This is a genomic window from Phycisphaerales bacterium AB-hyl4 (genome assembly GCA_041821185.1).
GTDB lineage: Bacteria > Planctomycetota > Phycisphaerae > Phycisphaerales > Phycisphaeraceae > Natronomicrosphaera > Natronomicrosphaera hydrolytica.
On sequence record JBGUBD010000005.1, the window covers coordinates 1 to 115,343 of the forward strand.

At 63.7% G+C, this 115,343-nt stretch carries 93 protein-coding genes, 1 tRNA gene, 3 pseudogenes and 1 riboswitch (1 of these 98 running past the window's edge); of the genes and pseudogenes, 47 read left to right on the top strand and 50 right to left on the bottom strand.

Features of this window, described 5'->3' with window-relative positions:
- The coding region (gene fliD, locus ACERK3_08690) for a flagellar filament capping protein FliD (GenBank protein ID MFA9478372.1) at nucleotides 1-448 on the top strand (448 nt) is incomplete at its 5' end.
- Between the two features lie 71 nt (nucleotides 449-519).
- Here the strand turns inward: fliD and ACERK3_08695 are convergent.
- Nucleotides 520-1,656: an Lrp/AsnC family transcriptional regulator gene (locus ACERK3_08695; protein MFA9478373.1), complete on the bottom strand. Its 1,137-nt coding sequence runs from the start codon at nucleotides 1,654-1,656 to the stop codon at nucleotides 520-522.
- A gap of 134 nt (nucleotides 1,657-1,790) precedes the next feature.
- On the opposite strand from ACERK3_08695, the gene bioB reads away from it, so the two are divergent.
- The 11 genes from bioB (at nucleotide 1,791) to ACERK3_08750 (ending at nucleotide 13,147) form a co-directional block, all read left to right on the top strand.
- Nucleotides 1,791-3,005: a biotin synthase BioB gene (gene bioB, locus ACERK3_08700; GenBank protein ID MFA9478374.1), complete on the top strand. Its 1,215-nt coding sequence runs from the start codon at nucleotides 1,791-1,793 to the stop codon at nucleotides 3,003-3,005.
- 20 nt (nucleotides 3,006-3,025) lie between these two features.
- The gene (locus tag ACERK3_08705; protein MFA9478375.1) at nucleotides 3,026-3,292 is read left to right on the top strand and encodes an OadG family transporter subunit; all 267 of its coding nucleotides are present in this window, start codon (nucleotides 3,026-3,028) and stop codon (nucleotides 3,290-3,292) included.
- Between the two features lie 120 nt (nucleotides 3,293-3,412).
- A complete protein-coding gene (locus ACERK3_08710; protein MFA9478376.1) occupies nucleotides 3,413-3,766 on the top strand; it encodes an acetyl-CoA carboxylase biotin carboxyl carrier protein subunit in 354 nt (117 codons plus the stop codon).
- 214 nt (nucleotides 3,767-3,980) lie between these two features.
- A complete protein-coding gene (locus ACERK3_08715; GenBank protein ID MFA9478377.1) occupies nucleotides 3,981-5,465 on the top strand; it encodes a sodium ion-translocating decarboxylase subunit beta in 1,485 nt (494 codons plus the stop codon).
- A 91-nt stretch (nucleotides 5,466-5,556) separates the two neighbouring features.
- A complete protein-coding gene (locus ACERK3_08720) occupies nucleotides 5,557-6,306 on the top strand; it encodes a biotin--[acetyl-CoA-carboxylase] ligase (protein MFA9478378.1) in 750 nt (249 codons plus the stop codon).
- A 232-nt stretch (nucleotides 6,307-6,538) separates the two neighbouring features.
- The gene (locus ACERK3_08725; GenBank protein MFA9478379.1) at nucleotides 6,539-7,780 is read left to right on the top strand and encodes a hypothetical protein; all 1,242 of its coding nucleotides are present in this window, start codon (nucleotides 6,539-6,541) and stop codon (nucleotides 7,778-7,780) included.
- Nucleotides 7,781-7,784: 4 nt separating this feature from the next.
- Nucleotides 7,785-8,963 (top strand): cytochrome c biogenesis protein ResB, encoded by a 1,179-nt coding sequence (locus ACERK3_08730; protein MFA9478380.1) that lies wholly within the window; start codon nucleotides 7,785-7,787, stop codon nucleotides 8,961-8,963.
- Entirely contained in the window at nucleotides 8,960-10,684 is a 1,725-nt protein-coding gene (locus tag ACERK3_08735; protein ID MFA9478381.1) for a cytochrome c biogenesis protein, read from the top strand. The genes ACERK3_08730 and ACERK3_08735 overlap by 4 nt, the downstream gene beginning before the upstream one ends.
- A 194-nt stretch (nucleotides 10,685-10,878) precedes the next feature.
- Nucleotides 10,879-11,397, top strand: a complete 519-nt coding sequence (gene nrfH, locus ACERK3_08740) for a cytochrome c nitrite reductase small subunit (GenBank protein ID MFA9478382.1) — start codon at nucleotides 10,879-10,881, stop codon at nucleotides 11,395-11,397.
- A gap of 30 nt (nucleotides 11,398-11,427) precedes the next feature.
- Nucleotides 11,428-12,909, top strand: a complete 1,482-nt coding sequence (locus tag ACERK3_08745; GenBank protein MFA9478383.1) for an ammonia-forming cytochrome c nitrite reductase subunit c552 — start codon at nucleotides 11,428-11,430, stop codon at nucleotides 12,907-12,909.
- Between the two features lie 164 nt (nucleotides 12,910-13,073).
- A tRNA-His gene (locus ACERK3_08750) sits at nucleotides 13,074-13,147 on the top strand.
- A gap of 944 nt (nucleotides 13,148-14,091) precedes the next feature.
- Here the strand turns inward: ACERK3_08750 and ACERK3_08755 are convergent.
- Nucleotides 14,092-14,784, bottom strand: coding sequence for an SGNH/GDSL hydrolase family protein (locus ACERK3_08755; protein ID MFA9478384.1), 693 nt, complete (start codon nucleotides 14,782-14,784; stop codon nucleotides 14,092-14,094).
- Nucleotides 14,785-14,922: 138 nt separating this feature from the next.
- Nucleotides 14,923-18,216, bottom strand: a complete 3,294-nt coding sequence (locus ACERK3_08760; protein ID MFA9478385.1) for an autotransporter outer membrane beta-barrel domain-containing protein — start codon at nucleotides 18,214-18,216, stop codon at nucleotides 14,923-14,925.
- 586 nt (nucleotides 18,217-18,802) lie between these two features.
- Here ACERK3_08760 and argS point away from each other — a divergent pair.
- Together argS and ACERK3_08770 are read left to right on the top strand one after the other, a co-directional pair.
- Nucleotides 18,803-20,584, top strand: a complete 1,782-nt coding sequence (argS, locus tag ACERK3_08765; protein MFA9478386.1) for an arginine--tRNA ligase — start codon at nucleotides 18,803-18,805, stop codon at nucleotides 20,582-20,584.
- A gap of 44 nt (nucleotides 20,585-20,628) precedes the next feature.
- The gene (locus tag ACERK3_08770) at nucleotides 20,629-21,213 is read left to right on the top strand and encodes a DUF1802 family protein (GenBank protein MFA9478387.1); all 585 of its coding nucleotides are present in this window, start codon (nucleotides 20,629-20,631) and stop codon (nucleotides 21,211-21,213) included.
- Nucleotides 21,214-21,290: 77 nt separating this feature from the next.
- Here ACERK3_08770 and ACERK3_08775 read toward each other — a convergent pair whose 3' ends face one another.
- The 5 genes from ACERK3_08775 to gcvT all read right to left on the bottom strand — a co-directional run bounded on the left by ACERK3_08775 (nucleotide 21,291) and on the right by gcvT (nucleotide 25,790).
- Nucleotides 21,291-22,910 carry a trypsin-like peptidase domain-containing protein gene (locus tag ACERK3_08775; GenBank protein MFA9478388.1) on the bottom strand — a complete coding sequence of 540 codons (1,620 nt, stop codon included), beginning with the start codon at nucleotides 22,908-22,910 and terminating at the stop codon, nucleotides 21,291-21,293.
- 157 nt (nucleotides 22,911-23,067) lie between these two features.
- Nucleotides 23,068-23,931 carry a 3-methyl-2-oxobutanoate hydroxymethyltransferase gene (locus tag ACERK3_08780; protein ID MFA9478389.1) on the bottom strand — a complete coding sequence of 288 codons (864 nt, stop codon included), beginning with the start codon at nucleotides 23,929-23,931 and terminating at the stop codon, nucleotides 23,068-23,070.
- A gap of 36 nt (nucleotides 23,932-23,967) precedes the next feature.
- Nucleotides 23,968-24,378, bottom strand: a complete 411-nt coding sequence (locus tag ACERK3_08785; protein ID MFA9478390.1) for a type II toxin-antitoxin system death-on-curing family toxin — start codon at nucleotides 24,376-24,378, stop codon at nucleotides 23,968-23,970.
- Nucleotides 24,375-24,602, bottom strand: a complete 228-nt coding sequence (locus ACERK3_08790) for an AbrB/MazE/SpoVT family DNA-binding domain-containing protein (GenBank protein ID MFA9478391.1) — start codon at nucleotides 24,600-24,602, stop codon at nucleotides 24,375-24,377. Before ACERK3_08790 ends, ACERK3_08785 begins: the two co-directional genes overlap by 4 nt.
- A gap of 87 nt (nucleotides 24,603-24,689) precedes the next feature.
- Nucleotides 24,690-25,790: a glycine cleavage system aminomethyltransferase GcvT gene (gene gcvT, locus ACERK3_08795; protein ID MFA9478392.1), complete on the bottom strand. Its 1,101-nt coding sequence runs from the start codon at nucleotides 25,788-25,790 to the stop codon at nucleotides 24,690-24,692.
- Nucleotides 25,791-25,885: 95 nt separating this feature from the next.
- Here gcvT and priA point away from each other — a divergent pair, with 95 nt between their 5' ends.
- Together priA and ACERK3_08805 are read left to right on the top strand one after the other, a co-directional pair.
- The gene (gene priA, locus ACERK3_08800) at nucleotides 25,886-28,309 is read left to right on the top strand and encodes a primosomal protein N' (protein ID MFA9478393.1); all 2,424 of its coding nucleotides are present in this window, start codon (nucleotides 25,886-25,888) and stop codon (nucleotides 28,307-28,309) included.
- A gap of 117 nt (nucleotides 28,310-28,426) precedes the next feature.
- On the top strand, nucleotides 28,427-28,867 hold the full coding sequence (locus ACERK3_08805; GenBank protein MFA9478394.1) for a Fur family transcriptional regulator: 441 nt from the start codon (nucleotides 28,427-28,429) through the stop codon (nucleotides 28,865-28,867).
- 68 nt (nucleotides 28,868-28,935) lie between these two features.
- Here ACERK3_08805 and ACERK3_08810 read toward each other — a convergent pair whose 3' ends face one another.
- The 5 genes from ACERK3_08810 to ACERK3_08830 all read right to left on the bottom strand — a co-directional run bounded on the left by ACERK3_08810 (nucleotide 28,936) and on the right by ACERK3_08830 (nucleotide 34,247).
- A complete protein-coding gene (locus ACERK3_08810) occupies nucleotides 28,936-29,136 on the bottom strand; it encodes a DNA gyrase inhibitor YacG (protein MFA9478395.1) in 201 nt (66 codons plus the stop codon).
- 8 nt (nucleotides 29,137-29,144) lie between these two features.
- Entirely contained in the window at nucleotides 29,145-29,678 is a 534-nt protein-coding gene (tsaE, locus tag ACERK3_08815) for a tRNA (adenosine(37)-N6)-threonylcarbamoyltransferase complex ATPase subunit type 1 TsaE (GenBank protein ID MFA9478396.1), read from the bottom strand.
- Nucleotides 29,675-30,625, bottom strand: coding sequence for a thiamine-phosphate kinase (thiL, locus tag ACERK3_08820; protein ID MFA9478397.1), 951 nt, complete (start codon nucleotides 30,623-30,625; stop codon nucleotides 29,675-29,677). The genes tsaE and thiL overlap by 4 nt, the downstream gene beginning before the upstream one ends.
- 143 nt (nucleotides 30,626-30,768) lie before the next feature.
- A complete protein-coding gene (gene glgP / locus ACERK3_08825; GenBank protein MFA9478398.1) occupies nucleotides 30,769-33,405 on the bottom strand; it encodes an alpha-glucan family phosphorylase in 2,637 nt (878 codons plus the stop codon).
- 119 nt (nucleotides 33,406-33,524) lie between these two features.
- Nucleotides 33,525-34,247, bottom strand: coding sequence for a MotA/TolQ/ExbB proton channel family protein (locus ACERK3_08830; protein ID MFA9478399.1), 723 nt, complete (start codon nucleotides 34,245-34,247; stop codon nucleotides 33,525-33,527).
- 275 nt (nucleotides 34,248-34,522) lie between these two features.
- Here ACERK3_08830 and ACERK3_08835 point away from each other — a divergent pair, with 275 nt between their 5' ends.
- From ACERK3_08835 to ACERK3_08865, 7 genes are all read left to right on the top strand, one after another.
- Nucleotides 34,523-35,587 (top strand): B12-binding domain-containing protein, encoded by a 1,065-nt coding sequence (locus ACERK3_08835; protein ID MFA9478400.1) that lies wholly within the window; start codon nucleotides 34,523-34,525, stop codon nucleotides 35,585-35,587.
- Nucleotides 35,584-36,582 carry a GGDEF domain-containing protein gene (locus ACERK3_08840; GenBank protein ID MFA9478401.1) on the top strand — a complete coding sequence of 333 codons (999 nt, stop codon included), beginning with the start codon at nucleotides 35,584-35,586 and terminating at the stop codon, nucleotides 36,580-36,582. Before ACERK3_08835 ends, ACERK3_08840 begins: the two co-directional genes overlap by 4 nt.
- Nucleotides 36,583-36,880: 298 nt before the next feature.
- Complete coding sequence (locus tag ACERK3_08845) at nucleotides 36,881-41,398, top strand: ABC transporter transmembrane domain-containing protein (protein ID MFA9478402.1); 4,518 nt, start codon at nucleotides 36,881-36,883, stop codon at nucleotides 41,396-41,398.
- A gap of 414 nt (nucleotides 41,399-41,812) precedes the next feature.
- The gene (argB, locus tag ACERK3_08850; GenBank protein ID MFA9478403.1) at nucleotides 41,813-42,685 is read left to right on the top strand and encodes an acetylglutamate kinase; all 873 of its coding nucleotides are present in this window, start codon (nucleotides 41,813-41,815) and stop codon (nucleotides 42,683-42,685) included.
- A 92-nt stretch (nucleotides 42,686-42,777) separates the two neighbouring features.
- Nucleotides 42,778-43,710: an ornithine carbamoyltransferase gene (argF, locus tag ACERK3_08855; protein ID MFA9478404.1), complete on the top strand. Its 933-nt coding sequence runs from the start codon at nucleotides 42,778-42,780 to the stop codon at nucleotides 43,708-43,710.
- 228 nt (nucleotides 43,711-43,938) lie between these two features.
- Nucleotides 43,939-44,670, top strand: coding sequence for a hypothetical protein (locus ACERK3_08860; protein MFA9478405.1), 732 nt, complete (start codon nucleotides 43,939-43,941; stop codon nucleotides 44,668-44,670).
- Nucleotides 44,671-44,820: 150 nt separating this feature from the next.
- The gene (locus ACERK3_08865) at nucleotides 44,821-45,492 is read left to right on the top strand and encodes a hemolysin III family protein (GenBank protein ID MFA9478406.1); all 672 of its coding nucleotides are present in this window, start codon (nucleotides 44,821-44,823) and stop codon (nucleotides 45,490-45,492) included.
- A 576-nt stretch (nucleotides 45,493-46,068) separates the two neighbouring features.
- Here ACERK3_08865 and ACERK3_08870 read toward each other — a convergent pair.
- Complete coding sequence (locus ACERK3_08870) at nucleotides 46,069-46,995, bottom strand: pseudouridine synthase (GenBank protein ID MFA9478407.1); 927 nt, start codon at nucleotides 46,993-46,995, stop codon at nucleotides 46,069-46,071.
- A gap of 111 nt (nucleotides 46,996-47,106) precedes the next feature.
- A complete protein-coding gene (gene lptB, locus ACERK3_08875) occupies nucleotides 47,107-47,844 on the bottom strand; it encodes an LPS export ABC transporter ATP-binding protein (GenBank protein MFA9478408.1) in 738 nt (245 codons plus the stop codon).
- A 142-nt stretch (nucleotides 47,845-47,986) separates the two neighbouring features.
- On the opposite strand from lptB, the gene ACERK3_08880 reads away from it, so the two are divergent.
- Nucleotides 47,987-48,769: a ThuA domain-containing protein gene (locus tag ACERK3_08880; protein ID MFA9478409.1), complete on the top strand. Its 783-nt coding sequence runs from the start codon at nucleotides 47,987-47,989 to the stop codon at nucleotides 48,767-48,769.
- 36 nt (nucleotides 48,770-48,805) lie between these two features.
- On the opposite strand, the gene ACERK3_08885 is transcribed toward ACERK3_08880, so the two are convergent.
- Entirely contained in the window at nucleotides 48,806-49,318 is a 513-nt protein-coding gene (locus tag ACERK3_08885; protein MFA9478410.1) for a CbiX/SirB N-terminal domain-containing protein, read from the bottom strand.
- 41 nt (nucleotides 49,319-49,359) lie between these two features.
- Nucleotides 49,360-50,838: a cysteine--tRNA ligase gene (gene cysS / locus ACERK3_08890; protein MFA9478411.1), complete on the bottom strand. Its 1,479-nt coding sequence runs from the start codon at nucleotides 50,836-50,838 to the stop codon at nucleotides 49,360-49,362.
- A gap of 54 nt (nucleotides 50,839-50,892) precedes the next feature.
- Between cysS and ACERK3_08895 the strand changes: the two genes are divergently transcribed.
- Entirely contained in the window at nucleotides 50,893-51,039 is a 147-nt protein-coding gene (locus tag ACERK3_08895) for a hypothetical protein (GenBank protein MFA9478412.1), read from the top strand.
- A gap of 173 nt (nucleotides 51,040-51,212) precedes the next feature.
- Here ACERK3_08895 and ACERK3_08900 read toward each other — a convergent pair whose 3' ends face one another.
- From ACERK3_08900 to ACERK3_08915, 4 genes are all read right to left on the bottom strand, one after another.
- Nucleotides 51,213-52,496, bottom strand: a complete 1,284-nt coding sequence (locus ACERK3_08900; protein MFA9478413.1) for a hemolysin family protein — start codon at nucleotides 52,494-52,496, stop codon at nucleotides 51,213-51,215.
- Nucleotides 52,497-52,570: 74 nt separating this feature from the next.
- Entirely contained in the window at nucleotides 52,571-53,212 is a 642-nt protein-coding gene (ybeY, locus tag ACERK3_08905) for an rRNA maturation RNase YbeY (GenBank protein MFA9478414.1), read from the bottom strand.
- A gap of 121 nt (nucleotides 53,213-53,333) precedes the next feature.
- On the bottom strand, nucleotides 53,334-53,765 hold the full coding sequence (locus ACERK3_08910) for an ATP-binding protein (protein MFA9478415.1): 432 nt from the start codon (nucleotides 53,763-53,765) through the stop codon (nucleotides 53,334-53,336).
- 39 nt (nucleotides 53,766-53,804) lie between these two features.
- Nucleotides 53,805-54,164, bottom strand: a complete 360-nt coding sequence (locus tag ACERK3_08915; GenBank protein MFA9478416.1) for an STAS domain-containing protein — start codon at nucleotides 54,162-54,164, stop codon at nucleotides 53,805-53,807.
- Between the two features lie 261 nt (nucleotides 54,165-54,425).
- On the opposite strand from ACERK3_08915, the gene ACERK3_08920 reads away from it, so the two are divergent.
- Nucleotides 54,426-55,706 (top strand): Gfo/Idh/MocA family protein, encoded by a 1,281-nt coding sequence (locus ACERK3_08920; protein MFA9478417.1) that lies wholly within the window; start codon nucleotides 54,426-54,428, stop codon nucleotides 55,704-55,706.
- Nucleotides 55,707-55,718: 12 nt separating this feature from the next.
- On the opposite strand, the gene ACERK3_08925 is transcribed toward ACERK3_08920, so the two are convergent.
- The 5 genes from ACERK3_08925 to ACERK3_08945 all read right to left on the bottom strand — a co-directional run bounded on the left by ACERK3_08925 (nucleotide 55,719) and on the right by ACERK3_08945 (nucleotide 61,659).
- Nucleotides 55,719-55,904, bottom strand: coding sequence for a hypothetical protein (locus ACERK3_08925; protein ID MFA9478418.1), 186 nt, complete (start codon nucleotides 55,902-55,904; stop codon nucleotides 55,719-55,721).
- Between the two features lie 190 nt (nucleotides 55,905-56,094).
- Nucleotides 56,095-57,954 carry a hypothetical protein gene (locus ACERK3_08930; protein MFA9478419.1) on the bottom strand — a complete coding sequence of 620 codons (1,860 nt, stop codon included), beginning with the start codon at nucleotides 57,952-57,954 and terminating at the stop codon, nucleotides 56,095-56,097.
- A gap of 250 nt (nucleotides 57,955-58,204) precedes the next feature.
- Nucleotides 58,205-59,659: an AAA family ATPase gene (locus ACERK3_08935; GenBank protein MFA9478420.1), complete on the bottom strand. Its 1,455-nt coding sequence runs from the start codon at nucleotides 59,657-59,659 to the stop codon at nucleotides 58,205-58,207.
- A gap of 267 nt (nucleotides 59,660-59,926) precedes the next feature.
- Nucleotides 59,927-60,745, bottom strand: a complete 819-nt coding sequence (locus ACERK3_08940; GenBank protein MFA9478421.1) for a hypothetical protein — start codon at nucleotides 60,743-60,745, stop codon at nucleotides 59,927-59,929.
- Nucleotides 60,746-60,831: 86 nt separating this feature from the next.
- Entirely contained in the window at nucleotides 60,832-61,659 is an 828-nt protein-coding gene (locus ACERK3_08945) for an ABC transporter ATP-binding protein (protein MFA9478422.1), read from the bottom strand.
- A gap of 237 nt (nucleotides 61,660-61,896) precedes the next feature.
- On the opposite strand from ACERK3_08945, the gene ACERK3_08950 reads away from it, so the two are divergent.
- Nucleotides 61,897-64,245, top strand: coding sequence for a hypothetical protein (locus tag ACERK3_08950; GenBank protein ID MFA9478423.1), 2,349 nt, complete (start codon nucleotides 61,897-61,899; stop codon nucleotides 64,243-64,245).
- 151 nt (nucleotides 64,246-64,396) lie between these two features.
- On the opposite strand, the gene ACERK3_08955 is transcribed toward ACERK3_08950, so the two are convergent.
- From ACERK3_08955 to ACERK3_08970, 4 genes are all read right to left on the bottom strand, one after another.
- On the bottom strand, nucleotides 64,397-65,464 hold the full coding sequence (locus ACERK3_08955) for an HlyD family secretion protein (protein MFA9478424.1): 1,068 nt from the start codon (nucleotides 65,462-65,464) through the stop codon (nucleotides 64,397-64,399).
- A complete protein-coding gene (locus tag ACERK3_08960; GenBank protein MFA9478425.1) occupies nucleotides 65,461-66,243 on the bottom strand; it encodes an ABC transporter ATP-binding protein in 783 nt (260 codons plus the stop codon). Before ACERK3_08960 ends, ACERK3_08955 begins: the two co-directional genes overlap by 4 nt.
- A 245-nt stretch (nucleotides 66,244-66,488) precedes the next feature.
- Nucleotides 66,489-67,616, bottom strand: a complete 1,128-nt coding sequence (locus ACERK3_08965; protein ID MFA9478426.1) for an ABC transporter permease — start codon at nucleotides 67,614-67,616, stop codon at nucleotides 66,489-66,491.
- A gap of 131 nt (nucleotides 67,617-67,747) precedes the next feature.
- Entirely contained in the window at nucleotides 67,748-69,478 is a 1,731-nt protein-coding gene (locus ACERK3_08970) for a fucose isomerase (protein MFA9478427.1), read from the bottom strand.
- 414 nt (nucleotides 69,479-69,892) lie between these two features.
- On the opposite strand from ACERK3_08970, the gene ACERK3_08975 reads away from it, so the two are divergent.
- A complete protein-coding gene (locus tag ACERK3_08975) occupies nucleotides 69,893-70,666 on the top strand; it encodes a hypothetical protein (GenBank protein ID MFA9478428.1) in 774 nt (257 codons plus the stop codon).
- A gap of 82 nt (nucleotides 70,667-70,748) precedes the next feature.
- On the opposite strand, the gene ACERK3_08980 is transcribed toward ACERK3_08975, so the two are convergent.
- Nucleotides 70,749-71,492, bottom strand: a complete 744-nt coding sequence (locus ACERK3_08980) for a type II secretion system protein (protein ID MFA9478429.1) — start codon at nucleotides 71,490-71,492, stop codon at nucleotides 70,749-70,751.
- A gap of 106 nt (nucleotides 71,493-71,598) precedes the next feature.
- Nucleotides 71,599-72,447 (bottom strand): GTP cyclohydrolase FolE2, encoded by an 849-nt coding sequence (folE2, locus tag ACERK3_08985; protein ID MFA9478430.1) that lies wholly within the window; start codon nucleotides 72,445-72,447, stop codon nucleotides 71,599-71,601.
- A gap of 291 nt (nucleotides 72,448-72,738) precedes the next feature.
- Here folE2 and ACERK3_08990 point away from each other — a divergent pair, with 291 nt between their 5' ends.
- Both ACERK3_08990 and ACERK3_08995 read left to right on the top strand, forming a co-directional pair.
- The gene (locus tag ACERK3_08990) at nucleotides 72,739-74,298 is read left to right on the top strand and encodes a glycosyltransferase family 39 protein (GenBank protein ID MFA9478431.1); all 1,560 of its coding nucleotides are present in this window, start codon (nucleotides 72,739-72,741) and stop codon (nucleotides 74,296-74,298) included.
- 120 nt (nucleotides 74,299-74,418) lie between these two features.
- Nucleotides 74,419-75,351, top strand: coding sequence for an aldo/keto reductase (locus tag ACERK3_08995; protein MFA9478432.1), 933 nt, complete (start codon nucleotides 74,419-74,421; stop codon nucleotides 75,349-75,351).
- A 49-nt stretch (nucleotides 75,352-75,400) separates the two neighbouring features.
- On the opposite strand, the gene ACERK3_09000 is transcribed toward ACERK3_08995, so the two are convergent.
- The gene (locus ACERK3_09000; protein MFA9478433.1) at nucleotides 75,401-76,210 is read right to left on the bottom strand and encodes a PhzF family phenazine biosynthesis protein; all 810 of its coding nucleotides are present in this window, start codon (nucleotides 76,208-76,210) and stop codon (nucleotides 75,401-75,403) included.
- Between the two features lie 174 nt (nucleotides 76,211-76,384).
- On the opposite strand from ACERK3_09000, the gene rpmB reads away from it, so the two are divergent.
- From rpmB to rpoD, 3 genes are all read left to right on the top strand, one after another.
- Nucleotides 76,385-76,663, top strand: coding sequence for a 50S ribosomal protein L28 (rpmB, locus tag ACERK3_09005; GenBank protein MFA9478434.1), 279 nt, complete (start codon nucleotides 76,385-76,387; stop codon nucleotides 76,661-76,663).
- Between the two features lie 253 nt (nucleotides 76,664-76,916).
- A complete protein-coding gene (dnaG, locus tag ACERK3_09010; GenBank protein ID MFA9478435.1) occupies nucleotides 76,917-78,926 on the top strand; it encodes a DNA primase in 2,010 nt (669 codons plus the stop codon).
- Nucleotides 78,927-79,161: 235 nt separating this feature from the next.
- A complete protein-coding gene (gene rpoD / locus ACERK3_09015; protein MFA9478436.1) occupies nucleotides 79,162-80,907 on the top strand; it encodes an RNA polymerase sigma factor RpoD in 1,746 nt (581 codons plus the stop codon).
- A 111-nt stretch (nucleotides 80,908-81,018) separates the two neighbouring features.
- On the opposite strand, the gene ACERK3_09020 is transcribed toward rpoD, so the two are convergent.
- The 5 genes from ACERK3_09020 to thrC form a co-directional block, all read right to left on the bottom strand.
- Complete coding sequence (locus ACERK3_09020) at nucleotides 81,019-82,260, bottom strand: aminotransferase class V-fold PLP-dependent enzyme (GenBank protein MFA9478437.1); 1,242 nt, start codon at nucleotides 82,258-82,260, stop codon at nucleotides 81,019-81,021.
- A gap of 33 nt (nucleotides 82,261-82,293) precedes the next feature.
- On the bottom strand, nucleotides 82,294-82,782 hold the full coding sequence (locus ACERK3_09025) for a DinB family protein (protein MFA9478438.1): 489 nt from the start codon (nucleotides 82,780-82,782) through the stop codon (nucleotides 82,294-82,296).
- A 2-nt stretch (nucleotides 82,783-82,784) separates the two neighbouring features.
- Entirely contained in the window at nucleotides 82,785-83,915 is a 1,131-nt protein-coding gene (locus tag ACERK3_09030) for a ThiF family adenylyltransferase (protein MFA9478439.1), read from the bottom strand.
- A gap of 73 nt (nucleotides 83,916-83,988) precedes the next feature.
- Nucleotides 83,989-84,270: a ubiquitin-like small modifier protein 1 gene (locus ACERK3_09035; protein MFA9478440.1), complete on the bottom strand. Its 282-nt coding sequence runs from the start codon at nucleotides 84,268-84,270 to the stop codon at nucleotides 83,989-83,991.
- 204 nt (nucleotides 84,271-84,474) lie between these two features.
- A complete protein-coding gene (gene thrC, locus ACERK3_09040) occupies nucleotides 84,475-85,737 on the bottom strand; it encodes a threonine synthase (GenBank protein MFA9478441.1) in 1,263 nt (420 codons plus the stop codon).
- 103 nt (nucleotides 85,738-85,840) lie between these two features.
- A riboswitch (SAM riboswitch) is annotated at nucleotides 85,841-86,023 on the bottom strand.
- A gap of 268 nt (nucleotides 86,024-86,291) precedes the next feature.
- Between thrC and rplS the strand changes: the two are divergent.
- The 5 genes and pseudogenes from rplS (at nucleotide 86,292) to ACERK3_09065 (ending at nucleotide 91,631) form a co-directional block, all read left to right on the top strand.
- Nucleotides 86,292-86,639: pseudogene (gene rplS, locus ACERK3_09045) on the top strand (50S ribosomal protein L19).
- Nucleotides 86,640-86,850: 211 nt separating this feature from the next.
- Nucleotides 86,851-88,560 carry a lysine--tRNA ligase gene (gene lysS / locus ACERK3_09050; protein MFA9478442.1) on the top strand — a complete coding sequence of 570 codons (1,710 nt, stop codon included), beginning with the start codon at nucleotides 86,851-86,853 and terminating at the stop codon, nucleotides 88,558-88,560.
- Between the two features lie 2 nt (nucleotides 88,561-88,562).
- Nucleotides 88,563-88,991: a GxxExxY protein gene (locus ACERK3_09055; protein MFA9478443.1), complete on the top strand. Its 429-nt coding sequence runs from the start codon at nucleotides 88,563-88,565 to the stop codon at nucleotides 88,989-88,991.
- Between the two features lie 97 nt (nucleotides 88,992-89,088).
- Nucleotides 89,089-90,708, top strand: coding sequence for an FtsX-like permease family protein (locus ACERK3_09060; protein ID MFA9478444.1), 1,620 nt, complete (start codon nucleotides 89,089-89,091; stop codon nucleotides 90,706-90,708).
- A 170-nt stretch (nucleotides 90,709-90,878) separates the two neighbouring features.
- Entirely contained in the window at nucleotides 90,879-91,631 is a 753-nt protein-coding gene (locus tag ACERK3_09065) for an ABC transporter ATP-binding protein (protein ID MFA9478445.1), read from the top strand.
- A 234-nt stretch (nucleotides 91,632-91,865) separates the two neighbouring features.
- Here the strand turns inward: ACERK3_09065 and ACERK3_09070 are convergent, their stop codons facing one another.
- The 4 genes and pseudogenes from ACERK3_09070 to eno form a co-directional block, all read right to left on the bottom strand.
- Nucleotides 91,866-92,546 carry a PRC-barrel domain-containing protein gene (locus tag ACERK3_09070; protein MFA9478446.1) on the bottom strand — a complete coding sequence of 227 codons (681 nt, stop codon included), beginning with the start codon at nucleotides 92,544-92,546 and terminating at the stop codon, nucleotides 91,866-91,868.
- Between the two features lie 660 nt (nucleotides 92,547-93,206).
- A pseudogene (locus ACERK3_09075) lies at nucleotides 93,207-93,662 on the bottom strand (PRC-barrel domain-containing protein).
- 139 nt (nucleotides 93,663-93,801) lie between these two features.
- Nucleotides 93,802-96,366, bottom strand: a complete 2,565-nt coding sequence (locus ACERK3_09080) for a PAS domain S-box protein (GenBank protein ID MFA9478447.1) — start codon at nucleotides 96,364-96,366, stop codon at nucleotides 93,802-93,804.
- 314 nt (nucleotides 96,367-96,680) lie between these two features.
- Nucleotides 96,681-97,973 (bottom strand): phosphopyruvate hydratase, encoded by a 1,293-nt coding sequence (gene eno / locus ACERK3_09085; protein ID MFA9478448.1) that lies wholly within the window; start codon nucleotides 97,971-97,973, stop codon nucleotides 96,681-96,683.
- Between the two features lie 212 nt (nucleotides 97,974-98,185).
- Here eno and ACERK3_09090 point away from each other — a divergent pair.
- Both ACERK3_09090 and ACERK3_09095 read left to right on the top strand, forming a co-directional pair.
- Nucleotides 98,186-98,665 (top strand): annotated as a pseudogene (locus ACERK3_09090) (inorganic diphosphatase).
- A gap of 794 nt (nucleotides 98,666-99,459) precedes the next feature.
- Nucleotides 99,460-100,578, top strand: coding sequence for an AI-2E family transporter (locus ACERK3_09095; protein ID MFA9478449.1), 1,119 nt, complete (start codon nucleotides 99,460-99,462; stop codon nucleotides 100,576-100,578).
- A 26-nt stretch (nucleotides 100,579-100,604) separates the two neighbouring features.
- On the opposite strand, the gene ACERK3_09100 is transcribed toward ACERK3_09095, so the two are convergent.
- The 7 genes from ACERK3_09100 to ACERK3_09130 form a co-directional block, all read right to left on the bottom strand.
- Entirely contained in the window at nucleotides 100,605-101,003 is a 399-nt protein-coding gene (locus ACERK3_09100; protein MFA9478450.1) for a hypothetical protein, read from the bottom strand.
- Nucleotides 101,004-101,100: 97 nt separating this feature from the next.
- On the bottom strand, nucleotides 101,101-101,733 hold the full coding sequence (locus ACERK3_09105; protein MFA9478451.1) for a class I SAM-dependent methyltransferase: 633 nt from the start codon (nucleotides 101,731-101,733) through the stop codon (nucleotides 101,101-101,103).
- A complete protein-coding gene (locus ACERK3_09110) occupies nucleotides 101,723-102,664 on the bottom strand; it encodes a hypothetical protein (protein ID MFA9478452.1) in 942 nt (313 codons plus the stop codon). The genes ACERK3_09105 and ACERK3_09110 overlap by 11 nt, the downstream gene beginning before the upstream one ends.
- Nucleotides 102,665-102,769: 105 nt before the next feature.
- Nucleotides 102,770-104,647 (bottom strand): glycosyltransferase, encoded by a 1,878-nt coding sequence (locus ACERK3_09115; GenBank protein MFA9478453.1) that lies wholly within the window; start codon nucleotides 104,645-104,647, stop codon nucleotides 102,770-102,772.
- 117 nt (nucleotides 104,648-104,764) lie between these two features.
- Nucleotides 104,765-105,322 carry a GNAT family N-acetyltransferase gene (locus ACERK3_09120; protein MFA9478454.1) on the bottom strand — a complete coding sequence of 186 codons (558 nt, stop codon included), beginning with the start codon at nucleotides 105,320-105,322 and terminating at the stop codon, nucleotides 104,765-104,767.
- A gap of 57 nt (nucleotides 105,323-105,379) precedes the next feature.
- On the bottom strand, nucleotides 105,380-105,958 hold the full coding sequence (locus ACERK3_09125) for a thioredoxin family protein (GenBank protein ID MFA9478455.1): 579 nt from the start codon (nucleotides 105,956-105,958) through the stop codon (nucleotides 105,380-105,382).
- 102 nt (nucleotides 105,959-106,060) lie between these two features.
- A complete protein-coding gene (locus ACERK3_09130; GenBank protein ID MFA9478456.1) occupies nucleotides 106,061-107,326 on the bottom strand; it encodes a putative sugar nucleotidyl transferase in 1,266 nt (421 codons plus the stop codon).
- Between the two features lie 366 nt (nucleotides 107,327-107,692).
- On the opposite strand from ACERK3_09130, the gene dnaA reads away from it, so the two are divergent.
- A complete protein-coding gene (dnaA, locus tag ACERK3_09135; protein MFA9478457.1) occupies nucleotides 107,693-109,159 on the top strand; it encodes a chromosomal replication initiator protein DnaA in 1,467 nt (488 codons plus the stop codon).
- 416 nt (nucleotides 109,160-109,575) lie between these two features.
- Here the strand turns inward: dnaA and mutM are convergent, their stop codons facing one another.
- A complete protein-coding gene (gene mutM / locus ACERK3_09140; protein ID MFA9478458.1) occupies nucleotides 109,576-110,532 on the bottom strand; it encodes a bifunctional DNA-formamidopyrimidine glycosylase/DNA-(apurinic or apyrimidinic site) lyase in 957 nt (318 codons plus the stop codon).
- A 180-nt stretch (nucleotides 110,533-110,712) separates the two neighbouring features.
- On the opposite strand from mutM, the gene ACERK3_09145 reads away from it, so the two are divergent.
- The 6 genes from ACERK3_09145 to ACERK3_09170 form a co-directional block, all read left to right on the top strand.
- Nucleotides 110,713-111,807, top strand: coding sequence for an AAA family ATPase (locus tag ACERK3_09145; GenBank protein MFA9478459.1), 1,095 nt, complete (start codon nucleotides 110,713-110,715; stop codon nucleotides 111,805-111,807).
- Nucleotides 111,804-112,043: a hypothetical protein gene (locus ACERK3_09150; protein ID MFA9478460.1), complete on the top strand. Its 240-nt coding sequence runs from the start codon at nucleotides 111,804-111,806 to the stop codon at nucleotides 112,041-112,043. Before ACERK3_09145 ends, ACERK3_09150 begins: the two co-directional genes overlap by 4 nt.
- Before the next feature lie 2 nt (nucleotides 112,044-112,045).
- A complete protein-coding gene (locus ACERK3_09155; protein MFA9478461.1) occupies nucleotides 112,046-112,270 on the top strand; it encodes a hypothetical protein in 225 nt (74 codons plus the stop codon).
- Nucleotides 112,271-112,326: 56 nt separating this feature from the next.
- Nucleotides 112,327-112,581: a hypothetical protein gene (locus ACERK3_09160; protein MFA9478462.1), complete on the top strand. Its 255-nt coding sequence runs from the start codon at nucleotides 112,327-112,329 to the stop codon at nucleotides 112,579-112,581.
- Entirely contained in the window at nucleotides 112,574-113,569 is a 996-nt protein-coding gene (locus ACERK3_09165) for a DUF58 domain-containing protein (GenBank protein MFA9478463.1), read from the top strand. The genes ACERK3_09160 and ACERK3_09165 overlap by 8 nt, the downstream gene beginning before the upstream one ends.
- Before the next feature lie 204 nt (nucleotides 113,570-113,773).
- Nucleotides 113,774-115,343 carry the 5' portion of a BatA domain-containing protein gene (locus ACERK3_09170; GenBank protein MFA9478464.1) on the top strand. 842 nt of this gene lie beyond the right edge of the window, so only the first 1,570 of its 2,412 coding nucleotides appear in the window; it begins with the start codon at nucleotides 113,774-113,776; its stop codon lies beyond the right edge, outside the window.

Below are 115,343 nucleotides of genomic sequence, written 5' to 3' on the forward strand. Positions count from 1 at the left end.
ATACAAAGCCCTCTCCCAGGTCGGCATCACCGTCGGCGACGGAGCGAAGCTGACGCTCAACGAAGACCGCCTCCGATCGACGCTGCAGAACGACCGCGCTGCGGTGGAAGAGCTGTTCACGTTACGCCGAACCGAAGAAGATGAAGAAGGCGTACGCACCATCGTCGCTGCAGGCATGGGTGTGAAGTTCGATCAGTTGCTGGATCGGCTAACGCATCCGGAGTACGGCCCGGTGGAGTCGCGGTTGAACACACTCGACCGCCAGACCACGATGAACGAGCGCCGCATGGAAGCGATGGAGCAGTCGGTCGCCTCCCGACGCCAACGTTTGGAGCGTCAGTTTCTCGCGATGGAAATGGCGCTGGGCCAGATGCAGGGCCAGATGGACGCGCTCATGGGCATGCAGACCATGATGATGAACATGAACAACCAGCAGCGTCGCCGATAGTGCGGGTTGAATCCAAGCTCCATGTTTAGCCCACGCGCCCACGCGTGGGCGCGTGGGCTAAACGCTGGTCGTCAATTTTCCGCGTGCATCACTGCCGGGTTGATGCCCTGGTCCTGACACCAGGCCTCGTACGCGGCGGGGAGGATTTCGCTGGGCTTGATTTCGCTGCGGCCGCCCCAGAAGACATTTGTGTAGCCCACGTCGATGCCCGCCTCGGCGAGGTGTTCGTCGATGGCTTTTTTATGGGCGAGCAGCAGGTCTTTGTCGAGGCCGTGGGCGACGCCCATGATGTTGACGTTGCGGAATTCCGGGCCGCCTTCGCGCCAGTAGGCGTGGGTCATCACATGGTGTCGGCCGACTTCCTGCCCGGCTTCCATCTCCCGGCCGGGCGGGACCTGCCAGTGGAACAAGGCGTTGAAGCGGGTGACGCGCTGCTGGCCGGCGACGGCTTTGACGTGTTCGAGGAAGGTGGAGAACCGCCCCACCACGCCGCGCTCGTTCAACTGTCTTGCGACGCTGAGAAACTCGTCGTATTCAACGCCAGCTTCCTCGGCTCGCTTCCGCCACGGCTCGGCGACGATCTCGTCGCAGTCGAACTCACGCTTCAGCGCGGCGAGCACCTGCCATTCGCGATCGTTGAGCTGGACGATGTCCGTGTCAATGACCTTGCCAGGCTCGTCCGTGCGCGAGCCGGGCTCGAGCGTGCGTCGGCGGATGTGTCCGACGCCGAGGCTGAAGAGCTTTTTCGCCGGCATGAGGCGATAGCCCGCTGCGCCGGTGTGCTGCATGAGCAGTCGGCAGTGCTTGTCCATGTCGTAGCCCTGGGGGACTTTGAGGGTGGTCCAGAGCTTGTACTGCGAGCCGGGCGACGCGGGGTCGGCGGAGCGGACGACGACGTGGCCGGAGAACGGGTCCTGCTGGAACATCCAGTCGAAGGCGTGGTTGAGCTTCTCGGCCGAGACTTCCCATGCGACCAGCGCCCCCGGCGCGAGGCTGGTGGTGAGCATGGTCTGGCGGACGCGGCGGATGACGCCGGCGTCGAGCATGGCACGGACGCGGTCGATGACGACGTCCAGCTCCAGCTCGGCGAGGTCGGCGATGTGCTGGAACGGGCGCTCGACGAAGCCTGCCACGCGGTCTTCGGACACGGCGAGGATGCGGGCGTTGATCGGGTCGTCCACGGCGAGGGGGGGAGCTTGCTGAGACATATCGCGGGCATTGTAGGCAAACAGCGACCGGCGGGGCAGGCAGGCCATTCTCACATGAACCCTTGGCCGCGATGCTCTATACTCCACGCTCAGCTTTACGCGGGCGGGGGCCGGCAATGGAAGGGCAGCGTTTTATGGATATGTACAAGCAATGGGCCGACCTCGGCCAGGCGGACGAAGCGATCAGCCAGGCCGATGCGCTGGCGATTCTTCACGGCGAGCGTGACGGCGAACCGATCGAGCTGCTGCCGCTGCTGGAGGCGGCCGGGGCCGTGCGTCGGCGTTACTTTGGCAACACGGTGACGGCTCACATTCTCGACAACGTGCAGAACGGCGCGTGTCCGGAGGATTGCAACTACTGCGGGCAGTCGAAGATTTCCGACTCGCCGATCAAGCCTTACAAGATCAAGCCGGTGGACGAGATTGTCGCTGAGGCAAAGCAGGCGAAAGAGGCGGGGGCGTGGCGGTTCTGCATGGCGTTATCCGGTCGCGGGCCGGACGATCGCGACATCGAACACATGGGCGAAGCCATCCGCCGCATCAGCGACATGGGCCTGCGGACATGTCTCAGTGCCGGGCTGATGGATGACGCGAAGGCGAAGTCGCTCAAGTCGGCCGGGCTCGATCGACTGAACCACAACCTCAACACGTCGGAAAAGCATTATCCGTCGATCTGCACGACGCATACCTATGAAGACCGCATGAACACGCTGCGGGCCGCGCGCGAAGCGGGGCTGGGCACGTGCAGCGGGCTGATCGCCGGCATGGGCGAGGGGTATGAGGACCTGGTGTCGGTGGCGTTCGAGTTGCGGAAGCTGGGGTCGGAGTCGATCCCGGTGAACTTCCTGCTGCCGATCGAGGGCAATCCGCTGCTGGACTCGGCGTGCGAGGGGCAGGCGTTGAACCCGCAACTTGTGCTGCGAATTTTGTGCATGGTTCGGCTGGTGAACCCGACCGCCGAGGTGCGCGTCGGGGCGGGGCGGGAGCATCATCTGCGTTCGATGCAGTCGTTCGCGCTCTGGCCGGCCAACTCGCTGTTTGTCGACGGCTACCTGCTGACGGAAGGATCGGAGGCGGCGGCGACGTTTCAGATGATCCGCGACGCCGGCTACGAACTGGCGGTGGAAGGCGGCCAAGCGCCACAGGCGATGGATGCCGCGGCCGCGGCCACAGCTGGCGCGGCCGCGACGAAGGCACAGGGTTGCTGCGGCAGTGGCCACGGCAATGGCGGCGGTGGTGCTGGCAGCAGTCGGCCGACGGTGAATGATGGGTTGCCTCGATTGAAGTCGACGGTGACCGACGGCAAGCGTTTCGTGCCCGCGGGCGAGGTTCGGCTGCCGCAACGCTGAGCGAGTGAGCGAGATTGCACATGAGTACAGGTGAAGCACTGGAACTTGGGCTGACGTTCGCCGTGGTGGGCATGGTGGTGGTATTCGCTGTGCTGGGCACGATCGCACTGCTGATCAGCCTGCTGAACCGTTGGTCAGATCAACTGGACGAAAAGAACGCCCCGGCGGTCACGGCCGCCGCACCGGCGGGCGGGATCGACAGCCAGACGCTGGCGGTCATCGCAGCGGCGGCGACGGCAGCGATCAAGCGGCCCGTACGGGTTCGCGAGGTGAAGGTGCACGAATAAAAAGGCAACGACCAACGCATCGCCGACGACCATGACGCGAAAGCCAACGCGAGCGAGACATCAGGGGTAGGGCGCCTCGAACGAGGTGGTACGGAATATCAAGCGAAACAGGATCGATTCATGAAACTGCGAATCACGGTGCAGGGAACGGCGTACGACGTAGATGTCCAGGTGCTCGACGATAGCGGCGGCGGGGCACCCCCGGCCGCGGCCGCTTCGACGGCCCCCGCTTCGCCAGCCCCCGCGCCGGCGGGCGGGACGGCCCAGGACATCACCGCCCCGATCGCCGGCACGGTCGCGTCCATCCCCGTCAGCGTCGGCGACAGCGTCGGGGCGGGCGACACCGTCATCGTCCTCGAAGCGATGAAGATGGAATCCAACATCGACGCCCCCGGCCCCGGCACGGTCAAGCAACTGCTTGTCAAAGTCGGCGACACCGTCACGCAAGGCCAGGTGCTCGCGAAGCTCGGCTGATGTCATTTGGTGATCTGGCGATTCGGTGATGTGGTGATGTGAAATACATCGCCGATGCACCCGCCAGACCGAGAGGGACGTTCGCACACCGCGCGGGAACTTCGCCAAATCACCAATTCACCAGATCACCAAATAAAACATGCAAATTTTCGACTTCCTCCGCACCTACCTGCTCGACTCCGGCTTCGGCCAGTTCCACTGGACCAACGCCGTGATGATCGCCATTGGCCTGACCTTCATCACGCTGGCGATCCGCAAAGGGTTCGAGCCGTTGCTGCTCGTGCCCATCGGCTTCGGCATCCTGCTGGGCAACATTCCCTACGACGCGAGCAAGCTGCCGCTGAGCGTCTACGACGGACCGGTCTCGCAAGCCAACCTCGACTACTACCAGTTTGACATTGAAGCGGTCACGCTCGCGCAAGGCCCGTACGCCGGCGAAGCGGTCGATCTCCACACCGCGCTCGAACAACTCAACCTCCAGGCCATCGACAGTCATTCGGCGTTGATGACACTGGTCAGCGCGTCGCAGCGCATCGACCTCGTCGACGTCGAACGTGTGCACATCGAGTCCGACGCGCGTCGTCTTGCCGAGATGGGGCAAGCCGTCATGCTCAACACCTACAGCATGCTCACGCCCCGCCGCGCGATCGACGATTCGCTCACCGGGCATGCGATTGTCAGCTACGGGCAGGGGCGACATTTCTTCGCTGCCGGCGACTATGCGGCCGAGGATCGCTATCCGGAAATGTGGAGCCTGCGCAAGCAGGACCCGTGGAACGCGAGCGTGCTCTGGTGGCTGTTCGCGGGCGTGGGGCTGGGCATTTATCCGCCGCTGATCTTCCTGGGCATCGGCGCATTGACCGACTTCGGCCCGATGCTCGCCAACCCGCGTACGCTGCTGCTCGGCGCTGCGGCACAGTTCGGCATCTTCGGCGCGCTGATCGGTGCGATGGTGCTCGGCTTCACACCGGGACAGGCCGCGTCCATCGGCATCATCGGCGGTGCGGACGGCCCGACCGCCATCTTCACCACCGCACAGCTCGCGCCGGAACTCATCGGCGCGGTGGCGCTGGCGGCCTATGCATATATGGCCCTGGTCCCCATCATTCAGCCGCCGATCATCAAGCTGCTGACCACGCGCAAAGAACGGCTGATCCGCATGGAGCAGGTCCGCCCCGTCTCCAAGCGCGTCAAAGTCCTGTTCCCCATCATCGGCTTCCTGCTGACGGCGATGATCGCCCCCGGCGGGCTGCCGCTGCTGGGCATGCTCTTCTTCGGCAACCTGCTGCGTGAGTGCATGGTCACGGATCGCCTGGCCAAGACCGCCGGCTCGACGTTTATCGACATCGTCACCATCCTGCTGGGCATCACCGTCGGTGCGAAGACCACGGCCGGCTACTTCCTCACGCTCGAAACGATCTACATCTTCGTGCTGGGCATCATCGCCTTCGCCACCGCCACGGCCGTGGGCGTGCTGTTCGGCAAGCTGATGAACGTGATGAGCAAGCATCCGATCAACCCGATGATCGGCGCCGCCGGCGTGTCGGCTGTGCCGATGTCCGCTCGCGTGGTGCATCGGCTCGGCCAGCAGGAAGACCCGCAGAACTACCTGCTCATGCACGCGATGGGCCCGAACTTCGCCGGCGTCATCGGCTCCGCCGTCGCGGCCGGCGTGCTGCTGAGCCAGTTGGCGGGGTGAGGAAGTTTCTCGTTTCGAGTTTCCAGTTTCGAGTTGCACTTAGCGGCTCCAAAACGCATAACTAGAAACTCGGAACTCGAAACTGGAAACGATGCGAAGCATCCATCACGACACCCTCGACTCGACCAGCGATGAAGCCCGTCGCATGTTGTCGTGTCATCCCGGCGAGGTGCTGCTGATCACGGCCGGGCAGCAGACCCGCGGCCGCGGGCGGCGGGGACGCACGTGGCATTCGCCGCGCGGCGGGGTGTGGTTGAGCCTTGCCTGGCCAACCAAACGCGAGCCAACGCACTACACCGCCGCGCCACTGATCGCGGCTTTGGCGACGTGGCATACGCTGATGGGTTGCATCGGCGATCATGAAGCGAAACGCGAAGCACAACTGCGCATCAAGTGGCCGAACGACCTGCTGCTCGACGGCCGCAAGCTCGCAGGCATCCTCTGCGAACAGGCGATGGAGCATAGTGCCCTCATCGTCGGCGTCGGCGTCAACGCGAACTTCGCAGCGAGCGATCTGCCCACCAACGTTCGGCAGCCGACCACCACACTCCGCGACGCACTCGGCCACGCCGTCGACCTGCCAGCTTTCACCAACCGCCTTGCCCAAGCGCTGGAGGCAGCGCTGGCCGACCTCGAACGCGACGGTTTTACGGACGACACCCGCCTTGCGATCGAGCAGCGTCTCACCATGCTCGGTCAGTGCATCGCGCTGCGCGCCGCCGACCGTGTCGTGCAAGGCAACGTGCAAGGCCTCGCACCCGACGGCGGCCTCCTGCTCGACGTCGCCGGTGAACAGCAGGTTTTCACCGTCGGCGAAGTGCAGCAGACACAACAGGCATAACTGCATCGCGGGCGAATGTCTCCGACGGGCTTCCGCGAAGTGCTCAATCATGACCCTGCGGTAGCCAATCAGCGATCCCACGGCCAAAACAATCGGCACGTAAATGTTAGAATGACCAATCCGAATCCGACTTTGGAAAGTTGTCTCCGCAGACCGTAATTATTTTCGCCTCAACATGGGACTGAGCATGACATCCGGACGGCAAACAGTCGCCTCGCCAGCAACAGAAACTTTGGCATTTCCCACCGCATCACGCACGCGCCGCCGTTGGCCGCTGCTCGCGGTCGCCTGCCTCTGCTGCTTCGCAGGTTGTGAAGAGTCGGACATCCAGACCTACCAGGCCCCGCGCGATCCCGAACAGCCGCGCACGACCCAGGCGCAGCCAACCGACGAGGGCCAGGCCGCCACCGACGCGCCGCGCACCGCGTCGCCAGATCGCGATGCCAACGCCGCAACCGGCCCCGATCAACCCGCCGACATGACATGGTCCGCCCCGGACGGCTGGCAGCGCTCGTCCGAATCGCAACCCATGCGACTGGCCACCTACTACACCGGCGAAGGCGACAACGCCCTGGAAGTCGCCGTCTCCGCATTCCCCGGCGAAGTCGGCGGCGCGCTGGCCAACATCAACCGCTGGCGCGAACAGCTCGGCCTCGATCCGCTGGCCGAAGACGATTGGCAAGATCACGTCGACGCCTTCGGTGAAGAAGACGGCGTGCACGGCTACACCCTCCGCATCGACGCCGACGCCGAAGTCATCGGCCCCCACGGCATGCTCGCCGCCATCATCCGCAGCCCCCACTCCCAACGAACTCACTTCGTCCGCGCCCTCGGCCAGGCCGACCAGCTCGACGCACACGAAGACGACGTCGTCGCTTTCGTCCACACCTTCCAGCCCGCTGACGACTCCCAACACGACCACGCGCATGACCACGGTCACGACCATGACCATGACCACGCGCATCATGATCATGATCACGCGCACCGCAACCACGATCATGACCACGCGCATGCCCATCACGATCACGATCACAACCACGCACACGCCCACGAACCCTCAGGCGAACTGCACCTGGAAACGCCCGAAGGCTGGCAGCGCACGCAGCAAACCTCGTCCATCGTTTATGCCACTTACCAAGTCGGCTCCGGCGAAAACGCCGCCGCGGTCGCTGTCACCCCCCTTCGCGGCGAAGGCGGTGGCATGCTCGCCAACATCAACATGTGGCGAAGCCAGCTCGGCCTCGACCCAGTCGATAACGAAGACGAGCAGCAGGCCGAAACCATCACCATCGACGGCCGCGAGGCCAAACTCATCGCACTCGACGGCGAACGCGAGCTGAGCCTCGTCGTCGCCATCCTCCCCGAAGACGACCGCACATGGTTCTTCCGACTCTCCGGCCCGCGTGCTGCCGTGCACGAACATCGCGAAGCGTTCGAGCAGTTGCTCGCCTCCGCCCGCTTCGAAGAGAATTGATTTTATGACAGCCCTGCTTCGTTCAACGCTTACCGCGCTCGCTTCGCTTCGCCTGACCGTGGCGCTTTTCGCCATGGCGATGTTCCTCATCTTCGCCGGCACGCTGGCGCAGGTGCACGCGGGCATCTGGCAGGTCATGGCCGAGTATTTCCGCACACCCTTCGCGTGGATCGAGCTACAACTGTTCATCCCGCAACAGCTCGCCACCGTGCCCGGCCGCTTCCCCTTCCCCGGCGGCTACCTGCTCGGCGGACTGTTGATCATCAACCTGCTCGCCGCTCACGCGATCCGCTTTCGCCTCGCCGCCAAACGCATCGGCATCATCACGCTGCACCTGGGCATCATCGTCCTGCTCCTCGGCGAGTTCGTCACCGGCCTGTTCGCCGAAGAAGGCCTGATGACCATTCTCGAAGGCGAGTCCGCCCAATATGTCGAAGACGTCCGCGAAGCCGAGCTGGTCATCCTCGACCGCTCGGGCGATGACGAACAGGACCGCGTCACCGTCATTCCCGAGCGCATGCTCACCACCGCGGGCCAGACCGTCGACCACCCCGCCCTGCCGTTCACCGTCACGGTCGACCAGTGGCTGCCCAACGCTCGACTGTTCAACGCCGCGCCCGACACGCCCACACGCGCGACACGCGGCGCCGGCAGGCAGATCGTCCCCCGCCCCGAGCCGCTGGCCCGCGGCATCGACGGCAACAACATCGACATGCCCGCCGCGTTCATCACGCTCCACCACGACGGCCGACCGCTGGGCACGTGGCTGGTCGCCGAGCTCATCGGCCCGTCGCAAACCGTTGAAGTCGACGGCCGAACGTATCACCTCGACCTGCGGTTCAAGCGCACATACAAGCCATACACGCTGCATCTGATCGAGTTCACGCACGAGCGTTTCGTCGGCACGGAACGGCCGCGCAACTTCGCCAGCCGCATCCGGCTCGTCGACCCGACGCGCAACGCCGACCGGGAAGTCGTGATCTCGATGAACAGCCCGCTTCGTTACGCGGGCGCGACCTTCTACCAGTCGGCGTATCTCGAGCAGGACACGGGCACGGTGTTGCAGGTCGTCCGCAACCCCGGCTGGCTGCTGCCGTACATCGCCTGCGGGCTGGTCGCGTTGGGCATGTTGATCCACTTCGGCCAAGGCTTGTGGCGGTTCGCAGGGAAGGTGAAACGATGACGCATCTGAATCGAATCCTGCCATGGGCCGTCGTGTTCCTCGCCTTGCTCTACCTGGGCATGCAGGGGCGACCCGTGGCGTACGTCGGCGACTACGACCTCGACGCCTTCGGCGCGATCCCCGTCTCAGCCGACGGCCGCGTCAAGCCGATGGACACCGTCGCCCGCACGAACCTCATGTTCCTCTCCGGCCGACAGAGCTTCGAAGTCGACGGCCAGCAGCAGCCCGCCATCCGTTGGCTCGCCGACGTGATGGGTCAGCGCGACACCGTCGACCACTACCGCGTTTTCCGCATCGACCACCCCGACGTGCAGGCGCTGCTGCATCAGCATGAGCCGACCACACGGCGGTTCGCGCTCGCCGAGATCATGCCCCACTGGGAGCAGATCGTCGAGCAATCGCAGCGCGCCGTCGAAGTGCCCGGCCGACAGCGCGACCCGTTCCAACGACAAGTGCTCCAACTCTATCAGCAGGTCACGGTGCTGATGGAAATGCGACACATGCAGACGCCTTACATGGTCCCGCCGACGAGCGAAGACGAAGAGTGGGCGCCGTTCTTCCGCGTCGTGCAGGACACGCAAGCCGCGGGCATCCCTCACCCCGGCGTCGATGCGCTCACGAGCATCTTCTCCGCGTACCACCGTGAACAGCCTGCCGAGTTCAATGACGCCGTGGCCAGCTATCTCGCCGTGTTCGACAAACACATGCCCGCCGAGGCGCGCAAGGCCAGCTTCGAAGTTTTCTTCAACGACTTCACACCGTTCTATCACGCAACGCTGCTGTACGTGCTCGCGTTTCTGCTCGCCGCCGGCTCGCTGCTGATGCGTACGCGATCTGACTCGGCCTGGGCAGGCGTGCTCGCCCGCACGGCGCTGGCCCTGCTGGTGGTCACGTTCCTGCTGCACACGTTCGGGCTGGTATCGCGCATCTATCTGCAAGGCCGACCGCCGGTCACCAACCTTTACTCGTCCGCCGTCTTCGTCGGCTGGGGCACGGTGCTGCTGGCGATCATCATCGAACGCTTTCACCGATTGGGGCTGGCGACGCTGGCCGCGGCGTTCGTCGGCTTTGTGACGCTGATCATCGCGCACAACCTCGCGGGCGACGGCGACACGATGGAAATGATGCAGGCCGTGCTCGACTCGAACTTCTGGCTCGCCACGCATGTGATCATCATCACCATCGGCTATTCCGCCACATTCCTCGCAGGCATCCTCGCCACCGTCTTCATCATCCTCGGCGTGTTCACCCCCTGGCTGAACAAACCGCTCAACCAGTCGCTGACGAAAATGGTCTACGGCACGATCTGCTTCGCGCTGCTGTTCAGCTTCGTCGGCACGGTGCTCGGCGGCATCTGGGCCGACCAGAGCTGGGGCCGATTCTGGGGCTGGGACCCGAAAGAAAACGGCGCCGCGCTCATCGTCCTCAACCACGCCATCATCCTTCACGCGCGCTGGGGCGGCATGATCCAGGCCCGCGGCATGATGGTGCTCGCCATCGCTGGCAACATCGTCACCGCATGGGCATGGTTCGGCACGAACATGCTCGGCGTCGGCTTGCACTCCTACGGCTTCATGGAGTCGGCCATGTTCTGGCTCTTCGCCTTCGTCCTCAGCCAACTCGCCCTCATGGGCCTGGGCATGCTCCCACCTGAAGCCTGGCGCAGCGCCGTCGGCCGACGAGCATCAACACCACAAACAAGCCCCCCGAACAAACCATAAAAAACAACTCGCCCCAAAACGCTGCGAACCGCTACGCGCAACGCGTTCATCCAGCGAAACGCGCCTTAAAAGGCGGGCCGCCCTTGTCGACCTGCGTTTCATCAATGAACAATCGTGCAATTGAAGCTTGCACCCCGATGCGATCGACTTAAAATCAGTTAAACATGTAACCTTTTCATTTGTAAAGGCTGAGGGTGGACAGCAAGCAACCAATTGAACAGCGCAAGCGCGTTCCCATACGCCGACTCTTCGCCGGCCTCGGTGCGCTGTCGATCGCCGTCGCCATCCTCGGCGGCATGTTCGCCGGCATGAGCGCATTCACCTTCACCTACGGCGAAGGCACGAGCTACTTCAGCGACGATCCCCGCTCCTGCATCAACTGCCACGTCATGGAAGACCACTTCGACTCCTGGCTCGCCTCCAGCCACGCACACGTCGCCTCCTGCACCGATTGCCACATGCCCAGCGAAACGATCCACGGCTTCATCGCCAAGGCAGACAACGGCTTCTTCCACTCCTGGGAATTCACCTTCCAGACCTTCCACGAACCGATCCGCATCAAACCACGCAACGCACGCATCGTGCAAAACAGTTGCCTCGACTGCCACAGCGACTTCGTTCACGAAATGAAGCCCATCGAACGTGGCGGCGAAATGATGTCCTGCGTCCACTGCCACGCTGAAGTCGGCCACGCCGGCTCGCGACGACGATAACCGCTGGCGACCGCTCACGGAGATTCTCAAATGACTGCCTCACCTGAAAACAACACGCCCAGCCGCAGCAAACGCACGCTGCTGCTCGTCGGCCTCATCGCCATTTTCGCGGTCGGCACCTTCCTCGCCGCTGCCCTGACCACCAACATCTTCCACCGCAAGATGGAAGAGCGCAACCCCTACGTCATCTTCATCGAAGTCGACGAAGATACCACCGACCCCGCCGCATGGGCCATCAACTTCCCCCGCCAGTACGAAAGCTACATGCGCACCACCGACTCCGAGCGCACACGCTACGGCGGCTCCGACGCCATCCCCAAACAAAAACTCGACTCCGACCCCTGGCTTCGCATGATGTGGTCCGGCTACGCCTTCGCCATCGACTACCGCGAAGCGCGAGGCCACGCCTACATGCTCTCCGACCAGGACCACACCCGACGCGTCCTCGAACGACCTCAGCCCGGCGCCTGCCTCCACTGCCACTCCTCCGTCATGCCCGCCTACCGACACCTCGGCGACGGCGACGTCATGGAAGGCTTCCGCCAACTCTCCGCCATGCCCTGGGACGAGGCCCGCAACATCACCGACGAGCATGGCGAAATGCTCATCAACCACCCCGCTTCCTGCGTCGACTGTCACGACCCCGACACGATGCGCCTCCGCGTCACCCGCCCCGCGTTCAAAGTCGGCATCGCCAAATATATGGAACACGAACGCGGCATCGAAGACTACGACGTCAACCGCGACGCCACCCGACAGGAAATGCGCACCTTCGCCTGCGCCCAATGCCACGTCGAATACTACTTCGACCCCGACGATCACAACATCGTCACCTACCCCTGGGCCAAGGGCCTCCGCGTCGAACAACAGGAAGCCTACTACGACGAGATCGGCTTCAACGACTGGACCCACCAACTCACCGGCGGCGGCATGCTCAAAGCCCAGCACCCCGAGTTCGAGCTCTACATGCAAGGCAGCCACGCCCGCGCCGGCGTCTCCTGCTCCGACTGCCACATGCCTTACAAGCGCGAAGGCGCGATGAAAGTCTCCGACCACCACGTCCGCAGCCCGCTGCTGAACATCGCCGCCTCCTGCCAGACCTGCCACAACGTCGACGAAGCCGAGCTGCTCGACCGGGTCCACACCATCCAGGACCGCACACGTGCCCTGCAGGATCGTGCCGGCGAAGCATTGGTGGCGCTGATTGAAACGATCGTCGCCGCCCAGACCGCCGGTGCCAGCCAGGAAGACCTCGCCGACGCCCTCGCCTTACAGCGAAAGAGCCAATGGCGGATCGACTGGGTCTACTCTGAAAACTCGATGGGCTTCCACGCCCCGCAGGAGTCGGCCCGCATCCTCGCCGAGGCCCTCGACTACGCTCGCCAAGGCGAAGTCGCCGCCCGCCGTGCCGCGCCGAACTTAGTCCGTGAGCCGGTCACCCCGCCGGAGATCGAAAGCGCCACCCCGGATGAATACGCCCCACCGGGTCCCTACAGCCATCCGCGTGAGTGAGTCGGTCGGCTAAACGGCGATCGGAAGTGGCCGCGGATTGACAGAGCCGCGTGTCGAATCTACGCTGTTTCGTCCGTCGACCGTCACGGCCGCCGGCGTCGCGTGTGACTGCATCAATGATGTTGCATGTGACTTCGGGTTTGCTGACGTGTTTGATGTTGTTGGTGAGCGTAGCTCAGTTGGTTAGAGCACCAGGTTGTGATCCTGGGGGTCGCGGGTTCGAATCCCGTCGCTCACCCTTTTCCTTGTCACTGCACGACTTAGAAGAATTCCGCAAGTCGCCGCAACCACTCGAATTAGCCCCAGCCCCCCGCAGGTCGCCTTCGGCGTCCTGCGGGTCGTTTTCAGGCTCTGCGGCAGGTTGCTGCACCGCTTTTTGCAGCGCGCCGGACGAGCCGTTGCCGGTTTTCCCATCGAGATTTACGGCGCGGTCGAACAACTCATCGGGCACGCCGTTGGTGTAGTGCCGATCGCTGACCTCCATGCCATGCCCCATCCACTTGCTCACGGCGAACTTCGAAAAGATTATCGCCCAATGCTTCTCGCATGAGTTGCGCAGGGTCTGCCACAGTTTTTCCCTTGGCTCGACCTTGGCCGCCTTGATGTACCGCTTGACCTTCCGCCGCGTGCCTCCGTGCATGGGGACCGTGACAAGGTGCTCCCGCCCCGGCGTGCACGCCTCGAACTGATCCTGCAGCAGCGGCATCAGGTCGCCCGTGATCGGCACGACTCGCACCTCGTGCCCCGCGTGGTGCTCGGTCTTCGGCGACCGCACCGTCAGCCGAGCGCGCTGCCAATCCACATCCGCCCACATCAGCAATTCTGACTCGGACGGCACGCGTATCCCCATCTCCAAAGATCGTAAGCGGTGAAAATCCAGACCAAGGTGGCATGTCGTTCGGGTGAGCCTTGAATCAGTTCGCTGGTCTCATCGAGTTGGCGGATATAACCACGGAACGGCTGGCGACGCTGCCCCGGCTTCGTCGTTCTGCTTTTGCCATGGCGCGGCGGCTTGGTACGCCGGACGACCTCCGCCGGCTGACCCCGCTCGTCCGCACGGAATTGAATCTGTGTGTTGCTATCCCATCGAATGATGGTGCGAGGAAGATCTTGAACAGCCGGATCGTATTGCGCAAATCACGCAGGGTCACGAACAGCGTGCTCGCCAGGGGCGAAGGTCGCTCATGGCTTACGCAACGGGAACATCGACTCGGTATGGGCGATGAACCAGCCGGCGAGGTAGGCCGCCTGCAACTGGCGGATCGGCGCGTGGTAGTGCACGTGATCGCAAAACAACTGCTCATCGTCACCCAGCGAGCGTGTGAAGCTGTGCAGGTCGATCAGCGGCACCTGCCGTTGAGCCATCACATCATCCGCCACCGCGATGTACGCTTCATTGTCCGCTGCGAAGCGATGAAAACTCGCCTTCGCATTGTGGACCGCATCGACCACCGGCGTGGTCCGCATCCACGCCAACGGGATGCTCCGCTGCTGCAACAGATCCACAATGCTCAGCAGGTTCTCACGGTACGCCGTGATGTCCACCTGACGTTGCCCGGTGGATGGATCGACTTTGATGTCATGCAAGCCACAGTTCATCAGGATGAAGTCGGCGTGCAGCGTGTTCTGCTCATCCAAAGCGCGAAGGTAAGCGAGCAACATTCGGGAGTCGCCGACGTTTTTGCCCTGGGGCAGGTCGAGGTCGGCAAAGGCATCGCCCTCAGCCTGCTTCGTACGGTAGACGCATCGGTCGGCAAGGTAGCTTTCAAGATGCGGGCCATACTGAAGTGAAATGCTGTCACCGAGCACGAGAAGCGTGGGCAGTGAATCGCTGGTCAAAGTGGGATTCTCCTGATGTTTCGTGATGATCATCATAATTCATAATCCTTTGACGCATGCCATATCGGGCACGCGCCGTCTTCGTGCAGCGGCGGTTGCTTGATCCGCGCAAAGAAAAACCCCCGCCCAGGTTGCCGGGCGGGGGTTTGGATTGAATCTGCGTTGATCGTCGGCTTAGAACTGGAAGCTCATGCCAACGATGCCGGCGTGGCCCTGCTGGTTCGACTGGAATCGCCCGTTGTACTGAATGAACCCTTGGACGGATTCGCTCAGCAGTGCCCGCACGCCGGCGCCGACGCGCAGTGCGTGTCGATCGGGGCTCGGGCCATCCAACGTGAAGCTCTGCGTCGTGCCGACGAACCGTGCCTGGACGTCGTTGTCATCCCCAAGGAACTCGTAGGAGTAGCCGAGGAAGGCGTTGGGGATGATGGTCGTGCCGTCCGTGCGGTACCGGTGTTCGAAGCGAACGCCGATCGTACCTTCGAGCATGTCGACGTCCTGGCTGGACACGTCGAAGTTGGTCGCGCCGCCGCCGGTTTCGGTGAAGCCGTCGCGTCGGTAGTGGGTGTAGTTCAGTGAGCCGACCGGCGTAAAGCTGGTGCGCTGGTTGGGCATCATGAACTCGTAGCCGACGTTGACATAGAGCGACAGATCGTGAGCGTCGAAGTCGGCGTTCTTTTCCTGCACGAGGCCGCTGATGTTGACGTTCTGATCGTAGTCGTTCTGGTGATAGCCATAGGTCGCCGAGGCGTCGATGGTCAGCTCGCCGAATCGCAGGCCCGCGTACGGGCCAGCCCGGAAGCTGTGCACCGTGCCGTCGCCGCGGCCTTCACGGAAGTCGACGTCGGTGTAGCTGTAGCCGGCACTGACGCCGAGGTAGAAGGTTTCGCTGAAGCTGTAGTCCGCACCGATGGCGAACCCACCGGTGTTGGCTCGCAAGCCGGGGCGTTCGCTGGTCGAGTCGATGCGATCGTGCACGCCGTAGGCGTTGGCGAAAACGTTCCACCGGTTTTCGAGCGTTTCGATGGAGCGTCGCGTGCGGGTCGGCTCGCCGCGATACTGTCGGCGGTCCTCCGGCCGATCTTCCAAACGATCGCGATACGTGTCATCCCACAGGTAAGGCTGCGCCGCCGCCATCGCCCAAGGCGTGGGGCCGAGTCGCTCAGCGAAGCGCGTTGCCGCCGAGCCGTAGTCGAGCCGACCTTCACGGGTCGTGCGAGCCTGGCTGTGCACCTGCTGGTGATAGCCGCGCCCGGCCTGCACGGTGGCGTCCACACCGGCGGTGTAGGTGGTGGGGCTGAGCTGGCGAAGGTTCTGGTTGAATGCCGCGGCATCAGCGGAGCGGTCGAAGGCGGTGAGCATCCTGGTCGTATCGCTATCGAGCCCCGGCTCGACAAGATTGTCCAAGGCCCGGCTGAGCGTAATATTGTTGCGGCCCTGCGCCTGCGACTCAAAGGGGTCGCGGACGGCTTCCACAACGAGGTTGTTGTTGGCGATCTCCGCCGTATCGGCCTCGAACCGAAGGAAAAGCGATTCAGCGCTGACGACGACCTCGTCCTGATCGCCTTGAATGTCAAGACCACCCGCTTCCAGAAGCGTGAAGCGTTCGCCGCCGAGGACGAAGCCCTCGTCGATCTGGTCCATGTAGAACCGCGCCCCGTCCTGAATTTCGACGTTGCCGCCAACCAGAAGGGTGTCGCTTTCTTCCTGAACATTGAACTTGATCATTGCCGTGGCGCCGCCGGCACTGGTTGCCCGGAAGAGGGCGTCGCCGCCGATTTCAAGCGTGCCAATTTCATCGCCGCCAGGTCGGATGACGCCCCGTCGCTCAACGCCGAGATCTCCTGCGATTTCCGTGCCGCTGGATAGCGTCGAGAATCGCCCGACTTCGACATCGCCCGCGATGAATGTGTCGGCTTCCATGTGAAGGTCGCTGTCTTCCAGCAAAACATTACCAGCTAAACTCGCGCCTTCGAGCAAACGCAACGTGCTGTATTGGCGTATGTCGGTCAAACCGGTGTGGGTGTTCGTCGCGCCAAGCCAGACCTCACTTGCGTCGCGCTGACGAAATTCGCCTGCCCCGGAGATCACCCCTTCAATCACCATGGCCTCGGGGCCGCGAATTGTAAGATTCTGATTGAGCGTGATGCCGCTGTTTGCCGACACGACCGTTGGCACGCTCGAACGCAGGCGGAAGGCCGAGGCGGTATTCACCGTAATCGGCGCGTCGAAAGTCAGGCCCGCGCCTTCGAGAATCTCCAGATCGTCGTCCATGGTCACGTCGGCCCCGACGGTAATCGGGGAAAGCGTGCGGATGAACGTACGGCCTTCCACAAGAATGTCCGTAGCATTGCCCAGCGCCGCATCGCTACCGATTTCGAAAATGCCGTCGCGCAGGACGATGTCGCCGGTAAAGATGTTGTCACCTTGAAGGCTGAGCGTGCCCGGCCCGTCGTTGACCACGCGGCCCGAACCGTCGATGCGACCGAGCACGTTCATTCGCGAGTTGCCGAAGTTGTAGAACTCGACATCGTACCCATTGGTTTCGACTCGACCTTCGATGTAGTGTTCTGTGGCTTGCTCGGTGATAACCCTGCGGCCGCCGTTCATCAATTCGACAACACCGGTGATCGTGATGGGTGCCCCCGCAGAGTTTGCAATGAGTGCCGGGCCACCGAGTCGCAGGTCGCCGAACAGTTCGAAGTCCTGCGGCAGGAACAGCGGTTCATCGTCGGCACTGATGCGGTTCTCCGTGCCGTTGTTGACGATCACGCGCGGGCTCAAGCCGAACGCTGCGTCGGTGGTGATGACCACGCGGCCGGCCAGGATGGTGTCGCCTGTGTACTCATGCTCGCCGCGGAGAATGGTGTCACCGTTGAAAATCACATTGCCGTCGCCGCGAATGACGGGATTGTTCACATGCACATAGCCGGAAAAGGTGAGATCACGTGAGGTGTCGCGGGAATTGTTGATTTCCTCACCGGTCAGAAACAGACCTGAACCACCATGGATCGTCATGTCCTCGTAAAGCCAGATGTCCGACTCAATGGTATGAAGCATGCTGTCCAGATGGTTGATGCCGCCAGCGCCGACATAGATCGGCAATCCGAAGATTCGCCAGTTGATCGCATGCGGTCCAGGCAGAAAGGTGAGGCTGCGGATCTCCCAATGCCCCGCGCCCAACGTCTCGTCATCAACCTGACTATTGGGAGCAAGGTTGCCGTCCACCAAGCCGTGATCGCGAATGAAGGTCGGGTTTGCACCGTCGGGCTCCGCATCATTCGCCAAGCCATCATTCGACCAGTTGCCAGGCGCGTTCCAACGGTCAGTTCCGCTGGGATTATTTCCTAGCCAGACGTTGGGCACTTCCTGCGCCTGGACACTGGCGACCGGGCCAATGAATGCGAGCAGGCCGATGATGACGGCCCAGCAAACTTTTCTGCCCGAACTGCTAACCCGATCTGTCATCACCTGCTCCTTCGTGATAGATGTCAATCGCGCGCCCTACAATGCCGACACGCGAGACGGAAAGATCCACCCAGATTCAAGAGGAGAGCGAGTGCGCCCCCTTTGTGCCGCCAGCGGGATGTCCGGTAGGCCTGCAAAATCGATATACACCTTCTACCCGGAACCACCGTTCGCCCGCACATGCCCCGGACGACCGCCTGCCCCCAGGCAAAACGGCCGTGATCGCTGCGCACTCACCGACGGACAATCATGAAAAAGGCCTGAGCCCGCAAGCGAACATGAAAGCCGATCGGCAGGCTATTGTCAAACCGACCCCCGGGCGGTTCGCCTGCACGCCCGGGTCGTTAAGGCAAGATTGCAGCGTCAGCTACAGGCATCCAGCGGGGCGCGTCGGGCGTGAGGCGGCGTCGGCGGGGCGGGGGGGCGTCTAATACGACAACGTGGCTTCCCATTTAGCCGTGGGCCTTGGCCCGCGCTCGGCTGCGGGCCGAAAAAGGCGGCGCGAGCACCGCCGCTGAATGTCGCAAGTGAAGAAGCCGCGTTGTTGTATAAATCTCTCACTTGAAGCTGCTACTATACCCCGCCTATGCCTGAAAACGACCTTTTATCGACGCTGAATGAGCTGCTTGGCCGAGCGGTGGGGGCCGCGTTTGGCGAGCAGTATGGTGACATTGACCCCATCCTCCGCCCGGCGCAGAACCCGAAGTTCGGCGACTATCAGGCCAACCTCGCGATGGCGTTGGCGAAGCAGGTGAAACAGAAGCCACGCGAGGTCGCGGAGGCGATTGTCGCGAAGCTGCGTGAGGATACCGAGGCCGACCGGCTGTTCGAGACGATCGACATTGCCGGGCCGGGCTTTATCAACCTTCGGCTGACGGCGGAAGCGCTCGACCATTACGCGGCGGCGATGCTGGATGACGATCGACTGGGCGTGCCCGCTGGGCCGGCCGAGACGGTGGTGGTCGACTACTCCGGGCCGAACGTGGCGAAGGAGATGCACGTCGGGCATTTGCGGTCGAGCGTGATCGGCGACGCCATCGCACGCGTGCTCACGTTTCAAGGCTATGACGTCATCCGCCAGAACCACCTCGGCGACTGGGGCACGCAGTTTGGCATGCTCATCGAATACCTCGCGGACACCGGCTGGACGCCCGGTTCGGCGCAGGAGGCGGGCGCGACGGACACGCTCATCGGCGATCTGAATCGGCTGTACCGGGAAGCCAAGCAGAAGTTCGACGCGGACGCGGACTTCGCTGACCGGTCGCGGAAGCGCGTGGTGGCGTTGCAGGCCGGCGACGCGGCGACGGTCGAGCTGTGGCGGGATCTCGTGGCCGAGTCGAAGCACCACTTCAACGCGGTGTACGAACGGCTGGGCGTGTCGCTGACGGATCGTGACGTGCGCGGCGAGAGCTTTTACAACGACCTGCTGCCGGGCGTGATCGAAGGGCTCGACACGGCCGGCCTGCTTGAAGAAAGCCAGGGCGCGGCGGTGGTGTTCCTCGAAGGCTACCAGGACCGCGAAGGCGAGCCGCTGCCCTTGATCGTACGCAAGGGCGACGGCGGGTATCTGTATGCGACGACGGACCTCGCGGCGGCGCGGTATCGGGTGGACGAACTTGGTGCTCGGCGGGTGATCTATGTAACGGACGCCAGGCAGAGCCAACACTTTGCGATGGTGTTCGCGACGCTGCGGAAGGCTGGCTGGGCGGATGATGCGATTCGGCTGGACCATGTGGCGTTCGGCACGGTGCTGGGGCCGGACCGCAAGCCGTTCAAGACGCGGTCGGGCGATACAGTCCGGCTGGCGGACTTGCTGGACGAAGCAGAGCGGCGGGCCGAGGCGGTGCTCGCGGAAAAGAACACCGAACTGTCAGCGAACGAGCGGCAAGAGATTGCACACGTGGTCGGCATCGGGGCGCTGAAGTACGCGGACCTGTCGAATGATCGGATCAAGGATTACGTGTTCGACTGGGACCGGATGCTCGCGTTCGACGGCAATACGGCTCCGTATCTGCAGAACGCTTACGTCCGCATCCGGTCGATCTTCCGCAAGGGGCAGCGCGACGCGGACCATGTGCGGTCCGAGACGATCAGCGTGCTTCAGCCGACGGAGCGGGCGCTGGTGTTGAAGCTGTTGCAGTGGCCGACGACGGTGGCGGCGGTGGCGGACAGCCTGGAGCCGCATCGGTTATGCACGTTTTTATATGAGCTGGCGTCGGCGTATCACCAGTTTTACGAGCAGTGCCCGGTGCTCTCGGCCGACGAGGTGACGATGCGCGAGAGTCGGCTGGCGTTGTGCGAGCTGGTGGCGCGGACGCTGAGGCAAGGGCTGGACCTGCTGGGGATTGATGTGGTGGAGCAGATGTGAGGTGAACGGGGTAAAGCCCACGGACGGACATCCGTGGGCTTTGCGTGCGAGATGGCATCATCATGCTCGATGTGGCGTTGAAAGAATGGGCGGTGGTTTGTGATCTGCTGCTGGAAGGTGAGCTTGCGCTGTTGTTGCGCAAAGGGGGCATCCACGAGCGCGGCGGGGTGGCGGTGTTTGAGCTGGAGCATCCGCGGTTTGCGCTGTTCCCGGCGTGGCTGCACCAGGTGCCCAACCGGATGAAGCCTGCGTATCGCGATCGGGTCGTGCGTCGGCGGGAAGAGCCTGGCGAGGTGACGTTGAAGGGCGTGGGGGAGGCGACGCATATCTGGCAAGTGCCGTCGCGGGAGGCGTTTGATTCGCTGGACGACCTGCACGTGTGGTCGAAGCCACAGATTGATATGCGGTTCAATTACAAGCCGGAGCGGCCGCTGTACCTGGTGGCGGTGCGGGTGTCGCGGCTGGTCGAGCCGAAGGTGGTGGCGAATCGGCCGACGTACGCAGGGTGCAAAAGCTGGGTGCCGTTGGCAGCGGAGGATGCGGTGGACGACGCGGGGGCGGCGGCCGTGGTGGATGATGCGCGGTATGAAGCGATGGTGGCGCGGGTGGAGCGGGCGATGAGGGGATGAGTCAATCGGGGTAAAAGATAAAGCCCACGGATGGCCATCCGTGGGCTTTATTGAATTTACAAAAACGCTCACAACCCTCAGTCGCGCGGCAGCTCCAGCAGCACGAAATTGCGCTGCCACCGATCATCGTTCGGGTTCCACCGCGCCACCCGCAGACGAACCGCATCGCCCGGCTCAAACTCGCTCATCACGTCCAGCAACTCGTCAGCCGTGGCAACCTGCTGATCCATGACCTGCACGATGAGCATGCCGCGCATCACGCCCGCCGCGCCGGCGATCGAGTTCCGCCGAACGTTCGCCACCAGCACACCCTCGGTATGCCCCGTGCCCGCCTGCTCAGCCAGGCGAGCGGTAAACGTCTGCACTTCCGTGATGCCCAGTTTTCGCAGCATCTCAACCGAGGCGTTTTCCCGCTCGGGCGCGCCCTGCCGATTGCGCCGCGGCTGCGGGGCCGAGGCCTGCGTGGGCAGCCGGGCGACTTCGACTTCCAGATCAATCGACTGACCATCGCGGAAGATGGTCAGCTCGCCCGATGAGCCCGGCTGAATGCGGGCCACCGTGTTCCGCAGCTCGTCCGCCGAGCGAACGCGATTGCCGTTCACGTGCGTGACGATATCGCCCGCCCGGATGCCCGCGAGGTCGGCCGGCCCGCCGTCGATCGGGTCGAGCACGAGCACACCCTCGCCGTCGTAGTCGAACGTCTCGGCCATACGCTCGTCGAGGTCTTCGATGTAGATGCCCAGGTAGCCGCGGGCCACTTCGCCGGTGTCGATGAGCTGGTCTGCCACCTCCTGCACCATCTCGACGGGGATGGCGAAGCCCAGCCCCATGAAGCCGGCCTGCATGGGGTTGGCCCCCTGGCTGGCGATGGCGGTGTTCATGCCGACCGCCTCGCCGTAGATGTTGGTCAGCGGGCCGCCGGAGTTGCCGGGGTTGATCGCCGCGTCGGTCTGGATGAAGTTCTCATAGCCGCCGGGCCCGAGGATGCGAAGCTGCCGGGCCTTCGCCGAGACGATGCCCTGGCTCATTGAGAAGTCGAAGCGGAACGGCGAGCCGAAGGCGAAGACGATCTCGCCCTGCTGCACTTCATGCTGCGCCACCGGCAGCGGATGCAAGTCGGTCGCGTTGATCTTCAGCACCGCCACGTCGGTGTTCGGGTCCGTGCCGACGATCTCGGCGGTGTATTCCCTGCCGTCCTGAAAGCGGACGCGGATCTCATCCGCCCCGTCGACCACGTGGTTGTTCGTGACGATGTGGCCATCCCGGTCGTACACCCAGCCCGAGCCTTGCCCGCGCGGGATCGCCGGGGCGTAGCGGTCGAAGTTTTCGCCGCCGCCCTCACCCTCGCCATTGCCATCACGCCGCGGCCGATACCGCTCGGGAAGCTGCTCGAAAAAGTCCTCCAACCCCGGCGGCGGACGGAACCCGCGCCCCTGGCCCTCCCGGCCGCCCCGACCGCCACGCTGGAGCACTTCAATGCTCACCACGCTCGGCTCGACCACTTCCGCCACCTTGCGAAACGCCTCGGAAAGCTGCGCCAGCCCCATGTTGTCATGCAGATCCTGCCGGATCAGGCTGATGTTCGCGTCATGCTGCGCCCAGACAATCTGCCGGGCCACCATCGGCCCCGACACCATCACCGCCACCAACGCCATCAACAACACCAACGTCGGGCCATACCAGCGAATGCGATTCATATCGTGTTCTCCCTTGGGAAGCGTCAGATTCACAGCCTCGGGCACACAGCCAGACGCGGCCGGCCCGATACGCAATCATACGATAGGCACGGCTGACAGTTCGCGAAGCCGCAAACCCAGTCGGCGAGGCAAAACGCAACTCGCCCGCCCGCCTTCGTCATGCCTTCATCTGATAAGGCCCGCCGTCTTTCAGATATTCCCCCGACCGCACCATCTCCACCCACTTGCCCGCCGCCGCCTCCACCGCCTGCCCCACCTCGCCCGTCGGCACGACAAACGGCGGATGCCAGTCACTCAGCCCCATCACATCCTGCAACACCACCACATGACCATGACACGTCGGCCCCGCCCCGCACCCGATCACCGGAACAGCCGCCCCCGTCTCCGGGTGCACCGCCGCGTCCACAATCCGCTTGCCCACCTCGCCCGGCACGGCCTCAACCAGCAGTGCCGCCGCCCCGCACTGCACCATCAGCTTCGCTGTGTCCACCAGCACCGCCGCGTCCCGCTCCGAACGACCGGCAGCCCGGTAGCCCCCCTCCGCCCGCACCGTCTGCGGCCGACTGCCAATGTGCGCCACCACCGGCACCCCGGCATGGCTCAACCGCTCCACCAGCGAAGCAAACGTCGCGTCCACCTCCAGCTTCACAAGGTCGGCCAACCCCTCCGTGAGAAACGCCATCGCGTTCCGCACCGCCTCGTCCTCGCTCACCTGGTAGCTGCCGAACGGCATGTCCGCCATCACCAGTGCGTCCGGCGCCCCCCGCCGCACCGCCGCCGTGATCTGCAACATGAACGGCATCTCGGCCGGCAAGGTCGAGTCATGCCCGAGAATCACCTCCGCTGCCGTATCGCCCACAAGGAACACGCGCACGCCGCCGCGCCACAGCCAGCGGGCCGTGGTCGCGTCATAGCAGGTCAGCATGGCGAACTTTTCCCCCTCACGCGCCCACTTGCGCAGCGTACGAAGGGTGATACGAGGGTTGCGAGGCGTTCCGGTTGAGGCAGACTCAGCGTTCATAGTGCCCGCAATTGTAACGGCTGCGGGGCGTTGCGATCATCTTTGCGGCGGATCGTTGAGCGCCGCACGCAGCCATTCAAGAATTTGCGTCTTGCTCATCGTTCCATCCGCAACGCCCATGGTCAGTCGTTCCATTGCTCGCGGGCCGGGCAGGTTGGTGACACCGTTGGCGTCGAGAAACACGAGACAAGCCATGACTGCCGCTCGCTTGTTGCCGTCGTGGAACGGGTGATTTAGCGCAAGGTGGTAGAGGTACGCCCCCGCCATCGCCGCGAGATCATCATGCAGATAATTACCGCCGAAGCGCTGCCGGGGCATCGCCACCGCCGCTTCGAGGAGGCCTAGGTCTCGGACGCCAGCGAGGCCGCCGTGCTTCTCGATCGTCCGGTGATGCAGGGTCATCACCTGCTCAACACTCAGAAACTCGATGCCGTCGAGCCCCGTCACTGGGCAAGCCGTTTTAACATGCCGTCATAGCGACGCATAACCTTGTTCAGCGACGCTTCGAACTGTTCGGGCTCGATGCCCACCTCCGCCGGCGTCACGACCAGCGAGCCGTCGCGAACGGATACTTGCAACGGTGTGTCTTCGTTGATGCCCAGCGCCTCCATCATGCTGCGGTCGATGACCAGCGCCTGGCTGTTGCCGTGCTTTTTGAGGGTCTTGATCATGGCAGAGCCTTTCAACGGGTTCCTACCATGTTATTACATCGGGTCGGGCAAAGGTCAACTGAAATTCGCCCACATTTCGACCCCAAATCACCCGCGCTTATAAAACGGCAGCGGTACGATCTCCGCGTCGAGGTCGTTTGCCCCACCCGCGATCTGCAGCGTCGTGCCCACCTCGCTCGCGTCGGGCGTGACGTACGCCATCGCGATCGGATAACCCAGCGTCGGCGATAGGCAGCCGCTGGTGATCGTGCCGATCTCCTTGCCATCCTGCTTCACCGCCATACCCTGCCGCGGCGTCCGCTTGCCGTCGAGCTTCAGGCCCACCAGCTTCTTGCTCGGGCCCGCAGCGGCGATCTGCTTTAGCGCGTCCTGGCCGATGAACGGCTCGCCCTGCTCGTCCTGATCCTTGTCCAGATTCACCGCGAAGGCCAGCCCCGCCGACAGCGGGTCGGTCTGCTCATCCAGCTCATGCCCGTACAGCGGCATGCCCGCTTCCAGGCGCAGCGAGTCGCGGGCTGCGAGGCCGGCGGGCTGGATGACCGCATCTTCGCTGCGATCTTTCAGCAGCAGCTTCACCGCCATGCCCGCCATCTTCGCTGGCAAAATGACCTCAACGCCATCCTCGCCGGTGTAGCCCGTCCGCGAGATGGTCATCTTGAGGATCATCAGGTTCTTCACGCAGAAGCCGTACTTCTTGAGCGTGGGCACTTCCTTGGAGAAGTTGCCGATCACGTCCATGACCTTGGGCCCCTGCACCGCGACCATCGCCGTCGACTCGGTCTGATCTTCGATTTTGACGGTGAAATCGCCCTTGCTGGCTTCAAAATGCTTCAGCAGCTTTTCACGGTTGCTCGCGTTGACCACCAGCAGCCAGTGGTCCGCGAAGCGGTAGACGAGGATGTCGTCGAGCACGCCGCCCTGCTCGTTGCAGATGAGGCTGTATCGGCAGCGGAACTCTTTCATGTCCGTGATACGGCGGGTGAGGATGCGCTCAAGGAATCGGCGGGCGTGTCGGCCGCTGATCTTGATTCGGCCCATGTGTGACACGTCGAACAGCCCGCCGGACTCGCGGACGCGTTGATGCTCATCCCGGACCGAGCCGTACATGATGGGCATCTCCCAGCCGGCGAAGTCGACGAACTTCGCGCCGTGTTCCTGATGAAATCCATGAAAAGGGGTGCGCTTCACGAAATCGGCCTCCATTTGGTGAGGCTGTCAGGCTATCGGGTCCATCGTATGGGCACAAGTAACAGCAGGCCGAACCGCTCCTATACTGTTGGATCATGGCTCAGTTATTTGAAACCGAACCCGCTGCGACGAAAGCGGTCGCGTATGCCCAGGTCGCACTGGAGCAGGGGATCGACACCGCACCGACGGGGTTGACCTACGCCGTGCCCGCCGCGCTCGCGGACCTGAAGCCGGGCGAACGCGTCCGCGTCCCGCTGGGCCGGGGCAACAAGCCGACCAACGGCTTTGTGGTGGAGCTGCACGACACGTCGGCGTTGCCGAGCGTGAAGAACATCAAGCCCATCATCGAGCGCGACCGGCATGGTGTGTCGCTGACGCCGGAGCTGATTTCGCTGGCAAAGTGGATCGCGAGCTACTACTGCTGTCCGCTGGGCATGGTCTTCGCCACCATGCTCCCCGCCGCGGTCAAAAAAGGCACGGGCAGCGTCACGCGCACCATGGTCGGCTTAGCGGCCGCCCCGGAGGGGCGCCCCACCAAACTCTCCAAACTCCAGCAAGCCATACTCGACACCGCCACCACCCGCGCCGCCGCCGACCACCCCTGGACGGAGATCAAAGAGCTCGCCGACCTCGCCGGGGCTCGAAGCGTCTCACCCGTCAAGCAGTTGCTCGACAAAGGGCTGCTGACCACGCATCGCGAGGAGGAAGTTCGCTCCGACCTGGACCTGCGTGCCCAGCGCGCCGTCGGCGAGCTCGATCCACTGGTGCTCAACGCCGCCCAGCAGACCGCGCTGGACCACCTGATCAACCACCTCGACGAAGGCTTCGGCGTCCATCTGCTGCACGGCGTCACCGGCAGCGGCAAGACTGAGGTCTACCTGCGCGCAATCGAACGCGTGATGGCCAACGCGCACGCCAACGGCAGCGACCATCCGCCTTCCGCCATCGTGCTCGTACCGGAGATCGCCCTCACGCCGCAGACCGTCGGCCGATTCCTCGAACGCTTCGAACAAACCAACGTGGCGGTGCTGCACTCCGGCCTCACCGCGGCGCAGCGACACGCCCAGTGGCGCCGCATCCGCCGGGGCGAAGCCAACATCGTCATCGGCGCCCGCTCCGCCATCTTCGCGCCGCTGTCGAACCTCCGCTTGATCATCGTCGACGAAGAACACGAAAGCAGCTACAAGCAGGACCAGGCCCCCCGATACCACGGCCGAGACGTCGCCATCAAACGCGCCCACCTCGCAGGCATCCCCGTCGTGCTCGGCTCGGCGACCCCGTCGCTGGAGATGTATTACAAAGTTTCGGGTTCCGAGTTTCGAGTTTCCAGTTCAGGCGAGGCAACCTCGCATGACACAACTCAAAACTCGAAACTCGAAACTCGAAACTACCATTTGATCCGCCTGCCCGATCGCGCGCCGGGCATGAAAATGCCGCAGGTCGAAATCATCGACTTGAGCGACGAACGGCGAAAGCGATACGAAATCACCGGCAAGGCAGGCGTGCACCTGCTGAGCCTCGCGCTCGAACGGGCGCTGACGCAGACGCTCAAAGACAGCGGGCAGACCATGCTGCTGCTGAACCGCCGCGGCTTTGCCAACTACATCGCCTGCCCCGACCAGCGCTGCGGCTGGCTGATGCGCTGCCACTACTGCGACGTGACGATGGTCTACCACAAAGACGAAAGGCTGCCGACCGGCGGCGTCGTCCGCTGCCATCACTGCGAAGCAGAGCAGACCCTGCCGAGCACCTGCCCGGACTGCAAAAAGAACATCACCACGTTCGGCCTCGGCACGCAGCGCGTAGAGGAAGAGCTCGCCCGCAAGTTCCCCGACGCCCGCGTCACGCGCATGGACGCCGACTCCATGCGCCACGGCCGCGACTACCAGCAATGCCTCGACGCGTTCCGCGCCGGCGAAATCGACATCCTCGTCGGCACGCAGATGATCGCCAAGGGGCTCGACTTCCCCAACGTGCGACTCGTCGGCGTGATCAACGCGGACACGGCACTCAACCTGCCCGACTTCCGCGCTGCCGAGCGAACCTTTCAACTCATCGCCCAGGTCGCCGGCCGAGCGGGCCGAAGCGATAAGCCCGGCCGAGTGCTCGTGCAGACTTTCAGCCCGCATGATCCGTCGATTCAACTCGCGGCCAAGCATGATTTCGAGTCATTCGCCGAGCGCGAGTTGCAGCAGCGGGCCGCGGTGGGCCTGCCGCCGATCGGCCGAATGGCGCGGATCGTGGTGCGCGACAAAGACCACTACGCCTGTGCCGAGCGTGCCCAGACGTTGGCCACGCAGATGCAGCAGTTCAACGCCGACGCCGGCGGGCAGGTGCGTTTGCGCGGGCCGATGCCTTGCCCGATCGCGCGGATCGCCGACTACCATCGTCAGCAGATTGAAATGCTCGCAGCCTCAGCGGGCCCGCTGCAGACGCTGCTGACCGCGACGCGAAACTCAGGGCTGCTGCGAGCGGACCAGCATGTGGCGGTGGATGTCGACCCGGTGGCGTTGTTGTGACCGGGGGTGTTGTTATGAGATATAGCGGGGGAGCGCCCCTGCGGGGCGGCCGCGAAACATTTAAGATGTACGACTATGGTTGAATCGCCGTCCTCATTGCCGCCTGAAGATGAATTGATGGCGCCGCTGTGCGCGATCTTTCGGCGGTTTCTCAAGCGCAAGGGTTTGAAGTTCACCACCGAGCGGGCGCTGATTCTCGACGCCGTGCTCGGCAAGGCCGACGTCTTCGAAGCCGACGAACTGCTCGCGGAGATGCGCGACGCCGGCCATCGCGTCAGCCGGGCGACGATCTACCGTACGCTCAAGCACCTGCTCGAAGCGGGCATCATCACCGAAGTGCTCATCGACTCGAAGCAGTCGCATTATCAACTGAGCTTCGGCCGCGAGCCCAAGGGCCACCTCGTCTGCGTCGAAACCAACCAGATCATCGAATTCCCCCTGCCCGCCGACCTCAAAGCTCTTCGCGACCGCGTCTGCGAAGAGCACGGCTTCGACGCGGTCAGCGCACGCTTCGTCGTCTACGGCGTGTCGCCCCAGGCGCAGCAGGACGAAGCGTAACACCCCCCCCCCATTTCGCCGCGGTGTTGTGTTTGGGGAATCCGTATAACCCGCCCCCCTCCGCAAAACTACTCTTCATCCAGATCGCTCTGCTCGATCGGTCGGCTGATGACATAATCTTCATCCAGCCAGCGACCAAGGTCGATCGTACGGCAGCGGGCACAACAAAACGGATACGTCGGCGAGTCGGCACGCACCGCCTTCTTGCACACCGGGCAGTCGCTGCGCGGGTCGACGTTTTCTTCAGGTTCCAGGGGCAATTCAGGCATGGCATGCATCACGTTACAGGCTGCGGGCACAGGCCCGCGCGGATCAGGTCGGCTTGAAGCAACTCAATTCTAGGCAACCATCGGCCGTGCGCCGAGAGCGTGATCAGCCGACCGGGGTCGCTATGCTCCAGCCGAACCGCCAGCCAGTCGTCGCCCAGATGTTCGCCCAGCACGTCGGCCCACTCCACCGCGACCACCGCCTGCTCGAACAACTCATCCGCCCAGCCGATCGACTCAAGCCCGGCCGCCGCATCGTCGCCCGCCAGCCGATACGCATCAATATGCACCAGCACGAGCGCGTCTGGCGGAACGTCCGCCGCTTCGCGCTCATACTCATGCACAAGCACAAACGTCGGGCTCGACACGACGCGCGGGTCGAGGCCCATCCCCTCCGCCATGCCGCGGACAAACTGCGTCTTGCCCGCGCCGAGCTCACCCGAAAGGCCAACGATATCGCCCGCCACCGCCCGCCGAGCTACGATCGTGCCCACCGCGAGCGTCTGCTCAAGCGTCTGCGACTCAACCTGCAACGCGACAGTCATGCATGATGCTCCCAGCCCAGCGATGGCAGGTCCGCAAGCTTGCACGTCGCGCCGTCCGGCAAATGAAGCAGAATCGCAGGCGTCGCGCCCGCGCACGGCCGCATCGTCCCGATTCGCGTGATGGGCACATCTGCGGTTTCGATCCGCGGGCTTCGCGGCGCGGTAAACAGCAGCTCGTAATCCTCACCATCACCCAGCGCATGCTGCCACGCCGGCTCATTCGTACGCCTGGCAGCCTGGTGAGCACCATCGCTCAACGGCAGGTCAGCGATCGTCAGATCCGCGTCAAGGTTGCCCGCATCGCAAAGATGTTTCAGGTCGCGGGCGAGGCCGTCGCTGAGGTCGATCATGCTGCTGGGGCGCGTGGCTGCGTCGCCGGCAAGCTCCCGGGCAAGGGTGATGCGCGGCATGAAGTCGAGGTGATGCGTGTAGTGGTCGGGCAGCGTTTCGTTGCTGCCGCCGAGCCTGCCGGTGACATAAATGCCATCGCCCGGCTGCGCCCCGCTGCGGAGCACGGGCTCAACCTCGCCCGGCTCGGCGAAGACGGTGACGCTGATCAACAGCGGGTGGTCCCACATGGCAATGTCGCCGCCGACGAGCGGGCAGTCGAACGCCGCGGCGGTGCGTCGCATCGAATCGAACAGTTCGGTCGCTCGCGTGTCGCCGAAGTCGCGCGGCAGGCTGACCGCGACCACCGCACCAACCGGCCGGGCCGCCATCGCCGCCACATCGGAAAGGTTGCGCGTGACCGCCTTGCGTGCGACCTGTTCGAGCGAAGCGGTCGCCAGGTCCACATGCACCCCGTCGGCCAACTGGTCGACGGTGACAAGCAGCGTCTGCCCGCCGAGGCGGATCGCGCCCATGTCATCGCCGGGAGGGATGGCGACGTCGGCAGGCAGGTCGACGTTCGAGCGGTATACGTGAGCCAGGAGGTCGAATTCGCGCACGGATGGATTGTAGAGGTTTTTGATTGCTGATTGCTGATCGCTGATCGCTGATCGCTGATCGCTGATTTGGGCACCCCCGCCGATGCGGGCAGCGATTAGCAATCAGCGATCAGCAATTCCGACAGAAACCACCCCCGCCCCTCTCACGTCGCGGCCTGCTCCGCTTCGGCGACGACGGCTTCGGCCGCGGCGGGCTTGGACTTGACGCCTTCCCAGTGGATCAGGCCAGGCTCGGGCGTGATGTCGAAAATTTCGTCGCCGGGCACGATGCGGATCGCAAAGCCGTACCGGCCGCTGTTGATGGCGTTGATTTCGCCGGTGAAGCGGTGCTTGCCTTTGCCCAGCGACTTGTCGTGTTTGAGCGTAACCGGCTTGCCACCGACGATTCGGCCGGCCGTGTCGAGCGGGCCGGTGTAAGCCTGCACCTTCACCTCGTCCGGCTGAAGCTCGCCGAGGTAGACCGTCGCCGTGACGGGCAACGCATCGCGGACGCCCATGGCCTGCTCCGTTTTCGCCTGCACCATGTCGACCCGCAGCTTGCCCCACGCGCCGCGAAGGCGAACCTTCTGATGCGCAAGCTCGACCGACTTTTTCAGCTTGTCGGCAGTCAGGTCCCGGCCGCGCCGCAGTGCGGGCAGGTAAAGCTTCTCGGCGTACTCCTGCACCATGCGGTTCGTGTTGAAGCCGGGCGCGAGGCTGGCGATGCATTTTTTCATCCGCGTGACCCACTGACGCGGGATGCCCTGGCTGTCGCGGTTGTAGAACAGGGGTACGATCTCCTGTTCGAGCAGGTCATAAAACGCTCGGCTTTCCAGATCGTCGGCGGCGGCGGGGTTGCTGTACTCCTCACCCCGGCCGATCGACCAGCCCAGGTCGGGCTCGGCGGCCTCGTCCCACCAGCCGTCCATAATCGAGCAGTTGAGCACGCCGTTCATGGCCGCCTTCATCCCGCTCGTCCCCGAGGCTTCCATGCCCCGGCGGGGCGTGTTCAGCCAGAGGTCGCAACCTTGCACGAGATAGCGGGCGACGTTGATGTCGTAGTTTTCGAGGAAGACGATCTTGTGCCCGGCGTCAGACTCGCGGGCGAACTTGACGATCTGGCGGATCAGCTCTTTCCCGCCACCGTCAGCCGGGTGGGCTTTGCCCGCGAAGATGAACTGCACCGGCCGGTCGGCGTCGCTGAGCAGCCGCATCAGCCGATCCGGATCGCGAAGGAAAAGGTTGCCGCGCTTGTACGTCGCAAATCGGCGGGCAAAGCCGATGGTCAACGCCATCGGGTCGAGCGCATCCGCCGCTGCCGCGATGTGGTCGGGGTTGATGTTGCGCGCCTCGAACTGCTTGCGCAGCCGACGGCGAGCCCAGATCACAAGCTTCTGTCGTCGGCGTTCGTGCAACCGCCAAAGCTCTTCCTCGGGCATTTCCATCACGGCCTTCCAGACGCTCTGGTCGGCGGGGTTGTTCTGCCAGCGGGCGCCGAGGTAGCGGTCGAGCAGGTACATCAGCTCGCTGGACAGCCAGCTTCGCGCGTGTACGCCGTTGGTCACATGCTTGATCGGAATCTCGCTCTCCGGGACCTGCGGCCAGATGCCCTGCCACATGTGTCGGCTGATCTTGCCATGCAGCTTGCTCACACCATTGGCCCAACTGCTCGTGCGGATCGCGAGCACCGCCATGGAGAAAAACTCGTGTTTGTTGAACACGTTCTCCCGGCCGAGCGCGAACAGCCCCTCCATGTCCAGGCGCAGGCCGGGCACGTAGCTGCGGAAGTAGCGGTCGACCATGTCCGGCGGGAAGCGGTCGATGCCCGCCGGCACGGGCGTGTGCGTTGTGAACACATTGCTCGCAGCGCCGGCCTGGCGCGCCTCGTCAAAGCTCAGGTCGTGCTCTTCGATCAGCCGACGCACGCGCTCCAGCGCGAGGAAGGCGGAGTGGCCTTCGTTCATGTGGCAGACGTCGGGGCGGATGTTGATCGCTTCCAGCGCGCGGACGCCGCCGATGCCGAGCACGATTTCCTGTTTGATCCGGGTTTCCATGTCACCGCCATAGAGCTGGCTGGTGATGCCGCGGTCGTCTTCCTCGTTTTCCGGCAGGTTCGTGTCGAGCAGGTACAGCGGGATTCGGCCGACCTTCACCAGCCAGAGGCCGATGTGCACCACTCGGCCGGGCAGGTCGACCGTGACCTTGACCTGATTGCCCTTGCTGTCACTCACCGGGCGAAGCGGCAGGTTGGCCAGGTCGAGCTCGGGGTAATACTCCTGTTGCCAGCCGTCTGCGTTGAGGTACTGCTGGAAGTAGCCGTTGCGGTACAGCAGGCCGACCGCGACAAAGGGCAGGCCCAGCTCCGCGGCCGACTTGAGGTGGTCGCCCGCGAGGCAGCCCAGGCCCCCGGAGTAGACCTGGAGGCATTCGGTCAGGCCGAACTCGGCGCAGAAGTAGGCGATGGTGAAATCTTTCGCATCGCGATGCTCCGTGCTCTGCAGCCAGGGCGTGCGGGTCATGTGCCGCTGAAGGTTTTCCTGCACGCGGGCGAGCGAGCTGATGTAGCCCTCATCGCGCGAAAACGTATCCAGCGTCTGCTGCGGGACCATGCCCAGCAGCTTGACGGGGTTGTGATGCGTTTCATGCCAGAGGTTGCGATCCAGCCGAATGAACAGCTCGACGGCTTCGGGATGCCAGCTCCACCACAGGTTATAAGCGATGTCCAGCAGCGGCTTGAGCGGCTCGGGCAACGAGGGGACGACTTCAAACGAACGAATGCGGGCAAGGTCGGGACTGAGCATGATGGACATCCCTCAGGGTCAAGCGGTTGGAACAAGCCGATTCGTCGCGCGTCGGCGCGGGCTTGTCATGGTCGTTTATAGGCGGCTTCCATAAACAGGGAAACCGCGCAAATGTCGCTTTACTCATCCGCCAGCGGCGGGGTGTCGGTTGGCCCTTGGGGTTTATCGGCTGACGCGGGGCTGACAGGTGCAAGATCATTGTCGCGAACCTGCCGCGCGGCCTCGGCGAGCGATTCGAGTTGCGAAAGCGTGCGGTCGACCTGGGCGCGGAACGCGTTATAGGGAAACAGTGTGACCACCGCGATCACCAGCCCCACCGCCGTGGTCAGCAACGCCTCGGCGATGCCCTGGCTGACCGAGCGCGGGTCTGCGTGAGCGGTCTGTGCACCGAGAATCTCGAAGCTGGCGATGATCCCCAGCACCGTGCCGAGGATGCCCAGCATCGGCGCCGCGGTGATGATGGTGGACAACGTCGGCAGGAAGCGTTCCAGGCGATGCCGCTGCGCTTCGAGGGCGTCGATCGCGGCGGCCTCGCTCGGCGGTGAGGTGGGGGAGGCGTCCGCCTCGGTAAGCAGTTGCGTGACCACGTCGCCGTAGACACTCGCATCGCGCTCGGCGAGCGCCCCGGCCTCGCGCCGCTGACCGGAGCGCAGCAGTCTGCCGAGCTGCTGCACACGCCGCCGTCGGCCGTAGCCGTTCGTCCGCATGAAAAACCAGCACCGCTCAAGCACCAGCGTCAACGCCACCACGCTCATCGCCAGCAGCGGCCACATCACCGGCCCGCCACGTCGAAGCAGTTCTTCCAGGTTGACCCAGACGTTCGAAAGCATCGTCGGCAGCATACCAGATGCCACCCAAAACCCGTCCACCGTCGCCAACGCGGTTTCGCCGACAACATTTAGCCGCGGTGCTTGCACCGCGCTCTTCGGGCATGCGGGCCGAACGCGCGGGCCAAGGCCCGCGGCTAAATGGGGGTGCGGGGCCGGGCTTTCCCCCATCTGCTGCAGTAATTCGTCGCCCCTTAACAGTCGATAAACATTCTAAGACCCCACCCCCGCTTTATCGCCTGCGAGGGGCTGCGATCGGTGTGCGATGCAATTTGTTCAGCTCAACCACCATGAAACGCAACCGCCAGCAACTTGCCGACGACCTTACCCGGATGCAGCACGAGCTTGCCCGCACCGCCGTCGTCAGCCAGGACGCCACAACAGGCGACCTCCTCCAAACGCCCGGCCGACTGCAGGCCCGCCGGGAGGACGTGACCGCACACCTGCGGCATCTCGCGCAGGCCGTGGCCGTCGAAGAACCGCGACTGTTGCAGGAGTACGTGCGCTGGACAGCGTCACAGAAGGCCGCACGCTCGCAGCCACTGGACGTCTGGCGGCATGATCTCGATCGTCTGACCACCCTGCTCGCGAACGCATGGGCCGAGGACCGGTTTGCCGTCATCAAGCCTTACCTTGAGCAGTCCGCGATCGACGCCCGCACGCCCGAGCCGGAGGCGCTCTCAAAGCTGGCCCGACAGTATCTCGACGCCCTGCTCACCGGCCAACCCGACACCGCCGCGGCGTTGATCCACCGTGCCCTGGACGACGGCATGGCGATGATCGACATCTACCTCGACATCTTCCAGCGGACGCAACGCGAAATCGGTCGGCTGTGGGAAATCAACCGCCTCAGCGTCGCGGAAGAACATTACTGCACCGCCGCGACACAAAGCATCATGGCGGCGTTGTACCCGCGGCTGATCAATCAAGCACCACGCGTCGGCCGTACGTTCGTCGCCGCCTGCGTTGAAAGCGACCTGCACGAGCTTGGCCTGCGTATGGTCGCTGACTGCTTCGAGTTGGCCGGCTGGACCACGCACTACCTCGGCGCGAATCTCAGCCACGATCAACTGCTCGAAGCGGCCCACACCTACACGCCCGACGTGTTCGGCCTCGGCGCGTCGATGAGCAGTCATGTGCAGGCCGTCGCCGGGGCAATCACCCGACTGCGCTGCGACCCGCCCGCCAGCCGAATGAAAATCATCGTCGGCGGCAACCCGTTCAACCTCGCGCCCGACCTGTGGCAGAAGGTCGGCGCAGACGGTTACGCCAGCGACGCAAGGCAGGCCATCGCCGTCGCCGAGCAACTGGCAAGCACAAGTACCCCCGAACCCGCCTGCGAGGTGAAAATATGAGCCCGCCGCGCCAAGGCATCGCCATTTTGTGTGACGCGGACGGCCACGTGCTGCGCTGGCTTCGCGACGACCTGTCGCTGAGCAGCCAGGCGCCGGTAGGCTCATCATGGCAGGGCCTGCTCGATCGCGGCAGCGTCAGCAAGGCCGTTGCGTTCATGAACACCGCTCGCGAGCAGGGCGCGGCGCTCGACTGGCTGATGTACGTCTCGGTCAACCAATCGCCCTCAGCCCTTCGCTTCACCGCCGCCATGGCGGATAACACATTGACACTGCTGGCCTGCGTCCCGGTCGACACGCCGACGCAGCTTCGACGCGGGAACGACACCGAGAGTTGCGGCGACCTCACCCGACTGAACAACGATCTGGTCAACACCCAGCGCACGCTCACCCGAAAAAACACCGAGCTAAAACGCATGAACGACGAACTGAACGTCATTCGCAACACCCTCGAACAGTCCCAGGCCGACCTGCTGACCGCCAACCGCCGACTGCTCGCCCAAGCCAACCGCGACGGGCTCACCGGCGTGTACAACCGCCGGGCCCTCCAGGCACGCCTGAACGAGGAAGTCGAACGCGCCGAACGCTACGGCCAACCGCTGTCGCTGGCGATGATCGACGTCGACTACTTCAAGCAATACAACGACACGCTCGGCCACCTCGCCGGCGACGACGCCCTGCGCACCGTCGCCAGCGCGCTCCAGTCCACCGTCCGCGCCTGCGACTTCGTCGCCCGCTACGGCGGCGAGGAGTTCGCCGTCATCCTCCCCAACATCCTCGGCGACGCCGCGGAACAGGCCTGCGAACGCCTCCGCCGTGCCGTCGCCGACATCAACAACGTCCCCCAACCCATCACCATCAGCGTCGGCCTCGCCAGCCACGGCCCGCTGACCCCCACCGCCGACGACCTCGTCAAGCGGGCGGACCAGGCCCTCTACAACGCCAAGCAGACCGGCCGAAACCGCGTCATCACCGCCTGGCAACTCCCATGCAGCTGATCACCCTCAACACAAACCAGAAAACGAGAAACCACGAACCCGAAACCTGCTCTGGTCGTACCACAACCCATTTTGCCCAACTTTTCATTGGCATGATCTCGTTTTGCCGACTCTAGACGATGAGCCTGCGATGCGTTAGGCTCGTAACACCGCTGCTTCGCCGACTCAGAGCGTCGCAGGCCGGTGCGTCTTGACTTGGCCGGGCCCAGCAGTCCGGCAAATGAACGTGGCTCAATCGTAGTTTGGGGCCGACAGTTTTTTCACTGACGCACACGGCAGGCAGGGAGTTGAAAGTCCTATGTCGAGCCAACGGACGGCCGGCGGGCCATCCTCGCGCGGCGATCACACGTTCGCCCGCCTCGCGGCCCTGCTCAAACCCTACTGGGCACCGCTTGTCATTGCCCTGGCCATGCTCATCGGCCTGACGGTAGCGAACATCGCTCAGCCCCAGCTGATCGCCGTCATCCTCGATCGCGTCTTCCCCGACCAGAACTTCGGCCTGCTCTGGGTCGTCCTGTTCAGCTTCCTCAGCCTCTACGCGATCCGCAACTACCTCTACTTCCGCTCCAAGTACACCGCGGTCAAGGTCGGCGAAAACGTCTGCTTCACCCTTCGCAACCAGTTGTTCGAACGGTTGCAGCAGATGAACCTCCGCTACTACCAGCAGTCCAAGCCCGGCCAACTGTCCAGCCGAGTGATGAACGACAGCTTCGTCATTCAGGAATTCATCCAGTCCGAAGTGCCCAAGCTGCTGACCGCCGTGCTGCTGTTCCTCGGCGTCGTCGCGGTCATCTACGCGACCAACTGGCAACTCGCCCTCGCCTCCACCATCGTGCTCCCAATGCACCTGATCGCCTTTCACTACTTCAAACGCCCCATCAAGTCCGCCAGCCGATCCGCTCAGGAACACCTGGCCAACGCACACGGCAACCTCATCGAAAAGTTCCTCGGCATCGAGGTCGTCAAGGGCTTCACCGGCGAGCAGCGCGAAAGCCAGGCCTTCCAGGAAGCCATCGACCTCTCCCGCCAAAGCCAACTGCAAAGCCAGAAGTATCACGTCCTCCAGAAAGTCGCCGTCGACCTGCTGATCGGCCTCGGCTACGTGCTGCTGTTCGGCTTCGGGGCGTATCAGGTGATCGTCCGCGAATCGCTGAACGTCGGTCAGTTCGCCGCGTTTTTCATCTATGTCAAAATGCTCGAACCCACCGTCACCGAGCTCATGGGCGGGTTTGCGAAGCTCACCAAGGCCTCCGCGTGTATGGACCGCGTGTTCGAGTTGCTGGACAGTCCCGGCGGCGAGGGGCAGAGCGCCGGCGACAGTCGGCCGGAGATCCAGGGCAACATCCGCTACGAAAACGTCAGCTTCCGATACGACGACGGCCCGCGCGTGCTCGAAGACATCAGCTTCGAAGTTCAGGCCGGCCAGGTCTGCGCCATCGTCGGCCCGTCCGGGGCTGGCAAGAGCACGATGGTCAGCCTCGTCCCCCGGTTCAACGAACAGGGCGAAGGCACGATCTACATCGACGGCAAGCCGACCAATGAAATCCACCTGCAACACCTTCGCGAAGCCATCGGCGTGGCGTTTCAGGAATGCTTCCTGTTCAACTCCTCCGTGCTCGAAAATCTCCGCTACGCCCGCCCCGGTGCAACCCGGGCGCAGATCATCGACGTCGCCACGCGCGTCGGCGCCCACGAGTTCATCACGAAGCTGCCGCAAGGCTACGACACAATGCTCGGCGAATCGGGCGTCAATCTCTCGCGTGGCCAGAAGCAGCAGCTCGCCCTGACGCGGGCGATGCTCAAAGACCCGCAGATCCTCATTCTTGACGAAGCGACCGCGTCAATCGACACGGCCCGGGAGTCGCAGATCGTCCCTTCGATCCTTGAATTCATGCAAGGCAAGACCACGCTCATGATCACCCACCGCCCCGAACTGCTCAAGCACGCCGACGTCGTGCTCTACGTCAATGAGGGCCGACTCGTCTCCATCGAGCACCGCGACCCGGCCAACGCCGAGGCCGGCGCCGACGCAACCCCTCAGATCGAAGACGATCTGATCGACCTCGACAGCCCGGAGGAAGGCGCAGACCGCCCCGCCGACCGCGGCGACGCCCGCGAGCACACGTCGTCCGGCACGTGGGGGGCGCTGGCGAGCCTTGCCATCGTCGGCCTGCTCGGGGTGACAGTCGCGCTCAGCGGCGGGCCTGCATGGGCGGATGACGAAAATGCCGACGACGCCGACGCGGTCGAGCAGTCGCAAGAAGCGCCCCATGACGACCAGGCGACCGAGGCGAACGACGCCGAGGTCGAGGTCGAGGCCGACGCCGTCGTCGCCCCGCCGCAGGCCGAGCTGAATGATCTGGTTGACATTGACGTGCCGTGGGGCCGCTTTCTGGCCAAGCCCGGCCTCAGTGCCGTGCAGGTTCGCGAGTTGATCGAGGTGCTCGTAACCCAGCTTCGGCTTGAGCTGGGCTACGAGCAGGCCCCCCGCGACACGGCCAACCGCCTGCCGCCCGCGCCCGACTCGCTCAGCGGCCTCGTGCACCTTCGCCGAATGGACGACGCCGGCGGCGAGCACCTGTTGCAACTGGGCTACCGCTCGTTCATGAGTCGACCGACGCATGTCTGGCTCTACGGCGAACGCCACGCCGACGACGCCGTCGCCCGCAACACCGACGTGCAGACCATGGCGACCATGCTCGAACGCGCGACCGACGAAGCCGCGAACCTGCCGGCCGAAGACATGCCGAGGCTGCGCGTGGGCGAGTTGCGGTCGCGCATCGTGCACCTGAGCTATGTCGAGTCCGATCGGGCCGTGGCAGTGCTCAAGAGCATGGGCTACGAAGCCATCGAGTTCCGTCGCGACGGCAACGACAACCAGACCGTCGGCCGGGCGCGGATCATCGAGCCCACCCAACGGGTCGACCCCGAAAAGCTGCCCATCATCATCGCCATGCCCGGCTCGGACGGCACGGACATGGTCGGCGGACGGGACGGCAACGCGCCCGACCTGCCACACACCAGCGCGGGCGCGATGATGGAGCTGCTCGTCCTCTACCACCCCGCCGAGCCCGAGCAGTTCACCGAAGTCGCCAACCTCATCCGCGACAACATCGATCGGCCAGCCCGGCAGATCCTCATCGAAGCCATGGTCCTCGAAGTCTCCGAAACCGGCCTGCGCCAGCTCGGCATCGACTGGACCATGATGTCCGACCGCCCGTTCACCGGGCAGCATACCGACAACATTCAGGAACTCCGCCTCGGCCGACTGCCCGAGTTCCCCACCGGCGGGCCGTCGCTGGAGTTGGAGATCACCCGCGCGCTGGGCCACTTCACCACCCGCATCGAAGCGCTGATCCGCGACGGCGAAGCCGAAGTCCTCTCTCGACCCAGCGTCCTGACGCTGGACAACCGTCAGGCATCCATCAGCGTCGGCGAGGAAATCCCCATTGCCCAATCCATCCGCGGCCGAACGGGCGACCACGTGGAACTGAGCTTCGATCAGGTCGAGGTTGGCATCTTCCTCAACGTCCGCCCCCGCGTCACCGCCGAGGCTGACGAAGTCTCCATGCAGATCACCGGCACGGTCTCCGCCCAAGTGCCCGGCCAGGACCTGGTCGTCCGTGACTCCACAGGCCAGGTGCTCGGCTCATTCCCCCGCATCAGCAAACGGCAGGTGCAGACCTATTCGCGCATCGCCAACAACACACCGTTCATCATCGGCGGACTCATCTCCACCGATGACACGGTCGAGCAGCACAAAGTCCCCCTGCTGGGCGACCTCCCCCTGCTCGGCGCGCTGTTTCGCAGCGAACGACGCGAGTCGCTCAAACGCGAAGTGATCATCGTCATCACCCCCTACGTCCTGCCGGAAAACCAGATCGTCGGGCGGAACCTGCCCAAGGACGAAGACTTTTTCGACAGCACGGGGCATCGCCTGTTCCGCGACGCGTATCGCATTCGTGGCGAAGACGTGTTCGACCTCAGCTTCATTGTGGAGAACCGCGAGCTGCGGCGGATGCAGCGCCAGGCCGAGCGAGCCGTACGCAATAATCACCAGCTTCGCGAACGCTACCCGTTCGACCGATTCATCGAAGGCCGATTCCCCGGCGAGCATGTGCTCGTCTATCGCCAGATGTATGAAGTGGGCAACCGCCGCGGGCTTGATGCGCAGATCGACGACAACAAGGTCATTTTCTTCCGCCCGGACGAGCACAGTGAGTCGGGCTTCCGCGTGACGTTCCTCGATGCGTACCTGCGTCAGACCGCTCGCGAGCTTTGGGCCGAGCGCGACCGGTCGCCCGCGCGGAACGAGTCGGCCGACGACCTGTTCGACGCGCTGGGCGACAACGCCCTGGCGATCACCTTCACCACCCGCGACGATACGAACGACGCCGGCGAGCTGCTGCGTCAGCCCGTTCCGGAGTTGCAGGTCATGCACTGCCCGGACCGCCGGGCGTGGAGTCGGCTGCTGTGGGAGTTGAACCAGCCCGACGCGGACGGCCGCGACCGGCACACGATCCTCCTCCAGACGCCGCGCGACCTTCGCCGAGTCCGTCAGGCGATCGCGTTGAAGCAGACCGCCGACCTGAACGCGACCAGCGACAACGTGCGCCTGCGCGATTTCACCATCGGCAGGCAACTGCTGCTGCCGGACATCAAGGACGACGACATTTTCGTGATGGACGACGAGGTCGCGAAGTATTTCTTCTACACCGAGATGTACTACCCCGTCCTGCAACGCGAGCTGCAGCGCGGCTTGCGAACGCTCGAACAGGCGCTCGAAGACCCCCGCTTCGAGCGCCCGCGCCGTTGATGCGACGTTCGATTTTCAACGCCAAGTCGCCAAGACGCCAAGACGCCAAGGACAGCAGATCGTTCTTGCCACGAAGACACGAAGGACACGAAGAGAACACGAAGAAAGTCAGAAAATTATTTTTTTGGCAAGGAAGGGAAGCATGCATCTGTTCCGAAACACCTGCCCCTCCCAGTCACCTCCCCCTTCCTTCTAATTCTTGCTTCCCCCTTCGTGCCCCCTTCATCCCCTTCGTGCCTTCGTGGCTTGCCTTTCTTCTTGGCGTCCTGGCGACTTGGCGACTTGGCGTCTTGGCGTAGTAAGTGATTAGCTACGATCGCCCCACCCCCGCGTGCCGCCGCTTGTCGCGACAGCCCGCGGCGGCTAAATTGGGGGATTCTTCACCCCACGCCCCACCCCTGGGAGGCGACAGTCGTGCAGGATGCAATTGATAAGGCCGCGGCGCTGGTCGAGGCTCACAAATATATTCGTCGCTTCGAAGGCAAGACCGTTGTCGTGAAAGTCGGTGGGTCCATCATGGATGAGCCGGCGACGCTCGACAGCCTGATTCAGGACATCTGCTTCATGGACGCGGTGGGCATGCGCCCGGTGCTCGTCCACGGCGGGGGCAAGGGCATTACCGAAGCGATGAAGCAGGCGGGCCTTGAAGCGCAGTTCGTGCAGGGCAGGCGCTATACCGACGAACGCACGCTCGCCATTGCCGAGCATGTACTGGTGCGCGACATCAACGCGGGCATCGTCAAGCGCATCCGCGAGCTGGAGCACAAGTCGATGGGGCTCAACAGCCTCGGCAGTTGTGTCACCTTCGCCAGGCGGCTGTTCCTCGAAGGCGACGCCGGCCGACGGGTCGACATCGGCTACGTCGGTGAAATCGAGTCGATCAACGGCGAACTGGTGCAGGCGCTCGTCGACGCGCAGCATATTCCGGTGATCGCGCCGATCGCCCGCGACCCGTCAGGCGGCAAGCTCAACGTCAACGCCGACAGCGTCGCCGGCCACGTCGCCGCCGCGGTCGGCGCGGAAAAGCTCGTGCTCGTCTCCGATACGCACGGCATCCGCCTGTCGGAAGACGTCAACGACCTGGCAAGCCATCTGACCAAGGCGCAGATCGAAGAGCTGGTGAGCAAGGGCATCATCAGCGCCGGCATGCTGCCGAAGGTTGAAGCCAGTTTCATTGCGCTGGAAGGCGGCGTGGCGAAGACGCATATCATTGACGGTCGCATCCCGCACTCGCTGCTGCTGGAGGTGTACACCGAAAAGGGCATCGGCACGGAAATCGTGCTGTAACAACGCCGACGTGTCGATTGCCGATCTCCGCTGGCCGGGGGCCGGGGGGAGCATGGAAATCGGGCATCGAAGAATCAGAAATTGATAATCTCATGAACCACTTCATTACCATTGCCGACCACAGCAAAGAGACGATTCAACACATCCTCGACGTCGGCTTGAAACTGCGCGCCGAGCGCGAGCGCGGCAAGCGCAACCAGCCCGTACTCGACGGCCAGACGCTGGCGATGATTTTCGAAAAGCCCTCGCTTCGCACGCGCGTGAGCTTCGAACAGGCGATGTTCGAACTCGGCGGGCAGTCGATCGTGCTCGACCAGTCGCAGGTCGGGCTCGGCAAGCGCGAAAGCGTCGCCGACGTGACGCGCGTGCTCTGCGGCATGGTGCAGGGCATCGCGGCGCGGGTGTTCGAACACGAAAAGCTCGAACAGATGGCCCGCCACGGCGACAAGCCAGTGATCAACATGCTCAGCGACTACACGCACCCCTGCCAGGCGCTGGCGGATGTGATGACGATGATCGACGCGTTCGCGCCGGACACGCATGACCTCACGGGGCGAACGCTTGCGTTTGTGGGCGATGGCAATAACGTGGTGCGCAGCCTCGCGGCGATCTGCGGCCGACTGGGCATGAACTTTGTCGTCGCCAGCCCGGGCGGATATGAACTGGAACAGGCATATGTCGATCGCATCATGGCGGACTCGCCGAATATGAACTTCGACATGACCCGCGACGCGAAGCAGGCGGTGCGCGACGCGGACGCGATCTATACCGACACGTTTGTTTCCATGGGCCAGGAAGCCGAGAAGCAGACTCGGCTGCGTGCGTTTGAAGATTATCGATTGACCGAATCCCTGCTGGCCGAGGCGCCGGATCACGCGATCGTCTTGCACTGCCTGCCGGCGTATCGCGGGGTTGAGATCACCGATGAAGTGATCGACGGCCCGCGCAGCAGGGTGTTCCCGCAGGCGCACAATCGACTGCATGCCCAGAAGGGTCTGCTCGCGGTACTGATGGGCGGGCAATAGTTCGTCGAAGCGGTTTCACACTTGCAACATTCAGCCGCGGTGCTTGCGCCGCGCGTTTCGGCGCTGCCGGCGCTACAATCGTGTTGCTTACCGCTTGCATGGATGATCCAACCAACATTATTGAATTGAATAACATGTCCAACATGTTGACATTATCTAATTAGCATGACACGATAATGCTAATGACTATGCACACCGGTGCGACACTTTTTGAATGGACATATTGATATGGCGAAGAAAAAGAAATCACGTAAGAAGCCTGCCACGCAAAGTAAGAAGCGTGGCAAGACTCAATCGAAGAAACAAACCAAGCGCACCACCAAGAGCAAGCGGACCACCAAACGAATGAGTAAGCGCACGACCAAACGCAACACCAAGCGAACCGCGAAGCGGACCACGAAGCGCGCTGCGGCCTCGACAGCGAAGGCGGCCGTCGGCCGTGACCTGTTCAGCAAGGCGACCGACTGGCGGAAGCTCACGCACGACATCGCCGGTGCATTGCACGCCGGCAGCGAGCAGCTGGGCTCGCATGTGCAGGACCTCGAAGCGCGAGCGATGAAGATGGCCGGCCCGGCCCGCAAGCATCTGCTCGACGCGGCGAAGTCGCTGCGCAAGGCGCAACAGGAAGCGCAGCGGCCGGTACGCGATGAGCTGACCAAGGGCATCATGAGCATCGCGAGAACGATGGGCCTGCCGTTGGGCACGACCGCCAAAGCCAGCGGCGGACGCATGCCGGTCGCCCCCACGCCGCAGTCGCGCGAAGGCCGAGGCAAGAACCAGGCATTTGTGAACGCTCAGTTGCAGGCCGCCGGCCCCGAGGGCGCGAAGGTCACGGATATCAAGGAAGCGGCCGCCGCTGCGGGCCTGAACCCCACCAGCGTCGGCCAGGCCGTGACGAAGATGGCCAGCGACGGACAGATCAAACGCGTCGGCCGCGGGCGATATACATTCAAGGGCTAATGCGAGTCCGCCAGTCGGCAGGCATATACTTTGTGGGTGCCACGGCCTTTCACGGGCCGTGCTCGGCGCAAGCCGGCACGGCTTAAAGGTCGTGGCACCCTTATCAAACTCGCAATCCATACAAACCCTGACCTCCAGGCAGAATCAACGATGCGGTACTACGCAGGGCCCGGACACGAAGAAACACGGGTGGAAGAGTTCGCCAGCGTCCTCACGCACGGGCTCGGCGTGGTGCTGGCGATCGCAGCGCTGGCGATGATGCTGCACTACGCGCTGCTGCAAGGCGATGCGTGGCATGTCGTCACGCTCGCGATCTTCGGCGCGTCGCTGGTGGCGGTCTACCTCGCGTCAACCTTGTATCACGCGGTGCTCTATCACCACCGCAGCGGCCCGCGCTGGCGGCGGGCGATGCGCATCTGCGACCATGCGTGCATCTACCTGTTGATCGCCGGCACGTACACGCCGTTCATGCTCGTGACCATCGGCGGGCCCTGGGGCTGGAGCATCTTCGGCGTCATGTGGGCGCTCGCGGCCACGGGCATCGTGCTCAAGCTTCGCTACACCGGCCAGTTCCCCATGGTCTCGACCGGCATCTATATCGCCATGGGCTGGATGGCGCTGGCCTGCGGCGGACAGGTGATCGAAGCCACGAGCACCGTGGGCCTCGCCTGGCTGGTGGCGGGCGGCGTGGCGTACACCGGCGGCGTGGCGTTCTACCTCTGGGACCACCTGCCGTTCAACCACGCGATCTGGCATCTGTTCGTCGTCGCGGGCAGCGCCTGCCATGTGACCGCGGCGTTTTATGATGTGCTGCCGGGGTGAGTCAGACGCGCCGGAAGGGGCTGGAAAATTCGACGATTTCACATCGAAAACAGTGGACCTTTTTCGTGTGTAAGGTAATATATGTGTAGAGGAAATCGGGGAAGGGAAACAGAACCCTTCAGGCGGATACGGAACCCGATTTCCCAAATGATGCCCGCGCCGAAAAGAATAGGCAGGTGCCCAAGACCTCGAAATTCTTGATCGACGCGGGCTTTTTTTGTGCGCGTTTCGCTTCATTTTTCGTGCTCAATAGCCCCACGCGGGAGCGTAGGGTTGTGTACGTTCGCAGCCAACCCCACGCTTCCGCGTGGGGCTACTTGTTATACGGTTTCAAGTTATTTCCAGCGCGTTTTCCCACTCCCTCTCCCTCCCAGGGAGAGGGCTGGGGTGAGGGTGAAACGGCTGCGAAGTTGAGGCCTATCAGCATGCTGTGTCGTGGATGGTGCGGGGGCTTCCGACCCTCACCCTGACCCTCTCCCTGGAAGGGAGAGGGAACCGGACGCGCTGGGATTAACTTCAAGCCGTATTACTTGTTACTGCTTGATGAGCACGAGCGAGAATGTCGCTTGAGCCGCCTCAGTGCATCCCCGCTTCGCGGTAGAGCGCCTGCCGTTCGCGCGCGTCGAGCAGTCGCCACTGGCCGACGCCGAGGCCCTTGAGTTGCAGCGGGCCGATGGCCATGCGTTTGAGCCTGCGGACCTTGTACCCCAGCCGGGCGAGCAGTCGGCGGATCTCACGGTTCTGCCCTTCGCGCAAAGTGATCGCCAGCGTCGTGCGGTCGCCGCGGGCGCGGTCGCGTTCGAAGCCGAGGATGCGAACCTGCTCGACGCTGGCACGCTTGGCACGCGGCGACGGCCCGCCCGGTTTGCCCGGCGGCCCCGGGCGACGTGGCGCGTCACCGCGATCGGGCGCAGCGAGGAACAGGCCCTTCTTCATCGCGACAAGGTCGTTCGCGTCGAGCTTGCCGCGAATCGAGACGCGGTATTGCTTGGTCACGCCATAGCGGGGGTGGGTGAGGCGGTTGGCCAGTTCGCCGTCGTCGGTCAGCAGCATGAGGCCGGTCGAGTCCGCGTCGAGCCTGCCGACGGGGTACAGCCGGGCGTGGCCGGGCAGGTCGACGAGGTCGAGCACGGTCTTGCGCTGCTCGGGGTCATCGGTGGTGGAGATGACATTGCGTGGCTTGTGCAGCATGACGTACGTGTGGCGGGCCGTACGGCGGTCGGTCTTTCGCGGGCGTGGCAGCGGTTGGCCGTCTACTTCAATGCGATCGTTCGCCGGGTCGACCCACGCGGGCAGCTCGCGCACGGGCGTGCCGTTGACGCGCACGCGGCCCTCTTCGATCAACGTCTCGCACGCTCTTCGGGAGGCGACGCCCGCCTCGGCCATCGCCTTTTGCAGCCGAATGCCGCGCGACGCATCGCGCAAGTCGCCGGCCGTGTCCGCTTTGGCGTGGTCGCGGCTGCGGGCGTGGGCAGGTTTGTCATGGTCACGGCTGTCGGGCATGCGGTCCTTTCGGGGCCATTGCTTCATACGGATCGCGACGGAGCGCGAACCTCCTGCCAGATGCTAGTCACGTTGCTGGCAAATCAACACTCGAAAATCATCGATCGTCACTCAATCAAACTCATCGCCCCGGAACATCGAGCCAAGATAGAGCTTTTTCACCTGCTCGTTGTTCACGATTTCCTTCGGCGTGCCCTCCGCGAAGACCTTGCCTTCGAAAATCACATACGCTCGGTCCACGATCTCCAGCGTCCGCTGGACGTTGTGGTCGGTCACGAGCATGGCGATATGGTGTTCGTCGCGCAGTCGGCGGACCTCGGCCTGGAGCTCTTCCACCGCGACCGGGTCGACGCCGGAGAACGGCTCATCGAGCAGGATAAGCGAGGGCTCGCTGATGAGGGCGCGGGCGATTTCCAGCTTCCGCCGTTCGCCGCCGGAGAGCGTGCGGGCCTGTTGCTTGCGGTTCTTAGTCAGGTCGAACTGGGCCATCAACTCCTCCGCCCGCTGCTTGCGTTCCGCGCGGCGGAGCGGGCGGGTTTCGAGGATGGCCATCAGATTCTGCTCGACGGTGAGGCGTTGGAAGACGCTGGGCTCCTGGGCGAGGTAGCCCATGCCACGCTGAGCGCGCTGGTACATCGGCAGCTTGGTCACGTCCTGGCCGTTGAAGATGACCTGGCCCTGGTCGGGGCTGATCATGCCCACGGTCATGCGGAAGCTGGTGGTCTTGCCCGCGCCGTTTCGCCCGAGCAGGCCGACGATCTCGCCCTCCGCCACGTCGAAGGAGACGTGGTTGACGACCGTTCGGCCGCTGTACTGCTTCACCAGATTGTTGGCTTTGAGAATGTACACGCCGTGGATGATAACGAAATCGCCCGCGTTGCCCGAACCGGCCGACGCCGTACCTTGCAGCCGCTGCGCCCAACCGGTAAAAAAGGCCCGGCAGTTGATCGCGATTCGCCACGACAGGCTTTCTCACACAAGGACCATCACCATGGCCGACCAGCCCATCCGCGTCACCGTCTGGCATGAGCACGTCCACGAAAAGAAGAACAAAGTCGTTGCTGACCTCTACCCCGACGGCATGCACGCCGTCATGAAGGCCGGCATCGAGGAATACCTCGGTTCGCAGGTCAAAGTCGGCACCGCGCTGCTCGAACAACCCGAGCATGGCCTGACCCAGGAAGTGCTCGACAACACCGACGTGCTCACCTGGTGGGGGCACCGGGCACACAACGAAGTCGACGACGAAATCGTCGATCGCGTCTACAAGCGCGTGCTCGAAGGCATGGGCCTCATCGTCCTGCACTCCGGCCATTACGCGAAAATCTTCAAGAAACTCATGGGCACCGGCTGCGGCCTGAAGTGGCGCGAAGCCGCTGAAAAAGAACGACTCTGGGTCGTCAACCCCGGACACCCCATCGTCGACGGACTCGACGAATACTTCGAACTCGAACACACCGAAATGTATGGCGAACTGTTCGACATCCCCACGCCCGACGAACTGATCTTCATCAGCTGGTTCGAAGGCGGCGAAGTCTTCCGTTCCGGCTGCACCTGGACCCGCGGCAAGGGCAAAGTCTTCTACTTCCGCCCCGGCCACGAAACGTTCCCCATCTACTACGACAAAAACGTCCGCAAAGTGCTCGCCAACGGCGTGAAGTACGTCGCCCCCCGCACGGGCAGCCCCTACTCGCTCAAGGCCCCGAACATCGACAAACCGCTGAGCCCGATCAACAGCACGCACGAAGTCGACGAATCGCTGCACCAACACTGATTGTGCGTTCAGCTCACGCGAATCCGCAACCCGAGGTCAGTTGACCGGCGCGGGCGATTCGCTGCGCATCTGGCATCGGCCCGTGCCGCGGCAGACGTCGCATTCGTCCACCTTGCCCGCGACGTGCGAAAGGCAATAGTCGATCCGCGACGCGATCAACTCGCACATCAGCGGATGCAGCCCGATCGGCGCCGCCACCATGTGCGGCACGTCCGGATGAGCCTTGCCCGCCTCCGCGGTGAGGTGCGGGATATCTTTGTTCCAATGCCGACCCGGTGCGAGAAAGTAAGGCGACACCACCACCCGCTTCGCGCCCCGCTCAACGCAACGGTCAAACGCCGTGGCGATCGAAGGCTCGGCCAACTCCATGTGCGCCGGCTCGACAATCGCGTAACGCATCGTCTTGCGGAACATCGCCACGAAGTCTTCGAGCATCTCGTTCGACTCGGCTCGGCGGGAGCCGTGGTCAACAATGATGATGCCAGTCTCGGCAAGCTCGGCGTCGCTCGGCCGAGGCACGTCAGATGGGGCAGGGCTGTGCATAGTCATACATTTTAGCCAGCGAACAACACGGCGGAAATATTCCAACCTCACGCAAGCCGTTTGCTCGCCGTCGTGCCTTCCGACCCCGTGCGAACGTCGTAGCCCGCGTCGTCGAGCTCCTGCCGCAGGCGGTCCGCGGTCGCGTAGTCCTTTTGCTTGCGGGCTGCGTCGATGTCGGCACACTTGGCCATGACATCATCATCACCCTGCCCGCCCGCCTCCGTCGGCAGAACGCCGAGCACCGCATCGAACCGCCGCAGCACCGCCAGCGCCGTCGCCGCGTCCGCGTCCGGCTCGCGCAGATACTCGAACGCCACCGCGATCGCCCCCGCCACGTTCAAGTCATCCGCCAGCGCTGCGACAAACCGCCGCACCGCGTCATGATCATCCCCCACCTCGACCGCTGCATCGCCTGCCTTGCGCTCGAACCCCGCCGCCGCGTCGCGCAGCTTCTGCACAGCGCTCGCGGAATCTTCCAATCCCTTCATCGTGAAGTTCATGTTCGAGCGATAGTGCGCCTTCATCAGCTCATAGCGAATCACCACCGGGTCGACGCCCTTCGCGAGCAGGTCGCGGACCGTGAAGAAGTTGCCCTTGCTTTTGGACATCTTCTGGCCTTCGACCAGCAGGAACCGCGTGTGCATCCAGTAGCGGGCGAAGTGGGCCTTGCCCGTATAGCTGCACGACTGGGCGATTTCGCATTCATGGTGCGGGAAGATGTTGTCTTCGCCGCCGGTGTGGATGTCGATCTGCTCGCGATCGTGCAGCTTCAGCGCCATCGCCGAGCACTCGATATGCCAACCCGGATACCCTTCGCCGAACCGCGACGGCCACTTCATGATGTGCTTCGTGTCCGGCTTCCACAGCAGGAAGTCGGCCGGGTGTCGCTTGCCCGCCTGATGCTGCTGGTCGATGCGGCCGCCCGCGCCGCCGCGCAGCTTGTCCAGCGTATTGCCCGACAGCTTGCCGTAGTCGGGAAACTTCTCCACGCTGAAGTAGACCGCGCCGTCGCCCGCCACGTACGCATGCCCGTCGTCCACCAGCTTGCCGATGATGGTGAGCATCTGCTCGATGTGATCCGTCGCTCGCGGCAACTGCGTCGGCTCGTCGGCGACCTTCAGCTTCAACTGCTGCGAATCCTCAATGAACGCCTTCGTGTAAAACGCAGCGATCTGGTACGGATCGTTCGGGTCTGCCACATCGTCGCGCGTCAGCGAGCCGGCCTTCTTCGCTTCCTTCATGCGGGCCATCGCGACCTGCATCTTGTCTTCGCCCGCGCCGTCGGCCAGCTGATCCTCGGTCATGTGGCCGACGTCGGTGATGTTCATCACCTGCCGAACGTCATAGCCCGCCAGTTCGAGAAACCGCCGCAGCACGTCCGCAAACACAAACGCACGAAAATTGCCGATGTGCGCAAAGTCGTACACCGTCGGCCCGCAGTTGTACATCGTCACCACGCCAGGCTCGATCGGCTCGAACGGCTCCACGCGATGCGTCAACGTGTTGTAAAACGTGATTCCCATCATCGGCGAATTGTAGCAGTTCCGGACGCGCCTATAACTCTCCCGGGAGGCACCGCCATGCTCGACTCACGACCCTTCGCCATCGGCGCCGCGATCAGCTTGACATTGACCGCCCTGCTCGTCGGCCTCGCGCTCGTCGTCCGCGCCCTGCGCAACATCAACCTCACCCTCATGCTCTCGCTGCGACGCGATACCGACATTTAACCCCCGCGCCCACGCGGGGGCATTTCCGAGGGCGCTCCAGTACGACAACGCGGGTTCACACTTGCAACATTTAGCCGCGGTGCTCGCACCGCGCTCTTCGGCTCGATGGGACCGAACGCGCGGGCCAAGGCCCGCGGCTAAATGAGGTGCGGGATCGAACCCACCTTGCCGTACTAACTGTCCCCCGCGCGCGAGTCCACCTCCGCACGTTCAATACGCACACGGCGGACCTTCGTCCGCTCCACATCCGTCACGATGAAACGCATGTTCTCAAACTCGAAGCTTTCGCCCTGCTCCGGGATGTGGCCGAGCGTGGAGAACACGAAGCCGCCGAGCGTGTCGTAGTCTTCATCTTCGGGCAGCTCGACGTCGAGCGCGTCGTTCAGATCGCCGATGCGGATGCGGGCGTCCACATCCGACGTATGCTCATCCACCTGCTCGATAGGCGACGCCGGTTCCAGCGGTTCATATTCGTCCTGAATCTCGCCGACGATTTCTTCGAGGATGTCTTCAATGGTGACCAGGCCCGCCGTCCCGCCGTACTCATCGAGCACGATGGCCATGTGCACCTTCCGCTGCTTGAACTCGCCCAGCAGCTCGCGCACCGACTTGCTCTCGGGTACGAGGAACGCATCGCGGAGGCAGGCCCGCAGGTCGAAAATCTCGTCGCCGTTCTCGACAAAGCGGATCAGGTCTTTCGCGTAGAGGATGCCCACGATGTTGTCGAGGTTTTCCTCGTACACCGGGATTCGGCTATGCCCGACCTCAATGATCGCCTGCTTCACTTCCGTCAACGTGCTGGTGACGGAAACGCCGCATACGTCGGTGCGCGGCGTCATGATCTCGCCCGCGGTGGTGGTGGGCAGCTCGAACACCGCTTCGAGCATTTCCTTCTGCGCTTCGTCCACTTCCCCGCTGGCCGACTCATGTTCTTCGACAACGGAGAGCACCTGGTCGGAGATGGCGTTTTCCTCGTCCGGCTGCTCGCTCGCGCCGGAGATCCGCCGAACGATCGGGTCGACCACGTGCAGCGCCACCGTCAACGGCTTGAACACCGTGAGCAACACGTTCAGCAGCGGGATCGAGCCCACGACGATCTCTTCCCGTCGATACCGCGACCAACTGAACGGAATCGCCACCGCGAAGACACTCACCAGCACGCCGGCGATAAGAAACGCGAGCGTGTAATGCAGCACCGGCGGCTGATCGCGAAAGTAGCGCTCGACCACGTAAAACGTCGCCAGCAGTGCGACCAGGTTCGCCCCCGTGCGCAGCGCCCCCGTGAGCAGAATCAACTGCGACGTCCGCGCGACCAGCGGCTCGAGGCGGTCGAGCTTGCCGCGCTCGTCCAGCATGTCTGCGAGGCGCTTGCGCGAGTAGCTTTTCAAGGCCGTGCTGCACGCAGCAAAATAGCCAGCGACGAACAGGGCAATGATGGCAATCCAGATTACGGGCACCGCGGTCTTCTCCGAGCAACCTTCAAATCCGAAGCCTCATGACGTACTGCATGAGCCCTCGGCTTCGTCGGCCGCTAGCTTGCTTCACCTTGCCTGCCGAACACCGCACCCAGGCCCACCGCCTGGAGCAGCTGATCTTCGCGAGCGTGCATGCGCTGATACGCCTGTTCGTCGTGGTCATCTTCCCCGAGCAGGTGCAGCAGGCCATGCAACGCATAGAGCAGCGCTTCGACGCGCGGCGCGTGGCCGCGAGCGTCGGCCTGTCGGCGGGCTTCGTCGAGGCAGACGACAATGTCCCCCTCCACCACCGCCGGGCCGTTTGGCGTGGGCCCGACATCGTCCGACAAATCAAACGTCAGCACGTCCGTCGTGCCCGGGACGCCAGCGTACTGCTCGTGCATCTCGCTCATCTTCGCATCATCCACCGCCAGCACGGTCAGCTCACCCCCGCGCACGCCCGCCCGCACCGCCAGCTCGCGCAGCATCGCCTCCAGCCAGCCGACCACCGGCGGGTCAACGTCGGCCGTCTCCAGCAACAGGCGAACCGTCGGCCCGGCTGCCGTGTCAGGGGCTTGCATGTCAGGGGTATCGCCAGCCGCGAAGCCGTCCGTCGCGGGTCTGCGACTCAGAGGGTCATCGCCCGCCGGCGCGGGGTCGCCTTCGGCCGGGGTCGTCCGGTCGCCGGCGGCGGATCGAGATGGTGCGGATTCGGACAAAGCCTCTTTCAACGTCCCCGGGGCGTGTTGCGCGACGATAACTCTATTCCCAATCGCCCGCCAAGCCAACCCCAACAGGCCACTTTCCCCCCGACCGCTGGATTCGAGGTCGCCCACGCCGTCAATCGGCGCTCGGCCCGACGCAGTCGCGATCCTTGATCATCGTCACCTGGTTGCCGCGCTTGTTGAACTTCACATCGGTCATGTACGCCTGCATCAGCATCACGCCTCGGCCGCAAGGCCGCGTGAGGTTCTCCGACTCCGTCGGGTCGGGCAGATGGTCAGGGTGAAAGCCGCAGCCCTCGTCGGTCACGGTGATACGGACCTGTTTGTCCGTGACCGCCCACTCGACGGCCACCTGCTTTTCCGGGTCGTTGCAGTTGCCGTGGCGGATCGCGTTGGTCAGCGCCTCATCGACCGACAGCCGGATCGCGAAGACCGCCTTCTCCGGGTAGTCGTGGTCGGCGATCTGTTGAAAGAGCGGCTCCGTGACGCGTTGCGTTTCGGAGAGCTTGCTCGGGATCACCATTTTGGTGACGGGTGCTCTGCCCATGATTCGGCCGATGATGCCGGACACGCCGGCAGGGTGAACTTACTTGAAGCTGGCGCGGGCCTTGTCGGTCGAGTCGTGGATCTGAAACAGCTTGTTGAGCTTCGTGATGACGAACACTTCGTAGATCTGCGGGTTGATGTTCGCCAGCCGAAGCTGCCCGCCCTTCTGCCGGACCTTGTTGTTGACCGTAATCAACGTGCCCAAAGCAGCGGAAGAGAGGTGCTCGACATTGTCGAAACTGATCAGAATGCGAGGGTTGGTCTGTTGCTCGATCAGCGCGGCGATCTCGTCGCCGATCTGCTGAATGCTCGCTTCTTCGAGAATGTTGCGGTCGACGAAGCCGATCTGAACGATCCCTTCGTCTTCCTGCACCACAAGGCGCGATTCCTTGGCCGTCATCGAATTAAATCTCCGTGCAGGATGAAGTCGACCGGCGGATCGTCCCCTCAGGCCGACCGGGTGCGCAGCGCAAGCTATCGCGGGCGTGCGCGGCTGTCAAGAACAACCTCATGCAGAACCACAGGCTACGCAGCTCCGGCGCGGCCGCGGCACACCCGAGCCGGGTTTCCCACCGGCCGCCCGAGCCGCTAAAGTGGAACCCACGCAGCGGCGGAAAATATGCCAGACGTCGGCCAACGGGTCGCGAGGATGAACGAGATTATGAAGGATTCGGCGGACACAGTCGTGCTGGGCATCGCGGGCGTCGGCGGATATGCCGCGTCCATGACAGACTTCGTGCTGGAGGTCGGCGAGCAGCTGCGGCCGACGATCCGCCTCGCCGCCGTCTGCGACCCGCAGCCGGAGGCCCACGTCGAGCGCGTCGAGCAACTCCGGGCCAGCGGCATCCAGGTGCTCGAGTCCTTCGAAAAGCTGCTGGAACTCGACGAGATCGACGCCGTCTGGCTGCCCGTGCCGATCGACCTTCATAAGACCTTTACCGAAAAAGCACTTGCAGCAGGCAAGGCCGTCCTCTGCGAAAAACCCGCCTCCGGAACGATTGACGAACTCGATGCCATGATCGCCGCCCGCGACCGGGCCGGTCGGCCTGCGGTCATCGGCTTTCAAGACGTCTACGACCCGACCACGCTCCCGCTGAAGCGACGCCTGCTCGCGGGCGAAATCGGCAAGATCAACCGCGTCGTCGTGCATGGCTGCTGGCCTCGCCCAGCGAGCTACTTCGACCGCGCGACCTGGGCCGGCCGACTCAAACGCGGCGACAACTGGGTGCTCGACAGCCCTGTGCAGAACGCGATGTCCCACTTCGTCAACATCGCCCTGTTCCTGCTCGGCGCCAGCGAAGCCACCGCCGCCACGCCCGTGTCGGTCGACGCGGAGTTGTACCGTGCCGCCCCGATTGAAAATTACGACACCGTCAGCGCCCGCGTCGATCTCGAAGAAGGCCCGCAACTGCTCGTGCTGCTCACCCACAGCTGCGCCGGCACGGTGCACCCGAACCTCCGGATCGAAGGCGAACGCGGCACGGTCGTCTGGACCACGCGCGACATCAACATCGATTCGCCCCTCGGCCAGACGGAGATCGAACGCGACGGCTCGATGCGTCGGCGGATGCTCCAGCGCTTCGCCCGCCTCGTCCGAGGCATGGCCGACCAGGACATCGGCGTCGCCACCCTCGAAGTCGCCCGACAGCACACGCTGCTGATCAACGCCCTCTCCGAGGCGACCCCCATCCACCCGGTGCCCAAGGCCAACATCACCGCCACCGAGAAAAAAGACAGCGTCGTCCAGGCCGTGCCCGGCATCGAAGATGCCTTCTGCCACTGCGCCGCGAACCACCTGATGCTCCACGAGTCGGGCCAACTCGCATTCACCCAACCCGCCCGGCGGTTCGACCTCCGCGGCTACAACCACTTCGCCGGCCCGCATCCGGACAACGCCGACCAGACCGTCGCGAGTGGTAAGCAGTCCAACGGCGATGCCTGACGTCGCAGCGCTTCACGCTTCACCGAGCAACGCCCGGCGGGATTGAACGCACACACCCAGCCCGATCAACGCCAAGCCCAGGCAAGCCAACGGGTTGTGATAGATCACGCCCTGTTCCGGGTGGACGCTGGCATACAGCACCACGCCCGCCACGAACAGCCACGCAGACAGCTTCAAGCCCATTTTCAGGTTCATCATGTTCGCCTCCTCCGCGAATCGTCGGCTGGATCAGGCCGACCTTCTCGAAGGCGACGATATAACCGCGGCGGACGCAAATACATTTTCCGACATTTTTTGAAAATGCGGTTTGGACATGAACCTCGCGCGCGATCGAAGCCCACGGATTCAATCCGTGGGTGCCCTTTTCGCAATCCGTATCATCGCGGGTTCAGTTCAGCGGCGTGCTGAACCAGGTGGCGTGCTCGGCCTGGCCGACTTTTTGGAGCAGATGCAGCTTGAGCATCGGGCCCAGCCGGGCGGTGAGCGCGTTGGCCAGGTCGGCGCGGTGGGTAAACAGGTGCAGCACCGGGTCGGCAGCGCGGTCGAACCTGCACTGCCGCTGGGTGAGCTGAAGCAACTCGACGTGCTCACGCACCCAGGCGCGGGCTTCCAATAGTTCGATCAATGCCCGGCGAAGCGCGGGCAGGTCGTCGTCGCTTCGCTGCGCGACGGCGGTGCGGTCGGCGGCCGGCGCGTGACGACGCAGCAGATGCAGTCGGCCGTCCTGATCGAGCAGCAACTGCGTGTCCGGCTGATGCGGGCAGCGAGCCTCCAACGCCATGCCACCCACCAGCGCGTCGCCGGTGAGAAACGCTGCGAGGTCGGGCGACGCCTCGCCTTCGCTCGGCTGCGGCTGAGCAGGCTCGGCGGTCGGCTGAGCAGCGGGCTGCTGATGTGCGGGCTGCTCGGCTGCGGACTGCGGCTCACGCGCGGTCGATTGCCTGGGCGCTTGCTCGGCCGTCCGTTCAGGCACTCGTTCAGTCGTTTGTTCAAGCTCCGGCTCACGCGTCGGCTCGTCAAACGAAGGCAGCTCGTCGAAGGGGAACTCTGTCTCTGCGGATGCGAAGTCCGCAGGCTCAACGTCCGGCGAATCAAAGTCGTCGGCAGGCTCCACGTCCGCAGACTCGGCATGCGTCGGCTCGGCTTGGGCCGTGCCCGATCGCCCCTCGGCCGGGTCGAGGCCGGCGAGCCAACGGCGAAGCGACGGCCAGAGCGTCTGCATCGGCTCGAATCGGCCCAGCTGACGGAGATTGACCGGCACCATCTGACGCTGCGAACCAACAAGCTCGATCGGCGTGTCGAGGAAACTCGCAGCGGCACTGCGCAGGCGGGCGATGCCCCGGCAGGCGGACTCGTCGTCGCTGCCCATCATCATCACGCCCACCCGCCTCGGCGTCGCGGCAGGGTCGGTTTCGATCATCCGCTTGAGCAGGCGATAGCCCGCCACCGTCGCGGCGTCGTCCGCGCCGGTCAGCAGCGTCCACGCGTCGAGGCAGCGCAGCTTGGCGAGCACCATCGGGTTCGGGCTTGCCTCGACATGCACGAGCACCCGCCGAACCGGATGCGGCGCGAGGCGAATCAGCGTTTCCAGTCGGTCGACCAGGTCCCGCGCCTGCCCGCCCGGCGGCACGCGCCCCGGCGGCTGCGGGCGGTCGGTCGGCTCGACCATCTCCATGTCCAGCCCCTGCTCGTCAAGGTGCAGCAGCAGCACCGGCCCCTCGCGCTGAGCGAGCCGCTGAGCATATTGCGTCAGCCAGGGCCCACTCAAGCCCGGCAGATTGCCCAGCAGCACGGCTTCCACGCTCGCGGGCGCTGCCACGGGCAGCCGGGCTTCGCGGTCGTCAGCATCGTCGGTTGATGATTCGTCGGTCGGACCGGCCGACCCGACGTCGTCGCGGTGCAGGCGAAGCGACGGCGCGGCGGGCGAACTCGCACGCGAGGCGCGCGGCTCGGGCCGATCGTCGGCAGGGCGGCGATAGGGGCTCGGCCGAGGGGCGACCGGGCCGGTCTTCGGCGGCAGGCGGATCGGGGCCGGGCCTTCAAGGTCGAACTCGGCCAGCACGGTCTCGGCGTCGCGCGGGTGGCGGGCGGCCTTCGTCGCGCTGGCTGGCGTGTCGCGGTCCGCGTCGGCTTGGTCCGCGTCGGCAGGCTCGTCCGCCTCGACGGGGGACGGCGGACCGCCGGTTGGCCCTGTCAGGAACAGGTCGGCCAACTCGTCCAGTGCTCGGCGTGTGCGATTTTCCTCCATGCCTGTCGCCCGAGTCGGCCGGGAGCGATGCCCGGCAGGGATCGGCGCAATGATCGCCGACCCATATTGCGTTGCGTCCTCTGGGAATCGCGGGCGATCAGAACTCCCCTGCCGCCTGTGCGATCCCCCCCAATGCGAAACGTGCCTTCTCGACAGGCGTCGGCCAACCTGTCGCGTCCCTGAATCCAACCCCGGTCGACCGTCGCGGACGGCCACTCCAGGCCCGCCACACGAACGATGTTCCTACAGCTTAGTCGATCATGTCCGTCAGCTCGACCACGTTGTTCATTTCACCTTGCGCCGTCGGCTCGACCTCGCGATTGTACGGATCTGGCAGCCACTGACCGTCGATCACCAGGCGATATTGATACCGCCCCGGCGTGACGGGCACGCAAGTCTGCAGGATGCCCAGCGACTCGTCGCGCTTCATCGGCGACGCGTCGGGGTTCCACGCGTTGAAGTCGCCGACCACCGCGACACGTCGGCCGGTCGTGCCCGGCTGGATGAACAGCAGGCCCTGTGCCGTCGGACGTACGCCGTAGAGCTGGGCGAGTTTGGTCTGCAACGCCGTATTGCTGCCGTTCGAGCCGTTCGAAGGGATGGCAGGCTCGTAATCGGGCTCGTCGGGCACGATCGGCGGCTGGGGCGGCTCGCGACGCGCCGGCTCGGCGAGGTTTTCCTGCCGCAGTTCCGGATCGCTGGCCAGCCGTTGGGCGAGCGAGGCCGTGCGGGCGCTCAGGGCCCGGGCTCGTTCGACCAGCTCGGCAGCACGGCTGAGCGCGGGGTTCTGCCGTACGAGCGGGGCGTCGTTCGCGTCGTGCGTCGGCAGCGTCGGGTTGCTCATCAGCCAGCCGGCGAGGCGCTCGAAGTCCTGCATGCCCCGGCTGGCGGCGTCGTATTCGGTGATGGGTTGGCCGAAGCTGGCGGCCTCTTTGAGCTTCGCGTTGAAGTTGATGACCACCGGCAGCAGCTTGTCGTCGAAGTGACGTTTCAGCTCGGAGAGAATCTCGCGGGCAAGCTTCGTGCGGACGTCGTACATCGTGGCGAGCACCATGAAACGCACGTCGTGACCCGCGCGGCGGGAGAGCATTTCAATCGTCTGGGCCTGCTTCAACGAGCCCTGCAACGCGTAGTAGCCGGTCTCGACGGGGATGAACACCTCGTCGGCGGCCCGCAGCGCGTTGAACGTCAGCAGCCCGATGCTCGGTGGGCAGTCGATGACGCAAAAGTCGTATTTGTCCTGCACGGTCGAAAGCACCTGCGCCAGGCGACGGTCTTTGTCCGGCGCGGTGGCGAGCAGTTGCTCGACGCCGGCGAGGTTGATTTTCGCAGGGACGAGGTCGAGGTGGCGGGCGATCTGCCAGGTGACGTCCGCGAACGCGATCGAGCCGTCCATCCCCGCACGCAAAACGTCGGCGATCGAGCGGTCGACCTGGGCTTCGGGCACGGCGAGGCCCATCGCGCAATGGCCCTGCGGGTCCATGTCCACCAACAGCGTCCGCTGCCCGCGCGCCGCGAGCGTGGCTGCAAGGTTGATGGAGACCGTGGTCTTGCCACAGCCACCCTTCTGGTTGATGATCGCGATGGTTCGCACCTGACTGAAACCCTTTCGTCCGTGAAAGGTGACCGGTCGGCCGAGCTTCTGCTCAACGCGACCGCTGCCCGAGCTGACATGAACGCGAGTCCCTTCGCTCGGTCGAAACACCGCAGCCGTGCAAGCCGTTGTCGAAATCGCGGGCTAAGCAAGGCACAACCGTGTCTCGTTATCCGTTATCGGGAGATAATGGGGGGGACCTTGAATTCCAATACTGATAACGGCGATTTTCTCGGCAGCTTTTCTTTTAGTACGACAACGTGACTGCTTCATCTGCGACATTTAGCCGCGGTGCTTGCACCGCGCTCTTCGGGCGCGCGGGGCCGAACACGCGGGCCAAGGCCCGCGGCGAAACGAAAACCCACCTTGTTGTGTTAGTTAATAGTTTCGATCCGCGATGGGGTCGCGCATGGCGAGCGGGCGGTCGAAGACTTCGCGGAGGACGACGGCTTCGCGGAGCGATCGCTTTGTGAACGGCAGAGGTCGGCGGTCGCCGGAGGTGATCGCGGGCGTGTAAGCCGAGCGACGCTCGGTCGTGCGGCTGCGCGTGCTGGCGCTGGACTGCTGATTGCGCCGGCGGGCGGCGGCTTCCTCGGCCTGGCGTCGTTTGCGCTCGGACGCCTGCTCGGCAAGCTGGCGTTGCTGCTGATGCAGGCGCTTCTGGCGATCGCGCTCGACTTGGGCGCGTCGCTCGGCTTCCTGGCGCTGACGCTGCTCGGCATCGCGGCGCTGCTTGTCGCGCTGGCGGGCACGCTCCATCTCGGTGGCAGTGCCTTGCTCCTGGCGACGGCCGCCGACGGCGACGGGTTCGGGTTGACGCGACGATTGTGATGCACCGGCGGACTGTTGGGCGGTTTGTGAAGCGGGCCGTTGCCCGAGCTGCTGGGCGCGTTGTTCGTACTGGGCTTTGGCGCGGGCGCGGGCGATGCGTTCAGCCATGGTCATGTTGGCCGGCTCGCCGGCGCCGGGTCGGCCGCCGGTGTCGCCGCGCCGTTCGCGGGCCTGGGCGCGGAGCTCTTCGCGCCGGCGGGCGGCGAGGTCGTCGAGCCGTTGCTTCGAGCTGCCCGCATCCGATGCGCTGCTGGATTGGCCAGCCTCTTCGCGTTCTTCGGACTGCTTGCGGAGGATGTTCACCACCCACGAGCCGACGAGGATGATCGTCGCGATGGCGTAGATGATCAGGTCCTGCTGTTGCATGGCGTATCTCTCTATCTGGCTGCTCGCTTGAAGCCGAGCGGTGATCGCAACGACGCGCGGGGCCTACCCCGTGACTGCATCATAGTCTACCGCACGCCGGTGACGCGGAACACAGGTCGGCCGTCGTCGTCTTCGTCGCCGCTGAGCGCTTCGAGCTTCAGGCCGTACACCGGCGTGAGCACGTCGGGGCGAAGCACGGCGTGCCATGGCCCCTCGGCGACCATTTTGCCGTGGTCCATCAGCCAGACGGCGTCGGCATAGCGGGCGGCGAGGTTCAAGTCATGCAGTACGACGAGCACCGCGAGCCCCCGTTTCGCCTGCCGACGCATCAACTGCATGAGTGCGTGCAGGTGGCGGAGGTCGAGGTGGCTGCCGGGCTCATCGAGGAGCATGGCGCGCCCTTCGCCGGTGGACTGCGCCATCGCGCGGGCGATGAGCACGCGCTGCTGCTGGCCGCCGGACAGCTCGGCGAAGACGCGGTCGGCGACGTCGAGCAGGTCGCAGTCGATCAGCGCCGCGTCGATCGCCTGGCCGGCCGACGACGTGCCGGCGGCGAACCGGCCCATCGCGACCACCTCGCGGACGGTGAAGGCGAACTGCACGCCGCCGCGCTGAGGCACGTAGCTGAGCCAGCGCGCCCGCCTGGCAGCGGGCAATGACGCGACCGGTTCGCCCGCGACGGTGATCGCCCCGGCGAGCGGTTCGAGCTGGCCGAGCATGAGCTTGACGAGCGTGCTCTTGCCCGCGGCATTAGGCCCGAGCAGGCAGGTGACCTTGCCCGGCGCGAGGGTGGCGGAGACGTTGTCGACCACGGTCGGGCCATTAGCCCGATAACGAAACTGCACATCGCGGACCGCGAGCGCGGTCGCGGCGGCGTCGGGCGGGGTGATCGAGTCGGCGGCGGTGCCTGTCATGATTCGGCCTGCATTCTCGGACGCGCCGGATCGGGCGGCGCGGGTTGTGACGATCGCGCGAGTCGGAGGCAATTTTAGCGTTGTGGCGCTCACGTTGGCTGGGCAAGCGACCGATGACAGAACAGAGCCCGGGCCAGGAAGCGCCCATTCACGCACCGCAGGGTGGGTCGCGTCGCTTGTGAGTTTATCGAGCGTTCGTGTATCCGCTCACCAACCGTCCATGAGGGGGACGCACCCATGGCAGCAAATAATCCGCCCCAGTCGCCGAACAAAGCCGAGCAGCCCGACCGTCCCCAGGCCGACACGGACCAGGCGTTGGACATGCTCGACGAGATTGAGCAACGCTTCGCTCAGTTGAAGAACTGGCAGCAGGAAAGCGACCAGCATTTCAATCAGCTTCGTGATCAGGCCAAGCGTCTGCAAAGTCAGCGCGATGAAGTCGACAAGCGCAACAAGCAGCTCGATGAACGCCAGAAGCAGCTCGACGCCCGCCGTGACGAACTGAAGCAGCGCGATCAACAGCTGGGCCAGCGCGAGCAGGCGCTCAACCAACAGCAGCAGAAGCTCGACGCCGAGCGTGCCGGGCTCAAGGCCCAGCAGCAGAAGCTCAACGAGCGTGGCGGCACGCTGGAGCAGCGGGTCAAGTCGCTGGATGAGCGCGAGCAGAAACTCAAGTCGCGCACCGGTGAGCTGGATCAGCGCGACCAGTCGCAGCAGCAGGCCCGTGAAGCGATCGCTGCCGAGCGTGAGGAACTGAAGAAGGAACAGGCGTCGCTGGCGGAGAACCGCGAGGCGCTTGACCAGATGCAGAATGAGCTGGCCGAGCGCGAGCAGGCGCTGGCGACCGAGCGTGCCGCGCTGACGCAGCGCACCGAGCAGGCGGAGGTCGAACGGCGGGAACTCGACGCCCAGCATCAAGCCGTGAAGCAGCAGGCGAGCAAGCTCGCCGAGCGCGAGCAGCGGCTGGAAGCGTCGTACACCGAGTTAAAACAGCAGCAGGACAAGGTGCAAGAGCAGCTCGCCGTGGTCGAACGTCAGCGTGCCGAGCTGGACGAGTCGCGCGAAGCGCAGGCGGAACGGCGACGTCGACTCGACGAAGAGAAGCAGGCGTTTACCGCCGAGCGCGAGTCGTTCGAGCAGGCCCGCACTGAACTGGAAAAGGCAGAGGCCGAGTTCGCCCAGCAGCGCGAGCAGGCGGAGGCCCAACTTGCCGAGGTCGAGCAGGTCAAGCAGCAGGTGGCCGAGCAGCGCAAGGCGCTCGAGCGGCAGCGGTTTGATGTGAAGCTGCGTGCCGAAACGCTTGAGCAGCAGGAAGCGCACCTCGAGCGCGTCCGCCAGGAGCTGTCGGAGCAGGCGGCGCTGTTGCCCGGCGAAGGTGAAGAGACCGGCGAAGGCGCCCGACAGTTCAACGAGACCCGGCAGCAGCTTGAAGAGCAGCTTGCCGAGGTGGAGCGCGCGGCGCAGCAACTGGACGAGCAGTCGCAGTCGCTTGAATCGCGGAAGGCGGAGCTGGAGAAGCGCGACGAAGCGCTCGCACTGCGTGAAGCGGCGTTGACGGAGAAGCAGGCGAACTTCCGCCGAACGCTCGAACAGGGACAGAAGAAACTGGCTGCCGAGCGCGACGAGTTGCAACAGCAGCGCGAAGCGTTCGAACGCGATCAGCAAGGCAGCTCGGCCGAGCGGGAAAAGTATCAACAGCGCACCGCGCAGCTGAAGCAGGCGGACGAAGCGATCCGTCGTCGGCGAAAAAAGGTTCGGCGGTACATCCAGGCGCTGCGCAAGCGGATGGAGAAGCTCGAACAGTCGCAGACCGAAGTGCAGATCAACAGCGCACAGTACGCCGGCGTGGAGAAGGAACGGCAGATGCTGGTGGAGGTGCGCAAGTTCCTCGAAACCAGCGAAGCGGAGATGATGCAGCGGTGGGCGACCCAGCGGGCCGGGCAACTGGTGGGGCTCGGTGTGGTGGCGCTGGTGCTGGTGATCATGCTCAGCTACGCGATCGGCGGGCGCATGGCGACGCCGGTGTGGGAAGCGACGATGAGCTTCGACGTGGCGGTCGATGCCGCCGAGGCCGAGCCCGACAGCGGCGAATGGCTCGCGGCGCAGCGGACGCTGCTGCTCAGCGAGCCCGTGCTCAGCGAAGCGATCAGCCAGTTGCAGCGACAAGGCAACGGCCAGGCGTTTGAAGACACCGCGACGCTACGAACGGCACTGGCGGAAGACATGACCGTCTTCGGCGATGTCGGCGAACTGCGACTGCGCTACACGGGCACGCAGCGCGAACAGCTCGTGCCGGTGCTCGAAGGGCTCGGCCGAGCGTATCTGGGCTACCATCGTTCGCAGGATCGCGCTGCTGACCGCTCACGCGATACGGTTGCGCTGACGCAGGCGGCTTCGCGTTCGAGCGATCCGATTCGCGACGGCAGAACGACGATGCGGCTGATTGTCTTCTGCGTGATGGTCGCGGGGGTGGCGCTGCTCTACCTCGGGCTGCGGCAACTCATGCTCATGCAGGGCAAGGCCGTGTTCGACAGCGACGCGGATGCGTTCAAGGCGTTGAACAACAAGCCTGGCGCGATGTCGTAAAACGTACGAAGTGACTTCGATTCCGCGCGCCCCATTTAGCCGCGGTGCTTGCACCGCGCTTTTTGGTGGGGTCGCGCGGCGAAGAGCGCGGTGCAAGCACCGCGGCTAAATGTTTCACATGTGAAAGCACGGGCGATGGTTGATGATTACGTCAATCCATCGCGATGTTGGCGTTATCCGACTGTTCGATGAACACGTCGACAATCTGGCCCGGGTATAGCGGGATGCCGTCGCGGTCGATGACTTCGAAGATCACGTCGATCACGCGCGTGTCGACCAGCTCCGTCGGTACGCCGGTGAGTTGACGCTTCGGCTCGGCCAGCGGTTCGATGCGGACCATCCGCAACGGCAGTTGTACGTCATGCCCGCCACGCAGCCGAGCGGTTGCGTTCGCATTCGTCTGCACGCTGAGCATGTCCTGCTCGTCGACCTGCGCGCGGATGCGGTATTGCGAAAGGTCGCCCATCACCATCGGTGCACTGTTGCCCGTTGCGAGCGAAACGTACACGCCCGGCTCAACCCGCCGACGCAGGATCGTGCCCGCCCGGGGCGCTCGCACGGTCAGACGATCCAATCGCGTCTCCAGCGCTGCGACTTCCGCCTCGGCTTGCGCCAGTTCCGCCTCCGCCACCGCCAGCTCGCGCGACCACGCGCCGGCCTGCCGCTCGGCCAACGTGGCCTCCGCTTGCGCGAGGCGGGCGTTCAATGCCGCCGACTCCAGCCGAAGGCGGTCGAGGTCTTCGCGCGGCGCGGCACGCTCTTCCACCAGCGTCTCAGTGCGCTGAAGTTGAATCTGCCCCAACTCCGCCTCGGCTCGCGCCGCGTCGACCTGCGCTTCGAGCACGGGCAACGACTCGGGCCGCGGCTCGGCTTGCAAACGCTCGACCTGCGCCTCGGCCACACGCACCGCCGCCCGCGCCCGGCCAAGCTCCGCCTCGATCGGCCGACGGTCCAACCGAAACAGCGGATCGCCTTCCGCGACTTCGTCGTTCACTTCCACCAGCACGTCCGTCACCAGCCCCGGCTCCGGTGCGCCCAGCTCAACATTCCGCCCCAACGCTTCGACCAGCCCCGACGCCGCGACCGCTCGCGCGTAGGGGTTCACCGTCGGCGGAGCGGCGGGGTCGGGCTCGCCCAGGTCGCGGTCGGAGGTCGCGACCGTGTACGCCCCCAGCAGCAGGCCGACCAATGCAAGCAATATGGTGATCCACTTGATCATGCGTCCTCGTCTTCTGTTCGTTTCGGTGTGGGTTCGTGTGGTTTGTAGTAGCGCGCGTGTTCGAGCACGTCGGCCTCGGGCGCGTCGAGCAACTGGCCGTCTTCCATCTGCTCGATGCGGTCGGCAAAGTGGAACACGCGATTGTCATGCGTTACCACCAGCACGCAGCGCGGGCCGAGTTCGTCGGGTTGGCTGGCCTGGCAGATCAGCTCCAGCACGCGCTGGCCGGTCTTGGCATCGAGGCTGGCGGTCGGTTCGTCGCAGACCACGAGGCGCGGCCGCGCGACGAGCGCCCGCGCGATCGCGACGCGCTGCTGCATGCCGCCGGACAGCTCGGCGGGCAATGCGTCGACGCGTTCGCCGAGCCCGACTTTGTCGAGCATGTCGTTGGCGCGCTGCCTTGCTTCGCGGCGGTCGGTGTTGCGGATCAGCAGGGGGAGCATGACGTTTTCCGCGGCGGTAAGCGTCGGCAGCAGGTTGAAGTCCTGAAACACGAAGCCGACGAGTTCGCCCCGGCGTCGCGTGCGTGCGTCTTCGCCGAGCTTGTTCCAGTTCGTGCCGAAGACTTCGACTTGCCCGGCGTCGGGGTTGAGCACGCCGGAGATGATCGAGACAAGCGTGGTTTTGCCGCAGCCGGAGGGCCCGACGAGCATGACGACCTGGCCGCCTTCGACGGTGAGGTCGACGCCGTTGAGCGCCCGCACTGCCGCCCGGCCGTGGCCAAAGTGTTTGGCGACGCCTTCAACGCGGATGGCGGGTTGGCTGGACGGTTCGTTCAACGTTGATGCCTGGTGTTCGTCTGAAATACGCCAAGTCGCCAAGGCGCCAAGACGCCAAGGAAAAGGCAGGGGGAAGAGAGTTGAAGCCATAGATGAACGCCGATGAACTCAAAATAACAGTTGGTATCTTTTCCATTCGCCTTCATCTGTGGCTTCTATATTCTGCCGTTTGTCTGTTTCTTCTTCTTGGCGTCTCTGCGTCTTGGCGTCTTGGCGTTTTCATTTCGTCCGTTTGTCACCCATGATTACTTGAACACAATGGCCGGCTCGAGGGTGAGCACACGGCGGAGGCTAAGCAGGCTGCCGACGGCGATGCACACCAATGTCGCCACCAGTGAGCCGACCATCAGTTGCCAGGGGTAATGCGTACTCAGCTCCGCGCCGGGCTCTCGGCCGAACCATGAGAATACGCCCGCTGCGCCCACGCCGATGCCGTAGCCGATGAGTCCAACGAGCAAGGCCTGGAGCAGGATCATCTTCACCAGCGTCCATCGTGTGGCGCCCATGGCTTTGAGCACGGCGAACTGGCCGAGGTTCTCCAGCGTGAACTGGTAGAAGATCGCCGCCGAGACGACCAGGCCGACGATGAAGCCGAGCGTGACGGTGATGGCGAAGTTGATGCCGATGCCCGTGTCCAGCAGGATGAACCAGATCGTCCGCCAGCGCAGCTCGTCGCCGGTGAACGCGCCGAGGCTTTCCATCTGGTTGATGCGTGCCTGCACCGTGGTCACATCGTAGCCCGGCTTGCACTTGACGAGCATGTACGTGAGGTTGTTTCGGCCGGTGGGCACGAAGTTCAGCGCCTGCTCATACGTCGTATAGATCACCGCGTTGGACTCGAAGCCCAGCCGGGCCCGCGCGTAGCCGACCACGATTGCCCGGCGGTCGTTGAGCTTCAGCGTTTCGCCGATCTGCACATCGTTGAGCTTCTCGCGCGAGGTTTCTTCCACGATCACCGCGCCGGGGATGCGCAGATCCTCAATCCGCCCGGCAGTGATCTGCGGCGGCTGGCCGACGAGCGTGCTTCGGCTGATGCCTTGAAGCTGCACCGTCTTGAACTCGCCATCCATCAATTCGACCGGCGCGCGGGCGGTGAAGAATGGCTCGGCCCAGAGGACGCCCTCCACGGCCCGCACGCGCTGCAACTGAGCGTCCGCCAGCGGTCGAATCTCCCCGATGTAGCGCGTGCTCGGGTCCGCCACCCACAGGTCCGGCTGCGAGATGTTCTGCAAAAACCCCGTGCCGCGCAGCACCAGCCCGAGGAAGATCGACGCCTGCTGCGTAATCAGCAGCACAGCGAACGACAACCCGATCACCAGCGCGAGGTACTTCGCCCGATCGCCAACCAGCATTTTCAACGCGACACGGTTCATGGATCGTAATAGTAGCCGCGAAATGACTGATGGAAACGCGCCTGCGGCGCGGCCGCTACACAAAAGGCCCGCCACCTTGCGGCGACGGGCCTTTCGAAATTGCTAAATCCGAAATCCGAAATTAGAAATCCTCACCCCCACGCCTTGCCCTTCTTGTTCGTGCCGCAGAGCGCGACCTCCATGCCGAGCGCCTCGGCCATGGCGGCCTTGGTGAACATCGCCTCGTCCGCTTCCTTGGCGCTGTTGGCGTAGACGCATTGGATGTGGTTGGCCTTGTGGCGGGCCATCATCTGGTCGCGCGACACGCCATACGTGATCGCGTGCATGATCGGCCACTGCGGGGTCGTCTCCCGCCACCGCCGATCGGTCTCTTCCTGCGGCAGCTCGACCACACCCGCTCGGCCGAGGTCCATCTTCAACTTGCCACCCTCGACATACACGCGCGACCAGACGATCTCGCCCGGCTTCGCAATGCCACGCAACGTCGACCCGCCGTTGGGGAAGTACATCGCCGGCTGACGATGGCCGTCGCTGCCCGCCCAGCCACCCTGGTGATGCGCCGGCGGTGCGCTGCCGGAGATGAGGAACACCCACACGTAATCGTCCACCGTGCCCGAGCGATCAACGTCGCCCCAGCGCAGGTCGTGCAGCGTGTTCTCCGTCGGCTGGCCGAGCGCTTTGTGCACGCGATGGGTCATCAGCCCGTCGAGGCCGGCACACTCGTCCACTTCGTTGAAGTGCGGCAGCGGTTCGCCGGCGTACAGCTCGCGCGAGCCGTCACGGCTAAGCACGGGCGGGCGCTCGCTGTTGTTCAGCGTGCCTTCGACCAGGTCGCTGGCGGGCAGCAGGTCTTTGAGCCCCTGTTGATATTGAATACCAATTGTGTCGCATCCGAAGTCGTCCGCGATGCGCAGCGCGGCGATGTACATCTTGCATTGCAGGCGGATCTGGTCGTCGGTGAGATGCTCGTGATGGTTCGGGCCGGTGTGGAAGGTCATGCCCCGTTCGCCCATCCACCAGCGGACGTCGTCGGCTTCCTTGTCGGAAACCTGCGTCGTTTCGTAGTAGAGGGCGGACTGGCTCAGCCGTTCCTTGAACACGCCGGTGGGGTTGAGCAGGTGGTCGGGGATGATCGCGTTGAACATGCCCATGCAGCCTTCGTCGAACACGCCCATGATGGCGCGGCGGGTCTGCATGTCGCTGGCGAGCTGTTGGCCGAGCTTGCGCGTCTTCGCCGGCAGCTTCGCCTTGCCGAGCTTGTGCACGTGTGGCGTGGGGTGGGTGGCCTTGCCCGTGTCGAGCCACTTCTTCAACCGCGAGGTGAAGTAGCGATCGGTGAAGTCTTCGCTCCACAACGTCGTGTAAGGCACGCCCGCCTTGGTCAGCGAGCCGTTGAGGTTGAGCATGCCCACCAGCCCCGGCCACGTGCCGGACCAGTTGGCGGCGGTGAGGATCGGCCCTTCGTGAGCCATCAGCCCGTGCAGGATGTGATGCGAATACTGCCACACCGCCTCGGCGACGATGATCGGCTTCTTCCGGTCCGCATCGGACAGCCCGCGGAACACTTCCATGCCTTCCTTCTGCGAACCGATGAACCCGTGCCCTTCGTCTTCCTTATAAGGATGCGCCCGGCGGACGGTGTAACCCTGCGCTTCGACCGCCGTGATGAGCGTCTGCTCCATCTCATGCTGAGCTGCCCAGCAGTTCTGGTTGGCGCTGAGGCGGAGGTCGCCGTTGGCGATCAGCAACACCTCGCGGTTGGCTGAACGAGCGGGCGACTTCTTTTTCGTCGTCGTCTTCGTGGACTTCTTCGTGGTCTTCTTGTGCGTCGATTTCTTTTGGGTGGTTTTCTTGGCGGCCATGGTGACAGCTTCCCTGATGCGATGGAGGATGAGGATGTAGAGACTCGCCCGCGAGCAGCGGGCTGGGCAACTTTATGATGGCATGAACGGTTACGGCGTAAACGGCGACAACGATCAGCCGAGCGGAGGTGGGCTCGGACGATTGGTGCGCGTCAGGCCCGACGCCTGCTCCGCATCGCGTCCGAAGACGATCGGCGATTCGTAAGCCAATCCGGTTCGCATGACCGCGATCATATCACCCGCGCCAGCAGGTGTCACCCGGTTTGGCGCCTGGTGCGCCCTTGGAGCCCACGGATGCCATCCGTGGGCTTTAACTCACAACTCACAACTCGAAACTCAAAACCAGAAACTCGAAACTCGAAACCAACCCCCCATCGCTGGGCGCGCCCCCCCGGTGACGGGTAAACTGCTTGCATGTCACGATTGAACCACCGTCGCCACTGGGTCAGCGCGATCGCCGTCGGCCTGCTCGCCGGGCTGCTGGCCCTGTCGGCCGGCTCGACCCGGGCTGAGTCGATGGATCTGGAAAAGATCCTCGCGGCGCTGGACAGTGCCGACCCGCGCGAGCGACGGGAACAGACGCTGCAACTGCTCGCAGACAACTCGCTGGAACTGGAGACCATCGCCCAGCTGCTGGCCCGGGCCCGCTCGCACGAACAGCGGCATCGGCTGCTGGGCGTCGCCCAACATCACGTGCTGCGCCAGCGGCGCGAGCACGTCTTCGATCGGCCCGACCGCGGCTCGCTGGGCATCTCCCACCGCACCGTCGCGGCGGAAGACCTGCCCGACACCCCCGACCACAACGGGCCAGCCATCGAAATCGTCGTCACGCTGCCCGGCTTCCCCGCCCACGGCCAACTCGTCGCGGGCGACCGCGTCATCGCCATCGACGGCGAGCCCCTGCCCCCTGACTTCACCGCTGACCACTTCCGCGAACTCATCGTCAACTACCGCAGCGGCGAAAAGCTCCACGTCACCATCGACCGCGACGGCCAACGCCTCGACCGCACGATCGAGCTCGCTTCCGCCCAGGCGCTGGGCGCCATGTACGACCCCAACCGCCTCCAGCTTCGCCCGCAGTTCGAACGCGACTGGCAGACCGCCAAGGGCAACCTCCAGATCGGTGAGTCCACCGAGCCGGAGTCCGGCCCCCTGCAACTGCGCGGAGCCGAGATCAGCCTCGACTAAAGCGTACGCTATCCAAACATCGCGGCCGATATGAGCTTCATGTTTAGCCCCCGCGGCCTCGCGGGGCGCTTCCGGGGGCGCTTCACTGATCCGCCACCCGCCACAACAGTTCCTGCCGTACGTCCGTCGGCAGGAACCAGCCGGGCACGACAAGGTCGTCGCGTATCGCCTGCCGCACATGCCTGCCATGCCCGTCGACAAACGTCACGTTCGCACCGTCGGCGTGTCGTAACGCAACGCGGCCGGGTGTGGCGCCGAAATGCGTGTCATTGCTTGCATTCGGGTGCACATCCGCGCTTTGCCCGTCCACGAACAGCACCATCAACGTCGGCCGACGGATCGCCTGCTCGTAGGTGAAATGGGGCGGCTCGTCGTTGTCGTTGTTGCCTTTGAGATAATCGTTCATCTTGATCGTGCGATTGTTCGCTCGCTTCGCTTCGTCGAACGACGCCCACACCGGGTCATGCTTCCACGCCTCGTGATGCCGCTCGCTCGCCGAGGTCGGCGTCGCCTTCCCGTAGTACGCATCGACCGCGTTGTACCACACCGCCTGCTGCTGCTGTGCCGTGCTCATCCCCACCACATCCGTGCCGATCGTCGGCCGAGGCAGGGCGCCGCGAAAGTCATCGACATACATCATGACCGTCGTTGCAAGCTGCCTTTGATGGTTGAGGCAGAGCACCGCCCTTGCCGACCCCCGCGCGTTGCCCAGCGCCGGCAGCACGATCGAGATCAACAGCACGATGACCGTGATCGTCACCAGCAGCTCGATCAGCGTGAACGCCGACGTATGATGCTCTCGCGTATGCGTACGCTTTCGCCGCATCACCGCCCCCTCGAATTCCCCCGGAGAACATGTAGGGCAGGGCTTGCCCTGCGATCTGATTCAGCACCCCGAAGCCCACGGTGTCCCACCGTGGGTCCGTTCCCACTCACGCCCGCGCGTCACGCTTGTCGCGCTCGATAAACGCGTAAGCGTTGTGGTTATGAATCGACTCGAAGTTTTCCGATTTGACCTGGTACCAGACGATGCGCTCTTCCATGTCCAGCGCCACCGCCAGGTCGCGGACGATGTCTTCCACGAACTTCGGGTTGTCGTACGCCGCTTCGGTCACATACTTCTCGTCCGGCCGTTTGAGCACCGCGAACACGCGCGTGCTCGCCTGACGCTCGACAATGTCGAACAGCTCTTCGATCCACATCGACTTGCCCGGCTGGAACCGGACGCGGACCTCCATCAAGCAGCGCTGATTGTGCGCCCCGTAAGCGGAAATCTCCTTCGAACAGGGGCAGAGGCTCGTCGCGGGCACTTTCAACCCGAGGATGAAATCCTCCGCGTTCGACTCCGGCTGGCCGGCGACGCCCGCCACGCCCTCGAAGCTCACCTCCACGTCCAGCTTGCCCGGCTGCCCGGTGACGGGCGCTTTCTTGTCGATGAAGTAAGGGAAGTGCAGTTCGAGGTGCGCTTCCTCCGCTTCCAGGCGATGCTTCATGTCGTGGCAGATTTCCATCACCTGATCCGAGCGGACCGACTCGTGGTGCTTGTTGAGCACTTCGAGGAACCGGCTCATGTGCGTGCCCTTCTGGTAATGGGGCAGGCCCACGTACATGTTCACCTCGGCGATGGTGTGCTGCCGACCGCCGGTGGCGGGGCAATGCAGGGTGATCGGGTAGCGAATGCCCTTCACGCCGACCTTGTTGATCGGGATGTTTCGAGCGTCATAGCTGCCTTGCACGTCGGCCATGGGAGCCGCGGCGCCTTGGCGTCCGGTGCTGGTCATGAGAATTACCTGCTTTCATTCACCCGAGCGTCGCCGACGGCTGCCGACGCTCATCATCGAGCAACCCCAATCTTAGTCGCTCGACGCGGGTTGAACAAAGGTTAGCCCGCGGGGGGCTATTGGATGCACGAGGATTTATCGTGATTCGTATAAGTCGCTCTGCCTTTCCGGACACCCCCCCAAGCCCCCGCTTCCGCCTTCATAATCGCGCGATCACTGGACTGCTCACGCGGACCCCCCAACAATCGCCCGGGCTCTGGCTGCGATCCATCGCTCGAAGTGTGACCACGCATGACCCATCCGCCACAGCAGGCGAACGTATCGCGATCGCCGACCCGGGCCGACCCGCCACCTCCCGCGTCGCCATCGATTAATGACGTAGAGCTCGCCCGCATTCTGCCCCTGCCGCCGCGCATCCCCGTCTGGCTGTTCGCCCTCATGCTGATCATCGCCACCGCGATCGGCGCGGGCGCTCGGCTGTACCAGCTCGGCGAGCACAGCTTCTGGGCCGACGAGCTCTACTCCATCCACTCGATCACCGACGCCCAGCCGCCGCCGATCTGGCGCGTGCTCGCCCACTCGGCGACATGGGCGGGCCTGCAATTCACCGGCGCGGACCTCGCCGCCGCCAGCCACGAAGCCCCCGAGCAATGGCGCGAGCTGGGCATCAACGAATGGTCCGCCCGCATCGGACCCGCGCTGCTGGGCATCCTCAGCATCCCCGTGCTCGCCATCGTCGGCCGACGTGTGCTCGGCGACCGGGGGGCGATCGCGTTCGCCCTGCTCCTGGCTGTGCTGCCATGGCATGTCGAGTGGTCGCAGAACGCGCGCTTCTACGTGGGCCTGTTCCTCTTCTATGGCCTGAGCGTGCTGCTCTACTTCGACGCCACCACCCGACCCTCGCGGGCACGCATGGTCGTCGCCATGCTCTGCTTCGTCTTCGCTTTTCTCCACCACCCGCCGGGCATCTTCCTCGTCGGCCTGTTCGTCGCCGACTGGCTGATGAGCCGAGCCATGCGCGACAAGCCCCGCCTCGGCTGGTTCGGGTACACCAGCGTCGCCGTCGCCGTCGGCCTTTGCCTCACCGTGCTCGCCATCGACATGCACACCATGGCAGCCGGCTACGACCGCCTCGAAGACCAGCCCCGCGGCCACGGGCCCGGCATGCTCCTCGCAGGCACCGCCTACCTGCTCCACCCCGCACTGCTCACCCTCGCACTGCTCTCCGCCTGGCTACTGATCACCCGACGCGAACGGCTCGGCGGCTACCTGCTCATCGCCGCGGCCGTGCCGCTGGCAGCCCTCGCCTGGCTGAGCTTTACCGACCGCATGTTCGTCCACACCCGCTACGGATTCATGGCCAGCGTCGGCTACATCGCCCTCGCCGCCGTCGGACTCGACCGCCTCTACAGCCACGTCGCCCCACGCTTCGGCCGGGCCTTCGCCGCCGGCCCCGCCGCCGCGCTGCTGGCCGCCCTCGGCCTGTCGCTGGGCTTCTACCACGCCGGCGGACAGGGCTTCCGCTCCAGTTGGGACCACGGCTTCGCCTACGCCCAGCAGCACCGCCAGCCCGGTGACATCGTCGCCACCCCCTTCACCCTCGCCGGCCGGTACTACCTCCAAACCGCCGACGTCGCCGCCATGCCCCCCACCGCCGACCGCCTCGACCAGCTAAGCGACCAGGGCCAGACCATCTGGCTCGTCACCGCCGTCGAATCCGCCCAGGGCGTCGACCCCGCCCAGCAATGGCTCCACAACGTCGCCACCCTCGAAGCCTACTTCGACAGCCGCATCGAACAGCCCTTCTCCTCCATCCGCGTCTATCGATACGAAGGGCGGTCGAATCGCTGATTTCGAATCGCTGATTGCTAATTTGGGAGCCCCACGCCGATGCAATCAACCATTAGCGATTCGAAATCGGCAATTAGAAATTTGCCCCCCACCCCCTGCCGTCTGCTATCCTGTCCCCCCATGGAGAAGGTCACTTTCGGCAGAACCGGACTCGAGGTTTCACAGCTGGGCTTCGGCGGAGCGCCCATCGGCTTCCTCGACGCCAGCGAGGATAAGGTCGCGCATATCCTCAACGAAATGCTCGATGAGGGCCTGAACCTCATCGACACCGCCGCCAACTACCCCGGCTCGGAACAACGCATCGGCAAAACCATGGCCGGCCGACGCGACGAGTTCATCCTCGTCTCCAAGTGTGGCCACAAGCTGCCCGACCTCGAAGGCGAAGCCTGGTCCCCCAAGCTCATCCGCCAGACCGTCGACCAGTCGCTCAAACGCCTCAATACCGACCACCTCGACGTCATGCTGCTGCACTCGTGCAGCCTCCAGGTGCTCGAGCAGGGCGAAGCCCTCGCCGCCCTCGTCAAGGCCCGCGAAGCAGGCAAAGTCCGGTTCGTCGGCTACTCCGGCGACAACGAGGCCGCCGCCTACGCCGCCAACCTCAACGATATCGAAGTGCTCCAGCTCTCGATCAACATCACCGACCAGGCCAACCTCGACACCGTCCTGCCCATCGCCCGCGAGCGAAACCTCGGCGTCATGGCCAAACGACCCCTCGCCAACGCCGCCTGGCGCGAGCTCACCGAGCAGCCCGGCATGTACAGCCAGTACGCCGAAACCTACACCCAACGCCTCGCCGCGATGAAAATCACCCCCGACGACGTCGGCTTCCCCGGCCACGCCGAGCTCGAATGGCCCGAGGTCGCCCTCCGCTTCACCCTCTCTCACCCAGGCGTCCACACCGCCATCGTCGGCACGACCAGCGTCATCAACGCCCGCGCCAACCTCTCCGCCGTCCGCAAGGGCCCGCTCCCCGACGACGTCGTCCACAAACTCCGCGAAGCCTTCAAAACCGGCCAGGCCACCCTCGGCCAAACCTGGACCGGCCAAACCTGACCCCCCAAAAAAACTCGAATCTAGAAACTAGAAACTAGAAACTCCCCCCTTACACCAACAACTGCCCCACCGTCACCGTCACCGCCCGCCCCGCCAGCGCCACCCGCTCGTCCCCTTCCCGCATCGCCACCCGCAGCCGACCGCCGCGCTGCGACAGTTGCGCCGCATCCATCACATCCTTGCCCAGCATCCGCCGCCAGTAAGGCCCGAGCACGCAGTGCAGTGAGCCGGTCACCGCATCTTCATCAATCCGCAGTCGCGGCGCGAAAAACCGCGACACGAAATCCGCCTCATCCGCCTCCCCGCCTCGGGCAGTCAGCCCCACGCCTCGCGCATCAATATCCATCAGCGCCAGCATGTTCGGCCGCGCCTCCCGCACCGCCGCCGAGTCTTCCACCTCCACCACCCAGTCGTACCGACTCCGCAGCACCGTCACCGGCTCGACCCCCAGCGCCTCGATCAGCCCCGCCACCGGCTCGGCCACCGCGGGCGGGTCGGCCGGGAAGTCCATCGCAATCAGCCCCGATTCCGCATCCAGCTCGCAATGCAGCACCCCGCGATGCCGCGTCTTGAACGCGATCGGCTTCTCCGCCCCCATTAACTGCTGCTCCCAAAGCACATGCGCCGCCGCCAGCGTCGCGTGTCCGCAAAGCTCCACCTCGGCCGCGGGCGTAAACCACCGCAGCTCGAAGCCGCCGGGAATCGGCCGAACGAACGCCGTCTCCGACAAGTTCATCTCCGTCGCGACCGCCTGCAGCCAGTCGTCGTCGAGTTCCCCGGTGATCAGGCACACCGCCGCCGGGTTCCCCGCAAACGGCGAATCGGTAAACGCATCCACATGGTAAATGGCATGACTCATACCCCGCATGGTAGCGTACAGGCCGATCGCATCGGACCACAGAGCTGCCCGCCACGCCCAAAGCCCAGGCATGGCATGCCTGGGCTTTACACCCCCCCACTTGAACCCGCCGCCGCGCAGCGGTACACTACTCGGCTCGTTTGAAAGACCCACGCGCGCACAGGGATAACGATCATGCCACGAGTTTGTGAATTTACCGGTCGTCGGACCTCGTCCGGCAACACGTACACCCACCGCGGTAAAGCCAAATACCTCGGCGGTGTCGGTACGAAAGTCACCGGCAAGACCAAGCGGAAGTTCAAGCCCAACATCAAGGCGATCACCGCTGTCATCGACGGCTCGGTCGTCCGCGTCAAGGCTTCAACCAAGGCCATCCGCTCCGGCCTGGTCGTCAAGCCGCTCAAGCGCAAATACGCCTACCGCCCCGACGCCGAGCAGACCCAGGGCGAATAATCCCCGGCCCGGTGGCCCTTGGCCCTTCCCGTGAAATCGGGCTCGGCCGCCGGCCGACCGTTCCAAGCACGGGCGATTTGTCAATTTGTTGCGCCCTCACCCCACGACATGCGCGTGGGGCTGCGTTCATAAAAGACAAACGACGATATTTCGTCGGTAAAATCAGCGAATCACCGTGGTACGCGGTCCGGTCACGCGGGCCGCTTCGTTCGTGCGCGGCCGGGTCAACACGTAACGTGACGCAGGCAAGCCCATGCCAGTGCGAGAAGACCAGAAAATCCAGGTCCAGCAGGCGACCGACATCGTCCGATTGATCGGCGAACACGTGGCCCTCCGCCCCAAAGGGCGCGAGTTTGCCGGCCTCTGCCCCTTCCACGACGACCAGAACCCGTCCATGTTCGTCTCGCCCGCGAAGCAGATCTATAAATGCTTCTCCTGCGGCGCCGGCGGCGACGTGTTCACCTTCGTCACCCAGTACCACAAGATGACTTTCCCCGAAGCGCTGCGACACCTCGCGGACCAGGCAGGCATCAAGTTGCAGGCGGCAGGCGGCAGGGGCCAGGGATCAGACGAAGGCCCCAGCGAACGCCAACGCATCGCCGCCGCCAACGAGCTGGCCATGGGCTTCTTCCGCACGCTCTACAAGCATCCCGAGCACGGCCAAGCCGTCCGCGAATACGTCGAAAAACGCGGCATCAACGCCGAAATGATCGAAGCCTTCCAGCTCGGCTACGCCTCCGACCGCTGGGACGGCCTCGCCACCACCATCGACCGCAAAAGCTGGGATCTGCAAAGCTTCATCGCCGCCGGCCTCGTCACCCCCCGCAACCGCAACCACGACGACAGCAATAACTCGGAACTCGAAACTCGAAACTCCAAACCCTCCAACTGCTACGACCGGCTACGCCACCGCCTGATTTTTCCCATTTTCGACGCGATCGGACGACCCATCGCCTTCGGCGGTCGTAAGTTGCGGGAGGCCGACGAACCAAAGTACCTCAACAGCCCCGAAACAAAGCTGTTTAACAAGTCGGCGACCCTGTACGGCCTGCACCTGGCGAAGAAACCGATCATCGACAGCAAAACCGCGGTGATCGTCGAAGGCTACACCGACGTCATCGCCTGCCACCAGCATGGGGCGAAAAACGTGGTCGCCACCCTCGGCACGGCCCTGACCCGCGAACACGTGGGCGAACTGCGTCGTTATGCACAGAAGGTGGTGCTCGTCTTCGACGCCGACGAAGCCGGGCGAAAGGCCGCCGACCGTGCCGTGGAACTGTTCCTCACCGGAGACCTCGATGTGGCGATCGCCGTGCTGCCCACCGGCCCGGACGGTGCAAAACTCGACCCCGCCGAGCTGCTCGCCCAGCCCGACGGCCTCGCGCAGTGGCGCCGCGTGGTGGACGATGCCAGCGACGCCCTTGCGTACCAGTTTGACCGGATTGCCGCCGACCTCACCGCCGCCGGCACCATCACCGGCCGACAGGCGATCGCGGAAGCCTACCTCGACCAGCTCGGTCGGCTAGGCCTTTCCCGCATGGGCCAGATCCGCCGGGCGCTCACCGTGCAGCGGCTGGCGAATCTGCTGAAAATGAGCGAGTCCGCCGTCAACGATGTGCTCACCGGACTGGAGCAGCGAAACACCCGCTTTAGCCAACCTGCCCAGCCTGCGCAGCCCGACGCCGACGAGTCGCCGTGGCCTGCGGAATCGTTGGAAACCGGCGATTTCGAGGCGGATAAAGCTCAACCGGATGTTGCTTCACGCCATTCACGGTCTACACTTAAGGCGGTTGAGCGGGCGGAGCGGCAGCTCGTCGGTTGCCTGCTTCGAGACACGGCGTTATTCCATCACACGCTGTCGGACGGCCGAACGCTCGACGAAGCATTGACGCCGGCGGAGATGGTCACGTCGATCGGCCGAAGGGTGTACCAGTGGGTGTACAACGCATTATGTGAAACAGAACCGGTGACGCTCGCGTCGCTGCTGGGAACGCTCGCGGAGGAGACAGACACTCAGCCGCTGGCCAACTGGCTGACGGACGCGGACGCGGAGGTGGAGAAGGCGACGGCGGGCAAAGCCGAGCTGTTGATGTCGATGCTGACGTCCGCAGCCGAGGCGTTGCTCGCGTTTGAGGGTGAAAAGCGATACCGGGCGGATTTGCGCGGCCGAGCGGTGGCCGGCGAAGATCGCTCGCTTCGGGAGGCGATGGCGTCGCTTCGAGCGAATCCCTCGCCCGTGCGGATTGCCAGGCCGAGGTCATGAAGACTCCGGCCGGGCCGGTTGGACCGCCATCGGCCGGGGTGTCAGGGATGACAAGGGAGAGAGTGGACGGAAGGCGACGCTCACCGAGACGCGACAGCTCGGCGAGGGTTTTTGAAATGAACGACTTGTCGCGGCAGACCAAAACGCTCGCGCGGCGGAGCACAAACGTGCCCCACCCCGCCAGGCATGAACACAAGCAGGAGTTTCTCCCTTGACTGAACATATGCATCCCGCGATGGCCGAACTGATCCGATGTGGTTGCGCATATGGCTGCATCACCTTCGACCAGTTGATCGCCCTGCTCCCCGACGAGATGGTCGAGCCGGACAAGGTCGACGAATTGCTCGTGCTGCTTCGTCAGCAAGGCGTTCGCATCGTCAACGAGTACGACGCGCCCGCCGTGCTCCGCCAGCGAAAAGTCAAGGGTCACAAACTCGAAGCCTCCGAGCCCGAGTTGCACCTCGCCGAGCAGGTCGCCGCCGAGGAAAGCACCGGCACGGAGATGATGGAGGAAGAGGAACAGGCCGCCAAAGCCGAGTTCATCCGCGCCCTGCAGGAAGTCAACTCCAAGCGCATCGACGACCCCGTGCGGATGTACCTCACGCAGATGGGCGAAATCAGCCTGCTGACGCGTGACGAGGAAATCCGCCTCGCGAAGAAGATTGAAACCACCCGCTACATCTTCCGCCGCAAGGTGCTCGAAAGCGACTACTCCGTCAAGCAGGCGGTGGAAGTGCTCGAAATGGTCGACGAAGGCGATCTCCCCTTCGACCGCACGATGAAAATCTCCACCGCCGAGGAAGACGCCAAGGGCAAGATCGCCGCGCGCATCCCGGTGAACCTCAAGACCGTGCGTCGTCTGATGGACCTCAACCGCACGGACTGGGAAGCCCTCGACGAGGCCGGCCGCAAGAGCAAGACCGCCGTCGAACAGACCCGCCTGCGCATCCGCGCCCGCCGACGCAAGATGGCGACCCTCATCGAAGAGCTCAGCCTGCGGACGAGCAAGATTCAGCCGCTGCTGAAGAAGCTGCACTCGATCGCGAACAAGATGATCGAGCTGCAGAAGACCATCGCCAGCAGCGAGCAGCACCCCGACCGCTACGACCCGGAAGACATCATGGTCATGCGCGAAGAGCTCTCCGGCCTTCGCTCGCTGGTGCTCGAAGACCCCGAAGAACTGCTCGCCCGCGTCGAAGACATCATCATCGTCTTCGACGAATACGAGCAGGCGAAGCGCGACCTCTCCGGCGGCAACCTCCGCCTCGTGGTCTCCATCGCCAAGAAATACCGCAACCGCGGCCTCAGCTTCCTCGACATCATTCAGGAAGGCAACACCGGCCTCATGCGCGCGGTCGACAAGTACGAATACAAGCGCGGCTACAAGTTCTCCACCTACGCCACCTGGTGGATTCGCCAGGCCATCACCCGCGCTATCGCCGACCACGCACGCACAATCCGCATCCCCGTGCACATGATCGAAACGATGAGCAAGCTGCGCAACATCGCCAAGCAACTGTTGCAAGGCCTCGGCCGCGAGCCAACCATCGAAGAAATCGCCGAGGAAGCCAAGATGCCCGTCGCCGAAGCGCGACGCGTCATGAAGATCAGCCGTCACCCCATCTCGCTCGACCGACCCGTCGGCGAAAGCGAAGACAGCTACTTCGGCGACTTCATCGAAGACGACTCCATCGAGAACCCCTCCGAAAGCGCCACCAGCGATATGCTCCGCGGCCGCATCGAACAGGTGCTCAAAACACTCACCTACCGCGAACGCGAAATCATCAAGCTCCGCTACGGCATCGGCGACGGCTATACCTACACCCTCGAAGAAGTCGGCCGTATCTTCAAAGTCACCCGCGAACGCGTGCGACAGGTTGAAGCCAAAGCCATCCGCAAACTCCAGCACCCCGTCCGCAGCCGCAAGCTCCAGGGCTTCCTCGACGGCAGCGTCGAAAGCGAAGTCGCCGAGTCACGGTAAAGAAGCAGCGTTTGATTGAATCGATCGCGTAGCGTTAGCCCCGCCGCCTACGGCGGGGCATCCCCCGGAAGCGCCCCCGCGTGGCCGCGGGGGCTAAACATAAAGCTTCAGTCAGCCAGCGATCTGTTCGAGCGCGTCGATCAATTGATCGAGCTGCTCGTCGGTGTTGAACGCGCCGGGGCTGATGCGCAGCGTGCCGCTGGGGAACGTGCCCAGCTGCCGATGCGTGTACGGCGAGCAGTGCAGGCCGGGGCGGACAGCGATGTCGAAGCTGTCGTCGAGGATGGAGCCGAGGTCGCTTGGCTCGAAGCCTTCGAGGTTGATTGAAAGCGTGCCGACGCATTTGCTTGCATCTTGCGGGCCGTAGACGGTGAAACGATCGTCGTCGGCGAAGCGTTCGATGAGCCTGGCGCATTGGGCTTGCTCGTGTTCGAGCGATTCCGCCATGGCTTCGGGTGTGAGTGTGTCGAGCGCGGCGCCGAGGCCGACGATGCCGACGGTGTTGGGCGTGCCGCCTTCGAGGTAGTAGGGGTAGAGCGGCGGTTGGGTGGGCGTGGCGGAGTCGCCACCCGTGCCGCCTTCGCGCCAGGGGTTGAGTGCGCGGAGCTTGCCCTTGCGTGTGATCTGCTGATCGAGGTGGCCGGCTTCGTGCGTGGCGGCGAGGGCCTCGGCGGGCTCCGGGCAGCGCTCGCCGACGTAGAGCGCGCCCGTGCCGGTGGGCCCGAGCAGGCTTTTGTGGCCGGGGAAGGCGAGCAGGTCGACGTGCATCGCGTTGATGTCGATGGGCACAACGCCGATCGTCTGTGCCGCGTCGAGCAGAAAGAGCAGATCGTGTTCGCGGGCGATCGCACCGACGGCGGCGGCGTTTTGCATCGTGCCCAACACGTTGGAAGCGTGGGTGAGCGCAATCAGTTGCGTCGCGGGCGTGATGGCGTTGCGGATGTCGTCAGGATCGACATTGCCCACGGCGTCGCAGCGGACGCGGGTGAGGTCGATGTCGCCGCGGGCGGCCATGCCTTGCAGCGGCCGACTGACGGAGTTGTGTTCGAGGACGGTGGTGATGACGTGGGGCTTGCCGCCGTTGGTTGTGGTGTGTTCGCTGAGCACACCCTTGATGGCCATGTTCAGCGCGTCCGTGCCGTTCATGGCGAAGATGAGGCGGTGATGGTCGTCGCCCTTGATCAGGCGCGTGAGCTTGAGGCGAACGTCGTCGAGCATTTGCTCAGCGCGGACGGCCATACGATGCCCCGCCCGGCCGGGGTTGGCGGCGTCTTCCGTGAGGAACTTCGTCATCGCCTGTGCGACGACGGCGGGCTTGGGAAAACTCGTGGCGGCGTTGTCGAAGTAGATCATCGCGGTGTCCGGCCGATCGCTTGGTAAACGAATTCAAAACAACGACGGCAGCCCCATCGCCCGCCGCCACGCGGAGAGCTGGCCGAGGTGAAACCCGACGTGGGCGGTCAGGTCATAGAGCACGTAGTCACCGACGGTGGGGAAAAAGTCGCGCATCACTTCGGGGGCCGGCTGTTGCAGGGCATCTTCCGATGCGCTCAATAGCGCGTCCATAGCCGACGTGGTCGACGACGCGAACGTGTCGAGCAGCGTCTGCTTCGAGGGGTACGCATCGGCTGACGGCTGCGGCGTGCTGCCCATGCCGAACGTCGTTTCCCATGCTTCGGGACAAAGCGCTTCGCCGCCGAGCAGTTTGCTGGACACGCTGTTGTAAACGCACAGATGGCCCAGCACCCATGCGGGGTGGTTCATCGTCGCGTTGGGCGACGGCTGCGCGACCATCTGCTCGGCGGTCAGCTCGGCGACCTGTGCGTTGGCGAACTTGACGTTCAGCGCTGCCGCGTGTTGAAGATACCTATCCATCTTTATGCCCCCACATATTTCGCGTAAATACCGCGTGCGACGTCCGGCTTCTGCGTGCCTTTGACGATCGCTCGGCCGTCGGTGAACAGAGTCAACTCATACGGCTCGCCGTTGTCAGTGATGTTGGCGCGGAGCATGAACTTGTTAGCGGTGACATCACCGTGGCTGCGCAGTCGGCCGGCGATTTCGTCGAAGTCGAGCTTGCCGCCCGAGGATTCTTTTTGTTGCAGTTGCACGGCGTTTCGGCCGCAGAGCGTGGTGGTCGAGCTGCCGAACTTGCCGTCGAGAAACTCGAACGATCGCTTCTTGCAGCAGACACATTCGCCAAGGTCATACGCCTTGCCGACCTTGAACTGCTTGACGAGGTTATGCCAGGTATCGATGTGCAGCAGCGTCGGGCTGACGGCGTCCCAGTTGCCGGTGAGCAGCTTGAGCGCTTCGTTGGCTTCGTAGGTGGCGACGATGCCGACGCTGGTGTTCAGCACGCCGGCGGTGTCGCAGGTCGGGTTCATGCCCGGCGGCGGAGCCTGCTCGAAGATGCAGCGCAGGCAAGGCGTGGCCTTGCCGACCTTTTCCCATGGCGAATCGCCGGCCGGCGTGTGGGGGAGGATGGTGTACTGCATGCCGACCGTACCCACCGCGCCGCCGTAGACGTAGGGGATACCGAGTTTGACGGCCGCGTCGTTGACGATGAAACGCGTTTCGAAGTTGTCCACGCCGTCGACGAGCACATCGCAGCCCTCGGCGAGCTTTTCGATATTCGTGTGGTTCAGGTCGTCAACGATGGCGGTGACTTTCACCTGCGAATTGATCTGGTTGATCTTTCGCTTGGCGGCCTCGGCTTTGGGGATGGCGTCGCGGACGTCATTTTCATCGAAGAGCACTTGCCGTTGGAGGTTGGTCGCTTCGATGAAGTCGCGGTCGACAATGATCAACTCACCCACACCCGCGCGGGCGAGCAGGTTGGCGGCCACCGTGCCGAGCGCGCCGCAGCCGACGATGAGGGCCTTGCTGGCCAGCAGCTTGCGCTGGCCTTCTTCGCCGAAGCCGGGCAACAGCATCTGCCGGTGATAGCGGGCGAGGTCGTCGATGTCGGATGTCGGATGTTGAATATCGGATGTTGTTGTGTTCATTGTCGCCTGCTACTTCCAGCGTGCAAAACCATCCCCCACATTCGCCATCCCCCATGCCACATTCCCCATTCGCTTACCCCCCCGCGATGGCGGGCACGATGGAGACTTCGTCGCCGGCTTTCAGCTCGGTGTCGAGGTTGTCGAGGAAGCGGATGTCTTCGTCGTTGAGGTAAACGTTGATGAAGCGGTTGAGCTGGTCATCCGTCTTGTAGAGTTTCTTGCCGAAGTCGGGGTATTGGTTTTTCAATGTGCCCAACGCTTCGCCGACGGTGTTCGCGGGCACGTCGACGGATTCCTGGTCGCCAACCTGGGGACGCAGCGCGGTGGGAATGTGGATTTTGACGGTATCGGGCATGTCGTAGCTCCTGTCTGTAATTGCAATGATTAGCTTGGTGTGGCGCTTACGGCTGAATGATTTCACCACGAAGAATACGAAGGATGCGAAGAGCACGAAGAAAACCGGATATTTCTTTTTTTTACTTCGCTAATACTTCTTTATTCTGCTTCGTGCTCTTCGTGTCCTTTGTGTCCTTCGTGACAAAAATCGAATGCTCATGGATCACGCCGCGCCGGCGGGGGTTTTGCCCTCGGCTTCGATTTTGGTGACGGCCTCGTCAAACTCGCTCATCTTCGCGGCGATGACGGGGGCTTCGTCGAACTGGCCGGTGAGCGACTCGATCGTCTTCAGGCCGTTGCCGGTGATGCTGACGCAGATCGACTCGTTGCTCGGCAGCTTGCCTTGCTGGATCAGCTTGATGGCGCAGGCGAGGGTCGTGCCGCCCGCGGGCTCGGTGAAGACGCCTTCGGTGCGGGCGAGCAGCTTGACGGCGTCGATGATTTCCGCGTCGCTGGCCATGGCGGCCGAGCCGCCGGTGGAGCGGACCGCGTCGATGACGTAAGGCCCGTCGGCCGGGTTGCCGATGGCAATGCTCTTGGCGATCGTGTTCGGCTTCTGCGGCTTGAAGTCGTCCCAGCCGTTCTGGATCGCTTCGACCACGGGGCTGCACCCTTGCGCCTGCGCGGCGTGCATGTGGCCGCCTTCGTCGGCGACGAGGCCGAGCTTGACCAACTCGCGGTAGGCCTTGTGAATCTTGGGCAGGATCGTGCCCCCGGCCACGGGGACAACGGTGTGCTGGGGCAGCTTCCAGCCGAGCTGCTCGGCGATCTCGTAGCCGTGCGTCTTCGCGCCTTCGGTGTAGAAGGGGCGGAGGTTGACGTTGACGATGGCCCAGTTGTACTTGTCTGCGATCTGCGAGCAGAGTCGGTTGACGTCGTCGTAGTTGCCCTGGATCTTGATCATCTTCGGGCCGAACACCTGCGTGCCGACGATCTTGCCCTCTTCCAGATCGTGGGGGACCATGACGAAGGCTTTCACGCCCGCCATCGCGGCGTGGGCGGCGACGGAGTGGGCGAGGTTGCCCGTGCTCGCGCAGCCGACCGTGTCGAAGCCGAACTCGACGGCCTTGGTGATGGCGACGGAAACGACGCGGTCTTTATAGGAGTAGCTCGGGTAGTTGGCCGAGTCGTCCTTGATGTACAGCTCTTTGACGCCCAGCTCGGCGGCGAGACGGTCGGCCTTGATGAAGGGGGTCAGGCCCGACTTGAAGCCGGCCTTGGGCTCGCCCTCGATCGGCAGCAGGTCTTTATAGCGCCAAAGCGATCGCGGGCCGGCCTCGATCGACTCGCGGGTGACGGCGCCTTTCATCCGGTCGTAGTCGTACGCCACCTCGACGGGACCGAAGTCGTCGTCGCAGAGGGTGCGTGGCTCGATCGGGTAGTCCTTGCCACATTCCTTACATCGCAGTGAAATCACATAGCTCATGCTGTTTCTCCCGTCGTCGGCACGGTTGGGACACAAAAAAACCCCACTTGTTTGACAAGAGGGGGCGTTCGCCTGGGCGTGCATTGGCCGGGACTTCAGCCGCCTCCTATCTTCCTCAAACGTGTTCGGTGCGGCAGCGGTTCCTGTGAACCCTGCGACCGATTGCACGTCGAGCGGGAATTCGCACCTTTCCGGCTCGCGACGGCGATGGTTCCAATCATCACCTGCGATCCGGGCGGTTGCGGTGGCTTCAGCGGGCCCGTCCCTCAGCCACTCTCGATAAGACGCGTGGGGCTATTCAATTGTCGAGCCGTTTATCTTACAGGTCTCGCCATGCATCGTCAACGACCATCCACACCCACGCCCACGCCCCCCCAAGCCTCAAGCCCCAAGCCCCCTTTCCCCCAGTCAGGAATGTCGCACTCGACACGGCCGGGGAAAACGGCTATTCTATTGGGCTCGCGGTAGCGGGCCTGCGCCTGCGCCGCCTGCGGGCAGCCGCCCGAATTGACCCGAACGAACCGTAAACGCCCTTAAACGAGCGAGTTGCCGCTATGAGCGACGCCATCCTCCAGGCTATCCAGAAAGAACAGCTCAAGACCGATCTGCCCGAGATCAACATCGGCGACACCGTCGACGTGCACGTGCGGATCATCGAAGGCTCGAAAGAACGCATTCAGGTGTTCACCGGCGTGGTGATCGGCATGAAGGGCGCGGGCCTGGAGCGGACCTTCACGGTCCGCCGCATCGTCGCCAACGAGGGCGTCGAGCGTGTGTTCCCGCTGCACTCGCCGCGCATCGCGACGATTGAGGTCAAGCGACAGAGTCACACCCGCCGTGCGAAGCTTTACTACCTGCGTGACCGCGTGGGCAAGAAGCGTCGCCTGGCCGACCGTCGTCGCGGCCTGGGTCGCACGGAGTCGAAGAAGGATCAGGCCATCGCCGTGCCTGGCGAAGAGACCGCTCCCGCCGAGCCGACGCAGCCTGAGAACGAGACCGCCGAGGCGGGCAGCGCGAAGCAGTAATGCTGCTCGTTGGCTGACCGCAGTTCCATTCGCAACCACTGAACGCCCCGCCAGCCTGGTGGGGCGTTCTTGTTACCATTTCCCTGCCATGAGCAACACACCCCCCGCGCAAGCCCCCGAGCCGTCCGAATCCAGCCTCATCGCCGATCGGCGAAACAAGCTCAACCGCCTTCGCGATGAGTTCAACGTCGACCCGTTCGGCCAGCGCGTGGACAACCTTCTCACCCTCACCGACGCCCGCGAGCAGTATGACCCCGCCGCTGACGAAGCCCACAAAGCCGACGCGGACAACGACGCCCGCCCGCGCGTCCGCGTCGCCGGCCGCGTCATGCAGCATCGCGTGATGGGCAACCTCATCTTCATGCAGCTACGCGATGCGACCGGCGACCTCCAAGCGGCGGTGTCGAAGAAGCTCGTCGGCCCGGACCGGTTCAAGCAGGCGAAGCTCGCGGACCTGTCCGACATCGTCGTCATCGAAGGCGCACTGGCGACCACCAAGACCGGCGAAGTCACCGTCTGGGCGGAGGGCGAGCTGGGGTATCAGATTGCTTCGAAGAGCCTCGCGCCGCCGCCGGGCAAGTGGGTGGGGCATGGCTTTAAGGATGCCGAGCAACGCTATCGCAAGCGGTACGTCGACCTTTACGCGAACCCGCATGTGATGAAGACGATGCAGCTGCGCATTCGCATCATTGATGAAATTCGCGATTACTTCCGTAGCAGGGGGTATCTCGAAGTCGAAACGCCGATGCTTCAGTCGGTGCACGGCGGGGCCGCGGCTCGGCCGTTCACCACGCACCATAATGCGCTGGACCTGCCGCTGTACCTGCGCATCGCGCCCGAGCTGTACCTCAAGCGACTGCTCGTCGGCGGGATGCCCAAGGTCTTCGAAATCAACCGCAACTTCCGCAACGAAGGCATCAGCCCGCGACATAACCCCGAGTTCACCATGCTCGAAGCGTACGAAGCGTTCGGGTCGTGGGAGACGATGGCGGAGCTGGTCGAAGACATGATCTGCACCATCGCGGAGAAGGTGCTCGGCACGCTGAAGATTGAGCATGGCGGGGGGGAAGCCTCTGATGACGCGGGGAACAACACCAAGACGCCAAGTCGCCAAGACGCCAAGAAAGTCATCAACCTTGAGCGCCCTTGGCGACGGGTCCGCATGGATGTACTCGTCGAAGAACGAACGGGTTGGAAGTTTGACAAGAGACCATTACAGGACGCACACCCTTCGTTATTACAGTTTTTGGTTTTTGGGGAGAATATTCGTTCTAAGAAACTAGCGGAGTTGATGATTAGTTCAGATGAACATAAGGAAGCACTCCTTAAGAACCGCGCCGTATTCGTTGAAGAGCAACTAAAAGCACTCTCGCCGGCGGAGCAACTGGTCGAGGTGTATGAGAAGCTCGTCGAGCCAACGTTGATCGATCCGACGTTTGTGACGCACGTGCCGAGCGTGGTGATTCCGCTGGCGAAGGAAAACAAGGACGACCCGTTTTTCGCGGACGTGTACGAACTGGCGATCAACGGCGTTGAGATCAGCCCCGGCTACACCGAGTTGAATGACCCCGATGTGCAGGAGAAGCACTTCCGCCACCAGGTGGGCGATCGTGAAGAGCAGCAGCAGGTGGATGAAGATTTTCTCGAGGCGCTGCGCGTCGGCATGCCCCCGGCGGGCGGGATCGGGTTAGGCATCGATCGACTGGTGATGATGCTGCTTGGCGCGGAGAGCATCCGCGACGTGGTGCTGTTCCCACTGATGCGGCCGGTGAAGTCACAGAAAGAATCCGAGGGGTGAAGATGCAACGCCAAGTCGCCAAGTCGCCAAGTCGCCAAGCAGAGCCGAGCCAGGAAGTGGATGAACTGGCAAGGCAGGTGATCGGTGCGGCGATTGAAGTGCATCGCACGTTGGGGCCCGGTTTTCCGGAGTCGGTATACGAAGAAGCTTTATGCGTGGAGTTGGCGGAGCGCGACATTCCGTTTGTTCGGCAGCCCATCATTGAGGTGCACTACAAGGGTCGGCGTGTTGGCGAAGGTCGGCTCGACCTCTGGATTGATAAGAAGCTCATCGTGGAATTGAAAGCTGTGGAGCAGGTGCTCCCCAAGCATCGGGCCCAGGGCAAGGCCAACCTCTGCGCCACCGGAAACGAACTCGCCCTCGTGATCAACTTCAACGAAGCCATTTTGAAAGATGGCATCCACCGCGTCATCCTGACCAACCCTGGCTAAAATCTATCCCCATGTCTTTCCTTGGCGTCTTGGCGTCTTGGCGACTTGGCGACTTGGCGACTTGGCGACTTGGCGTAAAACTCAACCACTGAACCGCATGTATAAACTCGTCCTTATCCTCAAGTACCTCCGCCGAAAGCTTGCGCCGATGTTCGCGGCGCTGGCGGTGACGCTGTGCACAGCGATGGTGATCATCGTCATCAGCGTCATGGGCGGTTTTCTCGAACTGCTGCGCGACTCGGCGAGGCAACTGACCGGCGACGTGATCGTCACCGCGCACTCGCTGGCAGGGTTTCCGAATTATGAAGGGCTCATCGACGAGCTGGAAGCGCTGCCGGAGGTTTCGCGGGCGACGCCGATCGTGCGCGGGTATGGGTTGATCAACCTGATGGACCGCACGATCCCCGTTGAGATCGAAGGCATCCGCCCCGATGAATACGGGCAGGTGGTCAACTATCGCGAGACGTTGCAGTGGGCGAACGGGCCTGACCCCGACGATGATACGGCAGTGCCGGGCGAGCAGTCGATGCGCGTGCCGGAGTATCTGCAACGGCCGGGCTGGGACGAAGTACCCGGCGCGGTGCTGGGCATCGAGGTGAACCCGATGCACTTTCGCGATGCGGAGGGGCAGTACAACCCGCTGAACGCGGCGGTCGGTCGGCCGTTCACTGCGACGGTCGTACCGATCACGCAGCGCGGCGACTTTCAAGAGCCACGTTACCAGCAACTGATCGTGGTCAACGAGTTCAAGAGCGGTTTGTATGACGTGGATGCGAACCGCATTTTCGTGTCGTTCGAGACGTTGCAGGAGCTGCTGGGCATGGCGCCTGCCGAGGTGTGGACGCAGTTTGATGAGTGGGGCGAGCCAGTCGGTGAGCCAACCGTTCGGGCAGGGCGGGCGACGGAAGTGATTTTGCGTGGCGCGGACGGCGTGGCGGTGAGCGAGCTGCGCAGCGCTGCGGCCGAGGTGGTCACGCGATACCTCAGCGAGAATCGCAACATGCCGCCGTTGCAGGCGATCACCTGGCAGCAGCGACACGGCGCACTGCTCGCAGCGGTGCAGAACGAGCGCGGGCTGGTGACGTTCCTGTTCGTGATCATATCGATGGTCGCCATCGTCATGGTCGCGACGACGTTTTACATGATCGTGCTGGAGAAGACGCGCGACATCGGCGTGCTGCGCGCCATCGGGGCGTCGGGGCCTGGCATCATGGGCATCTTCCTCGGCTACGGGCTGGCGATCGGCATCGTCGGCTCGCTGGTGGGCTTCGTGCTCGCGTACGTCATCGTCACGAACCTCAACGAAATTCAATATGCACTGGCGGAGCGGATGGGCACGGCAATCGCATGGGCGGCGCTGGTCGCCCTGGCGACGATCGTGGGCGCGGTGCTCGGCTCGCTCATCGGCAAGCGGCGCGACACGGCGTTTGAGGCGGGGCTGCTCGGCGGCATCATCGGCTTCGTCGGCACGCTGGTGCTCGCGGTGGTCGGCTTCGAGTGGCTGCACGCCGGGCCGCTGATCGACTTTAACGAACAGTACGGCTGGCGGATGTGGGACCCGAGCCTCTACTTCTTCGACCGTATCCCCGACCGCGTCGACCCGGTGGACGCGACCGCGATCGTCATCGGGGCGATCATCTCGTCGGTCGCGGGCGCACTCGTGCCCGCACTGCTCGCGGCGAGACAGGACCCGATCGAAGCGTTGCGATATGAATGAGATGGCTTGTGAGAAGGGTGGCAGGTCCGTCCATGAGATTTTCGGTTGACCGCGAAGGAGCGAAGGATGCGAAGGGACGAAGCGGCGCAATGTTTCTGTGAAAATATCTTCGCCTCTTCGCTTGCTTCGCTCCTTCGCGGTAAAACATACAGCGTAGAGGTGCCCTACTGTTGAATAGCACAGTCTCCATGCCGGAAGCCAACGACCAATCAACCGCTGCGCCGTTGCTCGTTGCTCGCGGGTTGCATAAGCATTACCGCATGGGCGGTGAGGATCTGCATGTGTTGCGCGGGGTGGATTTGAGCGTGGCGCGGGGGCAGTGGTTGGCGGTGCTTGGCGCGTCGGGGTCGGGCAAGAGTACGCTGTTGCATCTGCTTGGCGGGCTCGATCGGCCGGACGAGGGCGGGGTGACGTTTCACCATGAGAATCGAGCGGTGGACATTTTCGCGTTGCGCGGGTCGAAGCTGGATCATTATCGCAATACGCATGTAGGCTTCGTCTTTCAGTTTTATCATCTGCTGCCGGAGCTGAGCGCGTTGGAGAACGTGCTGGTTAGCGCGATGATCAGCCGATCGATCATCGGTTGGCCGGGCGCACGTGGCGAGGCGCGCGAGCGGGCGGAGCAGTTGCTGACGCGTGTGGGGCTGAAGGAGCGGATGCGTCATCGGCCTGCGAAGCTGTCGGGCGGGGAGCGTCAACGTGTGGCGATTGCGCGGGCGTTGATCAATCGGCCGGCGGTGCTGCTGGCGGACGAGCCGACGGGCAACCTGGATGCGGACACGGGGCGGGGCATTATCGATCTGTTTCGCGAGCTGCACAGCCAGGGGCAGACGACGGTAATGGTGACGCATGACCAGTCGATCGCGGCGGTGGCGGACCAGAGCCTGACGCTGGTGCGCGGGGCGCTGGTGGCTGATCAGTAGCGAGCGCGTGCTCATACGCATGACTCATCAAACTCAAACTCAGGCTCGGTGTACGTGACACAGGCCCACGGATTCCATTCGTGGGCTTCCAGCGCGTCCAACGAAAAAGCCCGACAGCGCTGACGCGCCGTCGGGCTTATGTGTGGCCTCAATCCTTCCGCTCATTGAGGCCGGCCACCTGGGGACCGCGAGGAGACGCAAGCTCCCCACGGCCACATGGTTCGCCTCGGCCGATCAGTACTGCTCGGCCTCTTCGCGTTCCTGCCGTTCGCGCTGTTCGCGCTGCTGGTGTTCACGCTGTTGCTGCTGTTGCTGCTGCATGCCTTCTTCACCCGGAGGGGCGTAGCCGAACACCTGCCAGTAGGGCTCTTCGTCGAACGCCTGGTGGGTCTGCATCGCCCACTGCTGGTCCTGCCAGTCGGGCTCTTCGCCTTCCTGGTAGGCCACCTGATCAAGCTGCTCTTCCGTCGCGTCGAGCGTGAAGCGCTCTTCCTGCTCATCGAACTGCAGCGCCTGGAACGGCACGGGGGCGAGCTCTTCGCCGATGCCGAGGATGCCGCCGTAGCTGAGGATGCCGTAGATCACACGGCCTTCACGCGTGTCGATCACCAGGTCCTGAAGTTGGCCGATCTCTTGGTCGTCACGGCCGCGGACCTCGAAGTCGAGCAGTTCGTTATAGCGGTACACGCGCGGTTCCCGCTCGACCAGTCCGGCCTGCTGGAACTGCTGATGCACGCGCTGGGCGAGGCGCTGCGATTCCTGTTGCGCCTGTTCCTGTTCGACGCCGGCCTGCGTCAACGCCTGCTCGATCTGCTGCTGAATCTGCTCACGCTCGCCGGGCTGCTGCGAAAGCTGCTGGGCGAGGCGCTGTGATTCCTGTTGCGCCTGCTGCTGATCGACGCCGGCTTCGGTCATGCCGCGCTGCAGCCGTTCCTGAATCCGCTGCTGCACCTGTTGCTGCTGTTGCTGCTGATGCTGTTGCTGCTGTTGGGGCTGCTGTTGCTGTTGCTGCTGGAGCTGCTGTTGTTCCTGCTGCTCCTGCTGGAGTTCCTGCTGCTGCTGGTGTTGCTGTTCCTGGCCGGGCCGCTGTTGCTGCTGTTGCTGTTGCTGAATCTGCTGCTCGACCTGCTGGCTGAGGCGCTCGGCCTCCTGTTGTGCCTGCTGCTGGTCAACGCCGGCCTGGGTCAGCGCCTGTTCGAGCTGCTGCTGAATCTGCTGTCGCTCGGGCTGTTCCTGCTGGAACTGCTGCGCGAGTCGACGGGCCTCCTGCTGCGCCTGCTCCTGCTCGACGCCGGCCTGTGTCATCGCCTGCTCAAGCTGCTGCTCGAGCTGCTGGCCGGGCTGGCCCATCGGCTGCTGCATCTGCTGCTGCTGTTCCTGCTCCCAGTATGGCTCGACGCCAAGCTGCTGATGCAACTGCTGCGCCCACTGCTGATCGTTGAAGTCCGGCTCGTCGCCTTCCTGGAAACCTTCAACCTGCTGCAACTGCTGCGGCTGAATGATCAACTGAAGCTGATCCTGCTCCGCCTCGAATACCTGCCAAGGCAGCGCGTAACGCTCGCCTTCCTGCTGTTGCTGTTGTTGCTGCTGTTGTTGTGGCTGCTGCTGTTGCTGTTGTTCGAACGCCTGCTGTTGAAACGTCGCGATCACGTACGCGATACGGCCTTCGTTCACGTCGACCGTCAATTCCTCAACCTGACCGATCTCCTGACCCTGTTGATTCACAATACGCTGACCCTCGTACTGCTCGGCCTGGAGGAGTTGACCCTCCTGCTGCGCACGAGCCTGCGGGTCCATCAACTGTTGCTGCTCTCGTTGCTGTTCCTGCTGCTGTTGCTGTTGCTGCATGCGTTGCTGTTCGTCCGCCGCCTCGCCTGGCTGTTGTTGTGCCAAAGCGAGCCCGGGGGCGACAGCCAGCGCAAGCGCGGCCGACCATGTGGCTCCTCGATAAACATTCATAATCACTTCTCCTTCGTGCGGTGTGGAGTCGGCGGATCGGTGACACGGCAACCACCTTGATTGCCCTTTCATCAATGCCCCACCAATTCTCAGCCGACCTCAAATTCGGTTTTGTCTACGTGCACCATAGGACGTGCACGGCACTGAACCGTCTGCGATGTGTGCTGTTTCACGGGTCGGGCAAAGCCTGACCGCTGCCCCGCCCTGCCGATCACGCGGACTCAACACTCGGCCGAGGGGTGTCCGGTGCGAACAACTCGATCCGCGTGCCCCGCCCGGGCGAGCTTTCGATCCGCGTCTCACCGCCGAGCACGTCCAGCCGCTGCTGAATGCTGAACAGCCCGAACCCCGTATTGTCCAACGTCTTTTGCGCCGGGTCGAACCCGACGCCCTCGTCGCTCACCGCCACGCACACCCGCTGTCGCTCGTCTGTGCTCAACGTGACATGTGCATTGCGCGTGACGGCGTGTTTGACCACGTTAAACAGCAGCTCGCGCGTCGCGTTGAACAGCAGCACGCGAACGTCCTCCGTCGCGGGGTTGGCCGACCGGTCCGCCTCCACCGTCACATGTAAGCCGTGCTTGTCGCGCATCCACCGCGCCAGCCAATCCAGCGCCGCTGCGAGGCCCGCATCGTGCAGAATCGGCGGACTCAGCTCTGTCGTCAATGAACGCGACGCATCCACCGACTGCGTCAGCAGCTCGTCAATCTGTAACAATCCGCGAATCGTCGGCTCGTCTTCGAACTGCCCGATCATCGCATGCAGCCGAAGCTTCGCCGCAACGAGCAACTGCTGAAGATGATCGTGCAGCGACTGCGCCAACTGCCGACGCTCGCGCTGCTCGGTCTGCGTCAGCTCCGCCGCCAGCGCCCGCAGTTGCGTCGCCCGATGCTCCGCCTCCGCGGTGCGCTCCGCGACGCGCTGTTCCAGCGTCTCGTTCAACGACTGAAGCTTGCGCTCCGTCGCGCGACGCTCCGCCAGCTCGCGCTGCGCATCGCGATACAGCAGCGATTTGTCGATCGCCATGCTCGCCCGCCGCCCCAGCTCCGTCGCCAGATCCACATCCGCCTGGTTGTACCGCCGCCTCAAACCAAAGCCGTCGGTCACAAACGTCAGCACGCCGAACACCCTGCCGCGCCCTTTCAGCGGCACGCTGATGTACGAACGCAAACCTGCTTCACGCAATATGCGCAAATGTGTTTCATCGTGCGCAACCTCCGTCAGCATGTCATCGCGAATATCATCCGCCCAGTCCACTTCACCCGAACGCGTCACCGCCCACGGGCCCCATGACGCGTGCGGCGCAACAGGATATCGCTGCGCCATCTGCTGAATCATCGGCGTCCGCTGCGCGTCCGCATGCACACCCGTCAACACAGACAGATCCCCCTGTGCCGTCACCAGATCAATCTGGCACCAGTCCGCCAACTCCGGCACACTCAACTGCGCAATGCTGCGAAGCGTGATCTCATAATCCAGCGACGACGCGAGAATCCGACCCGCCCGCGCCAGCAGCTTCGTCGCTTGCTGCGCATGCTTCTCTTCCGTCACATCGTAAAACACCGTCACCGCGGCGACCATCCGCCCCGACCCATCGCGCACCGGCGAAGCGCTGCCACGCAACGTTCGCATCGTCCCTTCCTGCGGATGGCGAAACTGCATCTCCTCCGCCGACACCACCTCCCCGTCACGCAGCGCCCGCGCCAACGGCCACTGCGCCGCCGGCACCGGCGTCCCATCCGCGCGAAAGCCCTGAAAATCCGCCTCCTGCCAAGGCTTCGCCAACACACTCGGCCCCGTATGCCCGGTGATCTGCTCCACCTGCGCGTTGGAATACAGCAGCTTCCCGCTGGGCGCTTCCACCACGATCACCGCCACCGGCATCTGCTCGATCACCTCCTCCACCAGCAACCGCTCCGCCTTCAACCGATCCATCAATTGCTGGCGATCCTCCTCCGCCCGGCGACGCTCCGTGATGTCACGCACCGCCCCCATCACACGCACCACACGCCCCTGCTGCTCATCCCAGATCGGCTGAGCATCAATCGTCACCCAACGCGTCTGCCCCTGCTTCGTGATAAACCGCGTCTCAACCGAGCAAGGCTTATCCGTCAGCAAGTCCGCAACCAACTGCCGCAACGTCGGCCGATCGTCCGGGTGAACAAACTTGTCCCAGTCCGCAACCGAATCCACCTCATCGTTCGAATAGCCGGTGATCCGCTCGAACGCCCCCGACTTCCACTCCACCTCATGATTCCCATCCGCCTTCACCCGATAGCTGAACGCATAGTCGCTGGTCAGCTTCGAAAGCATCCGATAGCGCGCTTCGCTATCACGCAACGCCGCCTCCGCCCGTGCCCGCTCAATCTCTTCTTCCCGTCGCCGAGTCACGTCCACCGCCGTCCCCGCCACGCCAATCAACTCTCCCGATTGACTACAGAACGGCTCAACCGTCAGATCGAAATAACAATCCCGCCCCTCAACCCGAAGGCGGATCTCCCGACGTTGGCCCTGACGCGTGTCCAGCACCGCCTGCTTGATCTCCCGCAGCATCACAGCATCGTCCGTGGTGAATATTTCCTCGTCCGTCTTGCCGACCAGCGCCCCCACAGGCTGATCGACCACGGGGTTGTTCACCCACGTATAACGCAGCTTACAATCCTGAAGAAAGGCCGACACCGGCGTATTGCGCAGCACAAACTCAAACGGCTTCAGGTCATTGTCAACGACGTCCTGCGAAACACAGATCTTCGGCTGAAAGCCTTTTCTACGCATGGCCCCCTTGCTCCTGCACGACTTGATACCAACCGATTTTCATCCTGCATCCTATTGTCGTTGACACATGAAGGAAATGATCAAACCGATTTATACACACCTTCATAGCCGCTGCCCTTTCCAAACCCCCTAATGAAAAACCCGCGCCTTTCGGCGCGGGTTCAGGTTCACTAAGCAGCTTGTCGTGATGAAGGTAGGTTAGCCCGGTTCCAAATTCGGTTCAGCGGCTACCACAACCCTCATTTAGCCGCGGTGCTTGCACCGCGCTCTTCGCCGACAACGCGTCTCCCAAACATGAAGCCGCGCAACCGAAATCAGCCTTTATTCCAGAACGCGCCGCCATACACACCGCGGTCGCCCAGCTCTTCCGCGATGCGAAGCAGTTGGTTGTACTTCGCATTGCGATCCGAGCGAGCCGGAGCGCCCGTCTTGATCTGCCCGCAGTTGGTCGCCACCGCGATGTCAGCGATCGTCGCGTCTTCCGTCTCACCCGAGCGATGGCTCAGCACCGCCGAGTAGCTGTGCCGCTGCGCCAGGTTCACCGCGTCGAACGTTTCGCTGAGCGTGCCGATCTGGTTGACCTTTACGAGGATCGAGTTGGCCGTGTCGTTGTCGATCCCCTTCTGCAGAAACGCCGGGTTCGTCACAAACAGGTCATCGCCAACGAGCTGCACCTTGTCGCCGAGCTTCGCGGTCAGCTTCTTCCAGCCGTCCCAGTCGTTTTCATCCAGGCCGTCTTCCAGCGAGCGGATCGGGTACTTCTCACACCAGCTTGCCCAGTAGTCGACCATCTCGTCCGAGCTGACCACCTTGTCGGGGTTGGACTTGAAGAAGACGTAGCCGCCCTTCTTCTTGTCATACATCTCGCTCGTCGCCGGGTCGAGCGCGATGAAGATCTGCTCGCCCAGCGAGTAGCCCGCCTGTTCGACCGCCTCGGCGATGATCTTCAGCGCGTCTTCATTATCTTTCAGGTCCGGTGCGAAGCCGCCTTCGTCGCCCACCGCCGTCGACAGGCCGCGCTTGGTGAGCACCTTCTTCAGCGTGTGGTAAATCTCCACGCCCGAGCGCAGCGCGTCGTGGAAATTATCAAAGCCCCAGGGCTGAATCATGAACTCCTGAAAGTCGACGTTGTTGTCCGCGTGCTTGCCGCCGTTGAGAATGTTCATCATCGGCACGGGCAGCGTCTTCGCCGCCGTGCCCCCGAGATAGCGATACAACGGCAGGCCCATGCCCTCGGCAGCGGCGTGGGCAGCGGCCATCGACACACCAAGAATCGCGTTCGCACCGAACTTGCCCTTGTTGTTCGTGCCGTCGAGCTCGATCATCACGCGGTCGAGCTCTTCCTGGTCGCGGGCGTCCAGGCCGATCAGCTCCGGGCCGATCTCGCTGTTGACGTTCGCCACGGCCTTCTCGACGCTCTTGCCGACGTAGTAATCCTTATCGTCGTCGCGCAGTTCCACCGCCTCGTGCTCGCCCGTGCTCGCACCGGAAGGCACCATCGCCCGCCCGGCAGTGCCGTCGGCCAGATGCACCTCAACCTCCACCGTCGGGTTGCCACGCGAGTCAAGAACCTGCCTGCCATGGACGATATCAATCTCAAAGCTCATAAAATGCCCCTCACTGATGGGTTTTGGGTCGTGGAATGTCTGCTAAAGTACGGCGGACGCCGCGAAGCAGAAAGTTTAGCACAGCCGCAAAGGGCTTGCACAAGACGCGCCTGTCCGCGATGCTGCATAAACAAGTCCGCGAAATACCAACTTTGGAAGGAAAAACCAACGTGCTGCCTGAATCGTACCTGAAGCTACCCCCCGGCCCGGACATGCCCAAGAGCATCAACGCCATCGTCGAAATCCCCAAGGGCCGACGATGCAAATTCGAAATCGACAAGAAGACCGGGCTCTTCAAACTCGATCGCTACCTCTACTCCTCCGCCATGTACCCCGGCGACTACGGGTTCATCCCCCAGACCCTCGCGGAAGACGGCGACCCGCTCGACGTGCTCGTCATGGTCAACGAGCCCACCTTCACCGGCTGCCTCATCGAGGCCCGCCCGCTGGGGCTGTTCAAGATGACCGACGGCGGATACAACGACTTCAAGGTGCTCGCCGTCCCCGCTGACGATCCGATCTTCTCCGAATATGACGACCTCTGGCGCGTCCCGCCCCACTTCCTCCGCGAGGTTGAGCACTTCTTCGCCACGTACAAACAGCTCGAAGGCACGACCGTCGAAACCATCGGCTGGGACACCGCCGACCGCGCTCGCAAGGAAATCATCGAGTGCGTCGACCGCTACCAGCAGATGAACGCCACGGAAAAAGCCCGCGCGAACAACGGCAAAGCCGCCGCCACCCGCGCCAAGAAAAAGAGCAGCAAGAAGAAGAGCACGAAAAAGCGCTCGACCAAACGCGTCGCAAAGCGAACCGCGAAGAAAAAGACCCGGACGACCTGACAGACAACGTCGACAACAGAAGCCCACGGCGTCACGCCGTGGGCTTCGACCTTCGATTCAAAAAGACATTAGAACCATTTCGAATCCGAGCCCGGCGCGCACAGTCCCCACATGGCACGCGCACAAACCCGGCGCTGCAGCCAACAGATAACGAGTGCCTGGCTCTGGGTTGGGTTTTGCTTGCGGTTGACGTCGCCAGCGGTTTACAAAACCGCTGATGGACAGGGCGACGTCAGCACCACGCAAGCAACCCCGAAAGGCCGGCACGTCGGGACTCGACGAACGACGCACGCAAGGCAACCGCCTCGCGCAGCGCCGCTCGACGGGCTTGCGTGTTGCGCCTCACCTGTCCGGGGCAACAGCACACCACGACCCCACGTTCTCCCGAATCGGCCGGCAGCCGCGGGCACTCGTTCACGTTTCGTCATCAAGCCGTTGTGCTGATTCACCACCGTCGCCGCCGACGCGGGCCCGCACGAGCGCGCCCGCGCCGGCTGCAGGTGGTAACGACAAAGCCCACGGATGGCATCCGTGGGTCCCCGGCCCCGACGAACACCCCCAGCTCGCGCATTGTCCGCCATCCATGTCATACAAATGATGCGATTAAGCAGGTCTGGCCCTTTCGCAGCCGCGTATGATCTGACGTGGAGTCGTTGACAAATCAATCTGATCCATCGTCGCAACGCCTGCCGTTGTGGGTGACCTTGCTGATATGGGGGTCGCTTGTCGGGCTGGTGTTTTTCTTCTGGGAAGCGTTCAGCCTGGTGTTTATGCTGCTGCTGGCGGCGGCGGCGGTGGCGGGGCTGCTGCGGCCGGTGAGTCGACGCGTGTCGCACAACCCGATGCACGGCGGACTGATCGTGGGACTCGGTTTCTGGGTGGTGTTCGCCTCGCTGATCGCGCTGCTCGGTTGGTTGCTTTATGACCCGATCGCCCAGCAGTTTCAACAGTGGCCCGAGACGGAACAGAGCATCAACCGCGTGCTGCGAGAGTGGCTGCAATGGCTCGGCATCGATGTGGAAGTGACGCTTCGCGAGCTGCTGCTGGGCGTGGTCGCATGGCTCGGCGGCGAGGGCGGCCCGGATATGGACATCCTCGCCGAGCTGGCGGACGGCATCGGCGTGCTGGTGGTGGCGCTGGTCGTGCTGGTGTTCGGCTCGACGTTTCTGCTGATCGAACCGCCGGGCCTGATCACCGGACCCATCGCACGCATCCTGCCCGATGCATACGGCAAGGCCGTGCGGGCGACGTTCGGCGATATCGACTTTCGACTGCGGTGGTGGCTGATCGGCATCATGATCAGCATGTCGGCCGTGGGCACGTTGGCAGGCTTCGGCTTCTGGCTGGCGGGGCTGGAATTCTGGCTGCCACTGGCGATCTTCGCCGGCCTCGCCGAGATCGTGCCCATCCTCGGGCCGTCGGTCGCATTCCTCATCGCCCTGCTGTTCGCCGCGACGCAAGGCCCGAACGAAATGATCGGCGTGCTGATCGTCTGGGCCGTCGTGCAAGTGCTCGAGCCCTACGTGCTCGTGCCGATCGTCATGCGAAAAGCCGTGCGAATCCCGCCAGTGGTGACGCTGTTTACCGTCGTGCTCTGGGCACGCATCTTCGGCCCGCTGGGGCTGCTGTTGGCGATCCCGATCAACATCACCATCTGGGCATTCATCAGCAACTTCGTCCTCAAACGCCGCGAACAGGCCCGCCAGCAGTACGGCCGATCGCCGCCACCACCGTCAACGCCACCACCACAAACGTCCGACTGAACGAGGCGAAAGCGAGCTGCGCTCCGTCAGTCGATCCGCCCGAGGTCGCCGAGGTAGAGAAAGCCCGCCCGGCCGCCGTCGCGGATCGCCACGTTGCTCGGCGAGATGCTGCCGAACACGTCGATCACCTGATCCACCACGCGCTGCGCAAGCGCTTCATCGACCGGCCCGCCATCTTCACGCACGACCGTCACCGCCACATTCGCCGCCCCCGCCCCGCCGATGGCTGTGCCCACCGACACCTGCGCCGCCCCGACCTCGGGCATCGACTCAATCATCCGTGCCAGGCCCACACGTTCCGCCTCCACCGCATGCCGCGCGGCGTCGATCGCCTCCGCGGGCTCCGCCTCCGCCTCGCCCGTTGACTCCGGCGGCGCGGCGCAACCGATCAGCAGCATCAACAACATGCAAAGGAATAATCGCAATGGTTCAGCCTTCATCATGCACATTGTACCCCAACCACCCACATTAGCCGCGAAGCGCCAGCGGAGCGCGAGGCCTACCGTAATGACGACTGATCATTCACCGCCGACGATGCACCGTCTGATGCCAGGCGTTGGTTTCACCGTCGCTGGTGATGGTGACGGTACGCAGCGCGAGCCGATCGTAGCCGGGCAGTTGGCAGGCGGTCGCATCGTGCACGCGATAGGTGAGGCCTTGCAGATGTTCGCTGACGCCGTCGGCGATGCGGCAGCGCGCGACGCCGGGCGCTTCGTCATGCCAGTCGCCGCGCGATTTCGCTTGCAGGGCAAACGTGTTTTCAGGCGTGCGCCAGTTGATCACGACATACCGCGCGTCGAGCCGAGCGAGCTGACGTGTCGGCTCGTCGATGTCCGCGATCATCACCACGCCCCACGCGACAAGCAGATTGATCGGCTGATCGCTGACGTAGTCTTCCAATCGCCCGTGTACCGCACGAACACCGTTGGCCTGCGCGTCGGCGATCATCTGCGGGTCAACGTCAATGCCCTGTGCGTCAAAGCCGAGCTCGCCAAGCAGTCGCACATGTCGGCCGTTGCCGCAGCCGACCACGACTGCCCCGCCACGACGGTGCTCGCTTGGCAGATGTTTGCAGATCAGCGAGACGAGGTCGCTGTCGGGAAAGCGAACGCCGCGCCACACGGCCTGCGACTCGTGAGCCGAGTCAACCGACACGCTGCACCTCCGACAAGCCGACGGCGTGTTGCGATTCGTCCCACGTCGGCAGGCCGAGCATCGCTTCAACGTGTTTCGCGTCGGTGCGCGAGACGATGAACGATCGGCCGTCCCACGGGTTTTGCGTATGAATCATGCCCGTATAACCACGCCGCTTCAGCGGAACGATCAGGTCGTCAGCGGTCGCGCCGTAGCGCGGCGCCATGGGCAACGTGAAGTAATTGCCATGCGACAAGCCATGATCCTGCAAGTGCTCGGCGCAACGGTCGACCTCGTCGCGCATGTACGTTTCAACGTCGAGCCCCATCGCGGTATGCGTCACCGTGTGCACGCCAAGCTCGACCATTTCGTACGGCCGATAGTGCTCCGGCTTCGCAAAACGGTCGGCCAACCGACGTTGCTCATCAATCGTCAACTCGCCGAGCAACCGCTCCGCGCGAGCCTGATCGAATACAAGGTTGAACGCACCTTTGATGATGCGACGATAAGGCATCGCTTCATAGCTATAGATGCGATGCACATACGCGAGCTGGTCGTCCGTCAACGCAGCGCGAACGCGATGGGCCAGATGCTTCAGCTCAATCTCGCTGCGCGTCTTCAGCAGCAACTGCACCATATGCGTCATCGGGTATACCGGCTCATCCAGCCAGGGCCCGGTGATCACACCCACATGCGTCGGAATCCCGCGCTGCTCACACCAGGGCAGGACCAGCTCGGCCCAGTCGCGCGTGCCGTCGTCACTGGTGACGTAAAGCGTGTCAACATCGACCGGCTCGCGCACCTGCGACATCCGCCCGAACCGCCAGCCCGCGGCCCGCGCCGCTTCAAGCTGCCAGCAGAACCGCGCGAAGGGAAACGGAAACGCCCCCAGCACCGCCGGCCGAGCCGGGGTGTGCACCGAGTGATACATCAGGACAATTTTTCGTGCCACGCAGGTCTCCCAGCCGAATCGCTCGTACGGTCGCGTAACGACCATCATCGGCCAGGTTGTCGCAATCGCCCCAAAATTCGCCCGCCCCGCGCGGCCGCGACAGGCTCACACCAGCCGATCGAGTGCCAGCTCGTGGGCCTCGTGGTAGCGCTTGCCGAGGTTGTGCCAGTCGAAGTGTTCCGAGAACGACTCGGCCGAGTTGCGCAGGTTGATCCGCTCGCGACGCGAAAGCTGACAGTAGCGGAACATGCGGTCGGCCAGTTCGTCGGCGGCCTGGTGGAAGTCGCTGTATCGACGGTGAATGATCGAAATGCCCTTCTCCTCGTGGTCCGGGCGAAGCTGCTTGAGGTAGCTGCCGAAGCCGGCGAGGTCGCTGGTGATCGCGGGCACGCCCAGGGCGATCGACTCCAGCGGCGTATAGCCCCACGGCTCGTAGTAGCTGGGGAACACACCAAGGTGACAGCCACGCACAAACTGGTCGTAGTCAATGCCGAACAGCGGGTTTGTCGCGGTGATGAAGTCCGGGTGATAAATCACCTTCACCGGGTCGTGCTCGTTGTTCCAGAGCTGACAATTGCGCAGCTGATTGAGCACGGGGTCTTTCGCATCATCAAGCAAGTCGTGCGTGACGATCAACGGCGGAAGGTCGCGCTTCCAGGCGTACATCGTTCGGCGGAGGCGCAGCCGCCAGTAGTCATCGATGAGCGTGTTGAGGTCGGGGATCTGCCCGGCGGTCGCGGCCTGGAAGAGTTTTTCGCCGATGTCTTCCTTGATCGCTTCGCTGGCGTTGCGGAACTCGCGGAGCATGGCTCGGCTTTGCAGCGCGGTAACGTTGATCGACCGCGTGGGCGCTCGGGTGATCACAAAGAACACCACCGTCACCGGCGAGCCGGCTTCGCGCAGGCGATGGTTCAGCCGAGCGAGCGCTTCGATGGTGAGGTCCATGCCCTTGTTGCGATACTCGTATCGGCCGGAGGTGAAGAAGTAGAGCGTGTTGTCGAGGTCGAAGTGATAGCTGGGGAAGAAGTGGCCGACGGTGAACTCGTGAATGCGCTCTTTATATTCGCGGTGCAGGTTTTGAAACTCGTGCAGCGCTGCGAAGCGTTGGATGTTCAAGCCGTTGGGCAGCAGGAGGTCGACCGGTCGGCCGAGCAGGTGCTTGCACTCTTCGGCGGTAACGTCGGAGACGGTGGTGAACACGTGACTGCCATGGGCAGCGGCGCGTTCGATGCGGTGTTGCGCGACGATGTTGTAGTGGGCGGCTTCGCCCTCCGCGTCGAAAAACGGCAGGTGGTCGTAAAAGACCGGGTGGTTCATCGCGAGGTATCGGCCGAGCAGCGTCGCGTGCGTGGTGAAGATGATCGAGCCCGGCCAGGCGTCTTTGCGCAGCATGGGCACGGCAGCGCCGGCCATCCATTCGTGAAAGTGGGTCACGATCTTCCGCCGGGGCGATTCCTTCTGCGCGAGCAGTTGGAGGAACAGGCGGACCGACTCGCCGAACGCGACGACGTTGTTGACCATCTCATCATCGCCGGGCGTGGAGATGTGGTGGTCGGTCCAGAGGCGGTACTTGACTTCGTGCAGGTAGCGGAACGCGTCGAGATAGTTGAGCAACACGACGTGCGGTCGGCCGGTGACCAGCCATCGGCCGTAGTGTGCGCCGAAGCCGAGCTCGCGCATCTGTTTCACCGCCTGGCCGACGGCGCCGACGAGCGGCGCGGGCTCGAACTCGACCTGTGCGGACTGATGGCTGTAGGGTCCGATGAGGCAATAGCGATTGCCCCAGCGGTTCATCATGCTGGGCACTTTCGAGCGAAGCACGGTGTAGATGCCGCCGACCTGATTGCAGACTTCCCAGGCGCATTCGAGCAGCAACGGCTCGGCACGTCGGCTTCGCGGTGCGCGTTTGCCGTCTTCCGATCCCGCATCGATTTCTTCGAGGCCTTCGAGACTGGGATCGGATTTGACGTCGCGCTGATTCATCGAGAGTGTCCCACAACCACACTGCCTGAAAAATGACCCTCTGCCGCCGTGGATTGTACGGCATGATCTGGTCAACCGCGAAGCGCCAGACAGCGCGCTTCGCGGCGAGCTCAGCGGTTATTGCTTCTGCCAGTCGGCGCGCTTCAGGCGGTAGCGTACGTGTTCGAGATCGTAGCGGGTGACGCGGTCTTCGGCTTTGAAGCCGAGCTTCTCGGCGACGCGCTGCGAAGCGGTGTGGTTGGGGACGATAAAGGCGACCAGCTCGTCGGCATTCAAGTCGTTGAAGGCGAGGTTGACCACGGCGGTGGACGCTTCGGTGGCCAGGCCCTGCCCCCAGAAGCCGGGCATGATGGCGTAGGACAGTTCGAGTTCGTCCTTGCCGGTGGTGTTGGTCCATTGGACACCCATGCGACCGATGAAGGCGTTGCTGCTTTTTTCGAACCACATCCACAGGCCGTAGCCGTGCTTTTTCCAGTGTTCGATGATTTCGTCGAAGCGCTCGTCGACTTGCTCCGACGGCAGCGGCGTGCCGGTGGGCGAAAGCGTGCGGGCGACGCTGGGTTCGCGGTGCAGTTGATGGAGCAGGTCGCGGTCGGGCAGTTCGATGCGCTGACCTTTGAGTCGATCGGTTTGAATGGTGTCGTAATCGTGCATGGTGTTGGCGGGTCGCGTCATGATTGGCGTTCTCTGAACTTGTCGCGAGTCAGTGGCGGTGTTGCTGAGGGCGTGGGGTCATGCGGTGAAGTAGTCGGGCTCGTTGCCGATTCGCCATTTGATGTTGCAGCCGATGGACGGCTTCTGCTCGGGCGTGTCTTTGCCTTCGAGGATGGCGTCGAGAGCGGCGCGGAGGTCGCGGCCGTCGGGCTTGTGGCCGGCGTTGGGTCGTGTGTCGTCGAGCTGGCCGCGGTAGGCGAGCTTGCGTTGTTTGTCGAAGACGTAGAAGTCGGGTGTGCAGGCGGCGCGGTAGTCCTTGGCGACTTGTTGTGTTTCGTCGTAGAGGTAGGGGAAGGGGAAGCCGTGCTCTTTTTTCTGGTGGGCCATGTGTTTCGGGCTGTCGTCGGGGTACTTTTCGACGTCGTTGCTCATGATGGCGACGAAGCCGACGTTTTTGGCCTGGTAGTCCTTGGCAAGCTCGGCGAGCTCGTCCTGCACATGCTTGACGTAGGGGCAGTGGACGCAGATGAACATGACGACGAGGGCGTCTTTGCCTGCGAAGCTTTTGAGGCTGACGGGTTCGCCTTCCGTGTCGGGCAGCGTGAAGTCGGGGGCCTGCGTGCCGAGTTCGAGCATGGTGGACGGGGTCAAAGCCATGGTCCATCTCCCTTGAAAACAAATTGCGTTGATCGGTGGGGCTTGAACCTAGTGTAGTCGACCATGGGTGGCGTTGGTAGGTCGGTTGGCTAGCCGATTGGTTTATGGGTTGGGCTGTTGGTGCAGGTGACGGAGGAGGTCTGCTTCGGTTTGGGTGAAGGTATCGCCGCGGCGGGCGAGCATGCGGGCGGTCATGTCGATGAGGCGGTCGATGTCGTAGGGTTCGCGGCCGGCGTCGGTGTAGAAGCCGAACGGCGGTGCGTGTTTGGGGGCGAAGCTGGAGAGGGCGAGCATGCAGCCGGTGTGGATGACGGAGCCGGTGAGCAGTTGCGTGCCGATGGCGGTGCGGACGAAGTCGCCGAGGATGGGGCCGTGGAACATACGGCCGGTGTCCTGGGGTGGTGTGTGTGGGTCGAGTTGGATGCGGACGTGGCCGTAGGTGTTTTTGAGGTTGGAGACGTTGGTGTCAGCGCCGAGGTTGCACCACTGTCCGACGAGGCTGTTGCCGAGGTAGCCGAGGTGTGATTTGTTGGAGTGGCTGTGGATGATGGCGCCGGAGACTTCGCCGCCGACTTTGCAGTGCGGGCCCACGACGGTGTGGGGGCGGATGGCGGTGTGGGCGGCGAGGGTGGTGTGAGCGCCGATGTAGCACGGGCCCTGGAGCATGGTGAACGGGTTGATCAAGGCGTGGTCGTCGATGACGATCGGGCCTGCCTCGGCGTTGAGCACGACGGTGGGCAGGAGGCGGGCGGCAGGGCCGAGATGGACGGGGTGATCACCGATCACGTGGACGTTGGGGTGGTCGGCCGGGTTGAGCGTGGGCAGCGTGGAGGCGGCGAGGTCGGCGTGAAGCGCGGCGGGCAGCTCGTCGAGCACATGCCACGGCCGAGCGAGCAACACGCGGTCGGGCAGCGTGGTGGCGGTGATGTTGTCGGGCAGGTGATGGTCGGTGGAGGTGGTGGTGTCAGCGGTGGTGGTGAGCCAGTGGTTGGCGGCGGTGTGGGGCAGGCGGAGGGCGACGATGCCGCCGTCGGCTTCGATGAGGGCGTGGCTTGGCGCGAGCTGGGTGATGAGCTGGGCGTGGGCGGTTGCGTTCCATCGGCCGTTGACGAGCAGCCAGTCGCCCGCGGTGAGCGGCTGGTTGATGGTGAACGTGGGATTGGGGTCAGCCGTGGCGGCTCGCTCGCGGCAGACGGGGGCGAGGCGATCGGGCATGTGCAGGGCGTCGGCCGGTCGGCCGAGGACGCGCTCGATACGTTGGCGGGTGGTGTGAGCGCCGGTGCGCAGGTCGAAGACGGGGCGGCGGTCGGTCATCGGCCCCCATTGCCCGCGGGCGTCGTCGAAGATCAGCAATCGCGGCTGGCTCATATCGGTGGAGCACGATAGCAGGAATGAGCGAGGGTGGGGATGGTGATTGCTGATTTCTAATTGCTGATTGCTGATTGGGGGAGCATGCCGATGCGGGCGGTGATTAGAAATCAGCGATCAGCAATGCCGACGGATCCGGCCCTTTGCTCGCGGACTCGCTCAGGGCTCGGCTTGGGCGAGCTTGGGCGCTTCTTTGATTGCGTCAGGTGTTAGGAATGTTGGTCTGTGTGGTTGGAAGGCGGTGTTGGTCGGTGTGTCGTTGACAGGGTTGCGGTCGCGTCGTAGCTTGACCCGTTGCCCGGCCGGGGCCGACGTTTGTTTTGGCCGGCGTTTATCGAGCGAATTTTCACAGGCAATCACGCGATCATGGGCAAGCTGGACCCCGCGCTGTGGCGCGACATCATGACGTACCTGCGCCGTCGACACGCGCCGATCTGTCGGCAGTGGTTCGAGGACCTGGACCTGGTGGCCATGGATTCGGGCTTGCTGCAGGTGCGGACTTCGTCGAGCGTGCAGCGCAACTACCTTCAGAACAAGTGTCTCGACCCCTTCACCGAAGCGGCGCAAGCGGTGACGGGCAACCTGGTGGCGGTGCGTTTCGTCAATGAACAGGACGCGAAGCCGAGCGACAACGGTGAGGCCGTCGCCGCGGCGGCGGCGAAGACCGCCCCGGCCGCGAACAGTGAGGCCAACCTCGCCCGGCCCGCCGACCCCCCTGCCGAGCCGGAGCCGACCGGCCGACGGACCAGCGCGGCGCGGCCGCGGCACGGCGACCTGTTCGCCGACCAGGTGGTGCTCAGTCCGGATTACAGCTTTGACAATTTCATCAGCGGGCCGAACAACCAGCTCGCCTACGCCGCGGCGGTGGCGGTCGCGAATCAGCCGGGCACGGCGTACAACCCGCTGTTTATTCATGGCGGCGTCGGGCTGGGCAAGACCCACCTGCTTCAAGCGATCTGCCAGAAGATCATGGAAGATCGGCCGGACACGCAGATCCTCTACGTCTCCTGCGATGCGTTCATGAACCAGTTCATCGAATGTGTCCAGTCGGGACAAATGCACGAGTTCCGCCATCGCTACCGGCATGTGGATGTGCTGGTGATCGACGATATTCACTTCCTGGCCAACCGCGAGCGGTCGCAGGAAGAGTTTTTCCATACGTTCAACGATCTTTACCAGTCCAACCGGCAGATCGTGCTCAGCTCGGACGCAGCGCCGTCGGAGATACCGCACCTGGAAGAGCGGCTGCTCAGCCGATTCCAGTGGGGGCTGGTGGCGAATGTGACGAAGCCGCATTACGAAACGCGGGTGGCGATCCTGCGGGCGAAGGTGAAGCTGCGCGGCATTGAGATGCCCGACGATGTGGTGGGGTATATCGCGAACAAGATCGACTCGAACGCGCGTGAGCTGGAAGGGGCGATCACGACGATCCAGGCCCACGCGGCGCTGCAGGACCAGATCATCGACCTGAACCTCGCCCGCACAGCGTTGGGCGACAGCAGCGGCGAGCCGAGGACGAATCAACTGACGTTGCAGCAGATCATCGACGCGGTGACGGACCACTACAACGTTCGTTTGAGCGACCTGCAAAGCCGACGTCGCCACAAGAGCGTCACCGAGCCGAGGCAGGTGTGCATGTACCTGGCGCGGAAGCGGACGCGTTTCAGCCTGGAAGAGATTGGCGGGTACTTCGGCGGCCGGGACCATACGACCGTGATGCACTCGATCCGCACGGTGCAGGATCGGCTGGAGTCGGACGCGAGCTTCTCCCGGCAACTGGATCAGATGGATAACGCGATTCAGCGCAGTGCGGATGATGCGCGGTCGGGGTGAGGTTGTGGGTCATTTCCGTTTGGGCCGCGCCGGAGAGCGTGGTGCTCGCACCGCGGCTAAATGTTTTTATTGCTTACACCCACGGATTGAATCCGTGGGCTTCCCGCGCGCCCGGGATTCATGTCCGATTCGTAATTCGATGGGAAATCGGGGGGTTATCGAGGGGGTTCGGGGCCTGTCGTGGGCGCTGTGGAAAACTCGTGTAAAGGCGCGCGGCGGACGGTGGCGGCGCGTCGGGCTGGAAACTTGAGCCGACAGGGGCGTGGGGCCGATAACGTGATGAACAACGTTCCAGTGCGATCTGCTGGTTTTCCCGCAGCGGGGTTCCGGCGCCAGGCCGACAAGTTATCCACAGGGTGGTTTTGCGGTGTAACTGTTTGTTTTTAAGGGTTTAACTGATTTCTTGGAGGCTTTGCTCACAAAGCGCCAGGGCTACTACTGTGAGGTAGGGAAGTATTTCTCTTCTCTTCCTTAGGAAGTGTCGCGCGGGGGTTGTCGGACGTGGTTGGCTGACAATCGGGGCACCAGGCGGTGGTACGGCCGGCGACGATCGCGGTGTGGACAATGCCCCGGCAGGCGCGTCGTCGGCAGGGCTGGTCGGCTCGGCCGTAGACGCGGTGGCGGAGCTGGTAGCTGCCGACGTCGCCGTTGCTGTCGACGTAGTCGCGGAGGGTGGAGCCACCGGCGGCAATGGCTTTGCGGAGCAGGGTCCGCATGTGGCGGACGAGGGAGTCGGCCTGGGGGCGGGTGAGGGTGTGGGCGGGCTGCTGGGGGGCGAGGCGGGTGTTGAACAGCAGCTCGTCGACGTAAATGTTGCCCAGGCCTGCGATGACGGTCTGGTCGAGAAGCACGGCTTTGAGGGCGCGCTGGGTGGTTTGAAGCTGGCGGTGCAGTCGGGCGGGTGTGATGGCGAGCGCATCGTCGCCGAGGCGGGCCCAGCGGCTTGCGTGGAGGGCTTGCGGGGTTGGGAAGGTCCAGAGGCCGCCGAAGCGTCTGGGGTCGCGGAACAGGAGCTTGAGGCCGTTGTCGAGCTGCCAGTGGGCGTGGACGTGTTTGAGCGGTTGGCCTGCGGAGGCGGTGGCGCAGTGGTCGAGGGGGTTTTGGTGGTGGTCGTGGGTTTGGGTGGGCGTTTCGATGCGGAGTGAGCCGGACATGCCGAGGTGGACGCAGAGGCATGGGCCTGGCGTGATGAGGGCGAGTTGCTTGCCGTGGCGGACGAGAGCGGTGATGGGCTTGCCTTGCAGGAGCGCGGCGGGGGTACGGCGGCCGATGAGGACGTCGTCGCGGTGGAGGGTGGCGCGGGCGACGGTTCGGCCGAGGAGGTGGCGTTCGAGGGTGAGGCGGAGGTTTTCGACTTCAGGCAGTTCGGGCATGGGTGGGGGAAGTTTCGGGTTTTTAGTTTCTAGTTTCTAGTTTTGGGTTGGGGGGGCAGACGCCCACGACGTCACGCCGTGGGCTTCGGGGGGGTAATTGGAGTGAACATTGTAGGTTGGGGAGGGGTATACTTGGCCAGCGGCTATTGAGGTTTTGTCACAGCGCAAGCTGGAGGTTGCATGTCCGACGACGCACCGAAGCAGTCCCCATCGACGAGTGATTCGCAGTCGAACGGTGAGCGATCGCCGGACGAATTGCTCAATGAGGTTCAGCAGGCATCGCGGCAGTTGCACGACCAGGTGTCGAAGATCGTGGTCGGGCAGGAAGAGGTGATTGAGCAGGTGTTCATCAGCCTGTTCACGCGGGGGCATGCGCTGTTAGTCGGTGTGCCGGGGCTGGCGAAGACGTTGCTGGTGTCGACGATTGCACGGTCGTTGAGTTTGGCGTTTTCGCGGGTGCAGTTTACGCCGGACCTGATGCCGAGCGACATTACGGGCACGGAGGTGATTGAGGAGGATCGCACGACGGGCAAGCGGCATTTGCGGTTTGTGAAGGGGCCTGTGTTTGCGAATGTGATTTTGGCGGACGAGATTAACCGCACGCCGCCGAAGACGCAGGCGGCGTTGTTGGAGGCGATGCAGGAGCATCATGTGACGGCGGGCGGGATGCGGCATGCGTTGCCTCAGCCTTTCTTTGTGCTGGCGACGCAGAATCCGATTGAGCAGGAAGGGACGTATCCGCTGCCGGAGGCGCAGCTGGACCGTTTCATGTTCATGATTCGGGTGGGGTATCCGGACGAGCAGCAGGAACTGGACATTGTGAAGCGGACGACGTCGCGGCATCACGTGGACGTTGAGCCTGTGCTGGATGCGGCGAAGGTGTTGCAGATTCAGGAGCTGGTGCGTGACGTGCCGGTGGCGGACCATGTGGTGCGTTATGCATTGCGGCTTGCGCGGGCGACGCGATTGCCAGAGCCGGGTCAGGCGGACGATCGGCCGGAGTTTATGCGGCAGTATTTGAGTTGGGGGGCCGGGCCGCGGGCGAGCCAGTACCTGGTGCTCGGCGGCAAGGCGCGGGCGATATTGGACGGCCGAACGCATGTGACGATGGACGACATTCGGCATGTGGCAGCGCCGGTGCTGCGACATCGGTTGATTGCGAACTTCGCGGCGGAGGCGGATGGCGTGACGACGGATAATTTGATCGAGCGATTGCTTGAGGCGATGCCGGCGGAGGGTGCGAACGATCCGCAGGCGGAGGCGGTGATGCGGTGAAGAAACTTCACCGTCTTCGGAGCGAGTTGCGCCATGTGGAGACAATTGCCACTGGTCCCGGCGTAAGAGCATTGCCGTACTTGCGCGAGGTCTATGGCCCGGGCAAGTGGCGAAAGATGAAAGGGGTAGCGGAAGTCGAATTGACAACGGGGGAAGTCGTGACGGCTGAAGTGCATTGGTATGAGGCGCACGGCATTGGTCGCGTTGACTGGAAAATCAAACGTGAGCTTGAGTGATCATGAAAGACGAAAAACACCAGTTTGTGATCTGCATCCGCAATGAGCAGAACCCGGCATCGCTCCAGAAGCGCAAGCTTTATCGCGTGGTCGATCCGTTGCCGAACGATCCGGAAGGTTACCTCAGAATCATTGACGAGGAAGAGGAGGATTACCTTTACCCACGCGAGTGGTTCATGGCAGTAGACCTTCCCAAAGCAGCGATCGAAGCGCTGGAGGCGGCGTGACGGGTGGATCCAATTCTGAATCGCGCCGGTCAGTCGAGACTCGTCGTGGTCGGCTTGTGGAATTGGCAAAAGCCATTCAGGGCGGGTCGGTTGATTTCGTTGATCACTGTGGCGAGCTGTGGGCATTGATGGAAGATGAGTTTGGGATGGATAAAACCGCACGTTTCTGTCTCGACATGTTGTATTCGGAAGCAGTGGTTTGTCCGGAAGATCATGATTTGAACGAGGTGCGAGACGAGTACCGTAAGGATGTGATGGCTGCGTGTGAGTTCGTTCTTCAGCAAGCCAAGTCATGGGAGCCGTATGGCTGAAACTCACACGGCCAACTATCTGGATCCTGCGCTACTGGCGACCGTCGGCTCGTTGGAGCTGCGCGCTCGGATGATTGTGGAAGGGCTCATGACCGGGCAGCATCGGTCGCCGCATCAGGGGTTTTCGGTTGAGTTCGCGCAGCATCGGCAATATGTGCCCGGCGATGACACGCGGTTTCTCGACTGGAAAGTGTTCGGCAAGACGGACAAGCTCTACCTCAAGCAATATCAGAAAGAAACCAACCTCGACATGGTCGTGCTGGTCGATGTGTCAGGCTCGATGAGTTATGCGAGCAAGCGCGGCGGCGACAAGCAGGCGGCCGGGTGGCGGAAGTTTGATCATGCAGCCACGCTGGCGGCGGCGATGGCGCACCTGGCACTCAAGCAGCAGGATCGCGTGGGGGTGACGTTGTTTGACGATCAACTGCGCGCCGCGACTCGGCTATCCAACAACCAGGGACACTGGCGGAACATCGTTGAAGCGCTGAGCACCGTCGAAATCAAAAGCAACGACGCGGCGAGCAGCGCGCAGCGGAAAGAGCAAGCGAGCGACCCGACGTTGGCGGACGCGCAGACTGACTTCGCGGGGCTGTTCGATCGAGTGGTGGCGAAGCTTAACCAGCGGTCGTTGATCGTGCTGATCAGCGATCTGTTTGATGATGTGGCAGTGCTGGAGCAAGGGCTCGCACGGCTGCATCATCGTCGGCATGATGTGATCGTGTTGCAGACGCTGGACCCGGCGGAGTTGAGTTTTCCGTTTCGTTCGCCGAGCGATTTTCTGGGGCTGGAAGCGGAGGGTCGGCTGCCGTTGGACCCGTCGGCGCTGCGCGACTATTACCTGGAAGTGCTCAACGAACAGTTGCAGGCGATCGAGCAGGCGGCGCGGAAGTTTCGCTTTGATTATCTGATGCTGGATACGTCGAAGAGTATTGGCCCGCCGTTGAGCCACTTTTTGGCGCGACGGGCGGCGGCGATCGGGAAGGGGTGAGGGATGTTGTTATTACGCCAAGACGCCAAGGGGCCAAGACGCCAAGGACAAGGCAAAGAAGGGAAAGGTATGGAGAATCAGAACAAGATTTTCTCTCTTTCTATTTCTTCTCTGTGTAACTGTGTTTCTGTGGTTCAGCCGGTTTTTTCTTCTTGGCGGCTTGGCGACTTGGCGTCTTGGCGTATGGGCTCGAACTGAGAAAGTATGCAAGCGACACTCGCCCAGGTTGGAGCTTTGTTTACCGTGCCGGCGCTGGCGGCGGCGGGGGCGGCGGCGGTGTCGATCCCGATCATTATTCATTTGCTGTATCGCATGCGCCGGCGGCCGGAGCCCTGGGGGGCGATGCGGTTTCTCATGTTGGCATATCGGCGACATCGACAGCGATTGCGGTTCGAGCAGTGGCTGCTGCTGGCGACGCGGTGTCTGCTGGTGTTGCTGTTGGGGCTGGCGTTGGCGGGACCGGTGTTGACCGGGTGTCAGGGTTGGCTGGGTGGGTTTGATGCGCGGGGGCGACATGTGCATATCGTGATGGATGATGCGATGTCGGTTCAGGCGGAAGATGCGGTGGGTGCGGTGCGGCTGGATCAGTTGCGGGCGACGGCGCTGGCGATGGTGGACGAGCTTGGCGCGAGCGATCGGGTGACAGTGTGGCGCGGTGGTCGGCCGGCAGAGCGGCTGGTTGAGGCGGAGACGGATCGGTCGGCGTTGCGTTCGGCGATCGAGGGGTTTGAGCCGAGGTACGGTCGGCCGGACGTGCCGGCGGCGCTGGCGATGGTGAGCGAAACGCTTTCGCGCGAGGGGGTGGCGCGGGGGTCGGCGGACGTGGTGGTGTTGAGCGACTTTTCACGTTCGGGGCGTTACCTGGAAGAGGCGACGCCGTCGGCGTTGCGCGGGCTGGGTGAGCGGGCGGATGTGTGGGCGGTTCGGCCTAGCGAGGGGCTGGCGAATGTGCAGATCGCGTCGCTTCGGCCGCGGCGGTCGATGGTGCTCGCGGGCGAGCAGGCGGGCGATGCGTCGGTGCCGGTGACGGTGGCGCTGCGGCGGTTCGGGCCGGTGCTCGAGGCGGGCAGCGTGGATGTGACGTTGACGCTGATGGATGATGACGGGCGGGCGCTGGAGCGGGTGACGCGAAGCCAGCGGTTCGCCGAGGGGCAGAGCACGGCGACGTTGAATATGTCGCTGCCGATTGGCGACGATGCTTCGCCGGGCTCGTCGACGGACGCGGCGCGTGTGCTGGTGGTGCATGGTCAGGTGGATGGCGGGGGCATGACGAATCGGCTGCGCGCGGATGATGAGCGGCTGGCGGTGGTGGAAGTGCGTCGGCAGTTGCGTGTGGCGTTGGTGGATGAGCGGGATGGGGCGCGGGATGAGGTTGGGCTTCGGCCGGTGCAGTGGTTGCTGCTGGGGCTTTCGCCGTTGGAGGCGAACGATGGCGGGCCGGTGGGGTTGTCGTTGCATCCGCCGGGCGCGGTGTCGTCGGGGATGTTGGGCGAGCATGATGCGGTGTTTGTGCTTCGGCCGGACGCGTTGAACGACGAGGCGTGGCGGGACTTGTCGGGGTTTGTGGCGGACGGTGGGTTGGCGTGGGTGTTGACGCCGGCGGTGGAGACGACGGCGGTCTGGCCGACGGCGATGCAGCGGGCGTTTGAGTTGGATTGGCGGCTGGCGATGGAGCCGGACGAACTGGATGCGGCCGCGGCGGGCTGGACGCTGGCGGAGCGCGATCGCGCGCCGGAGGCATTGTCGCTGCTGTCGGCGGACTGGGATGCGCTGC

What these genes read in the sequence shown, in the direction of transcription:
- ACERK3_08715 (MFA9478377.1), top strand. Translation starts at nt 3,981, where the DNA reads ATGATCGCCATTGGCCTGACCTTCATCACGCTGGCGATCCGCAAAGGG.
- ACERK3_08895 (MFA9478412.1), top strand. Translation starts at nt 50,893, where the DNA reads ATGCTCGACTCACGACCCTTCGCCATCGGCGCCGCGATCAGCTTGACA.
- ACERK3_08955 (MFA9478424.1), bottom strand. Translation starts at nt 65,464, where the DNA reads ATGATCAAGTGGATCACCATATTGCTTGCATTGGTCGGCCTGCTGCTG.
- ACERK3_08910 (MFA9478415.1), bottom strand. Translation starts at nt 53,765, where the DNA reads ATGGGCAGAGCACCCGTCACCAAAATGGTGATCCCGAGCAAGCTCTCC.
- eno (MFA9478448.1), bottom strand. Translation starts at nt 97,973, where the DNA reads ATGAGCTTTGAGATTGATATCGTCCATGGCAGGCAGGTTCTTGACTCG.
- argF (MFA9478404.1), top strand. Translation starts at nt 42,778, where the DNA reads ATGAACCACTTCATTACCATTGCCGACCACAGCAAAGAGACGATTCAA.
- ACERK3_08805 (MFA9478394.1), top strand. Translation starts at nt 28,427, where the DNA reads ATGGCGCCGCTGTGCGCGATCTTTCGGCGGTTTCTCAAGCGCAAGGGT.
- ACERK3_08845 (MFA9478402.1), top strand. Translation starts at nt 36,881, where the DNA reads ATGTCGAGCCAACGGACGGCCGGCGGGCCATCCTCGCGCGGCGATCAC.
- ACERK3_08995 (MFA9478432.1), top strand. Translation starts at nt 74,419, where the DNA reads ATGGAGAAGGTCACTTTCGGCAGAACCGGACTCGAGGTTTCACAGCTG.
- ACERK3_09155 (MFA9478461.1), top strand. Translation starts at nt 112,046, where the DNA reads ATGAAAGACGAAAAACACCAGTTTGTGATCTGCATCCGCAATGAGCAG.
- ACERK3_08840 (MFA9478401.1), top strand. Translation starts at nt 35,584, where the DNA reads ATGAGCCCGCCGCGCCAAGGCATCGCCATTTTGTGTGACGCGGACGGC.
- ACERK3_09130 (MFA9478456.1), bottom strand. Translation starts at nt 107,326, where the DNA reads ATGAGCCAGCCGCGATTGCTGATCTTCGACGACGCCCGCGGGCAATGG.
- ACERK3_08720 (MFA9478378.1), top strand. Translation starts at nt 5,557, where the DNA reads ATGCGAAGCATCCATCACGACACCCTCGACTCGACCAGCGATGAAGCC.
- ACERK3_08880 (MFA9478409.1), top strand. Translation starts at nt 47,987, where the DNA reads ATGGCCGACCAGCCCATCCGCGTCACCGTCTGGCATGAGCACGTCCAC.
- ACERK3_08830 (MFA9478399.1), bottom strand. Translation starts at nt 34,247, where the DNA reads ATGCTGCCGACGATGCTTTCGAACGTCTGGGTCAACCTGGAAGAACTG.
- ACERK3_08735 (MFA9478381.1), top strand. Translation starts at nt 8,960, where the DNA reads ATGACGCATCTGAATCGAATCCTGCCATGGGCCGTCGTGTTCCTCGCC.
- ACERK3_08705 (MFA9478375.1), top strand. Translation starts at nt 3,026, where the DNA reads ATGAGTACAGGTGAAGCACTGGAACTTGGGCTGACGTTCGCCGTGGTG.
- ACERK3_08970 (MFA9478427.1), bottom strand. Translation starts at nt 69,478, where the DNA reads ATGGCCGCCAAGAAAACCACCCAAAAGAAATCGACGCACAAGAAGACC.
- ACERK3_08695 (MFA9478373.1), bottom strand. Translation starts at nt 1,656, where the DNA reads ATGTCTCAGCAAGCTCCCCCCCTCGCCGTGGACGACCCGATCAACGCC.
- dnaA (MFA9478457.1), top strand. Translation starts at nt 107,693, where the DNA reads ATGGGCAAGCTGGACCCCGCGCTGTGGCGCGACATCATGACGTACCTG.
- glgP (MFA9478398.1), bottom strand. Translation starts at nt 33,405, where the DNA reads ATGCTCAGTCCCGACCTTGCCCGCATTCGTTCGTTTGAAGTCGTCCCC.
- ACERK3_08980 (MFA9478429.1), bottom strand. Translation starts at nt 71,492, where the DNA reads ATGCGGCGAAAGCGTACGCATACGCGAGAGCATCATACGTCGGCGTTC.
- ACERK3_09165 (MFA9478463.1), top strand. Translation starts at nt 112,574, where the DNA reads ATGGCTGAAACTCACACGGCCAACTATCTGGATCCTGCGCTACTGGCG.
- ACERK3_08885 (MFA9478410.1), bottom strand. Translation starts at nt 49,318, where the DNA reads ATGACTATGCACAGCCCTGCCCCATCTGACGTGCCTCGGCCGAGCGAC.
- rpmB (MFA9478434.1), top strand. Translation starts at nt 76,385, where the DNA reads ATGCCACGAGTTTGTGAATTTACCGGTCGTCGGACCTCGTCCGGCAAC.
- ACERK3_08940 (MFA9478421.1), bottom strand. Translation starts at nt 60,745, where the DNA reads ATGCAACAGCAGGACCTGATCATCTACGCCATCGCGACGATCATCCTC.
- argS (MFA9478386.1), top strand. Translation starts at nt 18,803, where the DNA reads ATGCCTGAAAACGACCTTTTATCGACGCTGAATGAGCTGCTTGGCCGA.
- ACERK3_09145 (MFA9478459.1), top strand. Translation starts at nt 110,713, where the DNA reads ATGTCCGACGACGCACCGAAGCAGTCCCCATCGACGAGTGATTCGCAG.
- ACERK3_08790 (MFA9478391.1), bottom strand. Translation starts at nt 24,602, where the DNA reads ATGATCAAGACCCTCAAAAAGCACGGCAACAGCCAGGCGCTGGTCATC.
- ACERK3_08925 (MFA9478418.1), bottom strand. Translation starts at nt 55,904, where the DNA reads ATGATGAACCTGAAAATGGGCTTGAAGCTGTCTGCGTGGCTGTTCGTG.
- ACERK3_09060 (MFA9478444.1), top strand. Translation starts at nt 89,089, where the DNA reads ATGTATAAACTCGTCCTTATCCTCAAGTACCTCCGCCGAAAGCTTGCG.
- ACERK3_09055 (MFA9478443.1), top strand. Translation starts at nt 88,563, where the DNA reads ATGCAACGCCAAGTCGCCAAGTCGCCAAGTCGCCAAGCAGAGCCGAGC.
- mutM (MFA9478458.1), bottom strand. Translation starts at nt 110,532, where the DNA reads ATGCCCGAACTGCCTGAAGTCGAAAACCTCCGCCTCACCCTCGAACGC.
- ACERK3_08745 (MFA9478383.1), top strand. Translation starts at nt 11,428, where the DNA reads ATGACTGCCTCACCTGAAAACAACACGCCCAGCCGCAGCAAACGCACG.
- ACERK3_08990 (MFA9478431.1), top strand. Translation starts at nt 72,739, where the DNA reads ATGACCCATCCGCCACAGCAGGCGAACGTATCGCGATCGCCGACCCGG.
- ACERK3_08915 (MFA9478416.1), bottom strand. Translation starts at nt 54,164, where the DNA reads ATGACGGCCAAGGAATCGCGCCTTGTGGTGCAGGAAGACGAAGGGATC.
- ACERK3_08865 (MFA9478406.1), top strand. Translation starts at nt 44,821, where the DNA reads ATGCGGTACTACGCAGGGCCCGGACACGAAGAAACACGGGTGGAAGAG.
- ACERK3_09125 (MFA9478455.1), bottom strand. Translation starts at nt 105,958, where the DNA reads ATGGCTTTGACCCCGTCCACCATGCTCGAACTCGGCACGCAGGCCCCC.
- ACERK3_09080 (MFA9478447.1), bottom strand. Translation starts at nt 96,366, where the DNA reads ATGCGTAGAAAAGGCTTTCAGCCGAAGATCTGTGTTTCGCAGGACGTC.
- ACERK3_08945 (MFA9478422.1), bottom strand. Translation starts at nt 61,659, where the DNA reads ATGACAGGCACCGCCGCCGACTCGATCACCCCGCCCGACGCCGCCGCG.
- ACERK3_08920 (MFA9478417.1), top strand. Translation starts at nt 54,426, where the DNA reads ATGAAGGATTCGGCGGACACAGTCGTGCTGGGCATCGCGGGCGTCGGC.
- thrC (MFA9478441.1), bottom strand. Translation starts at nt 85,737, where the DNA reads ATGAGCTATGTGATTTCACTGCGATGTAAGGAATGTGGCAAGGACTAC.
- ACERK3_08930 (MFA9478419.1), bottom strand. Translation starts at nt 57,954, where the DNA reads ATGGAGGAAAATCGCACACGCCGAGCACTGGACGAGTTGGCCGACCTG.
- ACERK3_09070 (MFA9478446.1), bottom strand. Translation starts at nt 92,546, where the DNA reads ATGACCGAAGCCGGCGTCGATCAGCAGCAGGCGCAACAGGAATCACAG.
- ACERK3_08860 (MFA9478405.1), top strand. Translation starts at nt 43,939, where the DNA reads ATGGCGAAGAAAAAGAAATCACGTAAGAAGCCTGCCACGCAAAGTAAG.
- ACERK3_08780 (MFA9478389.1), bottom strand. Translation starts at nt 23,931, where the DNA reads ATGAACGCTGAGTCTGCCTCAACCGGAACGCCTCGCAACCCTCGTATC.
- ACERK3_08950 (MFA9478423.1), top strand. Translation starts at nt 61,897, where the DNA reads ATGGCAGCAAATAATCCGCCCCAGTCGCCGAACAAAGCCGAGCAGCCC.
- priA (MFA9478393.1), top strand. Translation starts at nt 25,886, where the DNA reads ATGGCTCAGTTATTTGAAACCGAACCCGCTGCGACGAAAGCGGTCGCG.
- ACERK3_08755 (MFA9478384.1), bottom strand. Translation starts at nt 14,784, where the DNA reads ATGATGATCATCACGAAACATCAGGAGAATCCCACTTTGACCAGCGAT.
- ACERK3_09000 (MFA9478433.1), bottom strand. Translation starts at nt 76,210, where the DNA reads ATGAGTCATGCCATTTACCATGTGGATGCGTTTACCGATTCGCCGTTT.
- ACERK3_09120 (MFA9478454.1), bottom strand. Translation starts at nt 105,322, where the DNA reads ATGACGCGACCCGCCAACACCATGCACGATTACGACACCATTCAAACC.
- ACERK3_08810 (MFA9478395.1), bottom strand. Translation starts at nt 29,136, where the DNA reads ATGCCTGAATTGCCCCTGGAACCTGAAGAAAACGTCGACCCGCGCAGC.
- ACERK3_08965 (MFA9478426.1), bottom strand. Translation starts at nt 67,616, where the DNA reads ATGAACCGTGTCGCGTTGAAAATGCTGGTTGGCGATCGGGCGAAGTAC.
- ACERK3_08975 (MFA9478428.1), top strand. Translation starts at nt 69,893, where the DNA reads ATGTCACGATTGAACCACCGTCGCCACTGGGTCAGCGCGATCGCCGTC.
- ACERK3_08870 (MFA9478407.1), bottom strand. Translation starts at nt 46,995, where the DNA reads ATGCCCGACAGCCGTGACCATGACAAACCTGCCCACGCCCGCAGCCGC.
- bioB (MFA9478374.1), top strand. Translation starts at nt 1,791, where the DNA reads ATGGATATGTACAAGCAATGGGCCGACCTCGGCCAGGCGGACGAAGCG.
- ACERK3_08775 (MFA9478388.1), bottom strand. Translation starts at nt 22,910, where the DNA reads ATGAATCGCATTCGCTGGTATGGCCCGACGTTGGTGTTGTTGATGGCG.
- ACERK3_08835 (MFA9478400.1), top strand. Translation starts at nt 34,523, where the DNA reads ATGAAACGCAACCGCCAGCAACTTGCCGACGACCTTACCCGGATGCAG.
- rpoD (MFA9478436.1), top strand. Translation starts at nt 79,162, where the DNA reads ATGGCCGAACTGATCCGATGTGGTTGCGCATATGGCTGCATCACCTTC.
- ACERK3_09025 (MFA9478438.1), bottom strand. Translation starts at nt 82,782, where the DNA reads ATGGATAGGTATCTTCAACACGCGGCAGCGCTGAACGTCAAGTTCGCC.
- ACERK3_08760 (MFA9478385.1), bottom strand. Translation starts at nt 18,216, where the DNA reads ATGACAGATCGGGTTAGCAGTTCGGGCAGAAAAGTTTGCTGGGCCGTC.
- ACERK3_08730 (MFA9478380.1), top strand. Translation starts at nt 7,785, where the DNA reads ATGACAGCCCTGCTTCGTTCAACGCTTACCGCGCTCGCTTCGCTTCGC.
- ACERK3_09115 (MFA9478453.1), bottom strand. Translation starts at nt 104,647, where the DNA reads ATGAATCAGCGCGACGTCAAATCCGATCCCAGTCTCGAAGGCCTCGAA.
- folE2 (MFA9478430.1), bottom strand. Translation starts at nt 72,447, where the DNA reads ATGACCAGCACCGGACGCCAAGGCGCCGCGGCTCCCATGGCCGACGTG.
- tsaE (MFA9478396.1), bottom strand. Translation starts at nt 29,678, where the DNA reads ATGACTGTCGCGTTGCAGGTTGAGTCGCAGACGCTTGAGCAGACGCTC.
- ACERK3_09030 (MFA9478439.1), bottom strand. Translation starts at nt 83,915, where the DNA reads ATGAACACAACAACATCCGATATTCAACATCCGACATCCGACATCGAC.
- ACERK3_08710 (MFA9478376.1), top strand. Translation starts at nt 3,413, where the DNA reads ATGAAACTGCGAATCACGGTGCAGGGAACGGCGTACGACGTAGATGTC.
- cysS (MFA9478411.1), bottom strand. Translation starts at nt 50,838, where the DNA reads ATGATGGGAATCACGTTTTACAACACGTTGACGCATCGCGTGGAGCCG.
- lysS (MFA9478442.1), top strand. Translation starts at nt 86,851, where the DNA reads ATGAGCAACACACCCCCCGCGCAAGCCCCCGAGCCGTCCGAATCCAGC.
- ACERK3_09020 (MFA9478437.1), bottom strand. Translation starts at nt 82,260, where the DNA reads ATGATCTACTTCGACAACGCCGCCACGAGTTTTCCCAAGCCCGCCGTC.
- ACERK3_09035 (MFA9478440.1), bottom strand. Translation starts at nt 84,270, where the DNA reads ATGCCCGATACCGTCAAAATCCACATTCCCACCGCGCTGCGTCCCCAG.
- dnaG (MFA9478435.1), top strand. Translation starts at nt 76,917, where the DNA reads ATGCCAGTGCGAGAAGACCAGAAAATCCAGGTCCAGCAGGCGACCGAC.